The organism is Herbiconiux flava, from assembly GCF_013409865.1.
Taxonomy (GTDB): Bacteria; Actinomycetota; Actinomycetes; order Actinomycetales; family Microbacteriaceae; genus Herbiconiux; species Herbiconiux flava.
The window spans coordinates 2,582,486-2,693,248 of the sequence record NZ_JACCBM010000001.1; the positions used below are offsets into that span (position 1 = coordinate 2,582,486).

Below are 110,763 nucleotides of genomic sequence, written 5' to 3' on the forward strand. Positions count from 1 at the left end.
GGGCGGCGCTTCAGCACCACCGAGACCGCGTCGCTGAACGTCATCAAGCGCTCCGGCGTGGTCGAGCCGTTCAGCCGCGAGAAGATCGTCAGCGGTGTGCGCAAGGCCTGCCAGGGCCGCCCGGTCACCGACAGCGACCTCGCGGTGCTCGCGCAGCGCGTCGAGGAGACGGTTCGCCTGAGCGGAGCGGCGCAGATCGAGGCGAACGACATCGGCCTCGCCATCCTGCAGCCCCTCCGCGAGCTCGACGAGGTGGCCTACCTCCGCTTCGCCAGCGTCTACCAGGGCTTCGACTCGCTCGACGACTTCGAGGCGGCCATCACGCTGCTCCGCGTCGAGCACGAGCAGGCCGCCGCGACCGGAGGCGACACCGCTCGCACGGCCGAGTGAGCGCCTACGGCCTGCTCTTCCGGCACGTGCTGTCGAAGATGGATCCGGAGGCGGCGCACCACCTCGCCTTCTCGGTCATCGAGGGCATCCCTCGGGTCGGCCTCGAGAAGCTGGTCGCCCGCTTCACCCGGCCCACCTCCGACATCTCGGTCACGGCCCTCGGCCTCCGCTTCCCCACCCCCTTCGGCCTCGCGGCCGGGTTCGACAAGGACGCGAAGGGCATCCGGGGCTTCGGCGCCCTCGGCTTCGGCCACGTCGAGGTCGGCACCATCACCTCTCGGGCGCAGCCCGGCAACCCGAAGCCGAGGCTGTTCCGGCTGATCGCCGACCGTGCCGTGGTGAACCGCATGGGCTTCAACAACCACGGGGCGGCCTCCGCGGCGCTGCGGCTGGCGCGGGTGCGCTCGGCCGAGCATCCGCGACCCGTCATCGGGGTGAACATCGGCAAGAGCCGGGTCGTCGACGTCGACGACGCGGTCGACGACTACCTCGAGAGCACCCGGGCGCTGGCGCCGATGGCCGACTACCTCGTGGTGAACGTCAGCTCGCCCAACACGCCCGGTCTGCGCGGCCTGCAGGAGCTCGACCGGCTGCGGCCGCTGCTCTCGGCGGTCAAGGGCGAGGCGGGCCCGACGCCGCTCCTCGTCAAGATCGCCCCCGACCTGACCGACGACGAGGTGGCGAAGATCGCCACGCTCGCGGTCGAGCTCGGGCTCGACGGCATCATCGCGACCAACACGACCATCTCCCGCGAGGGGCTCCGCACGCCGGCATCGGTCGTCGAGGCCGCCGGGGCGGGCGGGCTGTCAGGGGCGCCGTTGGCGTCGCGGTCGCTCGAGGTGCTGCGGAGCATCCGCTCGGTCGTGCCCCCGACGATGTGCGTCATCTCGGTCGGGGGAGTGGAGACCGCGGCCGACGTGCGCGCGCGGCTCGACGCCGGTGCGACGCTCGTGCAGGGGTACACGGCGTTCCTCTACCGCGGGCCGCTCTGGGTGCGCGAGATCAACCGCGGTCTCTCGCGGGCCTGACCCTCACGCCCGGCCGCGGTCGCGCCTCGGGGGTCGCCTGCCGCGGGTTCGCCTGCCGCGGGTTCTCCTGGCGGGGACTGCCAGGCGGGGTTTGCCGGTGGGGGTTCGCCTACTTGGGGAACTCGCCGCGCTTCACCTGCGGCTTCGGCAGGCGCAGGCGGCGGAACTGCAGGGCGCGCATCGTCGCGTACCAGCGCAGCCCTCGCTCGACGTTGTCGGCGCCGAACTTCACTCGGAGCTTCTTCATCAGGCGGAAGTTCACGAACACGCAGTCGGCGATCACGATCAGCACGAAGGCGTAGAGGCCGAGCATGACGCCGGCCTGCAGCTCGGGCGCGGGCACGAGCGTGAGCAGGATCACGACGAACATCGCCGGGATGATGAACTCGCCGAGGTTCAAGCGGGCGTCGATGTAGTCGCGCACGTAGCGGCGCTGCGGGCCCTTGTCACGCAGCGGCAGGTACTTCTCGTCGCCGTTCGCCATGCCGACGCGGGCGCGCTCGCGCAGCTCCTGCTGGCGGCGGCGGGCGTCTTTCGTCGCCTCTTTGCGGTCGTTGGGAACCAGGGGGCGCTTGTTGGCTGCTTCGCGCTCCTTGCGGGTCGGCGTAGCGTGCCCCTTGCCCGTTCCGGTCTGCTCCTCCACAGGAGCCTCGATCACGGGTTCTGCTGCACTGCTTTTTCTGGCCACGGTGTCCTCGTTCGTCGGTCTCTTAAGATTACCTTCATGACAGACGCTCCAGACTCCTCGTTGCCTCCGAATGCTCCTCCTGGTCTCACCGACCGTGAGGCCGCCCTCGTCGAGGCCGTGCAGCTCGCGCTCCCGGCGAGCATCGCCGAACTGAGTGCGCTGGTGCGCATCCCCTCGGTGTCGTGGTCGGCGTTCGACCCGGCCCACGTGGCGGCCAGCGCCGAGGCCGTCGCGGGCCATGCTCGCGACCTCGGTGTCTTCGAGTCGGTCGAGATCCTCCGCGCACCGATGGCCGGTGCCGACGGGCAGCCGGGGGAGCTCGGCCAGCCCGCCGTGCTCGCCACCCGTGCCGCGCGCAACGGTCGGCCGACCGTGCTGCTCTACGCGCACCACGACGTTCAGCCCCCTGGGCGCGACGAGGAGTGGGAGTCACCGCCGTTCGAGCCGACCGTCCGCGGCGACCGGCTCTACGGCCGGGGCGCCGCCGACGACAAGGCGGGCGTCGAGTCGCACCTGTCCGCCATCCGCGCGCTCACCGAGGTCGCCGGGCCCGACTTCGACCTGGGGCTGGTGCTCTTCATCGAGGGGGAGGAGGAGTTCGGCTCCCGCTCCTTCGCGAACTTCCTCGAGGCGCACCGCGAGAAGCTCGCCGCCGACGTCATCGTGGTCGCCGACTCCGACAACTGGGATACACAGACCCCCTCCCTCACCGTCAGCCTCCGTGGCAACGTCACCTTCCGCCTCACCGTGTCGACGCTCGCGCACGCCTCGCACTCGGGCATGTTCGGGGGAGCGGCGCCCGATGCGATGGTGGCCGCCGTGCGCCTGCTCGCGTCCTTCCACGACGACTCGGGCGCGGTCGCGGTCGCGGGGCTCGAGGGCCGCGAGATCGACGCACCGCCCTACGGCGAAGACTCCCTGCGCGACGACGTCGGCCTGCTCGACGGCGTCACGCCACTCGGCACCGGCTCGGTGCTCTCCCGCATGTGGGCGAAGCCGACCGTCACGGTCACGGGCATCGACGCGCCCTCGGTGGCCAACGCCTCGAACACCCTCATCCCGAGTGTCTCGGTGCGCATCAGCGCCCGCATCGCGCCCGGCCAGCCCGCCCAGAAGGCCTTCGAGGCCATCGAGCGACACGTCCGCGATCACGTCCCGTTCGGGGCGCACGTCGCCATCGACGACGTCGACACCGGAGACCCCTTCCTCGTCGACACCTCGGGCTGGGCCGTCACCGCGGCGAAAGACGCGATGCGCGACGCCTGGGGCGCCGAGCCCGTCGAGGCGGGCATCGGCGGGTCCATCCCGTTCATCTCCGACCTGTCGCGGGTCTTCCCCGAGGCGCAGATCCTGGTGACCGGGGTCGAAGACCCGAACACCCGGGCGCACAGCCCGAACGAGTCGCTCCACCTGGGGGTCTTCAAGCGGGCCATCCAGACCGAGGCGCTGCTGCTGCTGAGACTCGACGGGCGCGGCGGGAATTCCTGAGCAGGGTCCCGGGTTTCCGGAGTTAGACTTCCTCCATACTTCCGATCGACAAGGAGTGCACATGAGCGACACGATCCTGACGGCTGCCGTCGAGGCGCCGGCTCACAAGGTGGGTCTCACCGACACCGCCGCCACCAAGGTCAAGAACCTGCTCGAGCAGGAGGGCCGTGACGACCTTCGTCTGCGCGTCGCCGTCCAGCCCGGTGGCTGCTCGGGCCTGATCTACCAGCTGTACTTCGACGAGCGCATGCTCGACGGCGACGCGGCGGTCGACTTCGACGGCGTCGAGGTCATCGTCGACAAGATGAGCGTCCCCTACCTCGAGGGCGCCACCATCGACTTCGAAGACACCATCCAGAAGCAGGGCTTCACGATCGACAACCCGAACGCTTCGGGCAGCTGCGCGTGCGGAGACTCGTTCCACTAGTCGCCACGCCGTCAGCGCAGCTCCACGCGCATCCGAGAAGGGGCCGTTCCACACCGGGACGGCCCCTTTTTTCGTGCGCTACCACCCTCGGATGCGGGGTGGCTGTGGCTCCGACCGGTAAATCGACACAGTAGGCTAGGAGAAGGTCAAATACACTGATGGTGTAGCTTCCCGAAAGGTCTCTGGTGCGCTCTAACCGACGTCTCCGATGGGCCGCGATCCCTATCGCGGCGCTCATGTCCGTTGTCCTCGCCGGCTGCACGCAGGACCAGCTCCAAGGCTGGCTTCCCACCGAGCCCGGCACCACGAACAACGTCGACCGCGTCATCGGCCTCTGGGTCACGTCGTGGATCGTGCTGCTCATCGTGGGTGTGCTCACGTGGGGTCTCACCATCTGGGCGATCGTGGTCTACCGCCGCCGCAAGGGCCAGACCGGCCTGCCGGCGCAGCTGCGCTACAACATGCCGATCGAGATCTTCTACACGGTCGTGCCGCTCATCCTCGTGCTCGGCTTCTTCGCCTTCACGGCCCGCGACCAGAGCGCGATCGAGCAGGCCTACGAGAAGCCCGACTACACCATCCAGGTGTTCGGCAAGCAGTGGGCGTGGGACTTCAACTACACCAACGACGACGTCTACTACGCCGGCGTGCAGGGTCAGGACGACCCCGACGACGACAACGGCAACCTCGTCGAGTCCGAGATCCCGACCCTGTACCTGCCTGTGGGCAAGCAGATCGAGATCCAGCTCGAGTCGCGCGACGTCATCCACTCCTTCTGGGTCATCGACTTCCTCTACAAGAAGGACATGCTGCCCGGCAAGACGAACTACATGTACGTCACTCCCGAGAAGGAGGGCACGTACACCGGCAAGTGCGCCGAGCTGTGCGGCGAGTACCACTCGATGATGCTCTTCAACGTCAAGGTCGTCTCGCAGCAGGAGTACGACAGCTACATCGAGACCCTCCGTGCCGCCGGCAACGAGGGCCAGCTCGGTCACGAGTACGACCGCAACCAGAACCTCCCGGGCATCGGCGAGCCCGCGCACGAAGAAGAGTAGGAACGCGACATGACTGCAACCGTCGACGTTGCGCCCGCGAGCGGCGCAGCTCTCCCGGCGCCCACTCCGACCCCCTCCAAGTCGGTCGGACGCAAGGGCAACATCCTGGTCAAGTGGATCACCTCCACCGACCACAAGACCATCGGGTACATGTACCTGATCGCGTCGTTCCTGTTCTTCTGCCTGGGCGGAGTGATGGCCCTGGTCATCCGCGCCCAGCTGTTCGAGCCAGGTCTCGAGCTGTTGCAGACGAAGGACCAGTACAACCAGCTGTTCACCATGCACGGCACGATCATGCTGCTCATGTTCGCGACGCCGCTGTTCGCGGGCTTCGCCAACGTGATCATGCCGCTGCAGATCGGTGCGCCCGACGTGGCGTTCCCGCGACTGAACGCCTTCGCCTTCTGGCTGTTCCTGTTCGGCTCGCTGATCGCGGTCTCCGGATTCCTCACCCCGCAGGGCGCCGCCTCGTTCGGGTGGTTCGCCTACGCACCGCTGTCGTCGACGACGTTCACACCCGGTGACGGTGGAAACCTCTGGGTCTTCGGCCTCGGCCTCTCGGGCTTCGGCACCATCCTCGGTGGCGTGAACTTCATCACCACGATCATCACGATGCGCGCCCCCGGCATGACCATGTTCCGGATGCCCATCTTCACCTGGAACATCCTGGTGACGTCGATCCTCGTGCTGATGGCCTTCCCGGTGCTCGCCGCCGCGCTCTTCGCCCTCGGCGCCGACCGCGTGTTCGGAGCCCACATCTACGACGCGGCCAACGGCGGCGTGCTGCTCTGGCAGCACCTGTTCTGGTTCTTCGGCCACCCCGAGGTGTACATCATCGCGCTGCCGTTCTTCGGCATCGTCTCCGAGGTGTTCCCGGTCTTCAGCCGCAAGCCGATCTTCGGCTACAAGACCCTGATCTACGCGACGATCTCGATCGCCGCCCTCTCGGTCACGGTCTGGGCGCACCACATGTACGTCACCGGCTCGGTGCTGCTGCCCTTCTTCGCCCTGATGACCATGCTCATCGCGGTGCCGACGGGTGTGAAGATCTTCAACTGGGTCGGCACGATGTGGCGCGGCTCGGTGACCTTCGAGACCCCGATGGTCTGGGCGATCGGCTTCCTGATCACCTTCACCTTCGGTGGTCTGACCGGCGTCATACTGGCGTCGCCGCCGCTCGACTTCCACGTCTCCGACACGTACTTCGTGGTGGCGCACTTCCACTACGTGGTGTTCGGCACCGTGGTGTTCGCGATGTTCTCGGGCTTCTACTTCTGGTGGCCCAAGTGGACCGGCAAGATGCTCAACGAGCGTCTCGGCCACTGGCACTTCTGGCTGCTGTTCATCGGCTTCCACACGACGTTCCTCATCCAGCACTGGCTGGGCGTCATGGGCATGCCGCGACGGTACGCGACCTACCAGCCCGAAGACGGCTTCGCCTGGATGAACCAGCTCTCCACCATCGGATCGTTCATCCTCGCGGCCTCGATGATCCCGTTCTTCCTGAACGTGTACATCACGGCCCGAAAGGCGCCGAAGGTCACGGTGAATGACCCGTGGGGCTACGGCCGCTCGCTCGAGTGGGCGACCTCGTGCCCGCCGCCGCGGCACAACTTCACCTCGATCCCGCGCATCCGTTCGGAGTCGCCGGCGTTCGACCTCAACCACCCCGAGGCCGGCATCCCGGTCGGCGTGGGCCCGGCGAAGGACGCCCCCGATGCCCCCACGTACGACATCGTGAACGACAAGGTGAAGTAGCGCCATGAGAGCCAATACCAACCTCTTCTGGATCCTGACCGTCTTCATGGTTCTGGCCGCCGTGGCCTACACCGTGTGGTCGCTGATCTGGTACGACGGCCAGCTCGAGTGGGTCGGAACTGTCGGCATCGGCCTCGCGGCGGTGCTGTCGGCGTTCCTCGCCTTCTACCTGAGCCGGGTGCACAAGGCGCAGGGTGCGGAGCTCCCGGAAGACCGCCTTGACGCCAACATCGACGACGGCGACCCCGAAATCGGCTTCTACAGCCCCTGGAGCTGGTGGCCCATCATCCTCGCAGGTGGCGGCGCCCTCCTCATGCTCGGCCTCGCGGTCGGCTTCTGGATCTGCTTCCTCGCCGGCGCGCTCGTGCTGGTCGCCGTGGTCGGCTGGACCTACGAGTACTACCGCGGCTACTTCGCCCGCTGACTCTGCCGTACCACCCCGCACGTCCCGAAGGCCCGCTCCCACCCGGAGCGGGCCTTCGGCGTTGTCCGGGCCGAGCGAAGAGGCCCACCCGTCCGACGTGGACGAGCGGGCCCCTGTTCACCGTTCAGCCGACCGGCCGACCAGGATCAGCTGCAGATCGGCAGGTTCTCCAGCGCCGCGTCGAGCACACAAGGAGGACGGGCGACTTCGTGATGCCCGCCAGAACACCGCCGGCGAGGGCGTCGGGGTAGTTCTCACCCGTCGCGAAGTAGACGGTGTCGACGGGAGCGGTCCAGTTCGCGGCGGTGACGTTCGCCGAGACGATGAACCGATCGTCGCCGTCGATGCGGGTCAGAGCCGTGGTCACCGACTTGATATCGGCCGCCAGGGGAGCGGAGACGGTGTCCTCGCCACCGAACACGGTGGCGCTGGTCACCCCGCGGGCGGTCAGGAGCGCCTTCTCGTCGACGCTCAGCGCGGTGGCGTCGCCCTTGACGAGCAGCACAGGTGCCGTGTTCTTCGCGGCCGCCGGACTCGCGCTCAGTGCGTCCGGGAACTTAAGCCCGGTCGCGGCATCGACAGGACGAGCGAGCGTTGTGCTGAGCGGCGATCGCCGTGGCGCTGAGAGCATCCGGGTAGTTCTCGCCGCTCGCGACGTACACGAGCGGGGTCTCGGCGGGCGCGATCTCCCAGGCGACGACCGCCGCGGTCTCGTACCGGTCGTCGCCGTGGATGCGCTCGGCGATCGAGGCCGTCGGCACGATGTCCATCACGCAGCTCTTCTCGCCCACGGCCGACGTTGTTCTCGAAGTGCATCGTGAAGCGAAAGCCTGTCGCGACCTGGCGCCTCCTCGCCGCCTTGCGGCTCGGGGATGTTGGACCCCCGCAGCTGCTGGCGCTCAGCGTCGATATCGTCCAAAACCGCTGAGGAGAGAGATCTCCCAGGTCGCCCGACCGACCTGCACGGTCACGTAGCAGCAGATGGACCTTCCCAGAGTCCGATCGAGAGAACCCATGGCGTTATGAGCACTTCCTACTCACGCAGCGCGAAGCGCCCGCCCCGTAAGGGGGCGGGCGCTGGGCGGAGCGGCGGCGGGCGGGAGCCCGCGCGCGGTCAGTGGTGCGTGTTGCCGCCGGTCGGGTCTTCGAGCTCACCGCGGGCGGGGGAGCCGGTGCCCACAGCGGGGGCGTGGCCGTGGCCGTGGGCCGCGTCGAGCTCGGCGCGGGACGCCGGGGCGATGCGGTCCTCGAAGAACCAGTTCGACATGGCCGAGCGAAGGCGCATCACCGGGGTGATCTTGCCGTTGGCGTTCGGGCGCAGCATGATCGGCTCGAAGGACTCGTAGTCGACCAGCTTCCAGCGCTCGTAGTCGTCGAGCTGCTCGTGCACCTCGATGTACTCGCCGCCCGGGAGGCGGACGATGCGGCCCGACTCGTAGCCGTGCAGCACGATCTCACGGTCCTTCTTCATCAGGCCGATGCAGACGCGCTTCGTGATGAAGTACGCCACGAACGGGCCGAGCACCGCCCACGCCTGGACGACGTGGATGACGCCCTCGATGGAGAGCTGGAAGTGCGTGGCCATGAGGTCGGACGAGGCCGCCGCCCAGAGCGCCGCGTAGAACGTGACGCCGGCCGCGCCGATGGCGGTGCGGGTCGGGGCGTTCCGCGGGCGGTCGAGGATGTGGTGCTCGCGCTTGTCGCCCGTGACCCAGCTCTCGACGAAGGGGTAAATGGCGACGAACAGGAGCAGCAGCACCAGCGCGACGACCGGCACCAGGATGTTGATCGACCAGGTGTGGTTCAGCCAGACGAACTCCCAGCCCGGCGGGATGAGTCGCAGGGCGCCGTCGGCGAAGCCGATGTACCAGTCGGGCTGGGTTCCGGCCGAGACGGGGGAGGGGTCGTAGGGGCCGTAGTTCCAGATCGGGTTGATCGTGAAGAACGACGCCATCAGGGCGATGACACCGAACACCAGGAAGAAGAAGCCGCCGGCCTTCGCCGCGTACACGGGGAGGATCGGGTAGCCGATCACGTTCTTCTCGGTGCGGCCGGGGCCGGCGAACTGGGTGTGCTTGTGCACGACCACGAACACCAGGTGCAGGGCCAGGAAGGCGACCAGGATGGCCGGCAGCAGCAGGATGTGCAGCGTGTAGAGGCGCCCCACGATGGCGGTGCCCGGGAACTCGCCGCCGAACAGCAGGAACGAGGTCCAGGTGCCGATGAACGGGATGCCCTTGATCAGGCCGTCGATGATGCGGAGGCCGTTGCCCGAGAGCAGGTCGTCGGGGAGCGAGTAGCCGGTGAAGCCCTCGGCCATCGCGAGGACGAACAGCACGAAGCCGATCATCCAGTTCAGCTCACGCGGCTTGCGGAACGCACCCGTGAAGAACACGCGCAGCATGTGCAGGCCGATGGAGGCGATGAACAGCAGCGCCGCCCAGTGGTGGATCTGACGCACCAGGAGACCGCCGCGCACGTCGAACGAGATGTGCAGCGCCGAGTCCATGGCGGCCGACATCTCGACGCCCTTGAGCGGCACGAAAGCACCGTCGTAGTGCGTCTCGACCATCGAGGCCTGGAAGAAGAACGTCAGGAACGTCCCCGACAGGATGATGACGACGAAGCTGTAGAGCGCCACCTCGCCGAGCATGAACGACCAGTGGTCGGGGAAGATCTTGCGGCCGAACTCCTTGACGACCGCCGAGATGCTCGTGCGCTCGTCGAGATAGTTCGCGGCGGCGCCGGTGATGCCGCCGCCCTTCTTCGGAGTCGCCGGAGCCTCAGCGGCTTCGGTCCTCTCGATCGTGCTGGTCATGAACGCTCCCAGAAGCTAGGTCCGACGGGCTCGTGGAAGTCGCTCTGTGCCACGAGGTAGCCCTCCGAGTCGACCTCGATGGGCAGCTGGGGCAGCGGCCGCTTGGCCGGCCCGAAGATCACCTTGGCCTCGTTCACCACGTCGAAGGTCGACTGGTGGCAGGGGCAGAGGAGGTGATGGGTCTGCTGCTCGTAGAGTGCCACCGGGCATCCGACGTGCGTGCAGATCTTGGAGTACGCGACGATGCCGTCGTACGACCAGCCCTCGCGCTCCGGGCTGATGTTCAGGTCGGCCGGGTCGAGGCGCATGAGCAGCACCGCGGCCTTGGCCTTCTGCTCGAGCAGGTCTTCGCGCTCGTTCAGGCCCTCGGGGATGATGTGGAACACCGATCCGATGGTGATGTCGGACGCCTTGACGGGGATGCCGCTCGGGTCGAGCGTCAGACGCGCGCCCTTCTTCCACATGGTGTGGCTGAGCAGCTCCACCGGGTCCTGATCCTGCGGGCCGAGGCCGCGGAAGAGCACGAGACCCGGCAGCGGGAAGGCGATGATGGCGCCGATCAGGCTGTTCCGGATGAGGGTGCGTCGTCCGAAGCCCGACTCCTTGTCGGCCTGGTCGAAGATCTCGACGGCCCTGGCACGCGTCTCGTCGGTGCCGCGCACCGGGTGACGGACGTCGATGCCCTCCTTGTCGACCATCAGCGCCTTGCCCCAGTGCACGGCCGCGAGGCCGATGCCGAAGAGGGCGAGAGCCGAGCCGAGGCCGATGAAGAGGGTGTTCAGACGGAGGGCGACGGGGTCGCCGTCTTCGATCGGGAAGGCCATGTAGGCCGCGAGGGCGAAGATGCTGCCCGCGATCGAGAGGTAGAACAGGGTGTAGACCGTGCGGTCGGCGTGCTTCGCCTTCGCCGGGTCGAGATCGGTGACGCGCGCGCGGTGCGGCGGCTCTCCCGGGTTCTCCACGTCGGAGCCAATGACCGCTGTACCCGCCGAAGTGCGATGACTCGTCTCGACGGCCGACGAATCGGAGGCGGCTGAGTCGATGCCGCTCACCTCGTCATGTGCCATTGTGTATCCCTTTCGAGCTGCTGCTGGTGATTGCTGTGGTCACGCGGATCAGTTGGACTTGGCGGTCAGCCAGACCATCAGTCCGATGATCGCGCCGAGGCCGAAGATCCAGGCGAAGAGGCCCTCGGCGACCGGGCCGAGGTTGCCGAGCTCGAAGCCACCGGGCGACGGGTTGTTCTCGACGTACTTGAGATAGGTGATGATGTCGCGCTTGTCTTCGGGCGTGAGGTTGTCGTCGTTGAAGACGGGCATGTTCTGCGGGCCGGTGAGCATGGCCTCGTAGATGTGCGTGGCCAGCACGCCGGTGAGCTCGGGGGCGTACTTGCCCTCGGTGAGCGCACCGCCGGCGCCGGCGACGTTGTGGCACATGGCGCAGTTGATGCGGAACAGCTCGCCGCCGTTCGCGGCGTCGCCGTCGGCCTGCAGGAGGCTGGCGTCGGGGATGGCCGGGCCGGGGGAGATGGACGCGACGTAGGCGGCCATCGCGGCCGTCTGCTCGTCGGTGAACTGCACGGGCTTCTGCATGGCCTGGGGGCCCTGCATCGCGAGCGGCATGCGGCCGGTGCCGACCTGGAAGTTGACCGAGGCCGCGCCGACGCCGATCAGGCTGGGGCCGTCGTCGGTGCCCTGCAGGCTCATGCCGTGGCAGGTGGCGCAGTTCGAGGCGAAGAGCTTCTCGCCCTCGTCGATGACCTGCTGGCTCGACATGTCCGTCTCGGCGGTCGCAGCGGTGGTGCTGCTGAACGCGGCGTAGCCGCCGCCCGTGACGACGAGGCCGATAGCGATCAGCAGCACAGTCGCCAGGGGGTGGCGTCTGTTTGCTTTCCTGCTCCTGCGGGCCATTCTCTCAACTCTCTTTCGGTACTGCGGGTGCTGCGTCGGGTTGATCGGGGTGGAGCGCTACTTCAGCACGTAGATGACGAAGAAGAGGCCGATCCAGACCACGTCGACGAAGTGCCAGTAGTACGAGACGACGATGATCGACGTCGCCTCCTTGTGACCGAAGTTCTTGACCGCGAAGACGCGGCCGAGCATGAGCAGCATCGCGATGAGGCCGCCGGTGACGTGCAGGGCGTGGAAGCCGGTGGTGAGGTAGAACGCCGAGCCGTAGGCGTTGCCGTCGATGGTGATGCCCTCGGAGACGAGGGTCGCGTACTCGAGCACCTGGCCGCTGACGAAGACGGCGCCGAAGGCGTAGGTGAGGAAGAGCCACTCGGTGAGGCCCCAGTCCTTCGGGGCCCAGCTGGTGCGCTTGACCTGGCCGCGCTCGGCGGCCCAGACGGCGAACTGGCACCAGAACGACGAGATGACCAGGATGATCGTGTTCACGGCCGCGAAGGGCACGTTCAGCACGCCGGCCTGCTCGGCCCAGGCGCCCGGGTTCGTGGAGCGCAGCGTGAAGTAGATGGCGAAGAGGCCCGCGAAGAACATGACCTCGCTGCCGAGCCACACGATGGTGCCCACCGCCACGGTGTTGGGGCGCTGGACCACAGGGGCACTCTGAGAATGGGTCAATGAGCTGCTCGTCACTGTTCCATTATGTCCGATATCGGGGCGTGGTTTTGCATTCGGCGCACCATTGGGGCCCACCACCGGCGTGTCCCGTTCGGAGCGGCCCGTAGGATCGCTCCCATGGCTGAAACGCTCACCTGGCCCTCGATGATCGCGCGACTCCTGACCGGGCGGGATCTGTCGATCTCGCAGGCCACCTGGTCGATGGACAGGATCATGCTGGGTGAGGTGACCGAGGCGCAGCTGGCCGGTTTCCTGGTGGCGCTCCGGGCCAAGGGCGAGACGGTCGACGAGATCGTCGGCTTCCGCGACGCGATCCTCGACCACGCCCTCCCGCTGGAGGTCGATCCCTTCGCGCTCGACATCGTCGGCACCGGCGGCGACAGCTACGGAACCGTCAACGTGTCGACCATGGCGTCCATCGTGGCGGCGGCGAGCGGCGTCCCCGTGATCAAGCACGGCAACAAGGCGGCGAGTTCGCTCTCCGGCTCCTCCGACGTGCTGCGCGCGCTCGGCATCGACCTCGAGCTCGAGCCCGAGCGGGTGGCCGCCGTGCTGCTGGAGACCGGCATCTCCTTCGCCTATGCGGCGAAGTTCCACCCCGGCTTCAAGAACGCCGGGGCCGTCCGGGCCGAGCTCGGCGTGCCCACGGTGTTCAACTTCCTCGGCCCGCTCTGCAACCCCGCCCGCGCCGAGGCCTCCGCCGTCGGCGTCGCCCACCTCGACCGGGTGCCGCTGATCACCGGCGTGTTCCAGACCCGCGGCGCGACGGCGCTGGTCTTCCGCGGCGACGACGGGCTCGACGAGCTGACCACCACGGGCCACAGCCACATCTGGGAGGTCTCACGCGGGTCGGTGAAGGAGCACGACCTCAACCCGCGCGACCTCGGCATCCGCACCTCGACCATCGACGAGCTGCGGGGCGGCGACGCCGAGCACAACGCCGAGATCGTGCGCCGCACCCTCGCCGGCGACTCCGGTCCGGTGCGCGACATGGTGCTGCTGAACGCGGCGGCCGGGCTCGTGGCGTTCGAGCTGGCGTCCGACCCGGCGGAGGTCGACCGGGCGATGGTGGAGCGCCTCGAGGAGAAGATGGCCATCGCCGCCACCGCCATCGACACAGGGGCCGCGACCCAGAAGCTCGACGACTGGATCGCGGCCACCCGCGCGTAGCTGACCGAGGAGGGCTACTGCACGTCCTCGTCGACCCAGTCCATCGTCTTCGTGACGGCCTTCTTCCAGTTGCGGTACAGCCGGTCGCGCTCGGCCGAGTCGAGGTCGGGCGTCCAGCGCGAGTCCTCCTGCCAGTTCGCGCGCAGCTCGTCGAGGTCGGCCCAGTAGCCCACGGCGAGGCCGGCCGCGTAGGCCGCTCCGAGCGCGGTGGTCTCGGCGACGACGGGTCGCACGACGGGCACGTCCAGGATGTCCGCCTGGAACTGCATCAGCAGGTTGTTGGCGATCATGCCGCCGTCGACCTTCAGCTCGGTCAGCGGCACCCCGGAGTCGGCGTTGACCGCGTCCAGCACCTCCTTGGTCTGGAAGGCGGTGGCCTCGAGTGCCGCGCGGGCGATGTGGCCCTTGTTGACGTAGCGGGTCAGACCCACGAGGGCGCCCCGCGCATCCGATCGCCAGTAGGGCGCGAACAGGCCCGAGAACGCCGGCACGAAGTAGGCCCCGCCGTTGTCCTCGACCGTGGCGGCGAGCTCCTCGATCTCGGGGGCCGACTTGATCAGGCCGAGGTTGTCGCGCAGCCACTGCACGAGCGAGCCGGTGACCGCGATCGAGCCCTCGAGCGCGTAGTGCGGTTCGGCGTCGCCGAGCTTGTAGCCGAGGGTCGTCAGCAGTCCGTTCTTGGACTTCACGATCTCGGTGCCCGTGTTGAAGATCAGGAAGTTGCCGGTGCCGTAGGTGTTCTTGGCCTCGCCGGCGTCGAACGCCGCCTGGCCGAAAGTGGCAGCCTGCTGGTCTCCCAGGATGCCCGCGACGGGCACTTCGCGCAGGAGCGACGAGGTGTGCACCGTGCCGTAGATCTCCGAGGAGCTCTTGATGGCCGGCAGCATCGACTTGGGCACGCCGAACACCTCGAGGATGTCGTCGCGCCACTCGAGCGTCTCGAGGTCCATGAAGAGGGTGCGCGAGGCGTTCGTGACGTCGGTCGCGTGCACGCCGCCGTCGACGCCGCCCGTCAGGTTCCACAGCACCCAGGTGTCGGTGGTGCCGAAGAGCAGGTCGCCCGCCTCGGCGCGCTCACGGGCGCCCTCGACGTTCTCGAGGATCCAGACGATCTTGGTACCGGCGAAGTAGGTCGACAGGGGCAGGCCGACGGTGTCCTTGAAGCGCTCGGCGCCGCCGTCCTCCGACAGGCGGTCGACGATGGCCTGGGTGCGGGTGTCCTGCCAGACGATGGCGTTGTAGACGGGCTCGCCGGTGTTCTTGTCCCAGACGACCGCGGTCTCGCGCTGGTTCGTGATGCCGACGGCCTTCACGTTGTGCCGGGTGATGTTGGCCTTGGAGAGGGCCTGCCCGATCACCTCGCGGGTGTTGTCCCAGATCTGCTTGGGGTCGTGCTCGACCCAGCCCGCCTTCGGGAAGATCTGGTCGTGCTCCAGCTGGCCGGTGGAGACGATGGAGCCCGAGTGGTCGAAGACGATCGCCCTCGTGCTCGTCGTGCCCTGGTCGATCGCGATGATGTAGTCCGTCATGACAACTCCTTTGTGTGAGACGACTGCTGACGCCCTCCGCCGGATCGGCGGGGATGGTGCCGGGAAGAGAGAGCGGGCCGGTCCACGTCATCGTGGCCCGGCCCGCTGGGTGCTAGGTGAGGATCGGCAGGAGGGGGATGGCCAGAAGGCCCGCGAGCACACCGCCGATGATCGGTCCGACGACCGGCACCCACGCGTACGACCAGTCGCTCGTGCCCTTGCCCTTGATGGGCAGCAGGGCGTGCGCGATGCGCGGCCCGAGGTCACGGGCCGGGTTGATGGCGTAGCCGGTCGGGCCACCGAGGGAGGCGCCGATGCCGATCACGAGCAGGGCCACGGGCAGGGCGCCGAGGGCTGCGAGGCCGCCGTCTCCCTGTCGTCCGCCGCCGAAGCCGATCACGACGAACACCAGCACGAAGGTGCCGATGATCTCGGTGACCAGGTTCCAGCCGTAGGAGCGGATGGCCGGACCGGTGGAGAACACGCCCAGCTTGTTGGCCGCGTCGGGCTCCTCGTCGAAGTGCTGCTTGTACGCCAGCCAGACGAACACCGCGCCGATGATCGCACCGATCAGCTGCGCGCCGATGTACGCGATGACCGACAGGAAGTTCACGTCGACCGCGGTGGCCTCCGAACCGAACGAGGTCGCGCCGTTGGCCAGCAGGCCGAGCGTCACGGCGGGGTTGAGGTGGGCGCCTGAGGCGTACGAGACGATCACACCGGCGAAGACCGCGAGGCCCCAGCCGATGTTCACCATCAGGAATCCGCCGTTGAAGCCCTTGGTGCGCACCAGGGCGACGTTCGCGACGACGCCGCAGCCGAGGAGCACGAGCATCGCCGTGCCCACCAGCTCCGACAAGAAATCGATACCGAGATTGTCCACGATGACCTTCCTTCGCACTGAGCGGCCGCCGACTGCGGCCTCCGGGGTGAACGGATTGAGCCAACAGTATCCCCAGGAAGTTGTCAGGTACATGGCGGATCGCGCCGTGTCGCCGCCGACGGCCGACCGCTCTGCACCTACCGGTGCCCGAGGCCGACGGCGTAGATTCGTCTCGGACGGCCAGGCGCTGGCTCCCGTCGCACCGACGAACGGTGACCGGAGGGAATTTCAATGAAGAAGCTCATCAACGATCCGAAGAACGTCGTCGACGAGGCGGTCGTCGGCTTCGAGGCCGCGCACGGCGACCTCGTCACCGTCTCGCACGACCCCATCTACATCGCGCGCAAAGACGCTCCGGTCGCCGGCAAGGTCGGCCTGGTCTCGGGCGGCGGCAGCGGGCACGAGCCCCTGCACGGCGGCTTCGTGGGCTTCGGGATGCTCGATGCCGCCGTTCCCGGACCGGTCTTCACCTCCCCGACCCCCGATCCGATCCTGGCGGCGACGAAGGCCGTCGACGCGGGCAAGGGCGTGCTGCACATCGTGAAGAACTACACCGGGGACGTGCTGAACTTCGAGACCGCCGCCGACCTGGCGTCCGCCGAGGACATCGAGGTGCGCACCGTGATCGTCGACGACGACGTCGCCGTGAAGGACTCGCTCTACACGGCCGGCCGTCGCGGTGTCGCAGGCACGGTGCTGGTCGAGAAGATCGCCGGGGCCGCCGCCGAGCGCGGCGACGACCTCGACGCGGTCGCCGCCGTCGCCACGAAGGTCAACGCCCAGGTGCGCACCATGGGCGTCGCGCTGACGCCCTGCGTGGTGCCGCACGCGGGCGAGCCGAGCTTCGTGCTCGCCGACGACGAGATCGAGATCGGCATCGGCATCCACGGCGAGCCGGGCCGGGAGCGGATCAAGCTGGAGCCGGCCGACGCGATCGTCGACCGCCTGCTCGGGCCCATCCTGGAGGATCTGCCGTTCGGCTCGGGCGACGAGGTGCTGCTGCTCGTCAACGGCATGGGCGGCACGCCGCAGGTCGAGCTCTACATCGTGTTCAAGCACGCCGCGGAGGTGTTGGCTGAGAAGGGCATCACGGTGACCCGCTCGCTGGTGGGGAACTTCGTGACGTCGCTCGAGATGCAGGGCGTGTCGATCAGCGTGCTGAAGCTCGACGAGGAACTGACCGGACTGTGGGACGCACCGGTGCAGACGGCTGCGCTGCGCTGGGGAAGGTAGAGGGCATGGCTGACGCTCTGGGCATCGACTGGACGACGGACTGGATCCGGCGCACGGCGCAGGTGATCCACGACCACCGGGTGGAGCTCGTGACCCTCGACCGCGAGATCGGCGACGGCGACCACGGCGAGAACCTCGACCGCGGCTTCACCGCCGTGATCGCGAAGCTCGACACGCTGGCCGACGACGCGGCTCCGGGCGACGCCCTGAGGCTCGTGGCCACCACCCTGATCTCGACGGTCGGCGGGGCCTCGGGGCCGCTTCTCGGCACCGCGTACCTCAAGGGTGCGGCCGCCGTGGGCAAGGACGAGCAGCTCGACGGTGCGGCCGTGGTGGCCTTCCTCACCGCGGCCCGCGACGGCGTCGTGCTGCGCGGCAAGGCCGAGAGCGGCGACAAGACGATGATCGACGCCTGGACCCCGGCGGTCGACGCGGCCGCCGCCGCCGAGGCCGAGGGGCGGTCGCCGGCCGAGATCCTCGCCGCCGCCGCCGATGCCGCCGAGAAGGGCGCCGAGGCGACCGAGCCGCTGGTGGCTCGGAAGGGCCGCGCGAGCTACCTCGGCGAGCGGGCGATCGGGCACCGCGACCCGGGCGCGCAGTCGTCGTCGCTGATCCTCCGCGCCGCGGCCGACGCTGCGGCGGGCAGCGCCGGGGGAGCTGCGTGATGGCGGGCACTCCCGGCAAGGTCGGCGTGGTCTTCGTCTCGCACAGCGCGAAGATCGCCGAAGGGCTCGTCGAGCTCGCCGGCCAGATGGCGGCCTCGACCACCCTGGTGGCCGCGGGCGGCACCGACGACGGGGGCATCGGCACCAGCTTCGACAGGGTCAGCGCCGCCGTCACCGAGGCCGACTCCGGTCACGGGGTCGCGGTTCTCTGCGACCTCGGCTCCGCGATCCTCACGGCCGAGACCGCGCTCGACTTCCTCGACGAGGAGGTCCAGGCGCGGGTGCGCATCGTCGACGCCCCGCTCGTGGAGGGCGGAGTCGCTGCGGCGGTCGCCGCCGAGTCGGGGGCGACGCTCGACGAGGTCGTGGCGGCCGCGCGGTCGGCGGCGGGGCCCATCGGCGAAGCCGAGCGCGAGACAGATGCGGGGGCCGGGGCGAACGCGGCGGTGCCGGTCGTCGAGGAGCCGGCCACCGCATCCGGGACCCCGTCGCGCACGGTGACCATCGTCAACCGCGACGGGCTGCATGCGCGGCCGGCCGCGGAGTTCGTGAAGCTCGCCAGCACCTTCGGGCAGAGGGTGACGGTGAACGGCAAGGACGCGAAGAGCCTACTCGGCATCATGTCGATGGGCCTCGTGAAGGGCGCCAGCGTCGAGATCGCGAGCGCCGACCCCGAGGGGGCCGAGGCCGTGAACGCGCTGGCCGACCTGGTCGAGTCGGGGTTCGGCGAGGAGTAGCCGCCGCAGGTGCCGTGCAGCCGCCCGCGGGCGAACTCGCCTAGTCCTCGTCCATCCGGCTGAGCACGAACAGCGGGATCTCGCGGTCGGTCTTCGTCTGGTAGTCGGCGTAGTCGGGGTAGGCCTCGACGGCGCGCTGCCACCACACGGCCTTCTCCTCGCCCGAGACCTCGCGGGCGAGGTAGTCGTGCTTCTCGGTACGGTCCTGCAGCTCGACGTGCGGCTCCTTGACGATGTTGAAGTACCAGACCGGATGCTTCGGTGCCCCGCCGAGGGAGGCGACGACGGCGTACTCCCCGTCGTGCTCGACCCGCATCAGCGGCGTCTTGCGGAGCTTCCCCGACTTCGCGCCGACGGTGGTGAGGATGATGACGGGCATGCCGCGGAGGGTCGTGCCCTTAGTGCCTCCCGAGCCCTCGTAGGTCTCGAGCTGCTGACGCGCCCAGTCGCTGGTTCCCGGTTCGTATTCTCCGATGAGAGGCATGTCACGATCGTACGTCGGTCGACCCCGTCCAGGGCCTCGGGGGTGAGGATGGGCGCGTTCCGTGCGACCATAGAGGACGGGGACAACGGGGGAACGATGAACGTTCGAGAGGATCTGATCAACTGATGGCAAGCGGTGCGACAGCGAAATGCCCGGTCTGCGGTAAGTCTGTGGCGGTGGGCTTCGTGTCGCAGACCCTCATCCAGCACGAGAACAAGCTGAACGAGCGATGCCGTGGCACGGGCGTCACCCCGACCACTCCGGTACGGGGCGGCTCGTCCACCGGATCGAGCACCCGGCCGGCGTCCAAGACGGCGAAGACCAGCCCGGCGTCCAAGGGCGGCGTCACCGTGCGCAAGCTCGACGTCGACCCCGAGGTGCTGAAGGAGCGTCGCGAGCGCTCCGAGCGTCTGCGCGAGGAGCGGGCCGAGGCGGCCCGCGAGCGCAACGCCATCGGCTTCTCCTACTTCGACGAGCCGCGCCGCTGAGTCGTCGGCCTCCGGCGCCGTTCCTCGAGAGCGCTTCGACGCGCCGCCTGGCCGGCTTCGCGCTGGAGGCCGTGCCCGAGGTGCTCGACGGCTACGCCGAGCCCTTCCTCGACGGCGGGGCGACCGCGATCGCGGTGCTGACCGCGCGTCCGGAGGTCGTGGCGACGCTCTTCGGCCAGAACCCGGCCGTGGTCGAGGTCTGGCAGGTGGTGCGCGACGACGTCGACGCACTCATCCGAACGCTGCGATGGCTGGAGGACCGGCACTCGCCCGCCTTCTTCGCGGGGGTGCGTGAGCGCGATCTCGACCCCGCCTCGGCCTCCTCGCTTTCTCCTGCCGAGCGCGCGGCGCGCTACGTCTACCTGCGGGGCACGGCGAGACCGGATGCCCGGGGCGACCAGCCCCGGGTCGTGACGCGCGTCGCCGCCGATCCCGGCGCGGCCCCCGTCGAGTACGGTCGTGACGCGGTCCCGATCGACGAGACAGGGCTCCGGATGCTCGCCCGGCTGCTCGGCGACCGCGACGTCACGCTGGCGGCGCGGCCCCCGTTCGAGCTGCTCGGCGAGCTCCGCGAGGACGAGCTGCTCTGGCTCGATCCCACCGACGCCGCGGGAGACGTCTCGCCCCGCGAGCTGCGGAGCCTCGTCGGCTCGGCCGTGGCGAGGGGGGCCGCGGTGCTGGCACCCGGGCATCCGCTTCTCGACGGCGCGCGCGAGCTGGCCGTCCTCGCCCGCCCGGCCGACGACGTGACGCTGCTCGGCAGCGCCGCCCTGCGCCGCGCTCTCCGCCCCTGACCCGGGTGCGGTAGCTTAGGGTCACCTAAGTCGAAGGGGAGGCCCGTGAGCAACATCGCCATCACGCACGCCGAGTCGGGGCTCGTCCGCACCGCGGTCGTGCGATCGGAGCGGGTGACGCCGCACATGCAGCGGGTCACCTTCGGCGGGGGAGACCTCGACCGGTTCCGCTTCCGCGGCTTCGACCAGTGGTTCCGGCTGGCGGTGCCGGTCGACGACCGGACGCGATTCGAGCGGCTGCCCGACACCTTCGGGATGGGCGGCTACCTGAAGTACCTCGCTCTGCCCAAGGGCACGCGGCCGGTCATCCGCAACTACACGGTGCGGGCGTACCGCTCCGAGCCGGCCGAGTTCGACGTCGACTTCGTGGTGCACGGCGACGCCGGCGTCGCAGGCCCCTGGGCGAGTGCCGTCGAGCCCGGGTCTCCGCTGGCCGAGGTCGCCTTCATCGACCAGGGCTGCGGCTGGTCGCCCGCGCCGCACGACAGCGTGCTGCTCGTCGGCGACGAGAGCGGGCTGCCGGCGGTGGCGGGCATCCTGCGCGACCTGCCGCGGGACGCGACCGGTCACGCCGTGATCGAGCTGTTCGACGAGCGCGACCGGCAGCCGCTGGAGGCGCCGGAGGGTGTGCGGGTGCAGTGGGTGACCAGGTCGGCCGAGGCCGCTCCGGGTTCGGCGGCGCTGCCGGCCGTGCGGGACCTGCCCGCGCTCGAGGGGCGGGTGGCGGCGTTCGCTGTGGGGGAGTCCGCCGTGGCGACCGGGGTGCGCCGGCACCTGGTCGCGGAGCGGGGGCTGCCCAAGGCGGCCGTGACGTTCTGCGGGTACTGGAAGCGGGGCGGGAGGTGAGCGGCGCGAGCATCCGCTGATCTTTCTTCGGGGGAGATGTCGATATCGCACGGCGCCGTTCGACGCGATAGTAGGAGGTGCACCGAAGCGCCTCTCGACGACACCCACGAAGGAGAACACCATGAAGTACATGCTCATCATGCGCACCACCGCCGAGGCCCTCGAGGCGTCGAAGGACCTCGACTTCGAGGCGATCATCAACGCGATGGGCGCCTACAACGAGTCGATGGTCACCGCCGGCGTGCTGATCGGCGGCGACGGGCTGTCGGACGCGAAGGAGGGTTTCGTCGTCGACTTCTCGGGCGAGACGCCGACCGTGACCGACGGGCCCTACGGCGAGGTGCACGAGCTGTTCAACGGCTTCTGGATCGTGCAGGTCGCCTCGAAGGAGGAGGCGCTGGAGTGGGCCAAGCGGGCGCCGCTCGGGGCCGGGTCGAAGCTCGAGGTGCGGCGGATCACCGACGAGAGCGACTTCGCCGACTTCGCGGACAACGAGTTCATCCAGAAGGAGAAGGAGTGGCGTGGCTGATCCGGCCGGGGCGTCGGCTGTCGGTGCCGGTGCCGGTGCCGCTGCCGTTGTCGGTGTCGCTGATGCCGAGGCGGCTGCTCGCCGGACGGTCGAAGCCGTGTGGCGTATCGAGGGGGCGCGCATCACCGCCGGGCTGGCCCGGGCGTACGGCGACTTCGGGCTGGCCGAGGACGCCGCGCAGGAGGCACTCGCCCAGGCGCTCGTGCAGTGGCCGGTCGACGGCGAGCCCCGGAACCCCGCCGCCTGGCTGACCGCCGTCGCCAAGCGGCGGGCGGTCGACACGCTGCGGCGGGGGAGCGGCCTCGACGAGCGGTACGCGTCGCTGGCCGGCGGGCTCACTTCCTTGCACGACGACGGGGCGGATGCTCGTGCCCACGACCTCGTCGGCGACGACGTGCTCCGGCTGGTGTTCATCGCCTGCCACCCGGTGCTCGGGCGTGAGGCGCAGGTGGCCCTCACCCTGCGGGTCGTGGGCGGGCTGACGAGCGAGGAGATCGCCCGGCTGTTCCTCCTGCCGGTCGCGACCGTGCAGCAGCGGATCGTGCGGGCGAAGAAGACCCTCGCCGCCGCGCGGGTGCCGTTCGAGAGCCCCGAGCCTGCCGAGTGGCCCGCCCGGCTCGGAGCGGTGCTCGCGGTGCTCTACCTCGTCTTCACCGAGGGGTACTCGGCGACCTCGGGCGAGCGGTGGATGCGGCCCGAGCTCGCGAACGAGGCCCTGCGACTCGGCCGGGTGCTCGCCGGTCTCGTGCCGCGGGAGCCCGAGGTGCACGCGCTGGTCGCGCTGATGGAACTGCAGGCGGCGCGGTTCCCGGCGCGCTCGGCCGCCGACGGGAGCCCGGTGCTGCTCGCCGATCAGGACCGGCGGCGCTGGGACCGGGCGCAACTCGGTCGCGGCCGGGCGTCGCTCGCCCGCGCCGACGAGACCGCCCGGCGGCGGGGGCGGGGACGCGGGCCGTACGCGCTGCAGGCGGCGATCGCGGAGTGCCACGCGGTGGCGGCCGACGTGGCGGACACCGACTGGGAGCGGATCGTGCTCCTCTACGAGGCCCTCGGCGCGGTGGCGCCGAGCCCCGTCGTGGAGCTCAACAAGGCGGTGGCCGTGTCGATGGCGGTGGGTCCGGCCTCGGCCCTGAGGCTTGTCGACGAGCTGGCCGCGACGGGGGCGCTGGCCGGTTCGTACCTCGTACCGAGCGTGCGCGGGGAGCTGCTCGCGCAGCTCGGGCGGGCGGAGGAGGCGCGGTCGGAGCTCGTGACGGCGGCGGGGCTCGTGGGCAACGAGCGGGCGCGGTCGGTGCTGCTCGGGAAGGCCGCGGCGCTGCCGAGCGCGTGACAGGCCGCGGTCGGTGCGGGAGGATCGGAGGGTGACCGCATCCGCTCGTCCCTCCACCGCCCCCGGCTCCCACGACGAGCTCGAGGCGCTGCTCGGTTCGCCGCTGCCCCGCACCCGTGACAAGGCGCGGCCGGTGCTGCACGACGTCGACCGCGCCTGGCTCGCGGCGTCGCCGTTCTGCCTCGTCGCGACCTCCGACGCCGAGGGCCGCTGCGACGTGTCGCCGAAGGGCGACCCGCCCGGCTTCGCCCTCGTGCTCGACGAGCGCACCGTCGCGCTGCCGGAGCGCCCCGGCAACCGCCGCGCCGACAGCCTCCACAACGTGCTCGACAACCCGCACGCCGGCCTGATCTTCCTCGTGCCCGGTCGCGGCGACACCCTCCGGGTGAACGGTCGGGCGCGCCTGTCGACGGATGCGGCCCTGCTCGACGAGATGGCCGTGAAGGGCCACCGGCCCCTGGTCGCCCTCGTGGTCGACATCGAGGAGGTGTTCTTCCACTGCGCGAAGGCCTTCCTGCGCTCCGAGCTCTGGGACCCGTCGACCTGGCAGCCGACGGGAGTGCCCTCGCGGCCCGAGATCGCGAAGGCGGTGGAGCGTCCTGACGAGCCGATCGAGGAGCTCACCCGGTACTACGGACCGTCGTACGCCGACGGGCTCTACCGGGGCTGACGGAGCCGACGGAGCCGAGGATGACGATCGAGGTGCGCCCGGCCACCGCGTTCGAGGACGTCGCGACGCTGGTGGGGCCGAAGCGTCCCGACGCGACGGTGTGCTGGTGCCTGAGCTACCGCATCCCGTCCGCCCAGAACACCGCGCTGCGCGGGGAGGCGCGGGGTGAGCTCGTGCGCGAGCTGGTGACGGAGGACGTGCCGCCCGGGGTGCTCGCCTACGACGACGGCGAGCCCGTGGGCTGGGCGGCCGTGCATCCGCGGGCCGACACGGGCTTCGCGCGCAACCGCCGCATCCCCCGGCTCGACGATCTGCCGGTGTGGTCGCTGTGGTGCGTGCGGGTGCGGCCGGGCCACCGAGGACGGGGGCTCGCGCACCACCTCGTGGCCGGGGCCGTCGAGTTCGCGCGGGAGCGGGGTGCACCCGCCGTCGAGGCCTACCCGGTCGACAACCGGGGTGCGAAGGTCGACCTGACGATGGCGTACGTGGGCACCCGGGCGCTGTTCGAGCGGGCCGGCTTCACGAAGGCGGCGGACACGACGTCGGTGGTGAACGGGTTTCCGCGGGTGCTGATGCGGCTCGACCTGCGCTCCTGAGGGGCGGGTCTCGACCCGCGCTCCCGATGGGCCGACGCTAGTGCTCGTCGAGCAGCTCGGCGGGGGCCGAGACCCTGGCCAGCACCGTGAGGACGGCGCCGAGGGCGGCGAAGGCGAAGGCGAGGAGGGCGAGCCAGTCGATGGGGAGCATCGCGGGAGAGTCGTCGGGCAGTTCGAACACGAGCTGCACCGCACCGGCGTTCTCGCTCACCGTCGTGACGGCGGCGGCGAATGCCAGCACGACCGCGAGCACGAAGCAGCCGAGGCTGGCCGCGTAGGCCACGCGGAGGGCGATCACGAGCGAGCGGATGCGGCGGGTCACGACACGATGCTACGGCCTGCGCACACGGTCGCCTACCCTGGTCGCCTACCCTGGGCGCATGGGCTTCGAGGGTGCGGTGAGACGGGCCGGTGTCGACGACGCGGCCACCGTGGCGCGGCTGCTGCACGACTTCAACACCGAGTTCGACACGCCGAGTCCAGGGCCGGACGTTCTGGCGGAGCGGCTCCGGCGGCTGCTCGGTCCCACGGCGGCGACCTCAGGCGGGGGCACGACGGCCCACCTCGCCGAGGACGCGGGCGGTGCACCGCTCGGGCTGGCGCTCGTGACCTGGCACCCGAACGTCTGGTACGACGGGCCGGTGGCGCTCCTCGACGAGCTCTACGTGGTGCCGACCCGCCGCGGCGGGGGTGTCGGTGCGGCGCTGCTGGCCGCCGTCGTCGACGAGGCAGGGCGCGTCGGCGCGGGGGCGATCGAGCTCGGCGCGGACGAGCCCGACGTCGACGCCCTCCGGTTCTATGGCCGCCACGGCTTCGTCGGCGGCTTCGAGCCGGGTGAGCGCAGCTTCTTCCTGCAGCGGGAGCTCTGAGCCGAGCCGGAGCGGGAGGGGGCGTGGGCTCTCAGCCGAGCCGGCCTCGCGGATCCGGGAGTTCCCGCGTGATCCACGAGGGCGATTCGACCACGGGGAGGCGAGTGCAGGAGAATGGTGCCGATGATCCGTCGACGACTGGGGCTGCTCGCCCGTTCGGTGCTGCTGGGCCTCGGTGCCCGGGGGCTCGTGCCGGCGCGCCGGGCGGTCGGGTCGCCGGCGGCCGGTGCGATACCGGTCGTGATGTGCCTGTGGAACCGCCCCGACCGACTCGAGCGGGCGCTCGACGGGATCGCCGCCCAGCAGGGCGACCGGCCGGTGCGGCTGATGCTCTGGAACAATCAGCGGCGCGACCGCGCCCGCTACGCCGAGATCCTGCGGCGCCGCCGTCCTGACCGCGCGCTCGCGAGCGTGGAGATCGTCGACAGCCCGCTGAACATCGGCGGCCTCGCCCGCTTCTTCCTGCTCGCGCGACTGCGGCGCACGGGATTCGCGGGCCCGGTCATCCTGCTCGACGACGACCAGGAGATCTCGCCCACCTTCATCAGCGATCTCCTCGCCGCCTCGACGCCCACCAGCGTGCGCGGGGTCTGGGCCTGGACCACCGGCAGCGGCGGCTACTGGGACCGCACCCCGGCCATCGGCGAGGACGCCGGCTACGTCGGCACCGGCGGATGCGTGCTCGACGCCTCGATCGTCGACGACCGGCGCTTCTTCACGGCACTGCCCCTGAGATACCTCTACCTCGAGGACATCTGGATGAACTCCGTCGCCCACCGCCTCGGCTGGACCCTCGCGCACGTCGACGCCGGCTACTCCTTCGTCGACGAGGAGGTCGGGCAGCACCACGCCCTGGCCGACGCCAAGGCGGAGTTCTTCGACTACCTCCGCTCCCCGGCCGCCGACCGCGCCTGGGCGTCGGCGCGCCGCTGACCGACGCGGACCGTCATTCGTCGAAACGCACCCAGAAGTACTGGCGCTGGGTGAACAGCTCAGCCTCCCCGTCGCGGGCGACGGGATAGTAGCCGGGCCACAGCCAGCCGTAGTTCTTCACGTGCGCACCGAGGCGCTCGCCCCGTTCCCCGATACGGAAGGCCGCGTCTACCGCGGTGTCGCTGACCGTGGCGGTGATCGAGCGACGGGGGTCGTCAGCGCAGGTGGCTGCCGCCTGCAAACCGGCATGGAAGTCGACGTCCCACATTGCCCGGTGCAGCGCGAGGTGATCCGGATGGTCGTACGGGAAGCATCTGGTGTCCGGCCCTCCGCCTTCGTCCTCGGCATAGGCACCGAGTACCGCGGTGACGGGCAGGGTCGTGTCCAGGCCGAGTACGGCCCGCTGGTCGAGGGCGGTGCGGATGCCCCAGACCGACTCGTCCTCGGTGAGGTCCCCGTCGCCCAGGTCGAAGAAGACGACCGCACCGCGATCCCGGCGGTCGATCCAGACCTCCGCCGTCGAGTCCGCCGAGGTGCAGTCGTCCGCCCGGTCGGCGCGGCAGACGGCCCCAGCGGTCAGCGGGAGCGGCGCGGTGCGTACCGGCGGGGCGAAGTCGCCCGGGATGCGCGCATCGCTCGCCGACATGTCGCCGAGGTAGCGCAGGAGCGAGTTCTGCCGCGCCTCGCTGCACTCGGGTGACCACCGGCCCGCCGGGAGCGGCTCGGCGGGCCGTTCGAGGTCGGGCTGCGCCGACGTCTCGTACTTGGACGGCTCGCAGTACTCGGTCTGCTCGCCGTGCGTGAGCACCACGAACACGGTGTACTGCTCGATCAGCGACCACACCTGGAACTCGTCGTCGGGATGCGGCACGACGACGAAGACCGCCCCGCTCGCGGGGCCGGTCGGGCTGGGCGCCAGCGCGAGTCCGCTCACCACGGCGGCGGCCATCGCGGCGCTCGCGCCCAGCCAGCCCAGCACCCGACCGAGGCGGGGACGGGCCGGTGGGGACATGATCGACCGGGTCACGGCCGCAGGTACAGCCGGTGACGGTGCAGGAGGCTGGTCAGCAGGATCCAGAACAGGAGGAGGAGACCGGTCCAGGTGGCCTGGACGTGCCCCGCCACCGCCACCGTCGTCGCGATGGTCTCGGCGGGGATGCTGCCGTCGGGCAGCGGGCGGGTGAGCAGGCCCATGAGCACGTGCGAACCGAAGTAGACCAGGAGGCTGTTGCGGCCGAGCGCCAGGATCGGGTAGCTGAGACCGCGGATGACGCGCCCGGTGCCGGCGCGGTCGACGAGCAGGTGCCCGAGCAGCAGGGCGATCGTCGTGGCCGAGGCCAGCGCCAGGGCGAACGGCGGCGACCAGAGGCGCTTCATCATCGGCACCGGCTGCGCGCCCAGCAGGGTGGGCGCCCAGGTCAGCACGAACGCCGCAGCGAGGAAGGCCGCGGCCAGTGCCATGAGGGGAAGCGCCGCGGCGCCGACCCCGGCCGATCGGTGGAGCGACCGTCGGCGCACCGAGAGCAGCAGGTGGCCGACCGTCACCCCGGCCGACGCGCTCACGAGCGCGCCGAGCGATGCGACGAGTCCCTCGGGGTCGTGGCCAGCTCCACCGTGCTGGTAGATGTGGGCGGCCGAGAAGACGAGAACGTCGATCGCGCCCGAGGGGTTGCACTCGCGGGTGAGCACTCCGCCGACGCAGCGCTCCGCCCAGCCTGAGAGCAGCACGGAGTGGGCGACGGCGAACAGCGCCGTGACGACGGCCCAGCCCTGCCAGCTGCGGGTGACGAGGTGAAGCAGCCCGAGCGCCGCCACGACGACGGCGTAGATCTGCAGCACACCGGTCACCCGCCAGGTGTCGAGCGCCCACGAGCCCGACAGGATCGCGCTGTAGAGCAGCCCCGCCGCCAGCAGCACCAGCGTGCGACGGATCAGCACCCCGAACCTGACCCCGCGCCGGAGGGCGAAGGCCAGCCCGCACCCGCTGAGAGTCACGAAGACCGGGAACAGCGTGTCGGCCGGGTGCACGGACGCCCAGGTGGCGTGGTCGATCCACTCCGGAGTGGAGAGCAGGCTGCCGAGCACCACCGTCGCGACGAGCATCAGGCCGCGCACGAGGTCGAGGCTGGCGATCCGCGGACGGGGAGCGCGGCGGTCGCCGCCGGAGGTCGTGGATGACGCGCCCGGTGCCTCCCGCGCATCCTGGAGATCTCGCGCGCCCAGCCCCTGTTCGTCGGTCACCTTGGCAATCTAGCGGAGTTAATGAGGTTCTGTCGACTTCGGGGATCGGTCGGTTAGGATTGCCGGGTGAGTCGTGCCGCAGTGATCGAAGGCCGCGTTCGGGCACTTCGCTGGACGCGGATCGCGGCCGTGGTCGTCGTGTTCGGATGGGCGGTGTACCAGGCCTTCTGGAACCTGGGGGCCGCGAACTACAACTCCGACGAGCCGATCTACGTCGAGGCAGGCTGGGCCTACGTGCACGGCGACTTCTCGGCGAACCGCGAGCATCCGCCGACCGCGAAGCTGCTGATCGGGCTGGCCCAGCTCGTGCTGGGGGAGGGGGCGCCGGCCGGGCGCATCCTGGTCGCGGTCACCGTGCTCCTCGGCGGGCTGGTGCTGTACCTGTGGCTGAGACGGGAGATCGGCTGGGCCGGTGCGCTGTTCGCGTCCGGCGCGTGGATGCTGATGCCGCACGGGGTGACCAGCGGTCCTCGGCTCGACCGCTTCGCGGTGCTCGAGCCGTTCATGGTCTTCTTCGCGCTCTGCGCGTTCGCGGCGGCCTGGCAGTGGTTCCGGCTGCGGTCGAGGGCGGAGCGGACATCCGGAACCCGCCCCTGGCTGCCTTGGGTATGGCTCGTGGTCTCGGCGATCGCGATGGCGTTCTCGGTGACGTCGAAGGTGTCGACCGCGGTGATGATCCCCGCGATCCTGCTGCTGCCGCTCCTCGCGCGACGGGTGAGGGATGCGGTGATCGGCGCGGTCGTGTTCGTCGCGGTCTTCGGGGTGGTCGCCGTGGGGCTCTACCTCCCGATGGGCATCCGCTCGGCCGTGACGTACATGCTGCAGATGCAGTCGGAGCACAACGCGGCCGGTCACCTCGTGGTGGTCGCGGGGGTGGCGACGACCGACCCGCCGTGGTGGACGAACCTGCTGTATTCCGTCGAGGGCATGGGCATCGCCGCCAGCGCGGTGCTCGTCGTCGGCCTGATCGCGGCGTTCTGGCTGCGCCCGCCCGCGCTGACCCTGTACGTCTTCGGCGGGATGGCGCTGCTGCTGGTGTTCCACCTCTTCGTGTCGCGGGTGATGCTCTCGCACTACTACTACGTCTGGGTGTGGCCCGCGTGCGTGCTCGCGGGGATCGGGGTGGCGGTGCTGCTCGCATCGCGGGTGCGGCTGCTCCGGCTGCTGGCGGGGCTGCTCGTCGTGGTCGCCGTCGGGTCGTCGCTGTGGGTCTCGGCCGTGATCGCGAACGAGCGGGCGGTCGGCGTGGCGCTCGTGCTGCCTTCGCTCGAGGCCGAGGGCGTTCCCGACGGGGATGTCCTGGTCGGCGGGATGGCGCCGTGGGAGTACAGCACCTACCTCGAGGGGCACTGGACGACGGACCCGGCCGACCCCGACATCGTGGCGGTCGCGACCAAGGAGTCGCTGCGGTTCCCCGTCGATCCCGCGGTCGAGGCCGTCGTCGACGACGACGCGGCCGAGGAGCTCGTGCTGGACGACGTGACCCTGTACATCCTCGACGAGACGCCGGCGACCGCCCCCTGATCCGGCGACAGTCCCCTGATCCGGCGACCGCCCCTGATCCGCGGCGACCGCCCCGAGCCCGGCGCTCGAGGCTCAGCGCGGGGCGCGCCGGTCTGTGCACAAGACTTGTGCACAGATTCTCTGGACGGCAGACTGAGTACGTGAACGAAGCATCGGGGGACTACACCGGGATCAGGCTGGACGAGCGCGCGGTCCGGGTGCTCGCGCATCCGCTGCGCTCTCGCCTGCTCAGCCGACTGCGCACCGACGGGCCCGCCACCGCGACCGAGCTCGCCGCGCAACTGCAGACCAACACGGGCGCGACGAGCTACCACCTCCGCGCGCTCGAGTCCGTCGGCCTCGTCGCCGACACCGGGGAGGGAGCCGGCAAGCGGCGGCTCTGGCGGGCCGCCACCGACTTCCACTCCTGGACCGACTCCGACTTCGCCGGCGACCCCGACGCCCGCACCGCGCTCGACTGGCTGCAGCGCGACTACGTGCGGCAGTTCGCCGCCCGGGCCGAGCAGTGGCAGGACTCGGCGTCGGCGTGGCCGGCGGAGTGGGTCGACGTGCTCGGCCAGACCGACACCGTCGTGACCGTCACGCCCGAGCAGGCGGCGGGGTTGCGCGAGGAGCTCGCGGCTCTGTTCGACCGGTACCGGGTGCTCGGGTCGGATGATCCGCGGAGCCGCCGCATCCATCTGTACCTGCACGCCAGCCCCCTCGACCCGCGCCCGCCGCAGGACGCCGACGACGGTCCCACCGGAGGTGCCGTCGCGCCCTCGTCCGAGGGCGATCGATGAGCCGGCCGTGACCGCAGCACGCGCGCCGCTGACGCTCGCCGCCGCCGAACGCCGGCTCGTGCTGCTCACCGTCACGCGGTGGCTGCCGGTCGGCCTCGTCTTCGGCCTCACCGTGCTGCTGCCCCTCGAGCGCGGTCTCGGTCTGACCGAGGTCGGCACCCTGCTGGCCGTGCAGGGCTTCGTCGTGCTCGCGCTCGAACTGCCGACCGGCGGGCTCGCCGACTCGCTCGGCCGCCGACCTCTGCTCATCGCCGCCGGGGTGCTCGCGGTGCTGTCGTCGCTGCTGTTCGTCACCGCGTCGGGGTTCTGGATGTTCGCGGCCGCCCTCGTGCTGCAGGGCGTCTTCCGGGCACTCGACTCGGGCCCGCTCGAAGCCTGGTTCGTCGACACCGCCCACACGGCCGACCCGGCGGCACCGATCGAGCACGGACTGAGCCGGGCCGCCACCGCGCTCGGCGTCGCCATCGCCGGGGGAGCGCTGGCGGGCGGCGCCCTGATCGCCTGGCACCCCGTGCCCGGCTGGTCGGCGCTGGTGCTGCCGTTCGTGGTGGCCACCGCGCTGACCGCCGGGCACACCGTGCTGGTGGCGTTCCTCGTGCGCGAGCCGCCGCGTCCGCGCGACGTGTCCGCGGGCGGTCGGCGGGCTGCCGGCGCACACCGGGTGGTCCTCGACGGTCTCCGGATGCTCCGCACGGCACCCGTGCTCCGGTCGCTGGTGCTCGTCGAGGTGTTCTGGAGCGTCGCGATGATCGCCTTCGAGACGCTGACGCCGGTGCGGCTCGCCGCGCTCGTCGGAGGCGAGGACGAGGCCGGAGCGCTGTACGGGCCGTCGGCGGCGGCCGCCTGGGCGCTCTTCGCCGCGGGGTCGGCGGTCGCCGGGCTGGTGAGCCGACGAGCGGGGGTGTCGGCCACGGCGATCGGGGCGCGCATCCTGAACGGCCTGATGGTGGTGGCCATGGGGCTGGTTGCCGGGCCCGTCGGGCTGATCGCCGCGTTCTGGCTCGCCTACCTGACGCAGGGCGCGGCCGGGCCGATGCACGCGGCACTGCTGCACCGCCAGGCGACGGGCGCGAACCGTGCGGTCGTGCTGTCGATGAACTCCATGGTCGCGGGCGGCAGCTACAGCCTCGGGCTGCTGCTGCTCACCCCGCTGGCCGAGGCGTTCGGCACCGGGACCGCCTTCGTCGTCGCCGGATCGTTCAGCGTCGTCGGAGCCCTGCTCTACCTGCCCGCCCGGCGGCAGGAGCGCACGGCGGGCTGATGTGAACGCCGTCCACATGCTGCTACCGTGACGGTATGGCCAGGCTCAGGGTGCACAATCTCGCGGTGTCGATCGATGGTTTCGCGACCGGGGAGGGGCAGTCGTTCGAGGCGCCGTTCGGGCACGCCGGGCACCGGTTGATGCAGTGGTTCTTCCCGACCCGCGCGTTCGTCGCGATGTCGGGGCACGAGTCGGAGGCCGTGGGGGCGGGCACCCGGGGCGTCGACGACGCCTTCGCGGCCGCCACGACCGTGGGCATCGGTGCCGAGATCATGGGGCGGCGCAAGTTCGGCCCGCACGAGGGCCCGTGGGAGGACGAGTCGTGGCGCGGCTGGTGGGGCGAGGAGCCGCCGTTCCACTCGCCGGTCGTCGTGCTGACGCACCACGAGCGGCCCGATCTCGCGGTGGGCGAGACCACCTTCCACTTCCGTGAGCTGCCACCGGTGGAGGCGCTCGAACTGGCGGCGTCGCTCGCCGGCGGTCTCGACGTGCGCCTCGGCGGCGGGCCCACCGCCGTGCGCGACTTCCTCGCGGCCGACCTCGTCGACCACCTGCACATCGTGGTCGTGCCGATCGTGCTCGGCCGCGGGGTGCGGCTCTGGGACGGGCTGGAGGGGCTCGAGGAGCGGTTCTCGGTCGAGGTCACCCCGTCGCCGTCGGGAGTCGTGCACTACGTCTTCACGCGACTGTCCTGATCTGAGGGGGTGACCGCGGCGGGCTGAGGCTGCCCGGCATCGCACAATCGCGCCGGGCTGGCAAGGGGCTGGTCGAAGGTATTCACGGGTCCACGGTGGGAACAGGCGCACAGGGCGTGTGCCGCTCATCCGATGGAGGCCCTCCCGTGTATTTCCACGTTCAGGAATGGATCAACGACATCGCCGAGGACGAGCCGGATCCCGCTGCCGCCAACGCGCTGCAGGAGGGTCTCGGCGGCCAGTTCGGCGAGATGCGCACGATGATGCAGTACCTCTTCCAGGCCATGAACTTCCGCGGCCCCGACGCGAAGCCGTACCGCGACCTGATCCAGGGCGTCGGCACCGAGGAGATCAGCCACGTCGAGCTGATCGGCACCACGATCTCCCGTCTGCTGGACGGGTCGCCGAACTACACCGGCAAGAAGACCGACCCGCTCGACACCCCGGGCGCCGGGGGAGCGACGCCGCTGAACATCGCGCTCGACCACGGCAACATCCACCACTACCTCGTGGGTGCCCAGGGTGCGATGCCCGTCGACGCGGCGGGCAATCCGTGGCTCGGCAGCTACGTCTACAACTCGGGCAACCTCGTGCTCGACCTGCTCTACAACCTGATGCTCGAGTCGACCGGGCGCCTGCAGAAGTGCCGCATCTACGAGATGACGGCGAACAAGACGGCCCGCTCGACGATCGCCTACCTGATCGTGCGTGACCAGGCGCACGAGAACGCCTACGCGAAGGCGCTCGAGACCCTGGGCGTGGACTGGCGGAAGACGCTCCCCATCCCGAAGACGAACGCCGAGAAGTTCCCCGAGGTGAAGGAGCTCGTCGACCTGGGGCTGCAGAGCAAGCAGTTCTCGTTCGATCTCAAGGGCGAGTCCGAGGCCGGCCGCATCTTCCAGGGCGCCTCGCCCTCGAACGACGGCACCGACCTCGACGCGAGCGAGCAGGCTCCGATCGGCACGCCCTCGTTCATCGCACCCGAGCGGCTCGAGGAGTTCAGCCCGGGCCTCGACCCCGAGCTGCTGAAGCTCATCCAGGCCACGGCCGAGCAGGAGCTCGCCGAGGTGAACGCCTTCTACGGCCCGACGGCCTCGAAGTAGCGCTCCAGACTCATCCGCGGGCGGGGCAGCTGCTCCGCCCGCCCACCGAAGGAATCGCCCGGCCGCCCGGTCGGGCAGATGAAAGGGAAGACAATGTCGGAAAGCTATGTTCCCGTCCCGCCGAGCGGTTTCGAGCCGCCGGTGACCTCGCAGGGCGGTTTCGAGCCGCCGGTGACCTCGCAGGGCGGTTTCGAGCCGCCGGTGAACTCGCAGGGCGGCTCCCAGCCGCCGGTGACCTCGCAGGGCGGCTCCCAGCCGCCGGTGACCTCGCAGGGCGGCGAGGATCAGGGCAAGGTCGACGCGGCGAAGCAGGCCGCCGGCGACGTGAAGGAGACCGCGGCGGAGCAGGCCGGTCACGTGGCCGGCACGGCGAAGGACGAGGCGAAGAACGTCGCCCGGGAGGCGAAGTCGCAGGCGAGGGACCTCTACGCCCAGACCCAGTCGGAGTTGAAGGAGCAGGCCGGGGTGCAGCAGAAGCGTGTCGCGTCGGGGCTCCGCTCGATCGGTGACGAGCTCGGCAGCATGGCCGACGGGTCGGAGAACGCGGGGCTCGCCGGCGACCTCGTGCGCCAGGTGTCCGACCGGGCCGGCAGCGCGGCGTCCTGGCTCGACTCGCGGGACCCGGGTTCGCTGCTGGCCGAGGTGAAGTCGTACGCCCGCCGCAAGCCCGGCACGTTCATCGCGGTCGCCGCGATCGCCGGTGTCGTCGCGGGTCGCCTGACCCGGTCGCTCGCCCAGTCGGCCGCCGAGGAGAAGGAGGCCGATGCCACGGCACCCGCCTCGTCGACCTCCCCGGTCCCGCCCGCACCGTCCTCCGCGGCGCCGGTCGCTCCTGCCCCGGTCACCCCTGCCCCGGTCGTCGAGACCACGTCCGCTCCGAGCACCGGTGTCGTGGACGACACCCCGCTCTACACCGAGCGCGCCGGGTCGCTCGGTGACGGCTACGAGGCGCCGGGCGAGGAGTACCCGCGATGATCGACTCCACACCCTCCGAGGAGAAGGCCGCGACGACGTCGCTCGGCGATCTCCTCGGCGAGGTCACGAAGGACCTCTCCACGCTGATGCGCCAGGAGGTCGAACTCGCCAAGGCCGAACTGAAGCAGTCCGCCACCCGCGCCGGGAAGGGGGCGGGGATGCTCGGCGGTGCCGGCTACGCGGCGTCGATGACCATCCTGTTCCTCTCGATCGCGCTCTGGTGGGCGCTCGGCACCCTGGTCGGGGGCGGATGGTCGGGTGTGATCGTCGCCGTGATCTGGGCGATCGTCGCGCTGATCCTGTTCGTGGTCGGCCGGAAGCAGCTCAAAGAGGTCAACGGAGCCCCGAAGACCGTCGAATCCCTGAAGAAGATACCCGAGACGCTGAAAAGGAATGAGGAGAACCGATGACCGATTCACCGGAAGAGATCCGTGCCCGCATCGAGGCCACGCGCGCCGAGCTCGGCGGCGACGTCGACGCCCTGGCCGACAAGGTCACCCCGTCCAAGATCGTAGGCCGCCAGACCGACAAGGTGAAGGGCGCGGTCGGCTCGGTCAAGGACCGCGTGTTCGGCGCCGCCGACGACGCGACGTCGTCCCTGTCCGACGCCGGCTCCAGCGCGGTCGGCGCCGTCGCCGGCGCGAAGGACCGGGTCGCGGCCAAGGCGGAGGGCAACCCGCTCGCCGTTGGCCTGATCGCGTTCGGCGTCGGCCTGCTCGCCGCGTCCCTGATCCCGGCCACGGCGAAGGAGAAGGAGGTCGCCTCGAACCTCAAGGACCAGGCGCAGCCCCTCGTCGACCACGTCACGGACGCGGCCAAGGAGGTCGGCCAGAACCTGAAGGAACCGGCTCAGGATGCTGCCGCCGCCGTGAAGGACGCGGCCACCGGTGCCGCCGACACCGTCAAGTCGGAGGCGACCTCGGCCGCCGGCGAGGTCAAGGACCAGGCGCAGCAGTCGAAGGACACCGTCACCGGCAGCTGACGACGCCACCGGCCGGCGGCGGGACCCGTCCTGCCGCCGGCCGTTTCGCTGCCCTGCCCGCGAGGTGCCTGGCCGTGGCCGTTGTCGGGCCGGAGCGCCGCGATGGTCCTCCCGTGGTCGAATCGCTTCCGCGCCACGGGCCGATAGCGTGTCATCTGCACGAGTCGATCGACGGGGGATGCGCATGGCAGCGGTACGGCATGAGGTGGCGGATGCTCCGGGCTCGGGGTGGCGGCGGTTCTGGGATCGCGGTGACTGGTGGCGGGCCGTGCTGCTCGCGGCGGTCTACTACGGGGTGTACCAGGTGCTGTCGATCGCGGTGGGAGCGGTCTTCGGCGGGCGAGGCGGCATCCGCGGTGAGGCGGGCAGTGCGATGGACGTGTTCATCGGCACCGGGCTGCCGATCATCCTCGGAGCCGTCGTCTTGCTGGCGTTCGCGGCTTCGCTCGGTTGGCTCGGCGAGCTGTTCGGGCCGCAGCCCGTGCGAGGCCGACGGTGGATGTGGGTCGGCATCGCGGTCGTGCTCGTGATCAACGTGTCAGCGCTGGGCTCGGTCGACTTCGCGTCGGCGGGCGCCGCCCTCGTCGCCTCGTGGCTGCTGACCGGGCTGTTCGTCGGTCTCGCCGAGGAGCTGCTCACCCGTGGGTTCGTCGTGAACCTGATGCGCAAGGCGGGCCGAGGGGAGGTCGCGGTGGCCCTGGTCTCGGCAGGCGTGTTCGCCGCCCTGCATGCGGGGAACTTCTTCACCACCGATCAGGGGCTGGCGACCACGGCAACCCAGGTCGTCTACACGTTCTTCTTCGGCATCATCATGTACCTCGCGCTCCGACTGACCGGCCGGCTGATCTGGCCGATTCTGCTGCACGCCTCGACCGACCCGACCGTGTCGCTGTTCGCCGCGCATCCTGCAGCGGGTGATCCGCTCAGCATCGTCGCGTCGCTCAGCACCTACCTCGTGATCGTGACGGGGGCCGTGCTGCTCGTCGTCTTCCTCGTGAGCGAGCGCCGCCGGCGCCGGGCGGACGCCACGGCGCCGGCGAGCTGACCGGTCACGCGGCCGGGAGGGACGCGAAGGCGTTCTTGACGCCGTTGTACCAGTCCAGGGATTTTCTGGGGTGCAGCCATCGGCCCTTCATCGCGTCGCGGGCCTCCTGGTGCGTCGTGTCGCCGCTCTTGACCGCGTCGCGCAGGTGGCGGTCCTGCGCCTGGATGATCGCGTCGGCGCTGTCGGCGTGGTGCTCGAGGGTGCAGGGGCCACCGAGGTCGCGGCAGGTCATCGTCTTCATGGGTGTCTCTTCCTTCTCGCCGTCGCTCGGTGCGCCGGCCTCTACCCCAGTGACGAGCGGCGCGACGGTTATGTGACCGGGGTCGAGCGGCGGTGCACCCGGGCGAGCACCCCGGGGTCGGCGCGGAACGTCACCGACTGCACGGCGCCGTCGACGATCGTGAAGTCGAAGGCCACCATGGCCTGCCCGCGGCGGAACCACGCGGCCCCGGGGCGGCCGTCGATCTGCGTCGCGAGCGTCGCCTTCGCGCTGCCGTCGAAGAACCCGGCGACCGCCTCCCGGCCCTCGATCAGGCGGGGCGTGCCGATGGCGATCGCGGCCTCATCCGCCCGGATGATCGCATCGGGGGCGAGCAGCGCCAGAAGTCGGCCGAGGTCGCCGCCGCGCGCCGCGGTCATGAACGCGTCGACGATGTGCCGGTCGGACACGGGTCCGCCCTGCTCGGCCGTGGCCACCTTGCCCCGCGCGCGCGACGCCAACTTGCGTGCGGCGGCGGGGGAGCGGTCGAGGATCTCGCCGATCGTGTCGAAGTCGTAGCCGAACGACTCGTGCAGCACGAGTGCGACGCGTTCGTTCGGGCTCAGGCGCTCGACGACGACGTGCAGGGCCTGACCGACGGCCTCCGTGGTCTCGACTGACTCGAGCGGGTCGCTGGTCCGTGGCGCACCCCCCGCGATACCGCCCGCGTCGATGGCCGTGTCGTCGCCGACTTCGCGGGGGAGGGGCGTGAGCTCGCGCAGGCGGTCGATGCAGAGCCGCACGGTGACCGTCGTCAGCCAGGCCGGCGGGTTGTCGAGCTCGGTGGTGTTCGCCCGGAGCCGGAGCCAGGTCCGCTGCACGATGTCCTCGGCCTCGTGGCGATCGCCGAGCACGCGCGCGGCGACGCCGACGAGGCGGGGCCGCTCGCCCTCGAACATCGTGGTCTGGTCCATGGGCTCACTGTACGGGTGGTGGGGGTCAGTGGTCGTGCTCGTCGTCGTTCTCGAGGAGCATCCCGACCGAGGTGGCGCAGGCGTCCCCGCGCCACGCCTCGACGCCCTCCCGGATGGCGAAGGCCGCGATGACCAGCCCGGCCACCGCATCCGCCCACCACCAGCCGAACAGGCTGTTCGCCACCAGGCCGACGAGCACCGCGGCGGACAGGTAGGTGCAGATCAGGGTCTGCTTCGAGTCGGCGACCGCCGTCGCCGAGCCGAGCTCGCGGCCCGCGCGCCGTTCTGCCAGGGAGAGGACGGGCATGACCACCACGCTGAGCGCCGTGATCACGATCCCCAGCGTCGAGTGCTGCACCGGCTCCCGCCCGGCGAGTGCGGCGAGGGAGGAGACGGTGACGTAGGCCGCGAGCGCGAAGAACGCGACCGCGATCACCCGCAGCGTGCCCTTCTCCCAGCGTTCGGGCTCGCGCCGGGTGAACTGCCAGGCCACGGCGGCCGCCGACAGCACCTCGATCACCGAGTCGAGCCCGAAGCCGATCAGCGCCGCCGACGACGCGATCGACCCCGCGGTGATCGCCACGATCGCCTCGACGACGTTGTAGGCGATGGTGAAGCCGACGATCCAGCGGATGCGCCGCTGCAGTACCAGGCGACGCGAGTCGGCCGCGGGGTCGAGTGTCGTGGTCATGCGCACGTGCAGCCGTCACCGGCGCAGCAGTCGGGTTCCACGTGCAGCACCACGCGCAGCAGCTCGTCGAGCGCCGAGGTGAGATGCGCATCCGCGAGCCGGTACCGGGCCCGCCGGCCGTCGGGCGTGGACTCCACGAGGCCGCAGCCGCGCAGGCAGGCGAGCTGGTTCGACATCACCTGTCGCGATACTCCCAACGAATCGGCCAGATCGGAGGGATACGCGGGCGCCCGCCGCAGCGCGAGCAGGATGCCCGAGCGCGTCGGATCGGCCAGCGCATGCCCGAGCCGGGCGAGCGCCGCCGTGTGGGACAGTGTCGCGGTCGCAGTGCTCATGGCTCGACAGTACAGGGTTATCTGAACTATCGGCTCGGCGATCTGCCGGAGGGGGGCCGTCCGTCGGATCTGTCCGCACTGCGGCGTTCGATGAGGATGGTGTCTCGCCACTGGCCGGCCCAGGGGCCGTATGTCATCAGGGCGATGCGTTCACGGGTGCCGATGCGGCGGAAGCCGGCCTGGTCGTGGAGGGCGAGGCTCGCGGTGTTCTCGGGGTGATGCTCGATTGGATCGTCCAGATACCCGCGTCCTCAGCGGCGTCGATGAAGGCTCCGACGAGCTGCCGGCCGATCCCGTGCGCGATAGATCGCTTCGACGGCGGGCCAGTCCGTGCCGACCATCGGGCGGATGGTGACGGTGGCGGTCAGGAACGGAGGGCTTGGGCCGCCCGGTCGAGGGCGTCGCCGACGACGCGGTAGTAGGCCCAGCGGCCGCGCTGCTCGCGCACGGCGAGGCCGGCCTCCACGAGCTGCTTCATGTGGTGCGACACGGTCGGCTGCGACAGTCCGACGGGTTCGGTGAGGTCGCAGATGCACGCCTCTCCGCCCTCGCTCGCGGCGATCAGCGACAGCAGGCGCACCCGGGTCGGATCGCCGAGCGCTTTGAAGGTGTGAGCGATGCGCTCGGCGTCCTCGGCCGTGAGTTCTCCGCCGGTGACGGGGGTGCAGCAGGCGCCAGCATCCGAGGTGAGCAGGGGGAGTGCGATCGTCATGGTCCGATCCTCTCACGTCGTATTGACTTCTGTCGATGTATCGACCACTCTCGATGCATTGAGATGTGTCGATGTGTGAGGAGTGAAACGGTGGAGAACGAGCTACCCGTCGTCGTGATCGGTGCCGGCCCGCAGGGGCTGGCTGCAGCCGCGCACCTGGTCGAGCGCGAGCAGCCGGTGCTGGTGCTCGAGGCCGGCGAGAGCGCCGCGGCCGCGGTGGCCCAGTGGGGCCACGTGCGACTGTTCTCCGAATGGGGCGAACTGGTCGACCAGGCCGCCGCCCGGATGCTCGAGCCCACCGGCTGGGAAAGGCCCCCGACCGGCTACCCGACGGGTGCGCAGTGGATCAGCCGCTATCTCGCCCCGCTCGCCGCCGAGCTGGGTGACCGCATCCGCTACGGTTCGCGCGTCGTCGGTGTCTCTCGCCGTGGCCGCGACCGCCTTGTCGACGCGGGCCGCGCCGAGCAGCCCTTTACCGTCCACATCGACGCTGCGGATGGCGCCGAATACCGAGTGGATGCGCGCGCGGTGATCGACGCATCCGGCACCTGGTCGACGCCGAACCCCGCCGGCGCCGACGGTCTGCCCGCGCTCGGGGAGCGTGCGGCCGCGGAGCTGCTGGACTACCGCATCCCCGACTACCGAGCCCGAACGAAGTACGAGGGCAGACACAGTGTCGTCGTCGGCTCCGGGCACTCGGCCGTGACGGCCGTGATCGCGCTCGGCCGGATCGCGCGCCGTGACCCGGCGACGAAGGTCACCTGGGTACTGCGCCGCGGCACCGTCGGGAACACCTTCGGTGGGGGAGTGGCTGATGAGCTGCCCGCCCGCGGCCAGCTCGGCATCACCGCGAAAGAGTTCGTCGACACCGGCCTCATCGACATGGTGACCGGGTTCCGGGTCGAGAAGATCGCCCGTCACGGCGACCAGGTGCTTCTGACCGGCGAAGACGGCCGCACCCTCGCACCCGCCGATCACGTGGCGGTGCTGACCGGGTTCCGGCCCGATCTGTCGTTCCTGTCGGAGCTGCGACTGGAGTTGGACGCGACGTTGCAGGCGCCGGTGCGGATCGCGGCCGAGGTCGACCCCAACCTGCACTCCTGCGGATCCGTCGCCGCGACCGGAGCCCGCGACCTCGCCCAGCCCGAACCCGACTTCTACCTCGTCGGCGCCAAGTCGTACGGGCGCGCCCCGACGTTCCTCGCGATGACCGGCTACGAGCAGGTCCGCTCGGTGGTCGCGGAGCTGGCCGGCGACCACGAGGCTGCCGCGCGCGTGGAGCTGGTGCTGCCCGACACGGGCGTGTGCGGGGGAGCGGGCCTGTTCGACTCCACCGGGACCGCGATCGGCGGAAGCTGCTGCGCTCTGCCCGAGCGGCAGCTCGTCCAGATCGGCCGAGCGCCCGCATCCTTCTAGCGGCCAAGGGAGTCGCGAGCTCCGGCGGACACCCGCACGGGGGCTCGCGTCCGTCATCGTGCCGGTGGGACACTCGATCCGCACGACGCGCACCGCCCAGGCCCCGCTGCGTTCGGCCTGTCCGAATGCAAAAATGCCGGCCGAGCACTTAAGGATCGCCATGCCCATCACCCAGGGCCCCCGAATCGACCTCCGACATCTCCTCGCCATCGTCAGCGACGAGGAGCACGAGCAGCTCGTTCGTCTCGCCGCCCGAATCGGCGACGCCGAGCCGGGGACGGACGAGTACGCCGATTTCGTGGAGGCCTACAGGGACTATCGGCAGCTCGCCGTCGACCGTGCGGCATCGCGCACGTCGACGGCCGGCTAGGTTCCAGACGAATACGAGATCGGTGATCCATCAGAGCTTGACTTGACATAATGTGCATTATCAGCGCAACGTGAGTGGTCAGGTCGGGGTCGATCTGAGGGCGTCGGCGGGCTCGGTCCGCGCCGCGCGGTGCGACGGCACGAGACCCGCCAGCAGGCCGACGAGGCCGCCGGTCGCGACGGCGCCGAACGTCAGTGCGAGGTCGAGCACCGGCGTCCAGCCCTGAGCCAGCGAGACGCCGACGACCACGAAGACTCCGGCCGCCGATCCCATCAGTCCGCCCAGCAACCCGACGGTCGCCGACTCGGCGACGAACTGCGCCGCGATCTGCCCGCGGGTCGCTCCGAGGGCCCGCCGGAGGCCGATCTCGCCGATGCGCTCGGCCACGCCGCTGAGGGTCGTGCCGGCGATCCCCAGGGCGCCGGCGAGCAGCGTGATGAGCCCGATGGCCAGGAAGATCAGGTCGAGATCCCCCTGGAGCCCGGTCTGGAAGGTCGTCGGCTCCCCTGGCGCCGAAACCGAGAATTGCTCGGGCGACGACGGCGCCAGTGCGATCGGCACCTGACGCGCGACCAGCGACCCGGCACCCAGTTGGACGCCCAGGGCCAGCGTCGACGGCACGACGCCCGGGAACTCCGCCTGCGCGGTGCCGAGCGGCAGGATCACCGCCGCTTTCAGCGACCGACGGGTCTCGCTCGCCGCGAGGATGCCGATGACCGCGTACGCGTGTCCGCCGATGAACACGGTGGGCCGGGCGTCGATCGAGGTCACACCGAGCTGTTCGGCCGCCTCGGCGCCGAGCACCGCCACGCGGTCGTGGCGACGCTCATGGCCGCTGTCGAACATCCGTCCCCGCTGCAGCCGGCCGCCGACCGCCTCGAGCAGGTCACCGGATGCCGCCACCACCGCGGGCGGCGCCATGGGTGCGCGGGCCGGGTCGGTGACCGGCACCGTCGTGATCTCGCGGTCACCGATGTCGACCGGCGCGAGCAGGGCCCCGGCGGTGACGCCCGCCAGATCACGGATGCGCGACAGAGCGTCGGAGTGCAGGGTGGCGACCGGGCGCTCGGTGCCGTCGCTGCCGGGCGCAGTGGCGGGTTCGACCTCGGCGTGGGTGGCGGCGACGGCGTCGAAGCGGGCGGACAGCTGACCCGACGCGGTCTGCCCGAGACCCATCGTCGTGACGAGGGCGGCGATGCCGACGACCGTGCCGAGCACGCCGAGCAGCAGCCGGCCGGGGCGGGCGCCGACGCTCGCCAGCGCCTCTCCCCCGATGTCCCCGAACAGCCGCACCCGAGGCTGCACTCCCAGCCTCGGCCGCTCCCTCGGCAGCTCCCGAGGCAGCACCCCCGGCCGCACCCCCGGCCGCACCTTCACGACAGCCGCCCGCCCTCGAGCACCCGGTGCCGCCGCGCCCGCCGCGCCACCGCCTCGTCGTGCGTGATGACCACCACGGTCAGCCCGCCCGCGTTGAGCTCCTCGATCAGGTCGAGCACCGCATCCGAGTTGCGCCGGTCGAGGTTGCCCGTCGGCTCGTCGGCGAGCAGCAGCCGCGGACGGGTGCAGATGGCCCGCGCGATGGCGACGCGCTGCCGCTCGCCGCCCGACAGGGTTCCCGGATGCGCGTCCAGCCGTGACCCGAGACCCACCCGGTGCAGCGCTTCCTCAGCCGATGCCCGCCGCTCCCCGGTCGACGAAGGCCGCTCCCCCGTCTCGCCGTAGACGAACGCGAGCAGCACGTTCTCCCGCACCGTCCGCGCCGACAGCAGATGGAACGACTGGAAGACGAACCCCACGCCCGCCCCGCGCACCGCCGACCGCTCCCGATCGCCGAGACCGGCCGTCGCTCGTCCGTCGAAGAGGTACTCCCCCGACGTCGGCCGGTCGAGCAGCCCGAGGATGTTCAGCATCGTCGACTTCCCCGCCCCCGACGATCCGGTGATGGCGACGAAGTCGCCGTGCTCCACCTGCAGGTCGACCCCGCGCAGCACCTCCAGCGACCGCGCGCCGGCGTCGAAGCTTCGCGTCACTCCGCGCAGCTCGATCAGGTTCTTCGCGCCGCTCATCGCCCCACCACCACCTTCGCGCCGACCTTCAGTCGGGCGTCGTCGCTGCGAACCTCGGCGTAGCCACCGGCGGCGAGCCCGGTAGTGACGGTCACGAGCTCGGTCGTGGGTGGGGCATCCGGATGCTCGACCGCCAGCTCGACGCGGCTCTCCCCGCCCGGCCCGGCGCTCAGCGCGGCCACCGGGACCGCCAGCACGGCACCCGAGGTGGCCTCGACGGGGACGTCCACGCGCACGTTGCTCCCCCGCAGTCGCTCGGCGACGTCGGGATCCGGCGTGCCCGGATCGAGCCGCAGCTCGTACGACTTCGCCGCCTTCGACCCCTCGGCCGGCTTCTTCGACGTGATCGAGGTCACGGTGGCCGGGCGCTCGGTGCCGTCGGCCGCGGTGTAGCTGGCAGCCATCCCCGGCTTGACGAGCGCGGCGTCCTGCTCGGTCAGCGTGCCGACGAGGTCGAGGGCGGCTCCGGAGACGCTCATCGTCGAGCCCTTGACGATCTCGCCGCGGACGGCCTGCACGCTGTCCACGCGACGCGGAAGAGTGGGCAGGTAGACGATCTCGGCGGCCGGGAGTGCCGTCAGGGCATCCGTCTCGGCCTCGGCGCGATCCCGCTGGGCGTCGGCGAGCTGCTCGAGGGCGGAGTCGACCGCGGAGCTCTCGGCCCCCGTGTCGCCGGGAGTCGTCGCGGCGTCGCGCCGGGCCACGGCCAGCGCGAGCTCGTCGCGCAGGCGGTCGACGGCGATCTGTGGCTCTCCGGAGGCCGCTGCCGCGTCGAGCGAGCGCTGCGCCTCCCGCACGGCGTTCTCGGCCTCGAGCTGCTGGGCGGCCGGTGCCGGGGACGCGGCACGGGCCAGCGCGGCGCGCGCCTGGCCGACGGCCGCCTCGGCGGCGCGCTCTGCGGCCCGGGCCGAGCGGAGCGTCGCGTCGACCTCGGGCGACGGCGGTGGCGGGGCGTAGCCCGCCCGGCGGTACAGCTCGTCGACAGCGGCTGCCGTCGACGCGTCGTAGCCTGACGACGTCGTGTCTCCCGCGTCGATCCCGAGCCCGGCCAGCGCAGCCTTCAGCTGCAGTACGTCGGGCCCGGACAGGCCCGCTCGCAGGGTGCGGTACGCCGGCAGAGCCCCGGGGAGCGCGAGCACCGGCCGTCCGGCGACCTCGAGGGCGACTCCCCCGGCGGTGATCTCGGCGCCCGCCTCGGGAACGTGACCCGTCACGACCGCCGGACCGCTGAGGCCGGAGGTGTCGATGGTCACGTCGACGGCGTCGGCGAAGCCCACGTCGGCCCGGGCCGTGACCCGGTTCTCGATGACGCGCTCCTCGACCGGGGCGAGGATCGGCCCGGCCTCGGGTGCGGTCGCCCGGGCGGCGAGGTCGGCGGGAGACACGATCAACCGCGCCACGGCGACTCCGGCGACGAGGGAAAGCAGGGCCACGGCCGCCAGCATGAGCACCAGTCTCGGCCCGCGCAGGGCCCGGCGGGCTCGCCTCGGGCGCGCCGGAGCCGCCTCAGCGCTGGTCACGTGCCGCCACCAGGGCATCGAGCGCCGCCCGGTTCCGGTCGACGAACTCCTGGTCGAGGCGCTGCTGCTCCGCGGCGAGCAGGTCGTCGTAGGCGGTCGACGCCGCGCAGTCGAGGTCGGCGACCGCGACGGCGATCTCCTCCTCCTGCAGGGCGTCGAGTGCCGCCTGGTCGACATCCGCCCCGGCTGCGCCGTCGGCCGGCGGTTCGCCGGGCCGGGCGAGGGCGCCGTAGCGATCGGAGAAGTCGGTCATCGGGTCGGCCCTGTGCGCGTAGCCCGGGTGCCCGGCCGTGGCGAGGCAGTCGCTCCACCGCCTCTCTGCGGCGACCACCGCATCCGCCGACGCCGCCTTCTCGGGCAGGGAGTCCAGTTCGTCGATGAGGCCCTGGGCCTCGGGGTCGGCCGAGGCGGCCCCGGCGGCGAGATCGGCCTCGTGGGCGGCCGCACCCAGGCAGCCGGCCTTCGTCCAGTCCCACTCGGTCGGTGCCGTCGGCCCTTCCACCGGCGCGCCGTAGAGCGCCGCCTCCCAGGCGGCCCGCTCGCCGTCGCTCAACGTGGCGAGGTAGTCGGCGTTGGGATCGACGACCTCCGTGCCCTCGTCTCCGGCCGCCGGGGCGAACGGGTTGCTGACGACGCCGTAGCCGTACTGCTCGGCGAACGCGCGTGTGCCCCACTCGACGCCGCCTTCACCGTCGGCCTGCACGCTGATGCCGGAACCCGGGTCGGGCTGGTACGGGAAGCCCTGCTCCTTCATGCAGGCGGCGGCCGCGTTCTGCATGGTGTCGTTCCGGGCCGCCAGCTCCTCGTCGGAGCTGCCCCCGTAGAGGGCGTCGACGTACGGGGCGAGCGGCGAGTCGGGCGTCGGAGCCGCCGCCGGGGCCCCGCCGGAACAGGCCGCCAGTGCGAGTGCCGGCGCCAGTGCCATGACGGCGAACAGCGGCGCCGCGCCGAGAGTCCGGATCCGAATCGGGCTGATGTCCATGGTTCCTCCTAAGCTGATGAATGCTCAGGTCCACGGTAGACGAGCGGCGGGTCCCACGATGCGGCTCTCGGGGGACTCCCATCGCACGCCAAGGGTCCGCTAGATTTGCCGCAGGCGCGTCGGGAGTGCGCGCATCGACGAGGGGGATCATCATGACCGCACCGACCACCGCCGGCCCCACCGGCTTCCTGCTCTTCCCGGGCGACATCAGCGGCGGCGTCGCGAAATGGCTGAAGATCGGCCTGTGGGTGCGCGCCGTGCTCTCGGTCGTGCTCGGCATCGTCGTGCTGGTGCTGGCCTTCAACAACCCCGACGCCATCGTCTACACGATCGCGCTGCTGTTCGCGATCTACTTCTGGATCATCGGCCTCATGCGCATCGTGCAGGGCATCGTCAGCACGGGCATGACGGGCGGCATCCGGGCGCTCGGGATCATCCTCGGTGTGCTGCTGATCGTCGCCGGCGTCGTCGCCATCCGCAACCCGGTCGTCTCGCTGGTCGCGCTCGCCTTCGTGATCGGCTTCTCCTGGATCATCGAGGGCACCCTCGCCGTGATGGAGACCGCGAAGGACTCCTCGCAGTGGTTCGGCACGATCCTCGGCGTGATCTCGGTCGTCGCCGGCATCATCGTGATCTTCCTGCCGCTGGAGTCGATCGGCATCCTGGTGCTGTTCACGGGCATCAGCCTGATCATCACGGGCGTCTTCGCCGCCATCACGGCGATCACGCTCGGCAAGGCGCCGAAGGCCGTGCGCTAGCCACGCTGAAGACCGTTCGCAGAGCACCGAAGGCGCCGAGCAGAACCGCGTCCCGCCGGGCTACGCGAGCCGCGCCACCAGCGCCGCGAGCCCGGCGGGCTCCACCGCGTCCGTCGTCGCGGCCAGCTCCGACGGCGCGAACCACCGCCACTGCTCGACGTCGACGCGCTCGTCGTCGGTCCAGTTGGTGTCGACCGGCTCGAACCGCTCGGTGCGCAGCCGATACCACTCCTCGTGATACGAGCGGCGGATGCCCTCGGCCGGCTCCCCCACGAAGTCGTGCGCCCACACGGGGTCGCCCAGCTCCGCCTCGGAGACCACGAGTCCCGTCTCCTCGAACAGCTCGCGCACGGCCGCCTCGGCGTGGGTCTCCCCCGGTTCGAGATGGCCGCCCGGCGTCAGCCAGCGGGTGGGGTTCGCGGGAGCATCCGCCCTCGTGAAGAACAGCAGGGCCGCACCCTCGGCGTCGGTCACGAGCACCCGCGACTTCAGGATGACCGTGCCCGCCGGCACCGCCGCATCGGCTGCCCCGCCCACGCTCAGACCCCGTTCTGCTCGAAGTCGCTGACGTCGCCGACGAGGCGGGTGTGGTCGGCCGGGATCGGCTCGACGGCGGCCGCTGCCACCTCGGCGGCGAACTCGCTGACGTTGTAGAGGCGTCCGGCGGCCTCCTTGCGGGCGCCGATCGCGCCGGGGTTCATGCGCTCGAGCAGGGTGGCCGTGATGGTGCCCTCGATCATGTCGCCCGAGACGACGACGAACTCGACGCCCGCCTCGTCCAGGCGCGGGATGAGGTCGCGCAGCGCGTCCTCGCCGGCGCGCTTGGAGAGGGCGACCTGCTCGTACTCGGGCATGGTCGGCGTGGTGCGGATGAAGTGCGCCTGGTGGCTCGTGACGAACACGACGCGCGAGCCGGGGGCGAGCAGCGGCAGCGCCGAGGTCAGCACGCTGACCTGGGCGTCGCGGTTCAGGCTCATGGCGTAGTCCTCGGCCATGCCGCTCTCCATGCCGCCCGAGGCGTTCAGCACCAGGATGTCGAGCCCGCCGAGCTCGGCCTGCACCTGGTCGAACAGGCCGGCGACCGACTCGGGGTCGGTGAGGTCGGCCCCGGCGACGATCGCGGTGCCGCCGCTCTCGCGGATGGAGTTCGCGAGCTTCACCGCGCGCGCCTCCTTGTTGCGGTAGTTGATGACGACCGAGGCGCCCGCCTCGGCGAAGTAGCCGAGGGTGTCGGCGCCGATGCCGCGGGACGATCCGGTGACGAGAACGCGCTTGCCGTCGAGCGATCCGGGGGCGAGGGGGTTGGACACGGGGACTCCTTGGAACTCGGGGTGGCGAACCCGTCGAGACTACCAACTCGGCGTGCACCCGACCCGATGTCGGCGCCGCCTGATAGCGTCGGAGGTACCGATCGAGACCGCACAGGTCGCACACGGGAGGAGACCGCAGATGCTCGAATTCCTCGACAGCTATGCCTGGATCGTTTGGCTGGGCCTCATCCTGCTGTTCATCGTGATCGAGATGTTCACCCTCGAGTTCACCTTCCTGATGATCGCCATCGGCAGCCTGGGCGGCCTGATCGCCGGGGTGCTCGGCGCTCCGTGGTGGGCGCAGATCGTGGTCGCGGCGGCGGTCTCGCTGCTGCTCCTGCTGACACTCCGTCCCCCGCTGCTCAAGCGATTGAAGCGCGGCGGCGACCCGGCGAAGAGCAACGTCGACGCCCTGCTCGGCCTCGAGGGCTACGTGCTCGACCGTCTCACGCCGACCGCCGGCCACGTCAAGCTCTCCAACGGAGACACCTGGACCGCGAGGGTCTCCCCCCTCGTCGAGCAGCGCGAGCTCGAGCGGGGCGAGCGCGTGCTCGTCACCGCCATCGACGGGGCCACCGCCATGGTGGTGCCGGCCTCGCCCGCCGCTCCCCTCACTCCCCCCGACGGGCTCGCGCCCGGCAACCGGAAGGAACCGACACCGTGAACGACACCGTGGGTCAGATCGTGCTGTTCGTCGTCATCGCGATCGTCGTCGTCTTCGCCCTGGTGGTGCTGGCACGCTCCGTGCGCATCATCCCCCAGGCGCGGGCCGGCGTGGTCGAGCGGCTGGGGCGTTACCACAAGACCCTCTTGCCCGGCCTGAACATCCTGGTGCCCTTCATCGACCGGCTGCGGCCGCTGATCGACCTGCGCGAGCAGGTCGTCTCCTTCCCGCCCCAGCCGGTGATCACCGAAGACAACCTCGTGGTCTCGATCGACACGGTCGTCTTCTTCCAGGTGACGGATGCGCGGGCGGCGACCTATGAGATCGCGAACTACCTCGGCGCCGTCGAGCAGCTCGCCACCACCACCCTCCGCAACGTCGTGGGTGGCCTGAACCTCGAGGAGGCGCTCACCAGCCGCGACGAGATCAACGGCCAGCTGCGCATCGTGCTCGACGAGGCGACCGGCAAGTGGGGCATCCGGGTGTCGCGCGTGGAGCTCAAGGCGATCGACCCGCCGGCGTCGATCCAGGACTCGATGGAGAAGCAGATGCGCGCGGAGCGGGAGCGCCGCGCCGTCATCCTCACGGCCGAGGGAACGAAGCAGTCCGCCATCCTCGAGGCGGAGGGTTCGCGGCAGTCGCAGATCCTCCGGGCCGAGGGTGACGCCAAGGCGCAGGTGCTGCGGGCGCAGGGTGAGGCCGAGGCCATCACCACCGTGTTCGGCGCCATCCACCGCGGCGAGCCCGACAACATGCTGCTCGCCTACCAGTACCTGCAGACCCTGCCGAAGCTCGCCGAGGGCAGCGCGAACAAGCTCTGGGTCATCCCGAGCGAGCTGACCGAGGCGCTGAAGGGCATCGGTCAGGCGTTCGGCGACAAGGGCGCATCCGTCGCGGCCGGTGTCGGCGGCGGTCAGCGCTCAGGCCCGAGCGAGGCGGCGAAGAACGGCGGGCTGACGGATGGCGGCACCGTGTCCTCGGCGCTGCTGGATGCCCAGGCCGCCGTGCGCGACGCCACCGCGGCCGCGCGGAGCGCCGCCGACGCGACCGCGGCCGGTCGCCCCGCCGGTGCAGGCATCGGCGACGGCAGCGGCACGGGCGACAGCGCTCCGGGTGGTGGCACTCCGGATGGCGGCGCACCGAGCGGCGGCACTCTCGGCGGTGCCGACTCGGGCGGCATAGGCACGGGCGGAATCGGCTCCGGCGACAGCAGCGGCGCAGGCGCGCACGCCGCAGGGGAGTCGGGCGACGCCGGTACCGGTACGGGCGGCGAAGCCGGGGATGCCGGCACGGCCGGGCGCTAGCCGGGCGGAGCGGCGCGCGGCGGCCCGGAGCGGCTACTTCGCGGGGCCGCTCCCCCGGGTGCTCGCTCACCGCGGGCTCGCCGTGGATGCGCCCGAGAACACACTGGCCGCCTTCGAGGCGGCCGTCGCCGCCGGGGCGGAGTACCTCGAGACCGACGTGCACGCCACGGCCGACGGCATCGCGGTGGCCGCGCACGACCCCACCCTCGACCGCATAGCGGGGCGCGACGAGGACATCGCCGCCCTGACCCTCGAGCAGCTCGGCACCATCGACCTCGGCGGCGAGCAGCGCTTCTCCAGCCTCGCCGAGCTGCTGGTGGCGCTGCCGGCGAGCCGCTTCAACATCGACGTCAAGGCCGAAGCGGCGGCGGCACCGGCCGCGGCGGCGATCGAGGCCGCCGGCGCACACGACCGGGTGCTGCTGACCTCGTTCTCGGCGAAGCGGCGCCGCTCGGCGAGCGTGCTGCTGCCGAGGGTCGCGACCTCGGCGTCGGCGCAGGAGTTCGTCCCCGCGCTGGTGGCCGCGAAACTCGGCCTCACTCCGCTGGCGCGGCTGTTCCTGCGGCGGGTCGACGCGGTGCAGATCCCCCGCCGCATCGGGCGGATCGAGACGGTCACCGCGCGGACGGTGCGGCGACTGCAGGCCGCAGGCGTCGAGGTGCACGTCTGGACGATCAACGACGTCGACGAGGCCCGACTGCTGCTCGGGCGCGGCGTCGACGGCATCGTCACCGACCGGGTCGACCTGATGCTGCCGCTGGCAGCCGAGTTCCGCCGCCGGGCGGCGGGCTGAGAGCGACGGCGGTCGTGCATCCGCTCGCCCGACACGCCCGAGCTGCACTGGCCCCCGAAAGGGGAATGGCGCTCTTGACTGGGAGACGTCTGGCAATACCCGGCTCCGGAAAGGATTCCGCCTCGCACGCCGTTATAACGAATAAGCAACGCGAGAGGAGACCACACAATGGCAGATCGCAGTTTGCGCGGAATGCGTCTGGGCGCACAAAGCCTGCAGAGCGAAGAGGGCGTCGTATTCTCGCCCCGATCGACGTACACGTACCGCTGCGCGACATGTGGCCGTGACACCGACATGGTGTTCTCGGCCGAGGCGGAGGCCCCCGAGAGCTGGGAATGCAAGTTCTGCAGCCACGAGGCCACGCTGATGGTGGGTTCGGAACCCGTCGTCATCGACCACAGCGACGCGAAGATCCCGCGCTCTCACTGGGACATGCTGCTCGAACGGCGCACGCGCGCCGAGCTCGAGGAGCTGCTCGAGGAGCGCCTGCAGTACCTGCGCGCCCGCCGCGGCACGCAGAAGATCGGCGCCTAGCCCCGCGACCCCGCGGGCACCTCGCCCGCACGCACGAACGCCGCTCGGCAGAAGCCCGGGCGGCGTTTCTGTGCCCGGGAACCCGCCCGCCGGTGGGAGCGCTCAGGCGCGGCGGCGGCCCGCCCACAGCGCCACGACGAGGCCCGCCAGGCCGAGGCCGCCCACCAGCCACTCGAGCTGGAAGCCGAGCACCGCGGCCGGCGTCGCCACGGTGGCCAGCGGCACGTCCGCGATCATCGCCCCCGCCTCGTAGGCCGGGATCGTGGTGATGTTCTGCCCGTCGGGCCCGATGATCGCCGAAGTGCCGACGGTCGAGATGTTCACGACGCTCCGGCCGAACTCCACGGCCCGCAGCCGCGCGATGGCGAGCTGCTGCAGGTTCTCGTCGGTCTGCCCGAAGTCGGCGTTGTTCGTCTGCGCCAGCACGACCTGGGCGCCCTCGTCCGACATGGCGCGCATCACGGCGTCGTCGGTGATGTCGAAGCAGATCGAGATGCCGGCGCGGAGGCCCTCGATGTCGAAGGTGAGGTCGGTCGTGCCGAACTCGTAGTCGCGGGTGACCAGGTCGACGAGCTCGGGGGCGAGGCTGCGGAAGAAGGCGCGGTTGGGCATCCACTCGGCGAACGGCACCGGGTGCCGCTTGTCGTAGTGGTCGGTGGCCTGTCCGTCCTGCCAGAGCAGCGAGGTGTTGTAGACCTTGTCGCCGCGCACCTGGATGGTGCCCACCACGAGCGGCACGTCGCCGAGCTCGCGGCTCACCGCGTCGAGCGTGCCGGCCGCGAGGGAGTTCGTGGTCGGGTCGATGTCGGAGCCGTTCTCCGGCCAGACCACGAGGTCGGGGTTCTGCCCCTCGAGGAAGCGCGACGCCGAGACATGGTCATTCAGGATGTCGCCGCGCTCGTGCACGGCGAACAGTCCGGCGTCGGAGTCGCCCTGCACACCCCCGATGCGCGAGGTGCCGGAGGTGGGCGCCGACCAGGCCGGCACCGCGAGGAGGGCGACCGCGGCCGTCACGGCGGCGAGCACGCGCGCGGGGCGGCTCAGGGCATCCGTCGCCCAGCGCCCCTCACGGCAGAGCTGCACGGTGAACGCGACCAGCCAGACCAGCAGGAAGCTCAGGCCGGCCATGCCGACCCAGGCGATCAGCGAGGTGAACGGGCTGTCGGACTGCGACATCGCGACCCGCGCCCAGGAGAAGCCGCCGTAGGGGAAGATCGCATTGATGCCCTCGCGCAGGGTCCAGAGCCCGGCGATGACGATCGGCACCAGCCCGAGGCGGCCCCAGCGGCCGGGCCAGACCCGGTCGGCCCGACGATAGACGAGGGCGATCAGGATGGCGCCGAGCGCGAAGTAGACCGCCTCGAACAGCGTCAATCCGAGCCAGGGCACCAGGCCGAGATAGAGCGTCAGCCAGATGATGTGGACGCCCCAGAAGGTGGCGCCGCCCACGAGGCCGACGAGCAGCGCCCCGCCCCAGCTGCGGCCCACGAGCGCGACGAGCACGATTCCCACGCCGAGGAGCGTCAGCGGCCAGAGGTTCTTGTCGGGGAACCCCGCGTCGAGCGTGATGCCGGCGCCGACTGCCGCGAGCACGGCGAGCCAGAGCGGCAGGATGGGCGCGGCGGGCGGAACGGGCACGGCACCGAGGCCGGCCGGGCGGCGACGCAGCAGCCGAGACCGCTTGTCACCGGGGCGAGCGGCCGAGCCGGACGGCGGCCGGGGCGCTCCGGCGGGCGGAGTGGGGTCGAGAACGCGGGTCACGACAGCCTCACGCGACCGAGGAGTACGCGACGATGCCGCGGCGCACCGCGTCGATGGCCGAGCGGGCGAGGGTGGCGAGCCGCGCATCCGCGGTGCCCTGCAGCTGGTCGAGCAGGTCGATCGTCTGCTTCGACCAGCGCACGAAGTCGCCGGCGGCCAGGTCGGCCTCGAAGAGCACGTCGTCGAGGGAGGCGCCGCGGGCCCAGCGGTGCATGGCTGCCGCGAGCCCCGTCGAGACGGGCTTGCTGCCCGGCAGGCGATGCTCGCGCTCGACGTCGTCGATCTCGGCCCACAGGGTCTGGGTGCGGTCGAGCGCTTCGCGGAACGCACCGCGCGGCAGGTTGCGGTCGTTGCCCTCCGCCTCCTCCCGGCGCGGCTCGAACACCAGCGCGCAGGCCATCGCGGCGAGCGACGCGGGGTCGAGGTCGTGCCAGACCTTCTGCCGGATGCACTCGGCCACCAGCAGGTCGCGCTCCCCGTAGATGCGTTTCAGCGTCTTGCCGTGCTCGGTCAGCTCGGTCGCGCCGTGCTCGTCGCGGCGCAGGTAGCCCATGCCGAGCAGCACGTCGGTGACGCGGTCGAACACCTTCGCGATCACGTTGGTGCGGGTCTGGATCTGCTGCGTCAGCTTGTCGGTGTCGCGCTTCAGCGTGAACCACCGCTCGGCCCAGCGGGCGTGCGACTCCCGGTCTTTGCAGCCGTGCACCGGATGCGCGCGCAGCTGCCGCCGCAGCGAGGCGATGTGGCGCTGCCGCTTCTCCCGGTCGCCGCGGGAGAGCGTGTCGGCCTTCCCCGCCCCGGATCGCTCGAGGTCGGTCAGCTCGCGGCGGATCTTCGCGTACTCGCGGAAGTCGCCGAGGTGGCACGTCATGGCCTCCTCGTAGCCCTTCAGCGACTCCTCCTGCTGACGCACCTTGCGGGCGAGGTCGACGACGGCGCGGTCGGCCTGGAACTGCGCGAACGACGACTCGAGGATCTCGCGGGTGCGTGGACGCCCGAACTGGTCGATCAGGTTGACGGCCATGTTGTAGGTGGGCCGGAAGCTGGAGTTCAGCGGATAGGTGCGCCGCGACGCGAGCGAGGCGACCTCCTGAGGGTCGAGCCCGTCGCGCCACTGGATCACCGAATGACCCTCGACGTCGATGCCGCGGCGGCCGGCGCGCCCGGTGAGCTGGGTGTACTCCCCCGCCGTGATCGGCACGCGCGCCTCGCCGTTGAACTTCTCGAGCTTCTCGAGCACGACGGTGCGGGCGGGCATGTTGATGCCGAGCGCGAGCGTCTCGGTGGCGAAGACCACCTTGACCAGCTTGCGCTGGTAGAGCTCCTCGACGACCTCCTTGAAGGCGGGCAGCATGCCGGCGTGGTGGGCGGCGACCCCGCGCTGGAGGCCCTCCGTCCACTCCCAGTAGCCGAGCACCGCGAGGTCCTCGTCGAGCAGGGTGCGGCAGCGCTCGTCGACGATCTGCCGGATCTCCTCGCGCTCGTCGGTGGTCGTCAGCCGCACGCCGGCACGGAGCACCTGTTTGACGGCCTGGTCGCAGCCGAGTCGGCTGAACACGAAGAAGATCGCGGGCAGCAGCCGGTGCTCCTCGAGCAGGGCGATCACCTCGGGCCGGTCCATCCGCTCGAGGCCGTGCGACGGGCCGTTGAACCGTCCGCCGCGGCCCCCACGGCCGCGGCCGCCGCCCCCGCCCCCGCCACCGCGGTAGGCGCCGGGACCGCTCCGCCGGTCGTTGCCGTACGAGGCACCGCCCCGCACGAGCTGCGCCAGCTCCGGGTTCACCCGGTTCGTCGCGGCGCGCCCGCTCGAGTCGAACAGGTCGATCAGCTTCGTCTTCACCAGTGCATGCTGGTCCAGCGGCACGGGCCGCTCCTCGGACACGATCACCTCGGTGTCTCCGCGCACCGCCTGCAGCCAGTCGCCGAACTCCTCGGCGTTCGACACGGTCGCCGAGAGCGAGACGAGCTTGACGCTCTGCGGCAGGTGGATGATGACCTCCTCCCACACCGCTCCGCGGAACCGGTCGGCGAGGTAGTGCACCTCGTCCATCACGACGAAGCGCAAGTTCGTCAGGAGCGCCGAGTCGGCGTAGAGCATGTTGCGCAGCACCTCGGTCGTCATGACGACGATCCGGGCATCGGCGTTGATGTTGGTGTCGCCGGTCAGCAGGCCCACCTCGTCGGGGCCGTAATCGGCGACGAACTCGTTGAACTTCTGGTTCGAGAGCGCCTTCATCGGCGCCGTGTAGAAGATCTTGTCGCGCACCGACTGCATCGCCACGTAGGCGGCGAACTCGGCGACGACGGTCTTGCCGGCACCGGTCGGGGCCGCGACGAGCACGCTCCGCCCGTCTTCGAGCGCCCCGGCCGCCTCGATCTGGAACGGGTCGAGGTCGAAGCCGAGCCCCGCCCGGAACTGGTCGACGAGCGGATGCCCGGCCCGCTTGCGGCTCGCGGCGAAGCGCTCCGCCGGGCTCAGGCCCTCGTCGTCGGCCGTCGCCGTGACCCGGGTGTTCTGCTTGCCTGCCATCAGACCGCCAATTCCACGTCGTAGCTCTGCTGCGTCCGGCGCACGCGCCGGTCGTGCAACCAGGCTATGCCCGCCGCGGCGAAGTAGAGCAGCACCATGGGAACCGCCAGCAGGAACATCGACATCACGTCGGCCGCCGGCGTCGCGATGGCGGTGAAGACCGTGATCGCGAGGATCGCGATGCGCCACGACTTCAGGATGGCCACCGCCGAGAGCACCCCGGCGAAGTTCAGCAGCACGAGGAACACGGGCAGCACGAAGGCGACGCCGATCACGAGCACCAGTTTCAGCACGAAGTCGAAGTACGACCGTGCGGTGAGCAGGGCGGTCGTGCCCTCGGGCGCGAAGCCGGTGAGCAGCACCACCATGTGCGGCAGCACGTACCACCCGGCCGCGCAGCCGCCGAGGAAGAGCGGCACGGCCGAGGCGAGGAAGCCGACGGCGTAGCGCTTCTCGCTCTTCTTCAGCCCCGGCATCACGAACGCCCAGATCTGGTACAGCCAGACCGGTGAGGAGAGCACGACGCCGACGGTGAAGGCGATCTGGATGCGCAGGTCGAACGCCGAGGAGATGTCGGTGAAGTTCAGCGAGGCGGCCCGCCCCTGCTCGGCGGAGATCTCGGTGATCGGCCGGATCAGCGCGCTCAGCACGAAATCCGACACGATCCAGCCGACGACCATGCCGACGACGAGCCCGAGGGCGGCGAGGAACAGCCGCTTGCGCAGCTCGATCAGGTGGGCGCCGAGAGACATCCGCCCGTCACGGGAGCGCTTCGGCCGCGTGGATGCTGCGGCCACGGCCCTTACGGCTTCGGAGGTTCGGTGGTGCCCGTTCCGGTAGTGCGGCCGGCGTCGGCCGTTCCCGTCGCGTCGGCTTTGTCGGCCGCGTTCTCCTCTTTCATCGCCCGGGTCTCGTTCTTGAAGATGCGCATCGACTGACCGAGGCTCTTGGAGAGAGCGGGGAGGCGGGTCGCACCGAACAGCAGCAGGATGACGACCAGGATGGCGATCAGGTGCCATCCGGTGAATGCGTTTCCGAGCATCGGTCTTACTTCCTTAGGGTCGGTACTGTGTCGGGCCTGATGAGGAGTTTACCTCGGGCCAGTCGGGCCGCTCTGCGGTCCTCACGGTATTCGGAGCGGCGGTCCCGTCGGATGTCGTGGCGCGTCGCGATCTCGGCGTACCCGGTCAGGATGGCGCGCTCGGTGGGCTCCTCCGGCTGCAGCTGCTCGACGTTCTCGGCCAGCCGGGCCACCTTCTCGGTCAGCTCCTCGAGGGCCGCCAGCGCGCCACGGAACTTGCGCCAGAGCCGCAGCCCGACGAGCGCGAGCATGCCGAGCAGACCGAGCACGAGCACGGTCCAGATGATCAGCCACGCCCACCACGCCATGCCGTAAGCCTAGGCCGTCCGGTAGCGGTCGAGGGCGGCGCGAGCCCAGTCGACGACGGCGGCCGCGGCCTCCGGCGGGTCGACGATCGCCACGGCCGAGGGCATCGCGGTGACGAGACGCTTCAGGCTGTGCATGTGGGCGACGCGGATGCGCGTGCGCACCCGTCCCGACGCGGTCTGCTGCGCATCCGCCCCCTCGCCACCCGCCGGCGCCGTCTCGTCGACGCTCGACACGAACTCCCCGAGCAGCGCCAGGGCCGAGGGATCCAGCTCGATCGTCACCGTCAGGTCGTCGTCGCCGCCGACGAACAGGCGGTCGCCGAGCGGCACGTCGTCGTGGCTGCCCGTGACGGGGGTGCTCGTGACCGTGATGCCGGTCATCCGGTCGAGGCGGAAGGTGCGCACGGCGCTGCGGGCGTGGTCCCAGGCGCGGAGGTACCAGTTCTCGTCGTCGGAGTCGATGCGGAGCGGATCGACCGTTCGCCGCTCGCGCGAGCCGCGGGCCGAGAGGTAGTCGAACTCGATCTGCACCCGGCGGCCGACCGCGTCGCGCACCTCGGCCAGGGAGGCGGTGGTGTCGGAGCCCGCGATCGCGACCTGGCTCGGCCGCTCGGAGGCGCCGCGGGCCAGCTTGTCCATCAGCGAGGAGTAGACACCGCTGTCGACGTTCTCGGGAAGCGACTGGAGGTACTGCAGCCCGGCGATCAGCGCGGCGGCCTCGCGGGACGAGAAGCGGGGCGAGTCGTCGAGCGCGACCATGTGGGTGATCACGATCTCGTCGCGCTCGTCGAAGTCGTCCCAGGAGATGTCGAAGAGGTCGCCGTGCTGGTACTGCGTGGTCTCGCCGGGCACGCCCGAGACCGCGATCAGCTTGACGGCGTCGCGGATCTGCTTCTCGGTGACCTGGAAGTGGGCGGCCGCCTCGGCGACGGAGACCCGGCCGAGGTCGATCAGGTAGGGCACCAGGGCGAGCAGGAAGGTGAGCTTGTCCTGGGCGAAGGCGAAGGGCTGGGCGTCGCGGGCCATCAGCGGGTCTCCTCGGCGTCAGTGGCGGCGGCGGTGGTGTCGCCGGCGGCGGTGGCGGCCGGGGGCACGGCGTCGGCGTCGGCGGTGTGGGCGCGCACCGCGGTCTCGAGCCGCTCGATCACGGCGTGGCGCAGGTGCCCTGGGCCGATCACCAGCACCTCGGGGCCGAAGCCCGCGAGCTCGTCGGCGAGCAGGTTGAGGTCGGTGAAGTGCAGCAGCAGGCGGCCCTCCCCCGGGCTCGTCGCGCCGCGGCGGCGACCGAGCCGCACCTCGGCGTCGCTGCCCGCGGCGACCTCGAGCTCGGCGACGTTGGCCTCCCAGATGGCGTCGAGCTCGGCGAGGGCGATCGCGGCGTAGTCCCCGGGCGGCATGTCGACGGGCGTGCGGCCGAGCTTCACGGGCCCCGTGATGCGCGAGAGCAGGAAGGTGCGCGACTCGCCGACGCCCTGGTCGATCGCCTTGAGGTGCCAGCGCCCCTGGTGCTGGACGAGCGCCAGCGGGGTCACGGTGCGCAGGCGCGCGGCGGCGTCCCCCGGTTTGAGGTAGGCGAACGAGGCACCGACCCCACGCGACAGGGCGTCGTTCAGGGGGTCGAAGGCGGCGTCGCGGGTGCGGATGCGGGGGGCGTAGCCGAGCACGGGATCGCTCGTCTCGACCCCGATCGAGCGCAGCTTGAGCAGCGCCCGGCGTGACTCGCGCGAGAGCGAACCCTCGCGCCAGGCCATCGCCGCCAGGTTCAGCAGCGTGGTTTCGGCGTCGGAGAAGCTGATGTCGGCCGGCAGCTCGTAGGCGGTGCGCGGGATGCGGTAGCGCAGCGACTGGTTGTTGCCCGGCTCCCCGGGGGTGTCGATCGCCTCGAGCGGCACGCCGAGCTCGCGGATGTCGTCCTTGTCCCGCTCGAACTGGCGCTCGAGGCTCGCGTTGTCGCCGCCCGCCGAGTAGCGCTGGCGGTAGCCCTGCACCGTGGAGAGGATCTCGCTCTTGGTCAGCCCGGACTCGGTCGCGAGCAGCGCGAGCACGAGGCTGAACAGACGCTCCTCGACCGGCACCGGAGGCGAGGTCTTGCTACGCGAGGGCACCCGTCCATTCTAGGCCGTGCGGGCGAGCCGGCCCGCGGCCCGCCGACCGCGAGGAGCGGCCGGTGCGGGCAGGACGGGAGCGATCAGCCCGCGGCGGGCGGGACGACGCCGAGGATGTCGACGACCCAGGCCGTGGCCGAGGTGCCGTCGTCGGTCGGCAGCACGACGAGCACCTGCGAGCCGACCGGCTGGCCGATCAGGAACTGCGCGATGCCGGCCGGCTGGGCCGAGCCGCTGGTCTGGGCGGTGTCGTCGGAGGCGAGCCAGAGCTGGGGCGAGCCGTCCTCCCAGGTGTTGACCGAGGTGCTGCGCGGCTCGGCGTAGCTCACCGAGGTCGCCTGCACCAGCAGCGCGTCACCGTCGGCCACGGTGTCGCCGTCGCCCTCGATGAGAAGCGCCGACTCGGCGGCATCCGGAGCCTCGGTCGAGGTGACCGTGATGCCGGGGCGGCCGGTCTCGTCGCGAACGACGCTGGGGAAGCCGGACTGGGCGGGCTGCGGGGTGCCGCTCGCGTGGTTCGGGTAGGTGCGGTCGACGTCGAAGACCATGACGATCGAGCCGGGGGCTCCGCTGACGATCTTCGCGGCGTCCTCGTTCGGCAGCACGAGCGCGACGCGCTCACCCGCCGCGGAGCAGGCAAGGGCGTCCTGCAGGCCCTGGGGCAGGGTGTCGGAGACGGCGATCAGGCCGGTCGAGGGCGAGCCGACGGCGGCGCCGGTCTGGCCGTCGTAGACGGAGTAGCTCACGTTGACGATGCCGCCGAAGCCGGCGACGGGCGCCTCGTCGTCGTCGTTCGCCACGACGGTCGACAGCTCGGCCGAGTCGGCGACGAGGGGTGAGGGGAAGGAGACGGTCTGGGCGCCGCCGACGTCGCCGGTCACCTCGACGGACTCGCTGGCCTTGCCGGGCGCGGTGATGTCGGAGCAGCCGTCGGCGGCGTTCGCGCCGGTCGAGCACGCCGCGAGCGAGAGCAGCAGACCTGCCGACAGAATGAGCGCGGGGAACTTGCGCACGGATCCTCTTTCCTGCGTTCGACGAGCCGACGGCCCGGTGAGCGAGATCATCCTATTTCATCCCGCGGAGCGCTCTCGGACGTCTCGGATGCCCCGGTCTCCTCCGGGGCGTCGCCGGCATCGCCGCCCTCCCGGGCCTCGCGGGCGAGGGCCGCGTTCGCCGTGGCGGTGGCCGCGCGCACGCGCTTCCGGAGGCTCTTCGGGCTGATGCCCCGCTCGCCGAGGGCGCCCGGGGTCCAGGCCTCCATGTCCTCGTCGGAGAAGTCGCTCTTGGACGCGCGGCGCTTCAGCTCGGGCAGCACGGCGCCCGGGGCGAGCCGTCGAGCGCTGACCAGGAAGCCGGTGTGGCCGATCATCCGGTGGTCGGGGCGAACGGCCAGGCCCTCGACGTGCCAGCCGCGGATCATCGTCTCGTTCGGCACCGGGTTCGTGAAGAGGCCGGTGTCGCGGAGGGCCTCGACCGTGCGCGACAGCTGGGTAACGGTGGCGACGTAGCAGAGCACGACCCCGCCGGGCTTCAGCGCATCGGCGACGACGTCGACGCACTCCCAGGGGGCGAGCATGTCGAGCACGACCCGGTCGACGGTGTGCTCCGGATGCACGGCCGGCAGCGCCTCGACGAGGTCGCCGACCGTCACCGTCCACTCCTCGGGCTCGCGGCCGAAGTACGCGGCGACGTTGCCCCGCGCGACGTCGGCGAACTCCTCGCGCCGCTCGAAGCTCGACAGCCGGCCGCCCGGGCCGATGGCGCGCAGCAGCCAGAGCGACAGGGCTCCGGATCCGACGCCCGCCTCGACCACGGTCGCGCCGGGGAAGACGTCGGCCTGGCCGAGGATCTGCGCCGCGTCCTTCGGGTAGATGATGGCGGCGCCGCGCGGCATCGACATGACGAAGTCGGTCAGCAGCGGGCGGAGCGCCAGGTGCTCGACCCCCACGGAGTTCTCGACGACCGAGCCGTCGGGCAGGCCGATCAGCGCGTCGTGGTCGATGTACCCGCGGTGGGAGTGGAACACCTTGCCCGACTCGAGCGTGATGGAGTTCAGCTTGTTCTTGGGGCCGGTCAGCTGCACGCGGTCGCCCTCGCGGAACGGCCCGCTGTACTGGGCGGTCACGCGTGCACGCCCTCGAGCACGGCGGAGACCTCGGCGAGGCCCCGGCCGGCGAGCGTCGGCCAGACGACGTGGGCGTCGGTGCCGGCGAGGGTGAGCAGGTGCTCGACCCCGACGACCGTGGCGCCCGAGGCGACGGCGGAGGCCACGCCGGTGGGCGAATCCTCGATCGCGACAGCGCGGGCGATGTCGATTCCGAGGCGCTCGGCGGCGGTGAGGTAGGCCTCGGGGTGCGGCTTCGACATCGTGACGACGTCGGCCGAGACGACGGTGGAGAAGGCGGGGAACGGGATGTGGTCGGCGACGTGCTGCGCCATCCGCCCGATCGACATGGTGACGAGGGCCATCGGGATGCCGGCGTCGTGCGCCTCGGTGAGGAGTTCCAGGGCACCGGGTCGCCAGGGCATCCGCTCGCTGATCTGCTCCATCACGCGGGTGGAGAGCAGCTCGATGATCGGCTGCGACTCCATCTCGACGCCGTGCTCCTGCAGGATGCGGGCCGTGCGGTCGAGGCCCGAGCCCACCAGGGTCATCGCGGCCTCGTGGCTCCAGGTGCCGCCGAACGAGGAGACGAGCTCCTCCTGGGCGCGCATCCAGTACGGCTCGGTGTCGACGATCGTGCCGTCCATGTCCCAGAGGAGGGCCGTGGGAACCGGCCGTGCGGCGGAGGAGGATTCAGTCACGGGCGAACAGTCTACGGGCCCCGCCTCGGGAATCCCGGCGAACGCCTATCCTTGATGCACGGCACCCGCACCGTGCGGAGGTCCGGAAGGCAGTGAGGTACCCATCACGGTGACAGACAACGGATTCCAGCGTGGACGGCTTCTCCTGGTCGCGTTCGAGGGATGGAACGACGCCGGCGAGGCCGCTACCGGAGCCCTGAAGGTGCTGAAGGAGCAGCTCGACGTCGTGGAGATCGCCGAGGTCGACGCCGAGGAGTACTTCGACTTCCAGTTCAACCGGCCGACCGTCACGGTCGACGACGACGGCAAGCGCGTGCTCATCTGGCCCGGTGCCCAGATCTTCGGCCCGGGCGACGCGACGGCCCCGTCCGAGGGGCCGCAGGTCTACCTGCTGCTCGGCACGGAACCCTCGCGCAACTGGCGGCGCTTCGTCGCCGAGGTGATGTCGACGGCGATCGCGGAGGACGTCACCGGGGTGATCCTGCTCGGCGCGATGCTCGCCGACGTGCCGCACACGCGGCCCATCTCGGTCTTCGCCACGAGCGAGAACCCGGTCGTCCGCAGTGAGCTCGACATCGAGCGGTCGAGCTACGAGGGGCCGGTCGGCATCCTCAGCGCCATCGCCGAGGCCACCGAGAACGCGGGCATCCCCACCGTCTCGGTCTGGGCGTCGGTGCCGCACTACATGCACAACGCGCCCTCCCCCAAGGCGACGCTCGCGCTGATCGACAAGGTCGAGGAGCTGATCGGCGTCTCGGTCGAGCGCGGGGAGCTCGCCGACGAGTCGAGCGCCTGGGAGACGGGCATCGACGCGCTCGCGGGCGAGGACGAGGACATGGCGGCCTACATCCAGCAGCTGGAGCAGGCGCGCGACACGGTCGACTCGCCCGAGGCGAGCGGCGAGGCCATCGCGCAGGAGTTCGAGCGCTACCTCCGCAAGCGCGGCGACGGCCGCGCCGGCGGCGACTCTCGCCCCGACGAGCCCTGGCGCCGCGACTAGAGGCGGATGCCGAGCAGGGCGTCGAGGGCGTCGGCCGCGAGGGCGGTGGCCGCCTCGGGGTGCGGTTCGTCGAACCAGGCGTCGAACGCCTCGAGCGCGCCCGGGGTGTCGAGGTCGTCGTGCAGCCGCGACCGCACGCGATCGAGCAGCGCCAGCGCCTCGTCGGCGTCGCCGCCCGGCGCCTCCTCCGCGTCGCGGGCGGCGGCCGCCCGCCAGCCTGCCAGGCGCTCGGCGGCGAGCAGCTCGTCGCCCCGGTGCCACTCCCAGTCGTCGCGGTACGGATGCGCGAGCACCGCCAGCCGCACCGCGGCCGGCTCCACTCCCGCGGCCCGCAGCTGCGACACCAGCACCAGGTTGCCGAGCGACTTCGACATCTTCTCGCCGTCGAACGCCACCAGCCCGCCGTGCGCGTTCACCCGCGCGAAGCGCTCGTCGGTGAGCGCCGTGGCGTGCGCGGCGCTGAACTCGTGGTGCGGGAAGACGAGGTCGCCGCCGCCGCCCTGCACGCAGATCGTGTCGCCGAGGGTCTCGCGGGCGATCACCGAGCATTCGATGTGCCAGCCGGGCCGGCCGCGGCCGATCTCCTCGAACGAGGTGTCCCACGCGGGCTCGCCCGCGCGCTCGACGCGCCAGAGCAGCGGATCGAGTGGGTCGCGCTTGCCGGCACGGGCGGGGTCTCCGCCGCGCTCGGCGAACAGCCGGCTCATGGTCGCGCGGTCGAGGCCGCTCTCGGAACCGAGCACCCAGGGCGTGGCGCGCTCGGCCGCGGCGATGTCGAAGTACCAGTCCGTCGCATCCGGGGTCAGCGCGTCGGGAGTGGGCACCTCGTAGGCGATGCCGCGGGCCCTCAGCTCGTCGACGGCCTGCGCGATGCTGCCGATGGTCTCCGTGACGCCGACGTAGGCGTCGGGCGGCACGACGCCGAGCGCGGCCATGTCGGTGCGGAAGAGCTCGATCTGGCTGGTCGCCAGCTCCTGCCAGTCGACGCCGGTCGCGGCCGCCCGCTCGAGCAGCGGGTCGTCGACGTCGGTGATGTTCTGGGTGTAGGCGACCTCGAGGCCGGCGTCGAGCCAGCTGCGCAGCAGCGTGTCGAAGGCGAGGTAGGTGGCGGCGTGGCCGATGTGCGTGGCGTCGTAGGGCGTGATGCCGCAGACGTAGAGCGTCGCGCGGGCCGCGGGGTCGGCGCTGTCGAGGAACCGTCCGCTCGCGTCATCGTGCAGCCGGGGCGGCGTGCCGCGGCCGGGGAGGGAGGGGATGACGGGTCGGGTCCAGGAACGCACCGATCCAGCCTAGGTGCTCCGGGACGGGCATCCGTCGCCCCCAGAAGCGCGACCCGGCGGCCGGCCCTCGGCGGTCAGGCCGCGATGAGACCCGTCGACAGCAGCACGATCAGGACGGCGCCGAGTGCGATGCGGTAGATCACGAACGGCAGGAAGCTGCGCTTGGAGATGTAGCTCATGAAGAACGCGATCACCACGAGGCCGACGACGAACGCGATCACGGTCGCCACCAGCGTCTCGACCGGGCCGTAGACGCTCGGCTCGCCGATCGACTTGTAGACCTGGTACAGCCCGCTGCCGAACACGGCCGGGATGGCGAGCAGGAACGAGTAGCGCGCGGCCGCCCGGCGCTCGTAGCCCATGAAGAGCCCGGCGGTGATGGTGCCGCCCGAGCGCGAGACGCCCGGGATCAGCGCCAGCGCCTGCGCGAAGCCGAAGATCACCCCGTGCGGCACGGTGAGGTCTTTCAGGCGGCGGCGCTTGGCGCCCACGTAGTCGGCGATGCCGAGCAGCACGCCGAAGACGATCAGCATCACGGCGACGATCCAGAGCGAGCGGAGCGTGGTCTCGATCGCGTCCTGGAAGAGCAAGCCGAGCACGATGATCGGCAGCGAGCCGATGATGATCAGCCAGCCCATCCGCGCGTCGGGATCGTTGCGGGGCACGCGGCCCGCGAGCGACTTGGCCCAGCGCGAGACGATGCGCGTGATGTCGCGCCAGAAGAACACCAGCACCGCGGTCTCGGTGCCGAGCTGCGTGATGGCGGTGAACGCCGCCCCAGGGTCTTTCGCCCCCGGCAGGAACTCCCCCAGGATGCGCAGGTGGGCGCTCGAGGAGATGGGGAGGAATTCGGTCAGGCCCTGCACGAAGCCGAGGATGACGGCGTTGAGAAAGTCCATGTCTTCCTTTGGGATGGTGTGGTCGTTGAGGTGGTGTGGTCTCGCGGATCAGTACCGCAGCAAGAGATCGGTCAGAACGTCTGCGCCAAACCCTAGCGCGTCGAGCGGCACCCGCTCGTCCACCCCGTGGAACATGGCCGGGAAGTCGAGCGTGGGCGGCAGCTGCAGCGGCGCGAACCCGAATCCGCGGATGCCGAGCAGGCTCAGCGCCTTGTTGTCGGTGCCTCCCGAGAGCAGGTACGGCAGCACCTCGGCACCCGGGTCGTGGCGCTGCAGCGAGCCGATCATGGCGTCGACGAGCTCGCCGTCGAAGCTCGTCTCGAGCCCGATGTCGCGGTGTGCGATGAGGATCTCGATGTCGTCGCCGACGAGCTCCTGGATCTCGGCGAGCACCGCGTCTTCCTCTCCCGGCAGCACGCGCACGTCGATCATCGCCTCGGCCCGGTCGGGGATGACGTTGTGCTTGTACCCCGCGGTCAGGCCGGTCGGGTTGGCGGTGGTGCGCAGGGTCGCCGAGATGAAGCGCGAGGCGGTGCCGGTGGCGATGGCGATCTCGTCGGGGCTGAGGTTCTGCGCCCGGCTGCCGAGCAGCTCGGCGACGCGGTCGAGCAGCTGCCGGGTGGTCGCGGTGAGGTGCAGCGGCCACTCCCGGCCCCCGATCGCGGCGACCGCGCGGGCCAGGCGGGTGACCGCGTTCTCGGCGTTGACCTGGGAGCCGTGGCCGGCGGTGCCGCGCGCGACGAGCGTCATCCAGATCAGCGCCTTCTCGCCCGTCTGCACGAGGTAGGCGCGCTTGCCGTCGAGGTCGATCGAGTAGCCGCCGACCTCGCTGATCGCTTCGCTCGCGCCCTCGAAGAGCTCCGGATGCTCGCGCACGAGGTACCCCGAACCGAGCACTCCCCCGGCCTCCTCGTCGGCGAAGAACGCCACCACGAGGTCGCGCTCCGGCTGTCGCCCCGAACCCAGGATGCGATCCAGCGCCGTCACGATCATGGCGTCCATGTTCTTCATGTCGACGGCGCCGCGGCCCCAGAGCATGCCGTCCTTCACGACCCCGCCGAAGGGGTCGACCGACCAGTCGGCGGCGATGGCCGGAACGACGTCGGTGTGGCCGTGCACCACGAGTGCCGGCTTCGAGCGGTCGCGGCCCTCGACCCGGGTGACGATGCTGGTGCGCCGGGGCGCGGCGTCGAAGGACTGCACCGTGAGACCGAGCCGCTCGAGGTGGGCCGCGAGGTACTCCGCGGCCTCCGTCTCGCCGTTCGACCGGCCCTCGCCGTAGTTCGAGGTGTCGAACCGGATCAGGTCGCGGGCGATGGTCGTGGTGAGGTCGAGCGGGTCGTTCCCAGGCGTTGACGTCATGCGAACACGCTACCGGGCGCCCACGACAGCGAGTGGATTTGCACGCTCCGCATCCGTGCTAATGTCTTCTCTTGGCCGGTAGCGCAGAGCTCCGGTCGACATCTGGTCCGGGTGGCGGAAATGGCAGACGCGCTAGCTTGAGGTGCTAGTGCCCGTATAGGGCGTGGGGGTTCAAGTCCCCCCTCGGACACACTGGTTGAGACAGTGACGAAGGCCCGGTCGAGAGACCGGGCCTTCTTTCTCTTAACTCGAGCCCCGCGCGGGCGTACCCTGTCCCCATGTCGGCCGACGGTGACGACTACAGCGAGGCGCTGCAGAGGGCGCGGGAGCACACGGAGACGTGGCTCGCGTCGATCCCGACGCGGCCGGTCGGGCCCCGTGTCACCGCCGATGAGCTGCAGTCCTCGATCGCGATGGCGCTGCCCGAGCATCCGCTCGCCGCTGCCGACGTGGTCGACGAGCTGGCCCGGATCGCCGAGCCGGGCCTCATGGCGATCCCCTCGGGCCGCTTCTTCGGCTGGGTGATGGGCGGCACGCTGCCGGCGGCGCTGGCCGCCGAGTGGCTCGTCTCGGCCTGGGACCAGAACGCCGCGATGCGCGTCGCCACCCCGGCCACCGCGGCCCTCGAGGAGCAGGCCGGTGACTGGCTGCTCGAACTGCTCGGGCTCCCCCGCGACTCGGCGGTCGGCTTCCCCACCGGCGCCACGACGGGCAACCTCGTCGGCCTCGCCGCCGCCCGCAGCGCGGTGCTGCAGCAGGCCGGCTGGGACGTCGACGCCGACGGCCTGACCGCCGGCCCCCGCGTCACGGTGCTCGCGGGCGCGTCGCACCACGCCTCCGTCGATCTGGCGCTGCGCTGCCTCGGTCTCGGCATGCCGCTCACGGTCGACGCCGACGATCAGGGGCGCATCCGTCCCGATGCACTGAGCCGGGCCCTCGAGACGGTCGACGGACCCTGCATCGTCGTGCTGCAGGCCGGCGACCTGCACTCGGGCGACTTCGACCCGATGCGCGAGGCGATCGGGCTCGCCCACGGTCGCGGCGCCTGGGCGCACGTCGACGGCGCCTTCGGCTTGTGGGCGGCGGCCAGCCCGACGCTCCGGCCCCGGCTCGACGGCGTCGAGCTCGCCGACAGCTGGGCGACGGATGCGCACAAGACCCTCAACGTGCCCTACGACTGCGGCGTCGTGATCGTGCGCCGGCGAGAGCCGATGCTCGCCGCATTCTCGGCCCACACCGCCTATCTGCTGCGCGACGGCACCGCGACCGACCCCTTCGAGCGCGTGCCTGAGATGTCCCGCCGGGCTCGCGGCGTGCCGGTGTGGGCGGCCCTGAGGTCGCTCGGCCGCTCGGGCGTCGTCGAGCTCGTCGACCGGCTCGCGGCGACCGCGGCCGAACTCGCCGACCGCCTGGGCCGGCTGCCCGGCGTCGAGGTGCTGAACGAGGTCGCCTTCACCCAGGTCTGCCTCTCGTTCGGCAGCGACGAGCGCACCCGGGAGGTGACCCGCCGGGTGATCGCCGACGGCGCCGTGTGGATGTCGGGCTCCCGCTGGGCCGGCCGCGACGTCCTGCGCCTCTCCGTCAGCAACTGGTCGACGGATGCGCGCGACATCGACACTGCCGTCGAGGCGGTCTCGCGCGCTACGCTCGGTGCCGAGAGCTGAATCCGCTCCACCCATCCACCGAGGGAGCCGGCACATGGCCGATCTGATCGTGATCGCATTCGACACCGAGACCGACGCCGAGGGCGCCTACGAGAAGATCCAGGAGCTGCAGGGCGACCTGATCGTGCAGCTCGCCGGCCTCGCCGTCGTGAAGGTCGACGAGGACGGCAAGAGCCACGTCGACTACCCCGGCGGAGTCGGCAACATCGGGGTCGGGGCCGCCGGCGGAGCCCTCTTCGGCACGCTGATCGGCATCCTGTTCTTCGTGCCCTTCGTCGGCCTCGTCTTCGGCGGTCTGATGGGCGCACTGTTCGCCGGCATCGACCGCACGGGCCTGAACGCCGAGTTCCGCGGCCAGGTGAAGGATGCGGTGAGCCAGGGAAAATCGGCCGTCGTGCTCTACGCCACCAAGATCACCGAGGACAAGTTCGCCGCGGCCCTCGCGCCCTACAACGGCACGGTCATCAAGACGTCGCTGAGCGCGGAGGACGAGCGCGAGCTCATTCACGATATGTCGGAGTCGCGCGAGTCCTGAGCGCCCTAGGCTTTCAGTCAGCACGCTCGATCAGCAACGGGAGGAGCATCATGGGGATCATCACGCCGGGGTTCTTCGGCAAGAAGCGGGAGGAAGACCCCAAGCTGCCTCCCGGGCAGTACGAGACGAAGGACTTCCCCGTGCTCTCGGCCGGTCCGACGCCGAACATCCACCAGGGCGAATGGTCGTTCACGATCACGAACGAATCGGGCGAGAAGACCAGCTGGACCTGGGACGAGTTCATGAAGCTCCCCGTCGAGACGGTCGACACCGACATCCACTGCGTCACCCGCTGGTCGAAGTTCGACACCACCTGGCGCGGCGTCTCCCTCGACACGCTGTTCGAGAACGTCGAGACGAGCGCCGGCTACACCATGGCGCACTCCTTCGGCGGCTACACGACCAACGTGCCGCTCGAAGACCTGCTCGACGGCAAGGCCTGGGTCGCGTTCGAGTTCGGCGGCGAGCCGCTCGACCCCGAGCACGGCGGCCCCGCCCGCCTGCTGGTGCCGCACCTCTACTTCTGGAAGAGCGCGAAGTGGGTCAACGGCATCACCCTGCACGACACCGAAGAGCTCGGCTTCTGGGAGGTCAACGGCTACCACGCCTACGGCGACCCCTGGAAGGAAGAGCGCTACTACTACGATTCCTAGGGTGAACTGGGCCGTAGCCGACGTCGTCGGAATCCGAGAAGAGACTCCCACCGCCCGCACGCTCATGCTGCGCGTGCCCGACTGGAAGGGCGCCCTGGCGGGTCAGCACATCGACATCCGCCTCACCGCGCCCGACGGCTATCAGGCGGCTCGCTCGTACTCGCTGTCCTCGGCCGCGGGCGACCCCGTCGTGGCGGTCAGCGTCGAGCTGATGCCCGACGGTGAGGTCTCCCCCTACCTCGTGCGCGGGGTGTCCGTCGGCGACCAGCTCGAGGTGATCGGCCCGCTCGGCGGCTGGTTCGTCTGGCGCCCCGAGCAGACCGAGCCGATCCGGATGATCGGCGGCGGATCGGGCGTCGCCCCCCTGGTCTCGATCCTGCGCACCCACATCGCCTCGGGCAACACGGCGTCCGTGAAGCTGCTCTACTCGGTGCGCTCCCCCGAGTTCGTCTACTTCCGCGACGAGCTCGCCGAGCTGACGGATGCGGCCAGGGCCGAGGTCACCCTGCAGTACACCCGGCACGCCCCCCAGGGCTGGACGGGCGCCCTCGGCCGCATCGACGCCGCCCGCATCACGGCCTGGGCGGCCGACGACGCGTCCGACACCTCCACCTACATCTGCGGCCCCACCCGCTTCGTCGAACTCGCCTCCGACGCCCTCGTGGCCACGGGCGTCGACCCCATGACGATCCGCACCGAGCGCTTCGGCGGCGCCTGACCCCCCAGCCCGCCTGGGTCCTAGCCCGTCCGGGTTCTCGCCCGTCCGGGTTCTCGCCCGGCCGGGCCTCACGCGCTCAGCGCACGCCGACCATGAGCTTGCGCACCCACGGCGTCGCGACGACGAGCAGCACACCGACGACGATCGCGACGAGGCCCGAGATGCCGAAGTAGGGCACCTCGTCGTTCTCGTCGTACAGCTTCGCGAGGATGCCCGACAGCGCCGTGCCGAGGGCGATCGACAGGAAGAACAGCGCCACCATCTGGGTGCGGAAGACCTTCGGTGCGAGACGGGTCGACAGCGCCAGCCCGACCGGCGACAGCAGCAGCTCGGCGATCGTGAAGACGAACAGGATGCCGACGAGGGCGATCAGCGGCGTGCCGTGCGCTCCGGTGCCCGAGAACGGGATGAACAGCAGGAACGCGATGCCCATCACGATCGCCGCCGCGGCGAACTTGAACGGCGTCGGAGGCTGCCGCGAGCCGAGCTTCGACCAGATCGCGGCGAACACGCCCGACAGGATGATGATGAAGATCGGGTTGATCGACTGCACCCAGGCCACGGGCATCGACCCGCCGAAGAGGTTCAGGTCTAGCCGGTCGTTCGCGTAGATCGTGACGACGGTGAACTGCTGCTGGTAGAGCGCCCAGAACGCGACGCTCGTGATGAACATCGGGATGAACGAGAACACCCGCTTGCGCTCCGTGGCGGTGATGCGCGAGCTCGAGAGGATGACGACGAAGTAGGCGATCGAGGCGGCCAGGGTGACGAGCGCCACGGCGTCGGCGAGGTTGTCGGCGGTGAGCACCCCGACGACCACGAGCACGACGATCAGCACGATCGCGGCGACGCCGATCAGCCCCATCCGCACCCGGTGCGAGGTGGGCAGGGGGTTCGGCACCTCCTTGGACTCGGCGGGCAGCGAGCGGCGGCCGAAGGCGTACTGGGTGAGCCCGATCGCCATCCCGACAGCGGCGAGCCCGAAGCCCCAGTGGAAGCCGGCGGTGGTCTGCAGCAGGCCGGTCAGCAGCGGCCCGAAGAAGGCGCCGAGGTTGATGCCGAGGTAGAAGATCGAGAAACCGGCGTCGCGCCGCGGGTCCTTCTCCGTGTAGAGCGTGCCGACCACCGAGGTGGCATTCGCCTTCACGCCGCCCGAGCCGAGTGCGATCAGGATGAGTCCCGCGCCGAGCCCCACGAGTCCCGGCAGCAGCGACAGGGCGATGTGCCCGGCCATCACGACGATGGCACTGAAGAACAGCGTGCGCTCCGAGCCGAGCAGCCGGTCGGCCACCCAGGCTCCGAGAATCGTGGCGAGGTAGACCGAGCCGCCGTAGGCGCCGATGATGCCGACGGCGACGGGCTTCGGGATGTCGAGGCCGCCTTCGGCGACCGAGTAGAACATGTAGAGCAGCAGGATGCCCTGCATGCCGTAGAACGAGAACCGCTCCCACATCTCCACGCCGAAGACGTGCACGAGCGAGAAGGGCTGGCCGAAGAAGGTTCGTTCCTTCGCGGCGACGGTCTCTGTCATCCCGCCATAGTGGCATGGGAGAGGCGCGGGGAGTTGGATTTCGTCTCCGCAGCCTTTGAGCTTCGCTCAACCCTTAGGCGGAGACGGAATTCACCTCCCCGCGCCGCGGTTCAGTGCCCGGAGGCGCCCATCCATTTGCGGACGGTGACGATGCGGGACTGCAGCTGCGTCACGCTGGCTTGCGCGACGGCCGGGCCGCCGCAGATGCGGCGGAGTTCCGCGTGGATCATGCCGTGCGGCTCGTTCGACTGCTTCGCCCAGATGCCGACGAGGGAGTTCAACAGGCTCCGCTGCTCCTTGAGCGTGCGGTAGAGCGGTGCGGGCACTCCACCCTGGTCGGGCGTGTCGGTCTTCGGCATCCCCGTCTTCGCGTGCTTCTGCTGGCGCGCCTGACGGTGCTGCAGCAGGTCGCGCACCTGATCGGGCTCCAGCAGTCCAGGGAGGCCGAGGAAGTCGAGCTCCTCCTCGCTGCCGACGACGGCCTCGAAGCCGAACTCACCGCCGTCGTAGACCACCCGGTCGAAGGTGGCGCCCGAGCTGATGGCCTGGAAGCTGTACTCCTCGAGCAGTCCCTCCGACGCCTTCTCGCTGCGGTTGGCCTCGGCCACCATCGCGTCTTCGGGGTTGTAGAAGTCGCCCTCGGGGTTCTCACCGTCGTCGCGCTTGTCGAGCGCGTGGTCGCGCTCGAGCTCGAGCTTCTCGGCCAGCGCCATCAGCGACGGCACGTTCGGCAGGAAGATCGACGCCGTCTCGCCGCGCCGGCGGGCGCGCACGAAGCGGCCGACGGCCTGGGCGAAGAACAGCGGGGTCGAGGCGCTGGTGGCGTAGACGCCGACCGCGAGCCGCGGCACGTCGACGCCCTCCGACACCATGCGCACGGCCACCATCCACCGCCGGTCGCTCTTCGAGAACTGCTCGATGCGGTCGGAGGCCTCCTTCTCGTCCGAGAGCACCACGGTGACCGGCTGCCCGGAGATCTGCTCGAGGATCGCCGCGTAGGCGCGCGCCACGGTCTGGTCGGTCGCGATCACGAGGCCGCCCGCATCCGGGATCGCCTGACGCACCTCGGTGAGGCGCTTGTCGGCGGCGCCGAGCACCTGCGGGATCCACTCGCCGTTCGGGTCGAGCGCGGTGCGCCAGGCCTGCGAGGTGATGTCCTTCGTGTTGCCCTCGCCGAGCCGGGCCTCCATCTCGTCGCCGGCCTTGGTGCGCCAGCGCATGTGGCCCGCGTAGACCATGAAGAGCACGGGGCGCACGACCCCGTCTTTCAGGGCGCGGCCGTAGCCGTAGTTGTAGTCGCTGCGCGAGAGACGGATGCCGTGCTCGTCGGGCAGGTACTCCACGAACGGGATGGGGGCGGTGTCGGAGCGGAAGGGCGTTCCCGTGAGGGCGAGGCGGCGGGTGGCCGGTGCGAAGGCCTCGCGCACCGCGTCGCCCCAGCTCAGGGCGTCGCCGCCGTGGTGCACCTCGTCGAGGATGACCAGGGTGTTCGCGCCCTCGGTGAGCTCGCGGTGCAGCGACGGGCGGGCGGCCACCTGGGCGTAGGTGAGGGCGACGCCGTGGAAGTGCCGGCCGAAGCGCGACTCGCTGTTGCGGAAGCCGGGGTTCAGCCGCACGCCGGCCCGGTCGGCCGCATCGGCCCACTGGCGCTTGAGGTGCTCGGTGGGCGCGACCACGATCACGCGGTCGACGGTGCGCCGGTGCAGCAGCTCGGAGGCGAGGCGGAGCGCGAAGGTCGTCTTGCCGGCGCCGGGGGTCGCGGCGGCGAGGAAGTCGCGCGGCTCCTTCTCGAAGTAGAGGGTCAGCGCCTCCTCCTGCCAGGCGCGCAGGCGGCCGGCGGTGCCCCACGGCGCGCGGGCCGGGAACGACGGGGAGAGGTGACCGGCCGCGCTCGTCCCGGGGGCGGGTTCGAAGAGGGGCAGATTGGTCACGATGTTCGAGGATACTCTGCGCATCCGACAGCCGAGCCGCCGTTGAGGTCGCCCGGGCGCGTCGGCGCGGCGACAGGTCTAGAGTGTTCACGTCGTCACGGCGACACCTGTTGTGAGGAGGTCCATCCGATGCCTGAGACGCACCCCTGGCGGCGCTACGTCGCCCTCGGCGACTCCTTCACGGAGGGCATCGGCGACCCCGAGCCGAGCAGCCCGGGCGGCTTCCGCGGCTGGGCCGACCGCGTGGCCGAGAACCTGGCCGAGACGACGGAGGAGGACTTCTCCTACGCCAATCTCGCCATCCGCGGCCGCCTGCTGGACAGGATCCTCGCCGAGCAGGTCGAGCCGGCGCTCGAGCTGAAGCCCGACCTCATCACCATCTCGGCGGGCGGCAACGACATCCTGCGCCCGCGCACCGACCCCGACGACATCGCCGCGCGCTTCGAGGCGGGCATCCGGCGCCTCCGCGAGAGCGACGCCACCGTGGTCATCGTCACCGGCGTCGACACGCGCTTCTCCCCCGTGCTCCGCGGCATCCGCGGCAAGGTCGCGATCTACAACGAGAACCTGCGCGTGATCGCCGAGCGCTACGACTGCCTCGTCGCCGACCAGTGGGGCCTGAAGGAGATCCAGGACACCCGGCTCTGGTCGACCGACCGCCTGCACCTGAACGCCCTCGGGCACCACGAGGTGGCCCGGATGGTGCTGCGCACCCTCAACGTCGAGAACGGCCTGCAGGCCGGCAACCCGGAGCCGCTGCCCGGCCGCACCTGGCGGGCGGCCCGCAGCGAAGACCTGGTCTGGGCGCGCGTGCACTTCGTGCCCTGGGTCATCCGCCGCATCACGCACCGCTCGAGCGGCGACAACGTCACGGCGAAGCGGCCCATCCCCTCGCCGGTCTACGCGGAGCCGGCCGAGGCCAATGCCGAGCCCAAGGCGTGACGGCCCGCCGACGCTAGCGGAACGGGTTGGCGAGCTTCCAGCCCGCGTCGGGCCCGTCGAGATCGCTCGCGAGCTCGAGCGGCACGGTGTACTCCCCGCTGCCGAGCGTGATGCCGTCGACGGCGTAGCGCGCCGTGCCCACCTCGGTTCCGGATGCGCCGGAGCCGATCTCCCCCGCCTCCGCGCTGCGGGTCACGGTCGCCGACGACCACACGGTCGCCTCCACCGACTCCTCCGCCACGATGTCGGCGCTCGCCCCCCACGGCGTCGTGTAGGAGCCGATCACGTCGCCGGCGGTGACGAGCGGAACGGTCTGGAAGCCGGCCTCGGCGCTCTGCAGCAGCGCCAGCACCGAGGCGTGCAGCGTGTCCTCCTCGGGGGCGCCCAGCACGACGCCGACGAGCTGCAGGGTCTCGCCCGCGACCGTGTAGTCGGCCGAGAAGAGCAGACAGAACCCGGCCTCGTCGGTGGTGCCGGTCTTCACGCCGTCGATGCCGTTCATCCCCAGCAGGTCGTTGGTGTTCTCGACGGTGCCGAGCTGAGGCAGCTCGAGCGAGGCGGTGCCGACGATGCCCGAGAGCACCGGGTCGGCCAGCACCAGCCGGGCGAGGCTCAGCAGATCGGCCGTGGTGCTGCGCGAGCCCGGGTTCAGCCCCGAGGTGTCGACGACGGAGGTGCCGCCGAGCCCCTCTTCCGCGAGCCACGCGGTGGCGGCGGCGAGGTAGGAGGCCGTGTCGCCGAAGGCCCAGTTCGTGAGCGTCACGCTGTAGTTGTTGGCCGACTCGAGCAGCATGATCTCGATCACCTCCCGCTCGCTCAGCACCTGACCCGGGAACACCGAGGCCCACGAGCCGTTCTCGGCCTGGGTGGCCTGCAGGATGGTCAGGTCGGCGTCGGTCATCGTGATCGACGGGCCGTCGCTCCCCTCGTCGATCGGCTTCGCGTCGAGCACGACGAGGGCCGTGATCGTCTTGGTGATGCTGGCGATGGGGAGGGGATCGGTGGATCCGCTGCCGCCGAGCGTCTGCGCCGAGCCGTCGGTGACGAGCCCGATGGCGCTGGTGCCCGCGCCGGGCGTCGTGAGGGCGGTGGCCGGGGTCACGGTGGGTGGAGCATCCGTCACCGAGGCCGAGGCCTGCGGCACGGGGCCGAGCAGCGCGACCGGGACGTAGGTGGCGACGAGGGCGATCAGCACGAGCGCCGCACCCACCACGATGCGTCGGCGCCGGTAGACGGCGGGGCTGGCGGGACTCACCCGGTCATCCTAGCCAGGCGGCCGATGCGGGCAGCTCAGCCAGGCGGCCGAGTGCGCCCGACCGGCGGCCGAGTGCGCCGGCCGGGCGAGCGGCTCGCTACATCAGCCCGCCGTCGACCGACCGCGGCACGAGCTGGTCGCTGTCGGGCACGAGCACCTCGGTCTCGCGGTTGAGGCTCCGGCCGCCGAAGAAGTCCTTCGAGCGCGGGAAGAAGGCCCAGACGACCATCAGCACCACGCCGAGTGCGAGCGAGCCGACGCCCACCACGAAGACGCCGCCGATGCCGAAGATGACCGTGTAGCCGTACTCGGGGTCGTACATGTCGATGGCCGACTGGATGAACGCGGCCGTCAGCATCAGCCCGCCGAGGAGGGGGAACAGGCCCTTGAAGAGGAAGTTGCGCGGCGTGGTGAAGATCTCCTTGCGGAAGTACCAGATGCACGCGTAGCTCGTCAGCGCGTAGTAGAACGCGATCGCGAGCCCGATCGAGAGGATCGTGTCGGCGAGGATGTTCTCGCTCACGAGCGTCATGCCCACGTAGAAGGTGACGGCGACGACGCTCATGAAGATCGTGGCGAAGCGCGGGGTCTGGAACTTCGGGGAGATGCGGCCGAAGGCGGCGGGCAGGGCCTTGTAGGTGGCCATCGCGAGGGTGCCGCGCGCGGTCGGCAGGATGGTCGTCTGGGTGGACGAGATCGCCGAGACGCAGACCGCGATCACGAGCAGCCAGGCCCAGGGGCCGAAGACAGCGTCCTTCAGGGCGAGGAAGACGTCCTCGGAGTTGCCCTCGTTGCCGAGTCCGATGCCCGCGGTGCCGAGGCCGGCGAAGGCCATGGCCGCGACGGTGACCGAGACGTAGGTGACCAGCAGGATGACCGTCGAGAGCACGGCGGCGCGACCCGGGATGCGCTCCGGGTCCTTCGTCTCCTCGTTCAGCGCGAGGCAGGTGTCCCAGCCCCAGTAGATGAAGAGGCAGAGCAGGATCGCCTCGGTGAAGCCCGAGAGCGAGGTGAAGGCGAAGGGGTTGAACCAGTCGAGCTGCGGCGTGGTCGAGCCCTCCGGGGCGGTGCCGGTGAACACGGCCCAGAGCGCGAGCACCACGAACAGCGCCAGGGCGACGTACTGCACGGCGAGCAGGATGTTCTGCAGCCGCTCCCCGATCTCGAGCCCGCGCACGCTGACGAACGTCATCAGGCCGATGAACACGACGCCGGTGGCGGTGACGAGCGGGACGTTCTCGTACAAGTCGGGGTTGTTCGTGAGGAGCCAGAGGTACTTGCTGCCGATCTGGGCGAGGTTCGCGAGCACGATGATGCCCGCGACCGCGACGCCCCAGCCGGCGAGCCAGCCCGTCCACGGCCCGAAGGCCTTCGTCACCCAGGTGAACGCGGTGCCGCAGTCGGGCACGGCCCGGTTGAGCTCGCGGTAGGCGTAGGCGGTGAGGAACATCGGGATGAACGCGAGGATCATCGCGATCGGCGCCTGGGCGCCGACGGCGAGCACGACGAAGCCGACGGTCGCGGCGAGCGAGTAGACCGGCGCCGTCGAGGCGAGCCCGATCACCGTGGAGCCGACGAGTCCGAGCTTGCCGGCGGCGAGGCCCTTGCCGGCGGGCGGCCGCGGGGCCTCGGTCGAAACGGCGCTGCTGTCTGCCACGACGGGCCTCCTTCGGAACGGTGTGCCGAAAGACTAGTGCTTCGCGGCGGCCACCGCGTACAGGGCCACCGCGCTCGCGGCGGCGACGTTCAGCGAGTCGACGCCGTGCAGCATCGGGATCTCGACCCGCACGTCGGCCGCAGCCAGCGCCCGACGGCTCAGACCGTCCCCCTCGGTGCCGAGCACGATCGCGACCCGCTCGGGCAGGGCGCGGGTGAACTCGGGCAGCGGGATCGAGTCGTCCCCGAGCGCGAGGGCGGCGATCGTGAAGCCGGCGTCGTGCAGCAGCGGGGCGGCCTCGCTCCACTCCCCGATCCGCGTCCACGGCACCTGCAGCACGGTGCCCATGCTGACGCGCACGCTCCGGCGATAGAGCGGGTCGGCGCAGCGCGGGGTGATCAGCACGGCGTCCGCGCCGAGCCCGGCGGCCGAGCGGAAGGCGGCGCCGACGTTGGTGTGGTCGACGATGTCCTCGAGCACGACGACGGTGCGGGCATCCTGGAGCAGGGCACGCGGGTCGGGCAGCAGGGGGCGGTGCATGGCCGCGAGGGCGCCGCGATGCATGGCGAAGCCGGTCAGCTGCTCGAGCAGCGCGTCGTCGGCCACGAACACGGGCACCTCGGGGAAGCGCTCGACGAGCCACTCGAGGTCGGCCAGCCACTTCTGCTGCAGCAGCACCGAGCGGGGCCGGTGCCCGGCGGCCACGGCCCGCTCGATCACCTTGCCCGACTCGGCGAGGTAGAGGCCGCCGGCGGGCTCGAGCAGCCGGCGCATCGCGACGTCGGTCAGCCCGCGGTAGTCGGCGAGCTCGGGGCGGTCGAGCGAGTCGATCGGGATGACGGGCAAGGGAGTCTTCTCTGTAGAGGAACGGACCGTCGGCGGAACGGATTCCCACCCACTCTGCCAGTCGCGGAAACATTCTCGAAAACTCCACTGTTTAGACTGCAGAGGCCGGTGTCCGTCGCCGGCGTGGAGGTTCCATGGTTCCGCTGGTGTCGTCGCTGCCGGGTCGTCCGACCCCGGAGGCCGTCGAGGCTGCTGTCGCCGAAGCCGCCGAGGTGCTGCGCGGCCGCCGCTTCGCCGTGCTCACGGGCGCCGGGGTGAGCACCGACTCGGGCATCCCCGACTACCGCGGCGAGGGTGCGCCGCAGCGGAACCCCATGACCTTCGACCAGTTCCTCGGCAGCCCCTCGTTCCGCAAGCGCTACTGGGCGGGCAGCCACCTGGGCTGGCGCATGTTCGACGCCGCACGCCCGAACGAGGGCCATCGCGCCCTCGCCCGGCTCGAGGAGGCGGGCTTCGCCACCGGCGTCGTCACGCAGAACGTCGACGGTCTGCACGCCCGCGCCGGCACCCAGCGGCTGGTCGACCTGCACGGCTCGATGGACCGGGTGAACTGCCTGCGCTGCGGCCAGACCTTCGCCCGCGCGAGCGTCTCCGAGCGCATCACGGCGGCCAACCCGCAGCTGTCCGAACCCGAGCTAATCCGCATCGCGCCCGACGGCGACGCCGACGTTGCCGAGTACGAGGCCTTCGTGGTGCCCTCCTGCACCGTCTGCGGCGGCGTGCTGAAGCCCGACGTGGTGTTCTTCGGCGAGTTCGTGCCGACCGAGAAGTTCGCCGAGGCGAGCGCGATCGTCGCCGCCTCCGACGCCCTCGTGATCGCGGGCTCCTCGCTCGTCGTGAACTCGGGCATCCGGCTGCTCGAGCAGGCCCGCCGGCGCCGGCTGCCGATCGTCATCGTCAACCGCGGCGTGACCAAGGGCGACAACCGCGCGACCGTCAAGGTCGACGCGGGCGCCTCCGAGACCCTGGTCGCGCTCGAGGGTCTGCTGGCCTGAGCTGTCTCGGCTGCGCCGGAGGGCGCGGTGCAGAGATGACAGACTGGATCCGATGACTACCTTCACCTTCGTGCGCCACGGCCAGACCGACTGGAACCTCGAGCGCCGCATCCAGGGCGCCACCGACGTCCCCCTCAACGAGACCGGGCGGGAGCAGGCGCGGGAGACCGGTCGGGTGCTCGCCGAGCGGCAGTGGGACGGCATCGTCGCGAGTCCGCTCAGCCGTGCCCGGGAGACCGCGGAGATCATCGGCTCGTTCGTCGGCATCCCCGAGGTCGAGCTCGTCGACGCGCTCGTCGAACGCCGCTACGGCGAGGTCGAGGGCCTGAACGGCGAGGAGATCGCCGCCCGCTTCCCCGACCCCACCGCGCCGGTGCCCGGGCGGGAGAAGCGCTCGGCCGTCGTCGCCCGCGTGCTGCCGGCGCTCCAGGCGCTGGCCGACGAGCATCCGGACGCCGCCCTGATCGTCGTCTCGCACGGCGGCGTCATCGGCTCGCTGGTTCGCTACATCACCGAGAAGCAGCTGCCCGGCAAGGGCGAGCTGATCGCGAACGGCTCGGCGCACGACTTCCTCATCGAGAACGGCGAGGTGTCGATGGCGAGCTTCAACGGCGTCGAGCTCGACCGCTCCATCCGCTCACGAGCTCCGCTATCGCTCGAGCTGACGCTTCCCAGCTGAACGTCTCGGCCTGGGCGCGCGACGCGATCGAGCGCTCGCGCCAGAGCTCCGCGTCTTCGAGGGCGGTGACCGCGTCGGCGAAGGCCCGCGCATCCTGAGCCGGGGCGAACAGCGCGGCCTCTCCCCCGATCTCGCGGAAGACCGGGATGTCGCTGACGACGACCGGTGTGCCGTGGCCCATCGACTCCACGAGCGGGATGCCGAAGCCCTCGTCGAGCGAGGCGGTCACCAGCGCGGTCGAGCGCTGGAGCAGCGCGTGGTACTCCTCGTCGGTGACGCCGCCGTGGAACTCGAGCCGCGCTGCCGGCGCGATGGCCCGCAGGCGCTCCTCGTCGGCGGGCGTCGAGCGGCTGAGCAGGTGCAGCGTGTATCCGGGCAGCAGCGAGGCCGCGCGCACGAGCGTCTCGACGTTCTTGTAGGGCATGAACGAGCCCATGTAGACGAGGGTCTTCGCGGCGGCGCGCGATTCGGCCTGGTCGGCGGCCAGGGCGGCGACGGATGCGGTGGGCAGCTCGGCCGCGTTCCTCGCCACCACGACGGGCTTGGTCGTGAGCTCGTGCTGGGCGATCAGGGATCGGGTGGTCTCGCTCACGGTGACCACCGCATCCGCCCGGTTCAGCAGCAGCCGCTGCGGCCACCAGGCCTTGTGGTAGAGCCGCCAGAGCACCCGCACGAAGCCGGGCAGGTCGTGGGGCGGCTCGGGGTTGGAGTAGTAGATGAGGTCGTGCACGGTGAGCGCCAGGCGATAGCGGCGGCCGAGCGTGCCCATGGTCTGCATGGGGCTGATCACGGCGTCGGGGCGCAGCCGGTTCACCTGCAGGGCGACGAGCGGCTCGAGCACGCTGGTCGGGCCGGAGACCTTCGCCCAGGGCAGCTCGGGCAGCATCTCGAGCTGGCGCTCGTCGCTCACGATCATCGCGAGCTGCACGCCGTCGAGGGCGGGGTCGTCCGCGTCCTTCAGGGCCTTCAGCGCGGTGACGACGCCGGCGGTGTAGCGGCTGATGCCGTCGTGCCGGCCGATCCGGGTGTAGCGGCAGTCGATCGCGAGTCTCATGCGGTGCGCCCGGCCTGCCCGCTGTGTCCGTCCCCGGGACGGTCGAGGAACGCCGTGATTGCCTCGCCGGCCTCGACCGGGCGCTCGTAGTGGATGAGGTGACCCACCCCCTCGAGCACGACCAGCCGTGCATCCGGCAGCAGCTCGGCGAGGCGGTGCTGCGCGGCGAGCGGGGTGATGTCGTCCTGATCGGCGGCGATCAGCAGGGTCGGGGCCTGGATGCGGGCGGCGAACTCGCTGATGTCGTGGCCGACCGAGGCCCGGAAGGCGTCGAGGACCACCGTGCGGTTCGCGAAGGCGCTGAAGTAGCGGTCGTGCTGGTCGTGGATCCAGCGGCGACGTGCCCGGTCTTTCGTCTTGGCCATGGTGACGCTGATCACGCGCACCATCACGGGGCTCGACAGGATGACGTGGCCGAGCCGCTCGGGAACCGCGGCGCCCAGCCGGTAGTAGCCGATGGCCACCCGGGTCATCACGCCGCGGGGGCCCTTCAGCGCCGGAGCGGCGATCGGGTTGATCAGGATCGCGTCGTCGACCTCGAGGCCGCCGGCCAGCGCCGCGGAGACGAGGATCGAGCCGAAGGAGTGACCGATGATGACGACACGGGCCGCGGGCGACTCGGCGCGCACGGCGGCGGCGAACTCCTGCAGCCACGCCTCGTAGCCGGCGAGGTCGTGGGTGGCCGCCATCGGGGTCGAGATGCCGAAGCCAGGAAGGTCGGGCGCGACGATGCGGTAGCCGGGACGGTCGAGCTGGGCGATCACGGGCTCGAGGCCGTGATGATCGCCCCGATAGCCGTGCACCACGATGACGAGCGTCGGCGCGTCGTGCCGCTCCTCGGCACCGTCGGCGCCTGCGCCGTACTCCCAGAATCGCGTCTCGCCGCCCGCGAGCGGGAGACTGCGCTCGATCGTCGGGAGGCGGGCGAGCTGTTCGGCGAAGGGCGAGGCGACGGTCATCCGGACCAGCATAGACGCGGCTGCCGGCCCGGCCCTGGCACCTCGCCCTTTCGCGCCCGGAGCTTTGGACTAACGTCGGTACGGAGCACTCCCGGCAGCGCCGGCCACCCCCTCCGAAAGGACGCCCGTGAGCTTCACCGCACCGATCCAGATGCCCGGCCTCGCCCTCGACCCCGAGTGGTACAAGCGATCGGTCTTCTACGAGGTGATGATCCGCTCGTTCGTCGACTCCAACGGCGACGGCTTCGGCGACATCGCCGGACTGATCTCCAAGCTCGACTACCTGCAGTGGCTCGGCATCGACGCGCTCTGGCTGCCGCCGTTCTACCAGTCGCCGATGCGCGACGGCGGCTACGACGTCTCCGACTTCAAGGCGGTGCTGCCCGACTACGGCACGGTCGAGGAGTTCCGCGACCTCGTCACGAAGGCGCACGAGCGCAACATGCGCATCGTGATCGACTTCCCGCTGAACCACACCAGCGACCAGCACGACTGGTTCCAGCAGTCGCGGGAGGACCCCGACGGCCCGTTCGGCGACTTCTACGTCTGGAGCGACACCGACGAGAAGTACGAGAACATCCGCATCATCTTCGTCGACACCGAGGAGTCGAACTGGACGTTCGACCCGGTGCGCCGGCAGTTCTTCTGGCACCGCTTCTTCTCGCACCAGCCCGACCTCAACTTCGAGAACCCGGCCGTGCACGAAGCCATCTTCGACACCGTGCGGTTCTGGTTCGACATGGGCGTCGACGGCATCCGCCTCGACGCCATCCCCTACCTCTACGAGAGCGACGAGGGCAACGGCGAGGGCGAGCCGAAGACCCACGAGTTCATCGTGAAGCTGCGCGAGATGATCGACCAGGAGTACCCCGGCCGCCTGCTCGTCGCCGAGGCGAACCAGTGGCCGCGCGAGGTCGCCGCGTTCTTCGGCAGCGACGAGGAGCCCGAGTGCCACATGGCGTTCGACTTCCCGGTGATGCCCCGCATCTACTACTCACTGCGGTCGCAGAAGGCCGACGAGCTGATCCGGGTGCTCAGCGAGACGACCGACATCCCGAAGTCGGCGGCGTGGGGCGTGTTCCTCCGCAACCACGACGAGCTGACCCTCGAGATGGTGTCCGAGGAGTACCGGCAGGCCATGTACGGCTGGTACGCCTACGACCCGCGCATGCGCTCGAACATCGGCATCCGCCGCCGGCTCGCTCCCCTGCTCGACAACTCGCGGGCCGAGCTCGAGTTGGCGCACGCGCTGCTGTTCGCGCTGCCGGGATCGCCGTTCCTCTACTACGGCGACGAGATCGGCATGGGCGACAACATCTGGCTCCCCGACCGAGACTCCTCGCGCACGCCCATGCAGTGGACGCCCGACCGCAACGCGGGCTTCTCCACCGCCGACCCCGGCAAGCTGTTCCTCCCGGTCGTGCAGTCGCTGGTCTACAACTACACGCTCGTGAACGTGGAGTCGCAGCTGGCGCAGTCGCGCTCGCTCGTGCACTGGGTGCGGAACGTCATCCACGTGCGGAAGGCCCACCCCACGTTCGGGCTCGGCACGATGGAGGTGCTCGAGAGCGACCACGAGTCGGTGCTCGCGTTCGTGCGCTCCTATTCGGGCACGAACGACTACTTCGGCGACGGCCCGGAGGACGTGCTCTGCGTCTTCAGCTTCTCGCACAACCCGGTCTCGGCGACGATCACGGCCCCGCAGTTCGCGGGCCGGCGGCTGTTCGACCTGTTCGGGCGGGCCGAGTTCCCGGCCTTCGACGAGAACGGCACGGTGACGCTGACCTTCGGCACCCAGGCGTTCTACTGGCTGCACGTGCGCCAGACGCCCGAGCAGCAGGAGCTGCGCTAGCGACTCGGCTAATGCGGGTCGCGCCGTGCGGGGCGCGGCCCGGGGTGTCGGTCCCCGGCGGTGTCGGTGGTGGCGGGCAGACTGAGGGCATGACGATCGTCGAGGTGCCCCTGTTCGAGTTCGACACCCTGGTCGATCCTGCCGTCGACGAGGTTCCGGATGCACGGCTCACCGCTCCTCTACCCGCCTGGGCCGCGCGGCTCGCCGTCTTCGACCTCGAGACCACCGGCATCGACGTCGACACGAGTCGCGTCGTCACCGCGAACGTCACCCTGCTCGACGATGCCGGAGCGCCCGCCCGCCGCCACGACTGGCTGGCCGACCCCGGGGTCGAGATCCCCGAGCAGGCCACGGCCGTGCACGGCGTCACCACCGAGCGCGCCCGGGCCGAGGGCCGCCCGGCCGCCGAGGTCGTCGGCGAGATCGTGGCCGCCCTCCGCGCCGCCTTCGACGACGGCTACTCGCTCGTCGTCTACAACGCCCCCTACGACCTGACCCTGCTGCACCGCGAGGCCCTCCGCCACGGCGTCGCCCCGCTCGAGGGCCCCCTGCCCGTGGTCGACCCGCTGGTCATCGACAAGCAGATCGACCGCTACCGCAAGGGCAAGCGCACGCTCACGGCCTCCGCCGAGCACTACGGCGTCTCGCTCACCGACGCGCACGACGCGGGTGCCGACGCCATCGCGGCCGGTCTCGTCGCCCGTGCGATCGCGGTGCAGTACTCGGCCGAGCTCGACCTGTCCCCCACTGAGCTGCACGAGCAGCAAATCGCCTGGCACGACGCCCAGTGCGACTCCTTCGAGGACTACATGCGGCGCGTGCGCGACCCCTCCTTCACCGCGCGGCGCGGCTGGCCCGAGGTGCCGCTCCGGGCCTGAGGCCGCCGCCGGGCATCCGTCGCCCGCCGGGCCAGCCGCCCCGAACACGAAGAACCCCCGCCGACCGGAGTCGACGGGGGTTCTGACGTTCTGGAGGCTGCAGCCTACTTGCTGCCGCCGCCGAAGCCCTTGTAGCGGTTGTTGAACTTCTCGACGCGGCCGGCCGAGTCCATGATGCGCTGCTTGCCCGTGTAGAACGGGTGCGACTCCGACGAGATCTCGACGTCGATGACGGGGTAGGTGTTGCCATCCTCCCACTCGATCGTCTTCGACGACGACACGGTCGAGCGGGTGAGGAAGGTCGCACCGGAGGCGAGGTCGCGGAAGACCACTGCTTCGTACGTGGGGTGGGTGTCAGTCTTCATTGTTGTGTCCTTGGTTCACGGCGGTGGTTGAGAGTGAAGTCAGAGGCCCGCGGTTGCAGACAGCACCTGGGCCAGCTAGACAGTTTAGCAGACTGCGCGGTCGGGATCGATCAGGCCGCGCGAGCGCTGTAGCGCCCGTCGGCCTCGGTGAGCTCGATCGGCAGGCCGAAGGCGGTCTCGAGGTTCTGGGCGTTCAGCACCTCGCCGAGCGGCCCCGTCGCGACGATGCCGTCGCGGCCGAGAAGCAGGGCGTGGGTGAAGCCGCGCGGGATCTCTTCGACGTGGTGGGTGACCATCACGATCGCGGGCGCCTCAGGAGCGGAGGCGTAGCCGCCGAGCAGCTGCAGCAGCTCCTCGCGGGCGCCGAGGTCGAGGCTCGCGGCCGGCTCGTCGAGCAGCAGCAGCTCGGGGTCGGTCATCACCGAGCGGGCGATCTGCACGCGCTTCTGCTCGCCGTCGCTGAGCGAGCCGAACAGGCGCTCGGCGAGGTGGTCGAGCTTCCACTCGTTCAGCACGCGCTGGGCGCGGCGGAGGTCGATGTCCTCATAGGACTCGTTCCAGCGTCCCGTGACCGAGTAGGCCGCGGTGAGCACGACGTTCAGCACGGTCTCGTTGGCCGGGAAACGACGCGCCATCGCGCTCGAGGCGAAACCCACCCGGGGACGGAGCTCGAACAGGTCGACCTCGCCGAGCGTGCCCTCGAGCACCTGCACGGTGCCCTCGGAGGGGTGGTTCATCGCCGCGGCGATCTGCAGCAGCGTGGTCTTGCCGGCGCCGTTCGGCCCGAGCACCACCCAGCGCTGATCGCCGTCGACTTTCCAGTTCACGCCGCTGAGGATCTGATTCCCATCGCGGACAACCGAAACGTCTTCGAAATCGAGCACTGTGGGCATGCTCCAAGCCTACCCAGCGACAGCCGTCTAATTGACCAATGAGCGATAGATGTCGGCGGTCTGGGAGGCGATCGCGCCCCAGCTGAACTCGGCCTCGGCGCGAGCCCGGCCGGCCTCCCCCATCGCCTTCGCCCGCGCCGGGTCGGAGACGACCTCGGTCAGGGCGCGCGCCAGGTCGGCGACGAAGCGGTCGGGGTCGGTGGGGGTGCCGGTGCCGTCCTGCAGCTGGTCGATCGGCACCAGCAGCCCGGTGACGCCGTCGTCGACGACCTCGGGGATGCCGCCGGTGGCCGTGCCCACCACGGGCAGGCCGCAGGCCATCGCCTCGAGGTTCACGATGCCGAGCGGCTCGTAGACGCTCGGGCAGACGAACACGGTCGCGGCAGTGAGGATCGCGGTCAGTGCGGGCTGGGGCAGGATCTCGTCGATCCAGACGATGCCCGAGCGTGTCTCCTGCAGTGCGCGCACGGCACTCGACACCTCCTCGAGGATGGCCGGGGTGTCAGGCGCGCCGGCGCAGAGCACCACCTGCACCTCGGCCGGCAGCAGTGCGAGCGCGCGCAGCAGGTACGGCAGGCCCTTCTGCCGCGTGATCCGGCCGACGAAGACCACCGTGGGGCGGTCGGGGTCGATGCCGTGCTCGGCGAGCACCTCGGTGTCGTGGTTCGGCTTCCAGCGCTCGAGGTCGATGCCGTTGTAGACCGTCACGACGCGGGACTCGTCGATCGCGGGGTACGAGCGCAGGATGTCGCGGCGCATGCCGTTCGAGACGGCGATCACCGCATCCGCCGACTCGAACGCCGTCTTCTCGATCAGGGAGGAGATGCGGTAGCCGCCGCCGAGCTGCTCGGCCTTCCAGGGGCGCAGCGGCTCGAGCGAGTGGGCGGTGACGACGTGCGGCACGTCGTGCAGCAGGGCCGCGAGGCGGCCGGCCGCGTGGGCGTACCAGGTGTGCGAGTGCACGAGGCTCGTGCCCGCGACCGCGTCGGCGATCTGCAGGTCGACGCCCAGGGTCGAGAGCGATCCGTTGGCGTTCGCGAGCTCGGCGGGAACCCGGTAGGCGTAGACCTCGGGCTCGTCGCGCGGCGCCCCGAAGCAGCGCACGGCCACGTCGAGGTGGGCGCGCAGACCCTTGACGAGCTCGGCGACATGGACGCCGGCCCCTCCGTAGATCTCGGGCGGATACTCCTTGGTGATCACATCGACTCGCATAGTCGAACCGTAGTACGCCTGCGACGAAACCTCAGTAGGGTTTGTCCCATGGCACCATCAAAGAAGATCTTCGGCATCGTCCTCGCCGGTGGCGAGGGCAAGCGTCTCATGCCCCTCACCGCCGACCGGGCCAAGCCCGGCGTGCCCTTCGGCGGCGGCTACCGGCTGATCGACTTCGCCCTGTCGAACCTCGTGAACTCAGGCCTGCGTCAGATCGTCGTGCTGACGCAGTACAAATCGCACTCGCTCGACCGTCATGTGTCGCAGACCTGGCATCTCGACGGCCTGCTGAACTCCTACATCGCGTCGGTGCCGGCGCAGCAGCGGCTCGGCAAGCGCTGGTTCAGCGGCTCGGCCGACGCCATCCTGCAGTCGCTCAACCTGATCCGCGACGAGAACCCCGACATCGTCGTCGTGGTCGGCGCCGACCACGTCTACCGCATGGACTTCGGGCAGATGATCCAGGCGCACATCGACTCGGGCGCGGGCGCCACGGTGGCCGCCATCCGTCAGCCGATCGAGCTGGCCGACCAGTTCGGCGTCATCCAGACCGACCCCGCGAACCCCATGCGCATCGGCGAGTTCCTCGAGAAGCCGAAGAACCCGGTAGGGCTCGACGACGCCCCGCACGAGGTGCTCGCCTCGATGGGCAACTACGTCTTCGACGCCGACCAGCTGATCGACGCCGTCATCCGCGACGGCGAGCGGCCCGAGTCGAGCCACGACATGGGCGGCGACATCATCCCCGACTTCGTGGCACGCGGCAACGCGGCGGTCTACGACCTCAACCGCAACGAGGTGCCCGGCTCCACCGACCGCGACCGCTACTACTGGCGCGACGTCGGAACGATCGAGTCGTTCTACGACGCCCACCAGGACCTCATCTCGGCCCTACCGGTGTTCAACCTCTACAACGAGCGCTGGCCGATCTTCACCCAGCAGCTCAACTCGCCGCCGGCGAAGTTCGTGCGCGACTCCAAGGGCAACCCGGGCGTCACCGTCGAGTCGATCGTCTCGCTCGGCTGCCTCATCTCGGGCGCCCGCGTCGAGGGCAGCGTCGTCGGGCCGTGGACCACGGTCGACTCCGGCGCCCTCGTGCAGCAGTCCGTGCTCTTCGACCGCGTGCACGTCGAGCCGGATGCGGTGGTGCGGCGGGCGATCCTCGACAAGAACGTCGTCGTCACGGCCGGGGCCCAGATCGGCGTCGACCCCGAGCGCGACCGCGAGCGGGGCTTCACGGTCACCGACTCGGGCATCACCGTGGTGGGCAAGGGCGAGCGGGTGCTGCCCTAGCAGGTCTCCGGATGCGCGGCTGAGCGGCCGCGCATCCGCCTGTCAGCTGCGGAGACCCACCAACGGCAGGAGCTGCGAGAGGTCGCGCCGGTCCATGATGACGTCGGCCTGCGCCCGAACGACGGGCTTGGCGTCGAACGCCACCGACAGGCCGGCGATCTCCATCATGCGGAGGTCGTTCGCGCCGTCTCCCACCGCGACCGTGCGGGAGAGCGGGATCACGCGGGCCTCGGCCCACTCGATCAGGGCGTCCGCCTTGCTCTGCGGGTCGACGATGGGGCCGCTCACCGCGCCCGTCAGCCGGCCGTCGGCCGAGTGCAGGCGGTTCGCCCGCCAGTGATCGAGGCCGAGGCGCTCGGCCAGCGGGTCGAGCAGCTCGTGGAAACCGCCCGAGACCACTCCCACCAGGCTGCCCTGCTCGTGCAGTCCGGCGATCATCGCCGGCACACCGTCGGTCACGACGATCTGCTCCCCGATCTCGCGGTAGCAGTCGGTGCTGAGGCCCTCGAGCAGCGCCACCCGGGCGCGGAGGCTCTCGGCGAAGTCGAGTTCGCCGTGCATGGCCCGCTCGGTGATCGCCGCCACCTCGGTGTGCCGCCCCGCGCAGTCGGCGAGCATCTCGATCACCTCGTTCTCGATCAGGGTCGAGTCGACGTCGAGCACCACGAGGTGCGGTGTCACGCTCAGTGCCCCATGCCGAGACCGCCATCGACCGGCACGACGGCGCCGGTGATGTAGGCGGCGTCGTCGGAGGAGATCCAGGCGACGACCTTCGCGACCTCCGAGGCGGAGCCGTAGCGGCCGGCGGGGATCGACTTCTTGTACTCTGCCTGCTGGGCCTCGGGCAGCTCGGCGGTCATGTCGGTCTCGATGAAGCCGGGGGCGACGACGTTCGCGGTGATGCCGCGGGCGCCGAGCTCGCGCGAGATCGAGCGGGCGAAGCCCACGAGCGCGGCCTTCGAGGCGCTGTAGTTCGCCTGGCCGGGGCCGCCGTAGAGGCCGACGACGCTCGAGATCAGCACGATGCGGCCGAAACGGGCCTTCAGCATGCCCTTCGAGGCGCGCTTGACGACGCGGAAGGCACCCGTGAGGTTCGTGTCGACGACGCTGGTGAAGTCGTCCTCGCCCATCCGCATGAGCAGCATGTCCCGGGTGATGCCGGCGTTCGCCACGACGACCTCGACCGGGCCGAACTCGCTCTCGACCTCGCTGAACGCGGCGTCGATCGAGGCGGTGTCGGTGACGTCGCCCTTGACCGTGAGCGCTCCGGCCGGGCCGCCCTCCCCCGTGCGCGAGGTCACGGCGACGCGGTGGCCCTGGGCCACGAACTCCTCGGCGATGGCATAGCCGATGCCGCGGTTTCCGCCGGTGATGAGGACGGTTCGGGGGGTGGTGGCGGAAGTCACGGAGAGCTGGTCCTCACGGGATGGGGCGGGGCAGGAGACGGCCGGCGAACCCGACGGGGCAATCGGCCGGATACCAGCTTAGAAGCAGTTGGGGAAGCGTAGGCTGAGGTGACCATGAAGAGCAGCCAGCAGTCCCTCACGAGCCTGCCGCCGTCACCCGATGCCGAGCGGCACGCCCGCATGGTCAAATACCTGATCACCATGTCGATCCGTGTGCTCTGCCTCGTGCTGATGCTGTTCGTGCACGGCTGGTGGCTGGCGGTCTGCGCCGCGGGGGCCATCCTGCTCCCCTACTTCGCGGTCGTGCTCGGCAACGTCGGCACCTCCAACATCCAGCGCCACGAGCAGCCAACGGCGATCGAGGTGTACCGCCCGGTTCCCGGAGACGGGCCCCGGTCGTGATCTCGCTCGGCCTCGAGCCCTCCCCCGAGGAGTGCTCGCGGGCGGGCTGCCGCGCTCGCGCCTCGCACCGGATCGAATGGCGCAACCCGCGCATCCATTCGGAAGACCGGCGCAAGGTGTGGCTCGCCTGCGACGAGCACGAGGAGTTCCTGCGGGAGTTCCTCGCGGCGCGGGACTTCCCGCTCGAGGTGGTGCCGGTATGACCGGCTGGCACTTCCTGCTCTCGCGGCGCTGGGCCGGCTACCTCGCCCTCACCGTCGTGTTCGCGCTCGTCTGCGTGATGCTCGCGATGTGGCAGCTGGCGCGCCGCGACGAGGCGGTGGCCGAGATCAACCGGGTCGAGACGAACTTCGACGCCTCCCCCACGCCGCTGACGTCGGTGCTTCCTGAGCTCGACTCCTACGACGCGTCAGAGGAGTGGCTGACCGTGTCGATGACGGGCGAGTACCTCGTCGACGACCAGCTGCTGGTGCGCAACCGGCCGCTGGGAGGCGACGTCGGCTTCGACGTGCTGGTGCCGTTGCGGCTGGCGAACGGCGACGTGTTCGTCGTCGACCGGGGCTGGGTGCCGACCGGGCAGACGCAGGACGTGCCCGACGTGGTGCCGGCGGCGCCCACGGGCACCGTCACGGTCGTCGCGCGGCTCAAGGCCGGGGAGCCCGAGCTCGCGGGCCGCGGGGCCGTGCCCGGCCAGATCGCGACGATCGAGCTGCCGCGCATCGCCGACGAGGTCGGTCTGCCGACCTACACGGGCGCGTACGGGCTGATGGCGTCGGAGGACCCGGCGCCCGCCTCGCGCCCGATGGCCATGCCGAAGCCGACGCCCGACGAGGGCGCCCACCTGTCATACACGTTCCAGTGGTTCTGCTTCGGGCTGCTCGGCTTCGTGGGCCTCGGTTACATCGTGCGGCAGGAGTTCCGGCGGCTGAACGAGGACGACCCCGAGGAGCAGGAGCGGGCCGCCGAGCGCGAGCGCCGGCGGGCCGCGAAGCGCAGCGACGCCGACGTCGAGGACGAGATCCTCGATTCGCGCGCTGGAGCTGAAAGTGACGATCCAGTGGATCGTCACCGCGACGCCAGCGCCGACGAAGCTGCGCTTCGTCGGTCGAACAACTAGGCCAGCGAGATCAGGTCGGCGTAGTCCTTGTTCCAGTGGTCTTCCACGCCGTCGGGCAGGATGAGCACGCGCTCGGGGTTCAGCGCCTCGACGGCGCCCTCGTCGTGGCTGACCAGCACGACCGCTCCCTCGTAGTGCGCGAGAGCATCCAGGATCTCCTCGCGGCTCGCCGGGTCGAGGTTGTTCGTGGGCTCGTCGAGCAGCAGCACGTTGGCGCCGCTGACCACGATCATCGCCAGCGCGAGCCGGGTCTTCTCGCCGCCCGAGAGCACGCCCGCGGGCTTGTGGCCGTCGTCACCGGTGAACAGGAACGAACCGAGCACGCGCCGCGCCTCGGTCTCGGTGAGGTTCGGTGAGGCGGAGACCATGTTCTCCAGCACCGAGCGCTTCACGTCGATGGTCTCGTGCTCCTGGGCGTAGTACCCGATGCGCAGACCGTGGCCGGGCTCGAGCTGCCCCGTGTCGGGCTTGTCGACCCCGCCCAGGATGCGCAGCAGCGTCGTCTTGCCCGCACCGTTCAGCCCCAGGATGACCACTTTCGAGCCGCGGTCGATGGCGAGGTCGACGGCGGTGAAGATCTCGAGCGAGCCGTAGCTCTTCGAGAGGTTCGACGCCATCAGCGGGGTGCGACCGCAGGCCGCCGGGGTCGGGAAGCGCAGCTTCGCCACGCGGTCGACCTCACGCACCTCCTCGAGCCCGGAGAGCATCTTCTCGGCGCGCGCCACCATCTGGTGCGCGGCGGCCGCCTTGGAGGCCTTCGCACCGAAGCGGGCGGCCTGCATCTGCAGCTGACCGGCCTTCTTCTCGACGTTGACGCGCTCCTTCTTGCGGCGCTCCTCGTCGGCGGCGCGCTGACGCAGGTAGTTGCGCCAGTTCATGTTGTAGATGTCGATGACCTGGCGGTTGGCGTCGAGGTAGAAGACGCGGTTCACGGTCTCGCCGACCAGCTCGATGTCGTGGCTGATCACGATGAAGCCGCCGTTGTAGCTCTTCAGGAACTCGCGCAACCACACGACGCTGTCGGCGTCGAGGTGGTTCGTCGGCTCGTCGAGGATGAGCGTCTCGGCATCGGAGAAGAGGATGCGCGCGAGCTCGATGCGGCGCCGCTGGCCGCCCGAGAGCGTCTTCAGCTGCTGGTCGAGGATGCGGTCGGGCAGGCTCAGGTTGCTCGCGATCGACGCCGCCTCGGCCTCGGCCGCGTACCCGCCGAGCGCGTCGAAGCGCTCGGTCAGGTTGCCGTACTTCTTCATGGCGGCGGCGCTGACCTTCGGGTCGTCGCTCGCCATCGCGATGGAGGACTCCTGCATGCCCTCGAGCAGCGAGCCGAGACCGCGGGCGTTCAGGATGCGCGTGCGCGCCAGCTCCTCGGGGTCGCCCGAGCGCGGGTCCTGAGGCAGATAGCCGAGCTCGCCGGAGCGCTGCACGGCGCCCTCGGCGGGCTGGAGGTCGCCGGCGAGGACTTTGGTCAGAGTGGTCTTGCCCGCTCCGTTGCGGCCCACCAGCCCGACCTTGTCGCCGGAACCGACTCGGAACGACACGTCCTCCATGAGGGTTCGTGCGCCGACCCGGATCGCGAGGTCAGTAACGCTGAGCACAGAGATATCCAATTCTTTCGTTGCGTCGCCACAACGCGGGGGGAGGGGGAATCTCTCTAGTATATTTCCATGTCCTCCCTCACTGCGGCCCTGGGCCGTTCTGCTCTCGGCCGCCCCACGCTCGCCGACCGCCTCGTCAGCCGCAGCATCCTGACCGACGTCATGCTCGTCGCGGGCGGTGCGGCCTTCACCGGTCTGCTCGCCCAGATCGCCGTACCGCTCTGGCCCGTCCCCATCACGGGCCAGACCCTCGCCGTGCTGCTCGTCGGCTCGACGCTCGGCGCCCTCCGCGGCATGGTCTCGCTCGCCGTGTACGCCGTGCTCGGCATCGCGGGTGTGCCGTGGTTCAGCGAGGCCACCGCCGGCTGGCACGTCGTCGCGGGCCCCACGGGCGGCTACATCATCGGCTTCGTCATCGCCGCCGGTCTCACCGGCTGGCTCGCTCAGCGCAGCTTCGACCGCAAGGTGCTCGGAGCCGTCGCCTCGTTCGCCGCGGGCACGCTCGTCACCTTCGCGATCGGCCTGCCCTGGCTCGCCGCCTCGCTCGGCCTCACGCTCTCGCAGACCCTCGAGGCGGGCCTCTACCCCTTCATCGTCGGCGGCATCGTCAAGACGCTCATCGCCGCGGGCATCATCCCCCTGGCCTGGAAGCTCACCTCCCGCCGCAAGTAGCCCCGCGCAGACGCACCCACAGCGGCCGCCGACCTCCTCACGGGGTCGGCGGCCGCTCTGCGTGCGCGAGGCCCCGACCGTGCCGAGCCGCCCACCGGTGCTCGCCCCGAGCGACGATCCCCCGCAGCACCTCGAGCGTCGCGGGCCACCCGTGCATCACCTGCGCGTAGCTCAGCCGCACCACGAGGTAGCCTCGGCGGGCAAGCGCCAGATCGCGGCGCCTATCGGCCACGAAGGCCTCGTGCCCCGAGTGCCAGGCGCTTCCGTCGACCTCGACGACCAGCCGCTCTCCGATCAGGATGTCCACCCGCCCGACGCCGTCGATCTCGACCTGCACGCGGTGGCCGATTCCCACGGCGCGCACACCGACCCGCACCCGCGACTCCAACCCCGACTCGGCCGCTCCGTCGACGAAGTCGAGGTGGGAGCGGTAGCAGAGGGGCAGCGGGGCCAGAAGCACGGCGAGGCGGGACTCAGTGACGAGCCGTCGGTTGAGGGCGGAGTCGAGGGCGCCGATCGCATCCAGGCGCGGAAGGCACCGCGTCGCGTGCACGAGTGCCGACTCGACCGAGTCGACGGCACCGCGCGGCGGCCGCACGCCCAGGCCGTGGTGCCGGTGCGTCACGACATCGGCGCCGTGATCGGGCACGTGGGAGTGCTGGCGCACCTGAAGGTGCATCCGAGCATCGTCGCCCGTCCACACACCAAGCGGTCGCAGCACCGAGACGCAGCTCAGCACTCCCCCGAGTCGGGCGGCACGCACGACGTCGCCGTGGGCGTCGGGCAGCGCCACCCATCCTCGCCGCAGCCGGACGAGCCCGCCCCGGGCGACGAGGCGGTCGATCGCCGCTACGGGGTGCCCGTTCGCAACGAGATCGGACACCCGCGCGACCCCGCGGTACCGGGGCAGGGTGTCGACGATGGTGCTCTTCATCGGGCCAGAGTTCCACGCCGCCCTGCGGGCCGGAGGCCGTCAGGTTGAGCTGTGCGCGGTCGAGCCGCGGAGGCCGGTCGTGGAGGAGCGGTTCGCGCACGCGACGCGGCCCCCGACTCCTTGAGGAGGTCGGGGGCCGCGAGACGTGCGCGAACCGCGGGGCGCTGGGGCTAGATCGAGAAGCCGAGGGCGCGCATCATGTCGCGGCCGTCGTCGGTGATCTTGTCGGGGCCCCACGGCGGCATCCACACCCAGTTGATGCGGAACTGCTCCACCACGCCGTCGAGCGCCTCGGCCGTCTGCTCCTCGAGCACGTCGGTCAGCGGGCAGCCGGCGCTCGTGAGCGTCATGGAGATGACGAGCGCGTTCTGCTCGTCGTCCCAGTTGAGGTCGTAGATGAGGCCGAGGTCGACGATGTTGACGCCGAGCTCAGGGTCCATCACGTCTTTGAGAGCCTCTTCGACCTGGTCGAAGAGCTTCGGTTCGAGTGTCGTGACCATACCGTTATCCTACGTTCGCGCCCTGGAGAAAGCGATCGTAGCCTTCGTTCTCGAGGCGCACGGCGAGCTCGGGGCCGCCCTGCTCCGCGACCTTGCCGGCGACGAACACGTGCACGAAGTCGGGCTTCACGTACCGCAGGATGCGGTTGTAGTGCGTGATGAGCAGGATGCCCAGGCCGGTGTTCTCCTTGGCCCGGTTCACGCCCTCCGACACGATCTTCAGCGCGTCGACGTCGAGACCGGAGTCGGTCTCGTCGAGCACCGCGAACTTGGGCTTGAGCAGCTCGAGCTGGAGGATCTCGTTGCGCTTCTTCTCGCCGCCCGAGAAGCCCTCGTTGACGTTGCGCTCACGGAACGACTTGTCCATCCGCAGCGCGGTCATGGACGAGTCGAGGTCCTTGATCCAGCCGCGGATCGCCGGCGCCTGGCCGTCGATCGCGGTCTTCGCGGTGCGCAGGAAGTTCGACACCGACACGCCCGGGATCTCGACCGGGTACTGCATCGCCAGGAACAGGCCGGCGCGGGCGCGCTCGTCGACCGACTTGTCGAGCATCTCGACGCCGTCGAGCGTGACCGAGCCACCCTCGACGTGGTACTTCGGATGCCCCGCGATCGCATAGGCGAGCGTCGACTTGCCCGACCCGTTCGGGCCCATGATGGCGTGGGTCTCGCCCTCGCCGACCGCGAGGTCGACGCCGCGGAGGATCTGCTTCGTCCCCTGCTCGGTCTCGACGCTCACGTGGAGGTCTTCGATCTTCAGAACCGACATGCTAATCAATCACTTTCGTCACGGTTGGGTCGATGTAGATGTCCCCGTCGACCACCTCGATCGAGAAGACGGGAACGGGCTCATAGGCGGGCAGCGTCAGCGGCTTGCCCGTCTCGAGCGAGAACTTGGAGCCGTGGGCCCAGCACTCGAGGGTGTCGTCTTCGACGAAGCCCTCGGCCAGCGAGATGTCGCCGTGGGTGCAGGTGTCGCCGATGGCGTGGCACTCCCCCGCCGAGTCCTTCACCAGGGCGATCGCGACGCCGCCGACCACGACGCGCAGCGCCTGGTTCACGGGGACCTCGTCGACAGCGCAGACCTTCTCGGCGCTCACGAGGCGCCACCCGCGGCATCGGCATCGGCGCCGGCGGCAGCAGCAGCAGCAGCAGCAGCAGCAGCATCGTGGGCGGCACCGGCCGCAGCCCGCTCGACCTCCGCTTCGACCAGCTCGGCCTCGACGGCGGCCGTCAGCCGCTCCTCGAGCGCCGGCGAGCCGATCTGCGTGATGATCTCGGCGAGGAACCCGCGCACGACGAGGCGGCGCGCCTCCTCCTCCGAGATGCCGCGCGACTGAAGGTAGAACAGCTGCTCGTCGTCGAAGCGCCCCGTCGAGGAGGCGTGGCCGGCCCCGACGATGTTGCCCGTCTCGATCTCGAGGTTCGGGATGCTGTCGGCACGGGTGCCGTCGCTCAGCACCAGGTTGCGGTTCTGCTCGTAGCTGTCGGTGCCGTCGGCATGTGGGCCGATCAGCACGTCGCCGACCCAGACCGTGTGCGCCTCGGCGCCCTGCAGCGCACCCTTGTAGTTGACCCGGCTGCGCGTGTTGGCGGCCTGGTGGTCGATGTACGGGCGCTGCTCGAGGTACTGCCCGGCGTCGGCGAAGTAGAGCCCGAAGGCGTCGGTCGACGAGCCCTGGCCCGCGAGGTGGATCGACGGGTTGACCCGCACGACGCCACCGCCGAGCGACACGATCACGTGCCGCAGGTTCGCGTCGCGCCCGACCGTGGCGAAGTGGCTCGACACGTGCACGGCCGAGTCGTTCCACTCCTGCACCGTCACGACGGTGAGCTGGGCGCCCTCCCCCACGACGATCTCCACGTTCTCGCTGAGATCGGCGTCACCGCGATGCTCCAGGATGACCGTTCCACTGCTGTTCGGCAGCGCCTCGATCACGATGTGCGCCGCTCGCGGGTTCTGGTCGAAGTGCTCGCGGCGCACCAGCAGCTCCTCGGCCTCCTCGGAGGTCACCCGGATCTGCAGCACCTTCTCCACGGCACCCCAGGCGTTGGCGGACGCGCGGTCTTCGGGGATGCCGGCCACGCCGACCACGGCCGTCGCCCGATCGACCCACTCGACGGTGGTGCCCGCCGACTCGGAGTACTGGAAGGCGACGGGGCTGCCGTCGAGCACACCCTCGATGAGAGGGCGGATGCGGTCGAGGGGTGCGAACTTCCACTCGAACTCCCGGCCGGTGACGGCGGGGAAGTCGGTCACGTCGGTCGACGAAGGCCGCTCCGATCGCGTCTGGACGGGAACGAGGGACGGTGAAGCGAGGGCCATCTAGCCTGCGTTTCCTTTCGGCGGGGTCGACCCGGTGGTCGGCTGGGCGAGGGTGCCCGGGTGCGTGCGGGGCGGGACGGTCATCCGACGGAGCCTTCCATGCCCATCTCGATCAGCTTGTTGAGCTCGAGGGCGTACTCCATGGGCAGCTCGCGGGCGATCGGCTCGATGAAGCCGCGCACGATCATGGCCATGGCCTCGTCTTCGGGCAGACCCCGCGACATGAGGTAGAACAGCTGCTCCTCGGAGACCTTCGAGACGGTGGCCTCGTGCCCGAGTTGCACGTCGTCGACACGGATGTCGATGGCGGGGTAGGTGTCCGAGCGCGAGATCGTGTCGACCAGCAGCGCGTCGCAGCGCACGGTGTTGGCCGAGTGGTGCGCGTTGGCGTCGACCCGCACCTCACCGCGGTAGCCGGCTCGGCCACCGCCCCGGGCGATCGACTTCGAGACGATCGACGACTGGGTGTACGGCGCCATGTGGATCATCTTCGCGCCGGCGTCCTGGTGCTGGCCGGGGCCCGCGAAGGCCACCGAGAGCGTCTCGCCCTTGGCGCGCTCGCCCGCGAGGTAGATGGACGGGTACTTCATCGTCACCTTGGAGCCGATGTTGCCGTCGATCCACTCCATCGTCGCGCCCTCGTGGGCGATGGCCCGCTTGGTGACGAGGTTGTAGACGTTGTTCGACCAGTTCTGGATGGTCGTGTAGCGCACGCGGGCGTTCTTCTTGACGATGATCTCGACGACCGCGGAGTGCAGCGAGTCGCTCTTGTAGATCGGGGCCGTGCAGCCCTCGATGTAGTGCACGTACGAGCCCTCGTCGGCGATGATCAGCGTGCGCTCGAACTGGCCCATGTTCTCGGTGTTGATGCGGAAGTAGGCCTGCAGCGGGATCTCGACGTGCACGCCCTTCGGCACGTAGACGAACGAGCCGCCCGACCAGACGGCCGTGTTCAGCGCGGCGAACTTGTTGTCGCCCGAGGGGATGACCGAGCCGAAGTACTCGTCGAAGAACTCGGGGTGCTCACGCAGCGCGGTGTCGGTGTCCATGAAGATGACGCCCTGGGCCTCGAGGTCTTCGCGGATCTGGTGGTAGACCACCTCGGACTCGTACTGCGCGGCCACGCCGGAGACGAGGCGCTGACGCTCCGCCTCGGGGATGCCGAGCTTCTCGTAGGTGTTCTTGATGTCGTCGGGCAGGTCGTCCCACGTGGTGGCCTGCTTCTCCGTGGAGCGCACGAAGTACTTGATGTTGTCGAAGTCGATGCCGGACAGGTCGGCTCCCCAGGTGGGCATCGGCTTGCGCCCGAAGATCTGGAGCGCCTTGAGGCGCGTCTTGAGCATCCATTCGGGTTCGTTCTTCAGCGCCGAGATGTTCTCGACGACGGCCTCGTTGATGCCGCGCTTCGCGCTCGCACCTGCCGTGTCGGAGTCCGACCAGCCGAATTCGTACACGCCGAGGTTCTCGAGTTCTGGCCGGTCGATCAATACGTCTGACATGGCTGACTCCATTCCTTGCAGCTGGCGACCTGCTCCTGCCCAGAGTTCAACCGGGCAGAGGTCTTCGACATTCCATCGTCACACCGAAATGCCCGTCGATTCGCGGACTCGGAGCAGATTGTGTGTCGGGATCAGAACTCAGGCCTTGAGGGCCGGTTCCTGATCTTTCATTGTATACGTGCTGGGTGCAGGCGGGGCCCAGAGCTGCGGATGCACGTCCAGCAGCACGCGCAGGGCACCGACCCAGACCAGGGCCGAGCCGAGCAGGTGCAGCACGACCATCCACTCGGGCAGGCCGAGCAGTGCCTGGGCGACGCCGAGCACCGCCTGCAGCAGCACGACGGCGACGAAGGTGGCGGCGCGGCGGCGGGCCAGCGTGGCCCCCGGAACCCGGGAGACCAGCACCAGCAGCGCGACGCCGAGCACCAGGGACGAGGTGCCGAGGATGCCGTGAGCGATGGTCACGTGCTCCCAGACGAAGGGCATGCGCGGCACGTCGGCCGAGTCGCCGGCGTGCGGGCCGGTGCCGGTGACGAGGGTGCCGACGATGATCAGCACGGCCGTGACGGCCACGAGCACCCAGGCCAGCAGGCCGACGCCCCGGGGGAAGTGCACGGCCGCGGACTGGCCGCGATGCGCACGGTGCCAGGTGAGCGTCGTCGTGGTGAGCAGCGCCATGGCCATCACGAAGTGCATGGCGACCACCCAGGGGTTCAGGTCGGTGCGCACCGTCACTCCCCCGGCGATCGCGTTGGCGACGACCAGCCAGAACTGCGACCAGGCCAGGCGGGTCATGCTGCGCACGCGCGGCTTCTGCAGCCGGGCGGCCACGATCGCCCAGCCGACGGCCACGATCAGCACACCGGTCAGGGCGCGGTTGGCGAACTCGATGAAGCCGTGGATGCCCAGCTCGGGGGTGGTGGCGATCGAGGAGCCGTCGCAGGTGGGCCAGGTCGGGCATCCGAGCCCCGAACCGGTGACGCGCACGACGCCGCCGGTGACGATGATGAGGATGCTCACGACGAGCGCCGCGGTCGTGCCCCAGCGCAGGGCGCGTGGGGTGAGCGTCACGCGGGCGGCGAGCCAGCTGAACGGCGTGGGCATCAGAACGGCAGCAGCGGGTCGATCGCGACGGCGAGGAAGACCAGCGTGAGGTAGGTGATCGAGCCGTGGAACACGCGCATCGGCTTGATGCTGAGGTCGCGGATCGAGCGGCTGTACAGGCGGTGCGACTCGTAGAGGAACCAGGCGCCGGCGATGATCGCGGTGGCGGTGTAGACGAGGCCCATGTGGCCGACCGGGATGAGCAGCAGCGAGCACGCCACCATCGCCCAGGCGTAGAGCACGATCTGCAGGCCCACGACCACGCGGCCGCGGACGACGGCGAGCATGGGCACGCCGGCCGTCTTGTAGTCGGCGCGGTACTTCATCGACAGCGGCCAGTAGTGCGGCGGTGTCCAGAGGAAGATGATGCCGAACAGGATGAGCGCCTCCCAGGACAGGGAGTTCGTGACGGCCGCCCAGCCGATCAGCACGGGCATGCAGCCGGCGGTGCCGCCCCAGACGATGTTCTGCGGGGTGCGGCGCTTCAGCACGAGCGTGTAGAGCAGCACGTAGATGAGGATCGCGACCAGCGCGAGGCCGGCGGCGAGAAGATTCGTGGTGAACGCGAGCCAGACGATCGACACGACGCCGGTGGCCCAGGCGAACACGAGCGCCTCGCGGTCGGAGAGCACGCCGGTGACCAGCGGCCGCTGCGAGGTGCGATCCATCAGCCGGTCGATGTCGCGGTCGATGTAGCAGTTGAACGCCGAGGCGCTGCCCGCCGAGAGGGCGCCGCCGACGAGCGTGGCGAGCACCAGCCAGAGGTTCGGGATGCCCCCCTGCGCCAGGATCATCACGGGGAAGGTCGTGACGAGGAGCAGCTCCATCACCCGCGGCTTGGTGAGGGAGATGTAGCCCCGCACCTTGTCCATCGGGCTGATCTGCCGCTCGGCCACCCGGCCGTCTACCGCTACGTCCATTACTCCTCGTTACGTGACCGTCGCTATCCCCGGGCCCAAGTCTATTGGATCGAACGGCTGCGCCCGTCCGCCTCGATATGATTGGAGAACCCGGGCCGGGAACTGGCTCGCACACTCGAGAAGGGGTCGATTTTCCTCGTGGCTACACTCCAATGGGAACCCATTGACGACAAAGCAGTTACCACCGCCAAGATCCTCGCGGCCGACGCCGTGGAGAAGGTCGGCAACGGGCACCCCGGCACGGCGATCAGCCTCGCCCCGGCCGCATACCTCCTGTTCCAGAAGGTCATGCGCAAAGACCCCGCCGATCAGGACTGGCTCGGTCGTGACCGTTTTATCCTCTCCGTGGGCCACTCGTCGCTGACCCAGTACATCCAGCTCTACCTGGGCGGCTACGGTCTCGAGCTCGACGACCTCAAGGCGCTCCGCACCTGGGGCTCGCTCACCCCCGGCCACCCGGAGTACGGGCACACGAAGGGCGTCGAGATCACCACCGGCCCCCTCGGCCAGGGCCTCGCCTCCTCGGTCGGCTTCGCCTACGCCCAGCGCTTCGAGCGCGGTCTGTTCGATCCGGATGCCCAGCCCGGCACCAGCCCGTTCGACCACTTCACCTACGTGATCGCCGGCGACGGCGACATGGAGGAGGGCGTCACCAGCGAGGCCTCCTCACTCGCCGGCCACCAGCAGCTCGGCAACCTGATCGCGATCTACGACTCGAACCAGATCTCGATCGAGGACGACACGAACATCGCCTTCACCGAGGACGTCAAGGCCCGCTACGAGGCCTACCACTGGCACGTGCAGGTCGTCGACTGGAAGAAGACGGGCGAGTACGTCGAAGACGTGCAGGCCCTCTTCGACGCCATCGAGGAGGCCAAGGCCGAGACCTCGAAGCCCTCGCTGATCATCCTCAAGACGATCATCGGCTGGCCGTCGCCGAAGAAGCAGAACACCGGCAAGATCCACGGCTCGGCGCTCGGCGCCGACGAGCTGAAGGGCCTCAAGGAGGTCGTCGGCTTCGACCCGGAGCAGCACTTCCAGGTCGACGACGACGTGATCGAGCACACCCGCAAGGCGCTGCAGCGCGGCTCCGAGGAGCGCGCCGAGTGGCAGAAGGGCTTCGACGCCTGGGCCGCCGCCAACCCCGAGAAGAAGCAGCTGCTCGACCGCCTCGAGGCCGGCGAGCTGCCCGAGGGCCTCGAAGACGCCCTGCCCGTGTTCGAGGCCGGCAAAGAGGTCTCGACCCGCGCCGCCTCCGGCAAGGTCATCAACGCCCTCGCCCCGGTGCTGCCGGAGTTCTGGGGCGGCTCGGCCGACCTCGCCGAGTCGAACAACACGACCATCGAGTCGGGCGCGTCCTTCGTGCCCTCCGAGCACTCGACCCACGAGTGGACGGGCAACAAGTACGGCCGCGTGCTGCACTTCGGCATCCGCGAGCACGCGATGGGCTCGATCCTGAACGGCATCGTGCTGCACGGCAAGACCCGCCCGTTCGGCGGCACCTTCCTCATCTTCAGCGACTACATGCGCCCCGCGGTGCGTCTGGCCGCCCTGATGAAGGTGCCGTCGATCTTCGTCTGGACCCACGACTCCGTGGCCCTGGGTGAAGACGGCCCGACTCACCAGCCGGTCGAGCAGCTCACCGTGCTGCGCGCCATCCCCGGGCTCGACGTCGTGCGTCCCGCCGACGCCAACGAGGTCGGCCACGCCTGGCTGACCATCCTCGGCCGCAAGCACAACCCGGCCGGCATCGCGCTGACCCGCCAGAACATCCCGGTGTTCGAGCGCGGCGACGGCGACGCCTCCGGCGAGGTCTTCGCCTCGGCCAAGAACGTCTCGAAGGGCGCCTACGTGCTCGCCGAGGCTCCGAACGGAACCCCCGACGTGATCTTCATCGCCACGGGCTCCGAGGTGCAGCTGGCCGTGAACGCCCGCGAGATCCTGGCCGGCGAGGGCATCAACGCCCGCGTCGTCTCGGCTCCGTCGCTGGAGTGGTTCGAGGAGCAGAGCGAGGAGTACAAGGAATCCGTGCTCCCCGCCGCCGTCAAGGCCCGCGTCTCCATCGAGGCCGGCATCGACATGGGCTGGCGCAAGTACATCGGCGACGCCGGCCGCAGCGTCTCGATCGAGCACTTCGGTGCCTCGGCCGACTACAAGACGCTGTTCCGCGAGTTCGGCATCACCACCGAGGCCGCGGTCGAAGCCGCCAAGACGTCGCTCGCCGCGCTCTGAGCGCGCGAGCATCAGCGCGCGAAGCAATCAAGAGAGAAGAAGAGAATGACTGAGAACACTCAGAAGCTGTCCGACGTCGGCGTGTCGATCTGGCTCGACGACCTGTCGCGCGAGCGCATCTCCTCCGGTGGGCTGCAGAAGCTCATCGACGAGAAGAACGTGGTGGGCGTCACCACCAACCCGACCATCTTCGCCGCCGCGCTCGCCAACGGCGAGAGCTACAGCGAGCAGGTCGCGGCCCTGGCTGCGAAGAACACCGACGTCACCGACGCCGTGTTCGAGATCACGACCGACGACGTCGCCGCCGCGAGCGACATCTTCAAGCCGATCTACGACGCCTCCAAGGGCTTCGACGGCCGCGTCTCGATCGAGGTCGAGCCGGGTCTCGCCCACGACGCCCAGGGCACCATCGCCCAGGCGAAGGCGCTGTCGGCCAAGGTCGACCGCGAGAACGTGCTGATCAAGATCCCCGCGACCGTCGAGGGCCTCGAGGCGATCACCGAGACCATCGCCGCCGGCATCTCGGTGAACGTCACGCTGATCTTCTCGCTCGAGCGCTACCGCGACGTCATCAACGCCTACCTCACCGGCCTCGAGAAGGCCAAGGAGGCGGGCCACGACCTGTCGAAGATCCACTCCGTCGCCTCGTTCTTCGTGTCGCGTGTCGACACCGAGATCGACAAGCGCCTGACCGCGATCGGCACCGACGAGGCCCTGGCCCTGAAGAGCAAGGCCGGCATCGCCAACGCGCAGCTCGCCTACGAGGTCTGGACCCAGGCGTTCGCCACCGAGCGCGCACTGCTGCTGCTCGAGGGCGGCGCCAACACCCAGCGTCCGCTCTGGGCGTCGACCGGTGTGAAGGACCCGAGCGTCCCCGACACGGCCTACGTCGTCGAGCTGGCCGCCCCCTCGGTGGTCAACACCATGCCCGAGAAGACCCTCGAGGCCCTCTCCGACCACGGCGAGGTGCGCGGTGACACCATCGCGCACTCCTACGAGGGCGCGAACAAGGTGCTCGACGCCATCGGCGCCCTGGGCATCTCGTACGCCGAGGTCACCGAGCTGCTCGAGAAGGAGGGCGTCGAGAAGTTCATCGTGTCCTGGAACGAGCTGCTCGACACCGTCACGGCTGCCCTGAAGGCTGCTGAATGACGATCGCCATCCATGTGTCGGGCGACGCCAAGGCGGCCGTCCAGGCACAGGTCCCGGTGCTGGTGGGCGACCTGGTCGCCTCCGGCATCACCGCGCTGAACCCCACGCTGTGGGGTTCAGCCGCGGAGGCGGAGGCCTCGAAGCGGCTGGGCTGGGTCGAGGCGGTCTCCGTCTCGCGCCCGCTGGTCGCCGAGGTCGAGGCGCTGCGCGCCCAGTTCCTCTCCGCCGGGATCGATCACTTCGTGCTCGCGGGCATGGGCGGGTCCTCGCTCGCTCCCGAGGTCATCACGAAGACCCTGGGCGTCGAGCTGACCATCCTCGACTCGACCGCCCCGGAGCAGATCCGTGCGGCTCTCGACGACCGCCTGGCCTCGACGGTGCTGATCGCCTCGTCGAAGTCGGGCGGCACGCTCGAGACCGACAGCCAGCGCCGGGCCTATGAGGCCGCGTTCCGCGCGGCGGGCATCGATCCGGCCACGCGCATCGTGATCGTCACCGATCCCGGTTCGCCGCTGGAGGCCGAGGCCCGCGAGGCCGGCTACCGCGTGTTCCTGGCCGACCCCGACGTCGGAGGGCGCTACTCGGCGCTGACCGCCTTCGGGCTCGTGCCTTCGGGGCTCGCGGGTGCGGCGATCGACGAGCTGCTCGACGAGGCGGAGGCGATCTCGCTGAACCTCGCGGAGGACGGCGACGAGAACTTCGGCCTCATCCTCGGGGCCGCGATCGCGGGCACCAGCCCGCTCCGCGACAAGACCGGCATCGTGTCCGACGGAACCCACATCGTGGGCTTCGCCGACTGGGCCGAGCAGCTGATCGCGGAGTCCACCGGCAAAGACGGCAAGGGACTCCTCCCCGTCGTGCTCGACGTCGACTCCCCCGAGCTCGCCGAGCGCCTGCCCGACGTGCAGATCGTGCGCCTGGTCGCCGACGCCCACGAGTTCCACCTGCGTGAGCGTCACCCGGGAGAGGTGCTGATCAGCGGCTCCCTCGGGGCCATGCTGCTCACCTGGGAGTACGCGGTCGCGGTCGCCGGGCGCCTGCTCGGCATCGACCCGTTCGACCAGCCCGACGTGGAGTCGGCGAAGCAGGCCGCCCGCGGCCTGCTCGACGCCCGGCCCGAGCCCGAGGCGCCCTCGTTCGTCGAGGGCGGCATCGAGGTGCGCGGCACCGCCGGCGTCGTGTCGGCCGAGGCGTCGGTGCGTGCATCCGTCGACGCCCTGATCGCGGCTCTGCCCGCGGACGGCTACCTCGCGGTGATGGCCTACGTCGATCGCACGGCACTGCCGCAGCTCGCCGAGCTGCGCGATCTGCTCGCCGCCCGCTCGGGTCGCCCGGTCACCTTCGGCTGGGGCCCGCGGTTCCTGCACTCGACCGGTCAGTACCACAAGGGCGGCCCCGCCACCGGCGTGTTCCTGCAGATCACGGCCGACCCGGGCGCCGATCTCGCCATCCCCGGCCGCCCGTTCAGCTTCGGCCAGCTCATCCAGGCCCAGGCAGCGGGCGATGCCGCCGTCCTCGAGCAGCACGGCCGGCCCGTGCTGCGCCTCAACCTCACGAACGCGTCCCTCGACGCCGACACCCTCCTCAGCGCCCTGCGCTGACGAGGCCCGGCCCGAACCTAGGAGTTCAATGCCTCCCGTTGAGATCACCCCGGAGTACAACCCGCTCCGGCTTCCCACCGATCGCCGCCTGAACCGGATCGCGGGGCCCTCCGGCCTCGTCATCTTCGGTGTCACCGGCGATCTCTCGCGCAAGAAGCTGATGCCGGCGGTCTACGACCTCGCCAGCCGCGGCCTCTTGCCGCCCGGCTTCTCGCTCGTCGGCTTCGCCCGGCGCGACTGGGAGGACCAGGACTTCGAGCGCGTCGTGCACGACGCCGTGAAGGAGCACTCCCGCACCCCGTTCGACGAGGACGTGTGGCGCCAGCTCTCCGAGGGCATCCGCTTCGTCTCGGGCGAGTTCGACGACGACACGGCCTTCGAGCAGCTGAAGGAGACGATCGACGAGCTCGATCGCGACCGCGGCACCATGGGCAACTACGCCTTCTACCTGTCGATCCCGCCGAAGGCGTTCCCGCTCGTCACCGAGCAGCTGCGCCGCTCCGGCCTGGCCGACCAGCAGGAGGGTCAGTGGCGCCGCGTCGTCATCGAGAAGCCCTTCGGCAGCGACCTGAAGACGGCCCGGGAGCTGAACGACGTCGTCGAGTCGGTCTTCCCGCCCGACTCGGTGTTCCGCATCGACCACTACCTCGGCAAGGAGACCGTCCAGAACATCCTGGCGCTCCGGTTCGCGAACCAGCTCTACGAGCCCATCTGGAACGCGAACTACGTCGATCACGTGCAGATCACCATGGCCGAGGACATCGGGGTGGGAGGCCGCGCCGGCTACTACGACGGCATCGGGGCGGCGCGCGACGTCATCCAGAACCACCTGCTGCAGCTCCTGGCCCTCACGGCCATGGAGGAGCCCATCTCGTTCGACGCCGCCGACCTGCGCGCCGAGAAGGAAAAGGTGCTCGCCGCCGTCAAGCTCCCCGACGACCTCAGCACGGTCAGCGCGCGCGGTCAGTACGCGGGCGGCTGGCAGGGCGGGGAGAAGGTGCCCGGCTTCCTCGAAGAGGACGGGATGAACCCCGAGTCCACCACCGAGACCTACGCCGCGGTGAAGCTCGACATCGGCACCCGCCGGTGGGCCGGCGTGCCGTTCTACCTCCGTGCGGGCAAGCGCCTCGGCCGCCGCGTCACCGAGATCGCGGTCGTGTTCAAGCGCGCCCCGCAGTACCTCTTCGCCGAGAGCCAGACCTCGGAGCTCGGTCAGAACGCCCTGGTCATCCGGGTGCAGCCCGACGAGGGCGTGACCATCCGCTTCGGCTCGAAGGTGCCGGGTGCCGGCGTGCAGGTGCGCGACGTCACCATGGACTTCGGCTACGGCCACGCCTTCACCGAGGCGAGCCCCGAGGCCTACGAGCGGCTCATCCTCGACGTGCTGCTCGGCGACCCGCCCCTCTTCCCGCGTCAGCGGGAGGTGGAGCTGTCGTGGATGATCCTCGACCCGATCGAGGAGTACTGGAGCACCCAGGGCCAGCCCGAGCAGTACCGCCCCGGAACCTGGGGTCCGAGCTCCGCCGATGAACTGCTGGCCCGCGACGGAAGAACCTGGAGACGCCCGTGATCGTCGACCTGCCCGACACCACCACCAGCAAGATCTCGAAATCGCTGGTGAAGATCCGCGAGGAGGGCGGCGCCGTCGCCCTGGGCCGTGTGCTCACCCTTGTCATCGTGACCTCGCTCGGCGAGGAGGAGGACGCCATCGAGGCGGCCAACGACGCCTCCCGCGAGCACCCGATGCGCGTCATCGTGGTCTCGACCGACACCGCGAACGACGGCATGAACACCGGCCGGGGAGCGCGTCTCGATGCGCAGATCCGGGTCGGCGGCGACGCCGGAGCGAGTGAGGTCGTCGTGCTCCGTGCCTACGGCGCCGCGGCGAGCGACCAGGAGGGCCTGGTCACCGGCCTCCTGCTGTCCGACGCCCCGGTCGTCGTCTGGTGGCCGGGGGCGGCCCCCGACGACGTGTCGAAGAGCGACCTCGGCCGCATCGCGACCCGGCGCATCACCGACTCGTCGAACCAGCCGAACCCCTACGAGGCGCTGCTGCGCCGGGCCGAGAGCTACGCCCCGGGCGACACCGACTTCGCCTGGACGCGGCTCACCCTGTGGCGCGCCCAGCTCGCCGCGGTGCTCGACCAGCCGCCCTACGAGCCGGTCACGGCCATCGAGGTCTCCGGTGCATCCGACTCCCCGTCGACGCTGCTCCTGGCATCCTGGCTGCGGCACCAGCTGCAGGTGCCGGTGAAGTACGGACTGCTCTCGCGCTCCAACGGCTCGAGCGGCATCCACGGCGTGATCCTCACGCGGGAGAGCGGCGACATCGAGCTGGTGCGCGACGTCCCGAACGTGGCGCGTCTGAGCCAGCCGAACCAGCCCACCCACGACCTCTCGCTGCCGCGCCGCAACCTGCGCGATTGCCTGGCCGAGGAGCTGCGACGGCTCGATCCGGACGACCTGTATGGTGAAGTCATCTCCCAGGGGCTCTCCGAGCTGCTGGAGTCGAAAGACGCCGGCGTTCGCGACGCGGTCTGACAGGTAGGGACGATATTCGATGACCACTGACCGCCGAGTCCTCGTGCATCCCGACAAGGAGTCCCTCGCGGGCTCGGTCGCGGCACGGTTCATCACCAAGATGATCGACATCCTCGACGAGTTCGAGGAGGCGAACGTCGTGCTCACGGGAGGCACGATGGGCGAGAAGGTGCTGGAGGCCATCCGCACCTCCCCCGCCTCGCACACCATCGACTGGTCGCGCATCACCTTCTGGTGGGGCGACGAGCGCTTCGTGGCCCGTGACGACGCCGACCGCAACGAGCTCCAGGCGCGGCGGGCGCTGCTCGATCACGTCCCCGTCGACGAGTCGAAGGTGCACGCCTACCCGGCCGCGGGCGAGGGCGTCGACCTCGACGAGGCGGCGCGCATGTACGCCCGCGAGCTCGCCGAGGCCGCACCCGAGGGCAAGGAGTACCCGCGCTTCAACATCATGTTCCTCGGTGTCGGGCCCGACGGGCACATCGCCTCGCTGTTCCCCGGTCACGACGAGATCCGGATCACCGACACCTCCGTGGTGCCGGTGCGCAACTCGCCGAAGCCTCCGCCCGAGCGGCTCAGCCTCACCCTCCCGGTCATCCAGTCGGCCGACCGCATCTGGATGGTGCTGGCGGGCGCCGACAAGGCCTCCGCGATCGGGCTGGCTCTGGCCGGCGCGAGCGTCGACGAGGTTCCGGTCGCCGGCGCCCAGGGGCGCAAGCGCACGGTGTTCTTCGTCGACCAGGAGGCCGCCGCCGAGGTGCCCGCGGCGTTGATCGCCCCGTCGTACTGACGGCGGTGCGGTTCGCCGCGCATCCGGCCCCTGCCTGACGGCACGACTGCACGGAAAAGGGAGGCTCTCGATCGAGAGCCTCCCCTTTTGCGTTGCTACGCCGCGCTACTTGGCGACCGTGCCGCGACGCTCGCGCAGCTGCTGCAGGGCGTCTTCGAGCAGCTGCTCGGCCTCCTGCTCGGTGCGGCGCTCCTTCACATAGGCGAGGTGCGTCTTGTAGGGCTCGAGCTTCGCGACCGACGGCGGGTTGGCCTTGTCGCGACCGGCGGGCAGACCCGAGGTCGGGCAGTCGATGACCTCGGGGATCTCCTCGTCGGGCAGATTCGCCGCGAAGTAGCGGACCGTCTCGTTGCCGAGTGCATCCCAGTACGAGACCTGGATGCGCTCCGCGTGGAAACCGCGGTCCTGCTCCCCCATCGGACCGGCGCCGACGCGCGATCCGCGGATCGCACTTCCTCCTGATGCCATTCGATTTCCCCCTAGAGTCCCGTGTCGAACTTGGTGATCAGCCCGAGCACGATGATGCTGGCGACCCAGACGAGCCCCAGGATGACGGTGATGCGGTTCAGGTTGCGCTCGGCGACGCCGGACGCTCCCAGGTTGGACGTGACGCCGCCGCCGAACATGTCGGACAGACCGCCGCCGCGCCCCTTGTGGAGCAGGATCAGAAGGGTCAGAAGCAGGCTCGTGATGGCGAGAACCACCTGGAGGATGACCTGAAGGATTTGCACTGCTTGCCTTTCACATACGTCGGTAGCGGGGTCGCTTCCCCCGAAGACCAGAGGTCAGTCTACACTCCAACGTGCTTCTGGTAGCGGACGATGGCGGCGAACTCCGTCACGTCGAGGCTCGCCCCGCCGACGAGCGCGCCGTCGACGTTCGGCTCGCGCATGAAGCCGGCGATGTTGCCCGACTTCACCGATCCGCCGTAGAGGATGCGCGTGGCCGCAGCCGTGTCGGCCCCGAGCTTCTCGGCGAGCACGGCGCGGAGGGCAGCGCCGACGGTCTCGGCCTGCTCGGGCGTGGCGGCCTGACCCGAGCCGATGGCCCAGACCGGCTCGTAGGCGACGACGATGTCGACGCCCGCCTTCAGGCCTTCGATCGCTGCGGTGAGCTGCGCCACCGGGACAGCGCTCTGGCCGTGCTTCTCGAGGTCGTCGGCGGTCTCGCCGACGCAGATGATCGGCACGATGCCGTGCTTCACGGCCGCCTTGGTCTTCGCGGCGACGACCTCGTCGGTCTCGCCGTGCAGCGTGCGTCGCTCGGAGTGCCCGAT

Annotated in this window: 118 protein-coding genes, 1 tRNA gene and 1 pseudogene (2 of these 120 only partly in view); 58 read left to right on the forward strand and 62 right to left on the reverse strand. The window is 70.5% G+C overall.

Annotated features, from left to right (window positions below; all coding sequences use genetic code 11):
• Positions 1-390 carry the 3' portion of a transcriptional regulator NrdR gene (nrdR, locus tag BJ984_RS12395; protein WP_179548289.1) on the forward strand. It extends 102 nt beyond the left edge of the window, so the window shows 390 of its 492 coding nt (coding positions 103-492); its start codon lies beyond the left edge, outside the window; its stop codon occupies positions 388-390.
• Entirely contained in the window at positions 387-1,418 is a 1,032-nt protein-coding gene (locus BJ984_RS12400; RefSeq protein WP_179548290.1) for a quinone-dependent dihydroorotate dehydrogenase, read from the forward strand. Before nrdR ends, BJ984_RS12400 begins: the two co-directional genes overlap by 4 nt.
• A 109-nt stretch (positions 1,419-1,527) precedes the next feature.
• Here the strand turns inward: BJ984_RS12400 and BJ984_RS12405 are convergent, their stop codons facing one another.
• Entirely contained in the window at positions 1,528-2,076 is a 549-nt protein-coding gene (locus BJ984_RS12405) for a DUF3043 domain-containing protein (protein WP_338074433.1), read from the reverse strand.
• Positions 2,077-2,142: 66 nt separating this feature from the next.
• Between BJ984_RS12405 and BJ984_RS12410 the strand changes: the two genes are divergently transcribed.
• The 5 genes from BJ984_RS12410 (at position 2,143) to ctaF (ending at position 7,261) form a co-directional block, all read left to right on the forward strand.
• On the forward strand, positions 2,143-3,594 hold the full coding sequence (locus BJ984_RS12410; protein WP_179548292.1) for a dipeptidase: 1,452 nt from the start codon (positions 2,143-2,145) through the stop codon (positions 3,592-3,594).
• Between the two features lie 61 nt (positions 3,595-3,655).
• Positions 3,656-4,021 (forward strand): iron-sulfur cluster insertion protein ErpA, encoded by a 366-nt coding sequence (gene erpA, locus BJ984_RS12415; protein ID WP_173180876.1) that lies wholly within the window; start codon positions 3,656-3,658, stop codon positions 4,019-4,021.
• Positions 4,022-4,206: 185 nt separating this feature from the next.
• Positions 4,207-5,079: an aa3-type cytochrome oxidase subunit II gene (gene ctaC / locus BJ984_RS12420; RefSeq protein WP_271206570.1), complete on the forward strand. Its 873-nt coding sequence runs from the start codon at positions 4,207-4,209 to the stop codon at positions 5,077-5,079.
• Between the two features lie 9 nt (positions 5,080-5,088).
• Entirely contained in the window at positions 5,089-6,837 is a 1,749-nt protein-coding gene (gene ctaD, locus BJ984_RS12425) for an aa3-type cytochrome oxidase subunit I (protein ID WP_246306462.1), read from the forward strand.
• Positions 6,838-6,841: 4 nt separating this feature from the next.
• Positions 6,842-7,261 (forward strand): aa3-type cytochrome oxidase subunit IV, encoded by a 420-nt coding sequence (ctaF, locus tag BJ984_RS12430; RefSeq protein WP_173180878.1) that lies wholly within the window; start codon positions 6,842-6,844, stop codon positions 7,259-7,261.
• 124 nt (positions 7,262-7,385) lie between these two features.
• On the opposite strand, the gene BJ984_RS12435 is transcribed toward ctaF, so the two are convergent.
• The 6 genes from BJ984_RS12435 to ctaE form a co-directional block, all read right to left on the reverse strand.
• Positions 7,386-7,766, reverse strand: a complete 381-nt coding sequence (locus BJ984_RS12435) for a cell wall-binding repeat-containing protein (protein ID WP_420841069.1) — start codon at positions 7,764-7,766, stop codon at positions 7,386-7,388.
• A gap of 52 nt (positions 7,767-7,818) precedes the next feature.
• Positions 7,819-8,052, reverse strand: coding sequence for a cell wall-binding repeat-containing protein (locus BJ984_RS12440; protein ID WP_179548294.1), 234 nt, complete (start codon positions 8,050-8,052; stop codon positions 7,819-7,821).
• A gap of 323 nt (positions 8,053-8,375) precedes the next feature.
• Positions 8,376-10,079, reverse strand: a complete 1,704-nt coding sequence (qcrB, locus tag BJ984_RS12445) for a cytochrome bc1 complex cytochrome b subunit (protein WP_179548295.1) — start codon at positions 10,077-10,079, stop codon at positions 8,376-8,378.
• Complete coding sequence (gene qcrA, locus BJ984_RS12450) at positions 10,076-11,146, reverse strand: cytochrome bc1 complex Rieske iron-sulfur subunit (RefSeq protein WP_179548296.1); 1,071 nt, start codon at positions 11,144-11,146, stop codon at positions 10,076-10,078. The genes qcrB and qcrA overlap by 4 nt, the downstream gene beginning before the upstream one ends.
• 48 nt (positions 11,147-11,194) lie before the next feature.
• Positions 11,195-11,989 carry a cytochrome bc1 complex diheme cytochrome c subunit gene (gene qcrC / locus BJ984_RS12455; RefSeq protein ID WP_173180883.1) on the reverse strand — a complete coding sequence of 265 codons (795 nt, stop codon included), beginning with the start codon at positions 11,987-11,989 and terminating at the stop codon, positions 11,195-11,197.
• A 57-nt stretch (positions 11,990-12,046) separates the two neighbouring features.
• Entirely contained in the window at positions 12,047-12,676 is a 630-nt protein-coding gene (gene ctaE / locus BJ984_RS12460; RefSeq protein ID WP_173180884.1) for an aa3-type cytochrome oxidase subunit III, read from the reverse strand.
• A gap of 102 nt (positions 12,677-12,778) precedes the next feature.
• On the opposite strand from ctaE, the gene trpD reads away from it, so the two are divergent.
• Entirely contained in the window at positions 12,779-13,831 is a 1,053-nt protein-coding gene (trpD, locus tag BJ984_RS12465; RefSeq protein ID WP_179548297.1) for an anthranilate phosphoribosyltransferase, read from the forward strand.
• Positions 13,832-13,845: 14 nt separating this feature from the next.
• Here the strand turns inward: trpD and glpK are convergent, their stop codons facing one another.
• Positions 13,846-15,360, reverse strand: a complete 1,515-nt coding sequence (gene glpK / locus BJ984_RS12470) for a glycerol kinase GlpK (RefSeq protein WP_173180886.1) — start codon at positions 15,358-15,360, stop codon at positions 13,846-13,848.
• A gap of 112 nt (positions 15,361-15,472) precedes the next feature.
• A complete protein-coding gene (locus tag BJ984_RS12475; protein WP_373877444.1) occupies positions 15,473-16,243 on the reverse strand; it encodes an MIP/aquaporin family protein in 771 nt (256 codons plus the stop codon).
• A 231-nt stretch (positions 16,244-16,474) separates the two neighbouring features.
• Between BJ984_RS12475 and dhaK the strand changes: the two genes are divergently transcribed.
• Genes dhaK through dhaM form a run of 3 tightly spaced genes read left to right on the forward strand, consistent with a single transcriptional unit; the run spans position 16,475 to position 18,878 of the window.
• Positions 16,475-17,476 carry a dihydroxyacetone kinase subunit DhaK gene (gene dhaK, locus BJ984_RS12480; RefSeq protein ID WP_179548299.1) on the forward strand — a complete coding sequence of 334 codons (1,002 nt, stop codon included), beginning with the start codon at positions 16,475-16,477 and terminating at the stop codon, positions 17,474-17,476.
• 5 nt (positions 17,477-17,481) lie between these two features.
• Complete coding sequence (dhaL, locus tag BJ984_RS12485; protein WP_179548300.1) at positions 17,482-18,141, forward strand: dihydroxyacetone kinase subunit DhaL; 660 nt, start codon at positions 17,482-17,484, stop codon at positions 18,139-18,141.
• Positions 18,141-18,878 carry a dihydroxyacetone kinase phosphoryl donor subunit DhaM gene (gene dhaM, locus BJ984_RS12490; RefSeq protein ID WP_179548301.1) on the forward strand — a complete coding sequence of 246 codons (738 nt, stop codon included), beginning with the start codon at positions 18,141-18,143 and terminating at the stop codon, positions 18,876-18,878. Before dhaL ends, dhaM begins: the two co-directional genes overlap by 1 nt.
• Positions 18,879-18,918: 40 nt before the next feature.
• Here the strand turns inward: dhaM and BJ984_RS12495 are convergent, their stop codons facing one another.
• Complete coding sequence (locus BJ984_RS12495; protein ID WP_179548302.1) at positions 18,919-19,362, reverse strand: nitroreductase family deazaflavin-dependent oxidoreductase; 444 nt, start codon at positions 19,360-19,362, stop codon at positions 18,919-18,921.
• A 176-nt stretch (positions 19,363-19,538) separates the two neighbouring features.
• Between BJ984_RS12495 and BJ984_RS12500 the strand changes: the two genes are divergently transcribed.
• The 7 genes from BJ984_RS12500 to BJ984_RS12530 all read left to right on the forward strand — a co-directional run bounded on the left by BJ984_RS12500 (position 19,539) and on the right by BJ984_RS12530 (position 24,615).
• Positions 19,539-19,850: a hypothetical protein gene (locus tag BJ984_RS12500; protein WP_179548303.1), complete on the forward strand. Its 312-nt coding sequence runs from the start codon at positions 19,539-19,541 to the stop codon at positions 19,848-19,850.
• A gap of 71 nt (positions 19,851-19,921) precedes the next feature.
• Positions 19,922-20,644 (forward strand): DNA adenine methylase, encoded by a 723-nt coding sequence (locus BJ984_RS12505; RefSeq protein WP_179548304.1) that lies wholly within the window; start codon positions 19,922-19,924, stop codon positions 20,642-20,644.
• A gap of 45 nt (positions 20,645-20,689) precedes the next feature.
• Positions 20,690-21,490 (forward strand): siderophore-interacting protein, encoded by an 801-nt coding sequence (locus BJ984_RS12510; protein ID WP_179548305.1) that lies wholly within the window; start codon positions 20,690-20,692, stop codon positions 21,488-21,490.
• Between the two features lie 121 nt (positions 21,491-21,611).
• Positions 21,612-22,019 (forward strand): YciI family protein, encoded by a 408-nt coding sequence (locus BJ984_RS12515; RefSeq protein ID WP_179548306.1) that lies wholly within the window; start codon positions 21,612-21,614, stop codon positions 22,017-22,019.
• A gap of 97 nt (positions 22,020-22,116) precedes the next feature.
• Positions 22,117-23,349, forward strand: a complete 1,233-nt coding sequence (locus BJ984_RS12520) for an RNA polymerase sigma factor (protein ID WP_271206569.1) — start codon at positions 22,117-22,119, stop codon at positions 23,347-23,349.
• 31 nt (positions 23,350-23,380) lie between these two features.
• On the forward strand, positions 23,381-24,019 hold the full coding sequence (locus BJ984_RS12525) for a pyridoxamine 5'-phosphate oxidase family protein (RefSeq protein ID WP_179548308.1): 639 nt from the start codon (positions 23,381-23,383) through the stop codon (positions 24,017-24,019).
• A gap of 20 nt (positions 24,020-24,039) precedes the next feature.
• Complete coding sequence (locus BJ984_RS12530) at positions 24,040-24,615, forward strand: GNAT family N-acetyltransferase (protein WP_179548309.1); 576 nt, start codon at positions 24,040-24,042, stop codon at positions 24,613-24,615.
• A 37-nt stretch (positions 24,616-24,652) separates the two neighbouring features.
• On the opposite strand, the gene BJ984_RS12535 is transcribed toward BJ984_RS12530, so the two are convergent.
• Positions 24,653-24,937 (reverse strand): hypothetical protein, encoded by a 285-nt coding sequence (locus tag BJ984_RS12535; RefSeq protein WP_179548310.1) that lies wholly within the window; start codon positions 24,935-24,937, stop codon positions 24,653-24,655.
• Positions 24,938-24,995: 58 nt separating this feature from the next.
• On the opposite strand from BJ984_RS12535, the gene BJ984_RS12540 reads away from it, so the two are divergent.
• Both BJ984_RS12540 and BJ984_RS12545 read left to right on the forward strand, forming a co-directional pair.
• Complete coding sequence (locus BJ984_RS12540) at positions 24,996-25,484, forward strand: GNAT family N-acetyltransferase (protein WP_179548311.1); 489 nt, start codon at positions 24,996-24,998, stop codon at positions 25,482-25,484.
• Between the two features lie 123 nt (positions 25,485-25,607).
• Positions 25,608-26,417 carry a glycosyltransferase family 2 protein gene (locus BJ984_RS12545; RefSeq protein WP_179548312.1) on the forward strand — a complete coding sequence of 270 codons (810 nt, stop codon included), beginning with the start codon at positions 25,608-25,610 and terminating at the stop codon, positions 26,415-26,417.
• Positions 26,418-26,430: 13 nt separating this feature from the next.
• On the opposite strand, the gene BJ984_RS12550 is transcribed toward BJ984_RS12545, so the two are convergent.
• Positions 26,431-27,444 carry a hypothetical protein gene (locus tag BJ984_RS12550; RefSeq protein WP_179548313.1) on the reverse strand — a complete coding sequence of 338 codons (1,014 nt, stop codon included), beginning with the start codon at positions 27,442-27,444 and terminating at the stop codon, positions 26,431-26,433.
• On the reverse strand, positions 27,441-28,658 hold the full coding sequence (locus BJ984_RS12555; protein WP_179548314.1) for a heparan-alpha-glucosaminide N-acetyltransferase domain-containing protein: 1,218 nt from the start codon (positions 28,656-28,658) through the stop codon (positions 27,441-27,443). Before BJ984_RS12555 ends, BJ984_RS12550 begins: the two co-directional genes overlap by 4 nt.
• A 66-nt stretch (positions 28,659-28,724) precedes the next feature.
• Here BJ984_RS12555 and BJ984_RS18720 point away from each other — a divergent pair, with 66 nt between their 5' ends.
• From BJ984_RS18720 to BJ984_RS12595, 9 genes are all read left to right on the forward strand, one after another.
• Positions 28,725-30,182, forward strand: coding sequence for a hypothetical protein (locus tag BJ984_RS18720; protein WP_246306463.1), 1,458 nt, complete (start codon positions 28,725-28,727; stop codon positions 30,180-30,182).
• A gap of 140 nt (positions 30,183-30,322) precedes the next feature.
• Positions 30,323-30,964, forward strand: a complete 642-nt coding sequence (locus BJ984_RS18725) for a winged helix-turn-helix domain-containing protein (protein WP_271206568.1) — start codon at positions 30,323-30,325, stop codon at positions 30,962-30,964.
• Positions 30,965-30,971: 7 nt separating this feature from the next.
• Complete coding sequence (locus BJ984_RS12565) at positions 30,972-32,225, forward strand: MFS transporter (RefSeq protein ID WP_179546280.1); 1,254 nt, start codon at positions 30,972-30,974, stop codon at positions 32,223-32,225.
• A 35-nt stretch (positions 32,226-32,260) separates the two neighbouring features.
• Positions 32,261-32,920, forward strand: coding sequence for a dihydrofolate reductase family protein (locus BJ984_RS12570; protein WP_179548315.1), 660 nt, complete (start codon positions 32,261-32,263; stop codon positions 32,918-32,920).
• 146 nt (positions 32,921-33,066) lie between these two features.
• Positions 33,067-34,023 carry a manganese catalase family protein gene (locus BJ984_RS12575; protein WP_179548316.1) on the forward strand — a complete coding sequence of 319 codons (957 nt, stop codon included), beginning with the start codon at positions 33,067-33,069 and terminating at the stop codon, positions 34,021-34,023.
• A gap of 141 nt (positions 34,024-34,164) precedes the next feature.
• Positions 34,165-34,998: a hypothetical protein gene (locus BJ984_RS12580; RefSeq protein ID WP_179548317.1), complete on the forward strand. Its 834-nt coding sequence runs from the start codon at positions 34,165-34,167 to the stop codon at positions 34,996-34,998.
• The gene (locus BJ984_RS12585; RefSeq protein WP_179548318.1) at positions 34,995-35,408 is read left to right on the forward strand and encodes a phage holin family protein; all 414 of its coding nucleotides are present in this window, start codon (positions 34,995-34,997) and stop codon (positions 35,406-35,408) included. The genes BJ984_RS12580 and BJ984_RS12585 overlap by 4 nt, the downstream gene beginning before the upstream one ends.
• The gene (locus BJ984_RS12590; RefSeq protein ID WP_179548319.1) at positions 35,405-35,980 is read left to right on the forward strand and encodes a DUF3618 domain-containing protein; all 576 of its coding nucleotides are present in this window, start codon (positions 35,405-35,407) and stop codon (positions 35,978-35,980) included. The genes BJ984_RS12585 and BJ984_RS12590 overlap by 4 nt, the downstream gene beginning before the upstream one ends.
• A gap of 184 nt (positions 35,981-36,164) precedes the next feature.
• Positions 36,165-37,025, forward strand: coding sequence for a CPBP family intramembrane glutamic endopeptidase (locus BJ984_RS12595; RefSeq protein ID WP_179548320.1), 861 nt, complete (start codon positions 36,165-36,167; stop codon positions 37,023-37,025).
• A gap of 4 nt (positions 37,026-37,029) precedes the next feature.
• Here BJ984_RS12595 and BJ984_RS12600 read toward each other — a convergent pair whose 3' ends face one another.
• The 6 genes and pseudogenes from BJ984_RS12600 to BJ984_RS12620 all read right to left on the reverse strand — a co-directional run bounded on the left by BJ984_RS12600 (position 37,030) and on the right by BJ984_RS12620 (position 39,936).
• The gene (locus BJ984_RS12600) at positions 37,030-37,266 is read right to left on the reverse strand and encodes a DUF1059 domain-containing protein (RefSeq protein WP_179548321.1); all 237 of its coding nucleotides are present in this window, start codon (positions 37,264-37,266) and stop codon (positions 37,030-37,032) included.
• 68 nt (positions 37,267-37,334) lie between these two features.
• On the reverse strand, positions 37,335-38,198 hold the full coding sequence (locus BJ984_RS12605) for a sigma-70 family RNA polymerase sigma factor (protein ID WP_179548322.1): 864 nt from the start codon (positions 38,196-38,198) through the stop codon (positions 37,335-37,337).
• A 25-nt stretch (positions 38,199-38,223) separates the two neighbouring features.
• Positions 38,224-38,889 carry a cation diffusion facilitator family transporter gene (locus BJ984_RS12610; protein ID WP_179548323.1) on the reverse strand — a complete coding sequence of 222 codons (666 nt, stop codon included), beginning with the start codon at positions 38,887-38,889 and terminating at the stop codon, positions 38,224-38,226.
• Positions 38,886-39,224 (reverse strand): ArsR/SmtB family transcription factor, encoded by a 339-nt coding sequence (locus BJ984_RS12615; protein WP_179548324.1) that lies wholly within the window; start codon positions 39,222-39,224, stop codon positions 38,886-38,888. Before BJ984_RS12615 ends, BJ984_RS12610 begins: the two co-directional genes overlap by 4 nt.
• Positions 39,225-39,250: 26 nt before the next feature.
• Positions 39,251-39,519, reverse strand: a pseudogene (locus BJ984_RS18730) (N-acetyltransferase family protein); the annotation flags it as partial.
• Between the two features lie 69 nt (positions 39,520-39,588).
• A complete protein-coding gene (locus tag BJ984_RS12620; protein WP_179548325.1) occupies positions 39,589-39,936 on the reverse strand; it encodes an ArsR/SmtB family transcription factor in 348 nt (115 codons plus the stop codon).
• A gap of 90 nt (positions 39,937-40,026) precedes the next feature.
• Here BJ984_RS12620 and BJ984_RS12625 point away from each other — a divergent pair, with 90 nt between their 5' ends.
• Together BJ984_RS12625 and BJ984_RS12630 are read left to right on the forward strand one after the other, a co-directional pair.
• A complete protein-coding gene (locus BJ984_RS12625; RefSeq protein WP_179548326.1) occupies positions 40,027-41,352 on the forward strand; it encodes an NAD(P)-binding domain-containing protein in 1,326 nt (441 codons plus the stop codon).
• 160 nt (positions 41,353-41,512) lie between these two features.
• A complete protein-coding gene (locus tag BJ984_RS12630) occupies positions 41,513-41,722 on the forward strand; it encodes a hypothetical protein (RefSeq protein ID WP_179548327.1) in 210 nt (69 codons plus the stop codon).
• Positions 41,723-41,800: 78 nt separating this feature from the next.
• Here the strand turns inward: BJ984_RS12630 and BJ984_RS12635 are convergent, their stop codons facing one another.
• The 4 genes from BJ984_RS12635 to BJ984_RS12650 form a co-directional block, all read right to left on the reverse strand.
• Positions 41,801-43,027, reverse strand: a complete 1,227-nt coding sequence (locus tag BJ984_RS12635) for an ABC transporter permease (protein ID WP_271206567.1) — start codon at positions 43,025-43,027, stop codon at positions 41,801-41,803.
• 68 nt (positions 43,028-43,095) lie between these two features.
• The gene (locus tag BJ984_RS12640; RefSeq protein WP_179548328.1) at positions 43,096-43,788 is read right to left on the reverse strand and encodes an ABC transporter ATP-binding protein; all 693 of its coding nucleotides are present in this window, start codon (positions 43,786-43,788) and stop codon (positions 43,096-43,098) included.
• The gene (locus BJ984_RS12645; protein ID WP_179548329.1) at positions 43,785-45,233 is read right to left on the reverse strand and encodes an efflux RND transporter periplasmic adaptor subunit; all 1,449 of its coding nucleotides are present in this window, start codon (positions 45,231-45,233) and stop codon (positions 43,785-43,787) included. Before BJ984_RS12645 ends, BJ984_RS12640 begins: the two co-directional genes overlap by 4 nt.
• A 61-nt stretch (positions 45,234-45,294) precedes the next feature.
• A complete protein-coding gene (locus tag BJ984_RS12650) occupies positions 45,295-46,290 on the reverse strand; it encodes a hypothetical protein (protein WP_179548330.1) in 996 nt (331 codons plus the stop codon).
• 152 nt (positions 46,291-46,442) lie between these two features.
• Here BJ984_RS12650 and BJ984_RS12655 point away from each other — a divergent pair, with 152 nt between their 5' ends.
• Positions 46,443-47,048 carry an HdeD family acid-resistance protein gene (locus BJ984_RS12655; protein WP_179548331.1) on the forward strand — a complete coding sequence of 202 codons (606 nt, stop codon included), beginning with the start codon at positions 46,443-46,445 and terminating at the stop codon, positions 47,046-47,048.
• 60 nt (positions 47,049-47,108) lie between these two features.
• On the opposite strand, the gene BJ984_RS12660 is transcribed toward BJ984_RS12655, so the two are convergent.
• Together BJ984_RS12660 and BJ984_RS12665 are read right to left on the reverse strand one after the other, a co-directional pair.
• Positions 47,109-47,585, reverse strand: a complete 477-nt coding sequence (locus BJ984_RS12660) for an NUDIX hydrolase (protein ID WP_271206566.1) — start codon at positions 47,583-47,585, stop codon at positions 47,109-47,111.
• A 2-nt stretch (positions 47,586-47,587) separates the two neighbouring features.
• The gene (locus BJ984_RS12665) at positions 47,588-48,358 is read right to left on the reverse strand and encodes an SDR family oxidoreductase (RefSeq protein ID WP_179548332.1); all 771 of its coding nucleotides are present in this window, start codon (positions 48,356-48,358) and stop codon (positions 47,588-47,590) included.
• 139 nt (positions 48,359-48,497) lie between these two features.
• On the opposite strand from BJ984_RS12665, the gene BJ984_RS12670 reads away from it, so the two are divergent.
• The 4 genes from BJ984_RS12670 to BJ984_RS12685 all read left to right on the forward strand — a co-directional run bounded on the left by BJ984_RS12670 (position 48,498) and on the right by BJ984_RS12685 (position 51,653).
• The gene (locus tag BJ984_RS12670) at positions 48,498-49,022 is read left to right on the forward strand and encodes an NfeD family protein (RefSeq protein ID WP_179548333.1); all 525 of its coding nucleotides are present in this window, start codon (positions 48,498-48,500) and stop codon (positions 49,020-49,022) included.
• Complete coding sequence (locus tag BJ984_RS12675) at positions 49,019-50,326, forward strand: SPFH domain-containing protein (protein WP_271206565.1); 1,308 nt, start codon at positions 49,019-49,021, stop codon at positions 50,324-50,326. The genes BJ984_RS12670 and BJ984_RS12675 overlap by 4 nt, the downstream gene beginning before the upstream one ends.
• A 58-nt stretch (positions 50,327-50,384) precedes the next feature.
• Complete coding sequence (locus tag BJ984_RS12680) at positions 50,385-51,119, forward strand: glycerophosphodiester phosphodiesterase family protein (RefSeq protein ID WP_338074434.1); 735 nt, start codon at positions 50,385-50,387, stop codon at positions 51,117-51,119.
• A gap of 168 nt (positions 51,120-51,287) precedes the next feature.
• Positions 51,288-51,653 carry an RNA polymerase-binding protein RbpA gene (locus BJ984_RS12685; RefSeq protein WP_173180937.1) on the forward strand — a complete coding sequence of 122 codons (366 nt, stop codon included), beginning with the start codon at positions 51,288-51,290 and terminating at the stop codon, positions 51,651-51,653.
• A 102-nt stretch (positions 51,654-51,755) separates the two neighbouring features.
• Here the strand turns inward: BJ984_RS12685 and lnt are convergent, their stop codons facing one another.
• The 10 genes from lnt to BJ984_RS12735 all read right to left on the reverse strand — a co-directional run bounded on the left by lnt (position 51,756) and on the right by BJ984_RS12735 (position 62,243).
• On the reverse strand, positions 51,756-53,414 hold the full coding sequence (gene lnt, locus BJ984_RS12690) for an apolipoprotein N-acyltransferase (protein WP_271206564.1): 1,659 nt from the start codon (positions 53,412-53,414) through the stop codon (positions 51,756-51,758).
• A gap of 7 nt (positions 53,415-53,421) precedes the next feature.
• Positions 53,422-55,944, reverse strand: coding sequence for a DEAD/DEAH box helicase (locus BJ984_RS12695; RefSeq protein WP_179548335.1), 2,523 nt, complete (start codon positions 55,942-55,944; stop codon positions 53,422-53,424).
• The gene (tatC, locus tag BJ984_RS12700; RefSeq protein ID WP_179549456.1) at positions 55,944-56,696 is read right to left on the reverse strand and encodes a twin-arginine translocase subunit TatC; all 753 of its coding nucleotides are present in this window, start codon (positions 56,694-56,696) and stop codon (positions 55,944-55,946) included. Before tatC ends, BJ984_RS12695 begins: the two co-directional genes overlap by 1 nt.
• A 50-nt stretch (positions 56,697-56,746) precedes the next feature.
• On the reverse strand, positions 56,747-56,986 hold the full coding sequence (gene tatA / locus BJ984_RS12705) for a Sec-independent protein translocase subunit TatA (RefSeq protein ID WP_179548336.1): 240 nt from the start codon (positions 56,984-56,986) through the stop codon (positions 56,747-56,749).
• A 5-nt stretch (positions 56,987-56,991) separates the two neighbouring features.
• A complete protein-coding gene (locus tag BJ984_RS12710) occupies positions 56,992-57,333 on the reverse strand; it encodes a hypothetical protein (RefSeq protein ID WP_179548337.1) in 342 nt (113 codons plus the stop codon).
• 9 nt (positions 57,334-57,342) lie between these two features.
• On the reverse strand, positions 57,343-58,359 hold the full coding sequence (locus BJ984_RS12715; RefSeq protein ID WP_179548338.1) for a helix-turn-helix transcriptional regulator: 1,017 nt from the start codon (positions 58,357-58,359) through the stop codon (positions 57,343-57,345).
• Complete coding sequence (locus tag BJ984_RS12720) at positions 58,359-59,438, reverse strand: helix-turn-helix transcriptional regulator (protein WP_179548339.1); 1,080 nt, start codon at positions 59,436-59,438, stop codon at positions 58,359-58,361. The genes BJ984_RS12715 and BJ984_RS12720 overlap by 1 nt, the downstream gene beginning before the upstream one ends.
• Before the next feature lie 83 nt (positions 59,439-59,521).
• Positions 59,522-60,451 (reverse strand): hypothetical protein, encoded by a 930-nt coding sequence (locus BJ984_RS12725; protein WP_179548340.1) that lies wholly within the window; start codon positions 60,449-60,451, stop codon positions 59,522-59,524.
• A gap of 47 nt (positions 60,452-60,498) precedes the next feature.
• Entirely contained in the window at positions 60,499-61,563 is a 1,065-nt protein-coding gene (locus BJ984_RS12730) for a tRNA (adenine-N1)-methyltransferase (protein WP_179548341.1), read from the reverse strand.
• On the reverse strand, positions 61,560-62,243 hold the full coding sequence (locus BJ984_RS12735) for an HAD family hydrolase (protein WP_179548342.1): 684 nt from the start codon (positions 62,241-62,243) through the stop codon (positions 61,560-61,562). The genes BJ984_RS12730 and BJ984_RS12735 overlap by 4 nt, the downstream gene beginning before the upstream one ends.
• Positions 62,244-62,352: 109 nt before the next feature.
• Here BJ984_RS12735 and BJ984_RS12740 point away from each other — a divergent pair, with 109 nt between their 5' ends.
• Positions 62,353-63,243, forward strand: coding sequence for a PAC2 family protein (locus BJ984_RS12740; RefSeq protein ID WP_179548343.1), 891 nt, complete (start codon positions 62,353-62,355; stop codon positions 63,241-63,243).
• Here the strand turns inward: BJ984_RS12740 and mshC are convergent.
• The 3 genes from mshC to BJ984_RS12755 form a co-directional block, all read right to left on the reverse strand.
• A complete protein-coding gene (gene mshC / locus BJ984_RS12745) occupies positions 63,240-64,523 on the reverse strand; it encodes a cysteine--1-D-myo-inosityl 2-amino-2-deoxy-alpha-D-glucopyranoside ligase (RefSeq protein WP_179548344.1) in 1,284 nt (427 codons plus the stop codon). The genes BJ984_RS12740 and mshC overlap by 4 nt on opposite strands.
• 74 nt (positions 64,524-64,597) lie before the next feature.
• Positions 64,598-65,422, reverse strand: a complete 825-nt coding sequence (locus BJ984_RS12750; RefSeq protein ID WP_179548345.1) for an undecaprenyl-diphosphate phosphatase — start codon at positions 65,420-65,422, stop codon at positions 64,598-64,600.
• A 48-nt stretch (positions 65,423-65,470) separates the two neighbouring features.
• Positions 65,471-66,784, reverse strand: coding sequence for a M20/M25/M40 family metallo-hydrolase (locus BJ984_RS12755; protein ID WP_179548346.1), 1,314 nt, complete (start codon positions 66,782-66,784; stop codon positions 65,471-65,473).
• A gap of 105 nt (positions 66,785-66,889) precedes the next feature.
• On the opposite strand from BJ984_RS12755, the gene BJ984_RS12760 reads away from it, so the two are divergent.
• The 5 genes from BJ984_RS12760 to BJ984_RS12780 all read left to right on the forward strand — a co-directional run bounded on the left by BJ984_RS12760 (position 66,890) and on the right by BJ984_RS12780 (position 70,354).
• Positions 66,890-66,974: transfer RNA gene (locus tag BJ984_RS12760), tRNA-Leu, on the forward strand.
• 88 nt (positions 66,975-67,062) lie between these two features.
• Positions 67,063-68,448 (forward strand): pyridoxal phosphate-dependent decarboxylase family protein, encoded by a 1,386-nt coding sequence (locus BJ984_RS12765; protein ID WP_179548347.1) that lies wholly within the window; start codon positions 67,063-67,065, stop codon positions 68,446-68,448.
• Between the two features lie 34 nt (positions 68,449-68,482).
• Positions 68,483-68,983: a DUF1269 domain-containing protein gene (locus tag BJ984_RS12770; protein ID WP_173180951.1), complete on the forward strand. Its 501-nt coding sequence runs from the start codon at positions 68,483-68,485 to the stop codon at positions 68,981-68,983.
• A gap of 50 nt (positions 68,984-69,033) precedes the next feature.
• The gene (locus BJ984_RS12775; protein WP_179548348.1) at positions 69,034-69,636 is read left to right on the forward strand and encodes a sulfite oxidase-like oxidoreductase; all 603 of its coding nucleotides are present in this window, start codon (positions 69,034-69,036) and stop codon (positions 69,634-69,636) included.
• A 1-nt stretch (position 69,637) separates the two neighbouring features.
• Complete coding sequence (locus BJ984_RS12780; protein ID WP_179548349.1) at positions 69,638-70,354, forward strand: ferredoxin reductase; 717 nt, start codon at positions 69,638-69,640, stop codon at positions 70,352-70,354.
• A 76-nt stretch (positions 70,355-70,430) separates the two neighbouring features.
• Here BJ984_RS12780 and BJ984_RS12785 read toward each other — a convergent pair whose 3' ends face one another.
• Positions 70,431-71,885: a peptide MFS transporter gene (locus tag BJ984_RS12785; protein ID WP_179548350.1), complete on the reverse strand. Its 1,455-nt coding sequence runs from the start codon at positions 71,883-71,885 to the stop codon at positions 70,431-70,433.
• Positions 71,886-71,995: 110 nt separating this feature from the next.
• Positions 71,996-73,816 (reverse strand): DEAD/DEAH box helicase, encoded by a 1,821-nt coding sequence (locus BJ984_RS12790; RefSeq protein ID WP_271206563.1) that lies wholly within the window; start codon positions 73,814-73,816, stop codon positions 71,996-71,998.
• Positions 73,817-73,945: 129 nt separating this feature from the next.
• On the opposite strand from BJ984_RS12790, the gene BJ984_RS12795 reads away from it, so the two are divergent.
• Positions 73,946-74,758, forward strand: coding sequence for an SGNH/GDSL hydrolase family protein (locus BJ984_RS12795; RefSeq protein ID WP_179548352.1), 813 nt, complete (start codon positions 73,946-73,948; stop codon positions 74,756-74,758).
• Between the two features lie 13 nt (positions 74,759-74,771).
• Here BJ984_RS12795 and BJ984_RS12800 read toward each other — a convergent pair whose 3' ends face one another.
• The 3 genes from BJ984_RS12800 to BJ984_RS12810 all read right to left on the reverse strand — a co-directional run bounded on the left by BJ984_RS12800 (position 74,772) and on the right by BJ984_RS12810 (position 78,516).
• Positions 74,772-76,013, reverse strand: coding sequence for a D-alanyl-D-alanine carboxypeptidase family protein (locus BJ984_RS12800; protein WP_179548353.1), 1,242 nt, complete (start codon positions 76,011-76,013; stop codon positions 74,772-74,774).
• Positions 76,014-76,110: 97 nt separating this feature from the next.
• On the reverse strand, positions 76,111-77,670 hold the full coding sequence (locus tag BJ984_RS12805) for an APC family permease (protein WP_179548354.1): 1,560 nt from the start codon (positions 77,668-77,670) through the stop codon (positions 76,111-76,113).
• 33 nt (positions 77,671-77,703) lie between these two features.
• Positions 77,704-78,516 (reverse strand): TrmH family RNA methyltransferase, encoded by an 813-nt coding sequence (locus BJ984_RS12810; RefSeq protein ID WP_246306464.1) that lies wholly within the window; start codon positions 78,514-78,516, stop codon positions 77,704-77,706.
• A gap of 134 nt (positions 78,517-78,650) precedes the next feature.
• Here BJ984_RS12810 and BJ984_RS12815 point away from each other — a divergent pair, with 134 nt between their 5' ends.
• Both BJ984_RS12815 and BJ984_RS12820 read left to right on the forward strand, forming a co-directional pair.
• Complete coding sequence (locus BJ984_RS12815) at positions 78,651-79,511, forward strand: NAD-dependent protein deacetylase (protein WP_179548355.1); 861 nt, start codon at positions 78,651-78,653, stop codon at positions 79,509-79,511.
• Between the two features lie 52 nt (positions 79,512-79,563).
• Positions 79,564-80,190: a histidine phosphatase family protein gene (locus BJ984_RS12820; RefSeq protein WP_179548356.1), complete on the forward strand. Its 627-nt coding sequence runs from the start codon at positions 79,564-79,566 to the stop codon at positions 80,188-80,190.
• Here the strand turns inward: BJ984_RS12820 and BJ984_RS12825 are convergent.
• Both BJ984_RS12825 and BJ984_RS12830 read right to left on the reverse strand, forming a co-directional pair.
• Positions 80,117-81,244: a glycosyltransferase family 4 protein gene (locus BJ984_RS12825; protein ID WP_179548357.1), complete on the reverse strand. Its 1,128-nt coding sequence runs from the start codon at positions 81,242-81,244 to the stop codon at positions 80,117-80,119. The two genes, BJ984_RS12820 and BJ984_RS12825, sit on opposite strands and share 74 nt — an antisense overlap.
• A complete protein-coding gene (locus BJ984_RS12830; protein WP_179548358.1) occupies positions 81,241-82,203 on the reverse strand; it encodes an alpha/beta fold hydrolase in 963 nt (320 codons plus the stop codon). The genes BJ984_RS12825 and BJ984_RS12830 overlap by 4 nt, the downstream gene beginning before the upstream one ends.
• 127 nt (positions 82,204-82,330) lie before the next feature.
• On the opposite strand from BJ984_RS12830, the gene treS reads away from it, so the two are divergent.
• Together treS and BJ984_RS12840 are read left to right on the forward strand one after the other, a co-directional pair.
• Positions 82,331-84,055, forward strand: a complete 1,725-nt coding sequence (gene treS / locus BJ984_RS12835; RefSeq protein ID WP_271206562.1) for a maltose alpha-D-glucosyltransferase — start codon at positions 82,331-82,333, stop codon at positions 84,053-84,055.
• A gap of 89 nt (positions 84,056-84,144) precedes the next feature.
• Complete coding sequence (locus tag BJ984_RS12840; protein ID WP_179548359.1) at positions 84,145-84,933, forward strand: exonuclease domain-containing protein; 789 nt, start codon at positions 84,145-84,147, stop codon at positions 84,931-84,933.
• 104 nt (positions 84,934-85,037) lie between these two features.
• On the opposite strand, the gene BJ984_RS12845 is transcribed toward BJ984_RS12840, so the two are convergent.
• From BJ984_RS12845 to glgA, 3 genes are all read right to left on the reverse strand, one after another.
• Positions 85,038-85,298, reverse strand: coding sequence for a type B 50S ribosomal protein L31 (locus BJ984_RS12845; RefSeq protein WP_173180965.1), 261 nt, complete (start codon positions 85,296-85,298; stop codon positions 85,038-85,040).
• A 110-nt stretch (positions 85,299-85,408) separates the two neighbouring features.
• Positions 85,409-86,191 carry an ABC transporter ATP-binding protein gene (locus tag BJ984_RS12850; RefSeq protein WP_179548360.1) on the reverse strand — a complete coding sequence of 261 codons (783 nt, stop codon included), beginning with the start codon at positions 86,189-86,191 and terminating at the stop codon, positions 85,409-85,411.
• Positions 86,192-86,218: 27 nt separating this feature from the next.
• On the reverse strand, positions 86,219-87,403 hold the full coding sequence (gene glgA, locus BJ984_RS12855) for a glycogen synthase (RefSeq protein ID WP_179548361.1): 1,185 nt from the start codon (positions 87,401-87,403) through the stop codon (positions 86,219-86,221).
• Positions 87,404-87,451: 48 nt separating this feature from the next.
• Between glgA and glgC the strand changes: the two genes are divergently transcribed.
• Positions 87,452-88,696 (forward strand): glucose-1-phosphate adenylyltransferase, encoded by a 1,245-nt coding sequence (gene glgC / locus BJ984_RS12860; protein ID WP_173180968.1) that lies wholly within the window; start codon positions 87,452-87,454, stop codon positions 88,694-88,696.
• A gap of 42 nt (positions 88,697-88,738) precedes the next feature.
• On the opposite strand, the gene serB is transcribed toward glgC, so the two are convergent.
• Both serB and fabG read right to left on the reverse strand, forming a co-directional pair.
• Entirely contained in the window at positions 88,739-89,377 is a 639-nt protein-coding gene (serB, locus tag BJ984_RS12865) for a phosphoserine phosphatase SerB (protein WP_179548362.1), read from the reverse strand.
• Between the two features lie 2 nt (positions 89,378-89,379).
• The gene (fabG, locus tag BJ984_RS12870; RefSeq protein ID WP_179548363.1) at positions 89,380-90,102 is read right to left on the reverse strand and encodes a 3-oxoacyl-ACP reductase FabG; all 723 of its coding nucleotides are present in this window, start codon (positions 90,100-90,102) and stop codon (positions 89,380-89,382) included.
• Between the two features lie 114 nt (positions 90,103-90,216).
• On the opposite strand from fabG, the gene BJ984_RS12875 reads away from it, so the two are divergent.
• From BJ984_RS12875 to BJ984_RS12885, 3 genes are read left to right on the forward strand one after another with little or no spacing between them, the layout of a single operon-like run.
• Positions 90,217-90,504 (forward strand): DUF3099 domain-containing protein, encoded by a 288-nt coding sequence (locus tag BJ984_RS12875; protein ID WP_173180971.1) that lies wholly within the window; start codon positions 90,217-90,219, stop codon positions 90,502-90,504.
• A complete protein-coding gene (locus tag BJ984_RS12880; protein WP_173180972.1) occupies positions 90,501-90,707 on the forward strand; it encodes a hypothetical protein in 207 nt (68 codons plus the stop codon). Before BJ984_RS12875 ends, BJ984_RS12880 begins: the two co-directional genes overlap by 4 nt.
• Entirely contained in the window at positions 90,704-91,621 is a 918-nt protein-coding gene (locus tag BJ984_RS12885) for an SURF1 family cytochrome oxidase biogenesis protein (RefSeq protein WP_179548364.1), read from the forward strand. Before BJ984_RS12880 ends, BJ984_RS12885 begins: the two co-directional genes overlap by 4 nt.
• On the opposite strand, the gene abc-f is transcribed toward BJ984_RS12885, so the two are convergent.
• Entirely contained in the window at positions 91,618-93,216 is a 1,599-nt protein-coding gene (abc-f, locus tag BJ984_RS12890) for a ribosomal protection-like ABC-F family protein (RefSeq protein ID WP_179548365.1), read from the reverse strand. The genes BJ984_RS12885 and abc-f overlap by 4 nt on opposite strands.
• A gap of 69 nt (positions 93,217-93,285) precedes the next feature.
• Between abc-f and BJ984_RS12895 the strand changes: the two genes are divergently transcribed.
• Positions 93,286-93,888 carry a biotin transporter BioY gene (locus tag BJ984_RS12895; RefSeq protein ID WP_179548366.1) on the forward strand — a complete coding sequence of 201 codons (603 nt, stop codon included), beginning with the start codon at positions 93,286-93,288 and terminating at the stop codon, positions 93,886-93,888.
• Between the two features lie 37 nt (positions 93,889-93,925).
• Here BJ984_RS12895 and BJ984_RS12900 read toward each other — a convergent pair whose 3' ends face one another.
• From BJ984_RS12900 to BJ984_RS12935, 8 genes are all read right to left on the reverse strand, one after another.
• Positions 93,926-94,822, reverse strand: a complete 897-nt coding sequence (locus BJ984_RS12900; protein ID WP_179548367.1) for a type IV toxin-antitoxin system AbiEi family antitoxin domain-containing protein — start codon at positions 94,820-94,822, stop codon at positions 93,926-93,928.
• 170 nt (positions 94,823-94,992) lie between these two features.
• Positions 94,993-95,322 (reverse strand): metal-sulfur cluster assembly factor, encoded by a 330-nt coding sequence (locus BJ984_RS12905; RefSeq protein WP_173180978.1) that lies wholly within the window; start codon positions 95,320-95,322, stop codon positions 94,993-94,995.
• 4 nt (positions 95,323-95,326) lie between these two features.
• Complete coding sequence (gene sufC / locus BJ984_RS12910; protein ID WP_173180979.1) at positions 95,327-96,091, reverse strand: Fe-S cluster assembly ATPase SufC; 765 nt, start codon at positions 96,089-96,091, stop codon at positions 95,327-95,329.
• A gap of 1 nt (position 96,092) precedes the next feature.
• Positions 96,093-96,422 carry a non-heme iron oxygenase ferredoxin subunit gene (locus BJ984_RS12915; RefSeq protein ID WP_179548368.1) on the reverse strand — a complete coding sequence of 110 codons (330 nt, stop codon included), beginning with the start codon at positions 96,420-96,422 and terminating at the stop codon, positions 96,093-96,095.
• The gene (gene sufD / locus BJ984_RS12920; RefSeq protein ID WP_309298950.1) at positions 96,419-97,582 is read right to left on the reverse strand and encodes a Fe-S cluster assembly protein SufD; all 1,164 of its coding nucleotides are present in this window, start codon (positions 97,580-97,582) and stop codon (positions 96,419-96,421) included. Before sufD ends, BJ984_RS12915 begins: the two co-directional genes overlap by 4 nt.
• A 146-nt stretch (positions 97,583-97,728) precedes the next feature.
• Positions 97,729-99,147, reverse strand: coding sequence for a Fe-S cluster assembly protein SufB (gene sufB / locus BJ984_RS12925; protein WP_179548370.1), 1,419 nt, complete (start codon positions 99,145-99,147; stop codon positions 97,729-97,731).
• Positions 99,148-99,285: 138 nt separating this feature from the next.
• On the reverse strand, positions 99,286-100,251 hold the full coding sequence (locus tag BJ984_RS12930) for a COX15/CtaA family protein (protein WP_179548371.1): 966 nt from the start codon (positions 100,249-100,251) through the stop codon (positions 99,286-99,288).
• A complete protein-coding gene (locus tag BJ984_RS12935; protein WP_179548372.1) occupies positions 100,251-101,171 on the reverse strand; it encodes a heme o synthase in 921 nt (306 codons plus the stop codon). The genes BJ984_RS12930 and BJ984_RS12935 overlap by 1 nt, the downstream gene beginning before the upstream one ends.
• A gap of 138 nt (positions 101,172-101,309) precedes the next feature.
• On the opposite strand from BJ984_RS12935, the gene tkt reads away from it, so the two are divergent.
• From tkt to pgl, 6 genes are read left to right on the forward strand one after another with little or no spacing between them, the layout of a single operon-like run.
• Positions 101,310-103,403 (forward strand): transketolase, encoded by a 2,094-nt coding sequence (gene tkt, locus BJ984_RS12940; RefSeq protein WP_179548373.1) that lies wholly within the window; start codon positions 101,310-101,312, stop codon positions 103,401-103,403.
• 45 nt (positions 103,404-103,448) lie between these two features.
• The gene (gene tal / locus BJ984_RS12945) at positions 103,449-104,555 is read left to right on the forward strand and encodes a transaldolase (RefSeq protein ID WP_173180986.1); all 1,107 of its coding nucleotides are present in this window, start codon (positions 103,449-103,451) and stop codon (positions 104,553-104,555) included.
• On the forward strand, positions 104,552-106,156 hold the full coding sequence (locus BJ984_RS12950) for a glucose-6-phosphate isomerase (protein WP_179548374.1): 1,605 nt from the start codon (positions 104,552-104,554) through the stop codon (positions 106,154-106,156). The genes tal and BJ984_RS12950 overlap by 4 nt, the downstream gene beginning before the upstream one ends.
• A 28-nt stretch (positions 106,157-106,184) precedes the next feature.
• Positions 106,185-107,726 carry a glucose-6-phosphate dehydrogenase gene (gene zwf / locus BJ984_RS12955; protein WP_173180988.1) on the forward strand — a complete coding sequence of 514 codons (1,542 nt, stop codon included), beginning with the start codon at positions 106,185-106,187 and terminating at the stop codon, positions 107,724-107,726.
• Positions 107,723-108,697 (forward strand): glucose-6-phosphate dehydrogenase assembly protein OpcA, encoded by a 975-nt coding sequence (locus BJ984_RS12960; RefSeq protein ID WP_173180989.1) that lies wholly within the window; start codon positions 107,723-107,725, stop codon positions 108,695-108,697. Before zwf ends, BJ984_RS12960 begins: the two co-directional genes overlap by 4 nt.
• Positions 108,698-108,716: 19 nt before the next feature.
• On the forward strand, positions 108,717-109,487 hold the full coding sequence (gene pgl / locus BJ984_RS12965; protein ID WP_179548375.1) for a 6-phosphogluconolactonase: 771 nt from the start codon (positions 108,717-108,719) through the stop codon (positions 109,485-109,487).
• Positions 109,488-109,592: 105 nt separating this feature from the next.
• On the opposite strand, the gene BJ984_RS12970 is transcribed toward pgl, so the two are convergent.
• The 3 genes in view from BJ984_RS12970 to tpiA are tightly spaced (at most 59 nt apart) and all read right to left on the reverse strand, a layout consistent with a single transcriptional unit that may run on beyond the window.
• A complete protein-coding gene (locus BJ984_RS12970; protein WP_179548376.1) occupies positions 109,593-109,955 on the reverse strand; it encodes an RNA polymerase-binding protein RbpA in 363 nt (120 codons plus the stop codon).
• Between the two features lie 11 nt (positions 109,956-109,966).
• Positions 109,967-110,218 (reverse strand): preprotein translocase subunit SecG, encoded by a 252-nt coding sequence (secG, locus tag BJ984_RS12975; RefSeq protein WP_173180992.1) that lies wholly within the window; start codon positions 110,216-110,218, stop codon positions 109,967-109,969.
• Between the two features lie 59 nt (positions 110,219-110,277).
• On the reverse strand, positions 110,278-110,763 hold the 3' portion of the coding sequence (tpiA, locus tag BJ984_RS12980) for a triose-phosphate isomerase (RefSeq protein ID WP_179548377.1). It continues 303 nt past the right edge of the window; the window shows 486 of its 789 coding nt (coding positions 304-789); its start codon lies beyond the right edge, outside the window; the stop codon is at positions 110,278-110,280.

Excerpts from the sequence above, each read along its gene's own strand:
- BJ984_RS12935 (WP_179548372.1), bottom strand. The coding sequence starts at position 101,171 with ATGGACGTAGCGGTAGACGGCCGGGTGGCCGAGCGGCAGATCAGCCCG.
- BJ984_RS12410 (WP_179548292.1), top strand. The coding sequence starts at position 2,143 with ATGACAGACGCTCCAGACTCCTCGTTGCCTCCGAATGCTCCTCCTGGT.
- sufB (WP_179548370.1), bottom strand. The coding sequence starts at position 99,147 with ATGTCAGACGTATTGATCGACCGGCCAGAACTCGAGAACCTCGGCGTG.
- zwf (WP_173180988.1), top strand. The coding sequence starts at position 106,185 with ATGCCTCCCGTTGAGATCACCCCGGAGTACAACCCGCTCCGGCTTCCC.
- BJ984_RS12645 (WP_179548329.1), bottom strand. The coding sequence starts at position 45,233 with ATGCTGGCGGCCGTGGCCCTGCTTTCCCTCGTCGCCGGAGTCGCCGTG.
- BJ984_RS12840 (WP_179548359.1), top strand. The coding sequence starts at position 84,145 with ATGACGATCGTCGAGGTGCCCCTGTTCGAGTTCGACACCCTGGTCGAT.
- qcrA (WP_179548296.1), bottom strand. The coding sequence starts at position 11,146 with ATGGCACATGACGAGGTGAGCGGCATCGACTCAGCCGCCTCCGATTCG.
- BJ984_RS12620 (WP_179548325.1), bottom strand. The coding sequence starts at position 39,936 with ATGACGATCGCACTCCCCCTGCTCACCTCGGATGCTGGCGCCTGCTGC.
- BJ984_RS12530 (WP_179548309.1), top strand. The coding sequence starts at position 24,040 with ATGACGATCGAGGTGCGCCCGGCCACCGCGTTCGAGGACGTCGCGACG.
- BJ984_RS12765 (WP_179548347.1), top strand. The coding sequence starts at position 67,063 with ATGTCGGCCGACGGTGACGACTACAGCGAGGCGCTGCAGAGGGCGCGG.
- erpA (WP_173180876.1), top strand. The coding sequence starts at position 3,656 with ATGAGCGACACGATCCTGACGGCTGCCGTCGAGGCGCCGGCTCACAAG.
- BJ984_RS12770 (WP_173180951.1), top strand. The coding sequence starts at position 68,483 with ATGGCCGATCTGATCGTGATCGCATTCGACACCGAGACCGACGCCGAG.
- BJ984_RS12640 (WP_179548328.1), bottom strand. The coding sequence starts at position 43,788 with ATGAGCGGCGCGAAGAACCTGATCGAGCTGCGCGGAGTGACGCGAAGC.
- BJ984_RS12655 (WP_179548331.1), top strand. The coding sequence starts at position 46,443 with ATGACCGCACCGACCACCGCCGGCCCCACCGGCTTCCTGCTCTTCCCG.
- BJ984_RS12515 (WP_179548306.1), top strand. The coding sequence starts at position 21,612 with ATGAAGTACATGCTCATCATGCGCACCACCGCCGAGGCCCTCGAGGCG.
- BJ984_RS12585 (WP_179548318.1), top strand. The coding sequence starts at position 34,995 with ATGATCGACTCCACACCCTCCGAGGAGAAGGCCGCGACGACGTCGCTC.
- BJ984_RS12795 (WP_179548352.1), top strand. The coding sequence starts at position 73,946 with ATGCCTGAGACGCACCCCTGGCGGCGCTACGTCGCCCTCGGCGACTCC.
- BJ984_RS12900 (WP_179548367.1), bottom strand. The coding sequence starts at position 94,822 with ATGAAGAGCACCATCGTCGACACCCTGCCCCGGTACCGCGGGGTCGCG.
- glpK (WP_173180886.1), bottom strand. The coding sequence starts at position 15,360 with ATGACGGACTACATCATCGCGATCGACCAGGGCACGACGAGCACGAGG.
- BJ984_RS12600 (WP_179548321.1), bottom strand. The coding sequence starts at position 37,266 with ATGAAGACGATGACCTGCCGCGACCTCGGTGGCCCCTGCACCCTCGAG.
- BJ984_RS12605 (WP_179548322.1), bottom strand. The coding sequence starts at position 38,198 with ATGGACCAGACCACGATGTTCGAGGGCGAGCGGCCCCGCCTCGTCGGC.
- BJ984_RS12785 (WP_179548350.1), bottom strand. The coding sequence starts at position 71,885 with ATGACAGAGACCGTCGCCGCGAAGGAACGAACCTTCTTCGGCCAGCCC.
- ctaD (WP_246306462.1), top strand. The coding sequence starts at position 5,089 with ATGACTGCAACCGTCGACGTTGCGCCCGCGAGCGGCGCAGCTCTCCCG.
- qcrC (WP_173180883.1), bottom strand. The coding sequence starts at position 11,989 with ATGGCCCGCAGGAGCAGGAAAGCAAACAGACGCCACCCCCTGGCGACT.
- glgC (WP_173180968.1), top strand. The coding sequence starts at position 87,452 with ATGGCACCATCAAAGAAGATCTTCGGCATCGTCCTCGCCGGTGGCGAG.
- ctaF (WP_173180878.1), top strand. The coding sequence starts at position 6,842 with ATGAGAGCCAATACCAACCTCTTCTGGATCCTGACCGTCTTCATGGTT.
- tatC (WP_179549456.1), bottom strand. The coding sequence starts at position 56,696 with ATGTCTCTCGGCGCCCACCTGATCGAGCTGCGCAAGCGGCTGTTCCTC.
- BJ984_RS12850 (WP_179548360.1), bottom strand. The coding sequence starts at position 86,191 with ATGCCCACAGTGCTCGATTTCGAAGACGTTTCGGTTGTCCGCGATGGG.
- qcrB (WP_179548295.1), bottom strand. The coding sequence starts at position 10,079 with ATGACCAGCACGATCGAGAGGACCGAAGCCGCTGAGGCTCCGGCGACT.
- tal (WP_173180986.1), top strand. The coding sequence starts at position 103,449 with ATGACTGAGAACACTCAGAAGCTGTCCGACGTCGGCGTGTCGATCTGG.
- BJ984_RS12630 (WP_179548327.1), top strand. The coding sequence starts at position 41,513 with ATGCCCATCACCCAGGGCCCCCGAATCGACCTCCGACATCTCCTCGCC.
- BJ984_RS12885 (WP_179548364.1), top strand. The coding sequence starts at position 90,704 with ATGACCGGCTGGCACTTCCTGCTCTCGCGGCGCTGGGCCGGCTACCTC.
- glgA (WP_179548361.1), bottom strand. The coding sequence starts at position 87,403 with ATGCGAGTCGATGTGATCACCAAGGAGTATCCGCCCGAGATCTACGGA.
- BJ984_RS12970 (WP_179548376.1), bottom strand. The coding sequence starts at position 109,955 with ATGGCATCAGGAGGAAGTGCGATCCGCGGATCGCGCGTCGGCGCCGGT.
- BJ984_RS12540 (WP_179548311.1), top strand. The coding sequence starts at position 24,996 with ATGGGCTTCGAGGGTGCGGTGAGACGGGCCGGTGTCGACGACGCGGCC.
- BJ984_RS12905 (WP_173180978.1), bottom strand. The coding sequence starts at position 95,322 with ATGGTCACGACACTCGAACCGAAGCTCTTCGACCAGGTCGAAGAGGCT.
- BJ984_RS12825 (WP_179548357.1), bottom strand. The coding sequence starts at position 81,244 with ATGAGACTCGCGATCGACTGCCGCTACACCCGGATCGGCCGGCACGAC.
- BJ984_RS12545 (WP_179548312.1), top strand. The coding sequence starts at position 25,608 with ATGATCCGTCGACGACTGGGGCTGCTCGCCCGTTCGGTGCTGCTGGGC.
- BJ984_RS12815 (WP_179548355.1), top strand. The coding sequence starts at position 78,651 with ATGGTTCCGCTGGTGTCGTCGCTGCCGGGTCGTCCGACCCCGGAGGCC.
- BJ984_RS12950 (WP_179548374.1), top strand. The coding sequence starts at position 104,552 with ATGACGATCGCCATCCATGTGTCGGGCGACGCCAAGGCGGCCGTCCAG.
- BJ984_RS12750 (WP_179548345.1), bottom strand. The coding sequence starts at position 65,422 with ATGGACTTTCTCAACGCCGTCATCCTCGGCTTCGTGCAGGGCCTGACC.
- sufC (WP_173180979.1), bottom strand. The coding sequence starts at position 96,091 with ATGTCGGTTCTGAAGATCGAAGACCTCCACGTGAGCGTCGAGACCGAG.
- BJ984_RS12755 (WP_179548346.1), bottom strand. The coding sequence starts at position 66,784 with ATGACGTCAACGCCTGGGAACGACCCGCTCGACCTCACCACGACCATC.
- pgl (WP_179548375.1), top strand. The coding sequence starts at position 108,717 with ATGACCACTGACCGCCGAGTCCTCGTGCATCCCGACAAGGAGTCCCTC.
- BJ984_RS12670 (WP_179548333.1), top strand. The coding sequence starts at position 48,498 with ATGCTCGAATTCCTCGACAGCTATGCCTGGATCGTTTGGCTGGGCCTC.
- dhaM (WP_179548301.1), top strand. The coding sequence starts at position 18,141 with ATGGCGGGCACTCCCGGCAAGGTCGGCGTGGTCTTCGTCTCGCACAGC.
- BJ984_RS12895 (WP_179548366.1), top strand. The coding sequence starts at position 93,286 with ATGTCCTCCCTCACTGCGGCCCTGGGCCGTTCTGCTCTCGGCCGCCCC.
- BJ984_RS12570 (WP_179548315.1), top strand. The coding sequence starts at position 32,261 with ATGGCCAGGCTCAGGGTGCACAATCTCGCGGTGTCGATCGATGGTTTC.
- BJ984_RS12930 (WP_179548371.1), bottom strand. The coding sequence starts at position 100,251 with ATGCCCACGCCGTTCAGCTGGCTCGCCGCCCGCGTGACGCTCACCCCA.
- tatA (WP_179548336.1), bottom strand. The coding sequence starts at position 56,986 with ATGCTCGGAAACGCATTCACCGGATGGCACCTGATCGCCATCCTGGTC.
- BJ984_RS12590 (WP_179548319.1), top strand. The coding sequence starts at position 35,405 with ATGACCGATTCACCGGAAGAGATCCGTGCCCGCATCGAGGCCACGCGC.
- dhaK (WP_179548299.1), top strand. The coding sequence starts at position 16,475 with ATGAAGAAGCTCATCAACGATCCGAAGAACGTCGTCGACGAGGCGGTC.
- BJ984_RS12610 (WP_179548323.1), bottom strand. The coding sequence starts at position 38,889 with ATGACCACGACACTCGACCCCGCGGCCGACTCGCGTCGCCTGGTACTG.
- BJ984_RS12820 (WP_179548356.1), top strand. The coding sequence starts at position 79,564 with ATGACTACCTTCACCTTCGTGCGCCACGGCCAGACCGACTGGAACCTC.
- BJ984_RS12650 (WP_179548330.1), bottom strand. The coding sequence starts at position 46,290 with ATGGACATCAGCCCGATTCGGATCCGGACTCTCGGCGCGGCGCCGCTG.
- BJ984_RS12710 (WP_179548337.1), bottom strand. The coding sequence starts at position 57,333 with ATGGCGTGGTGGGCGTGGCTGATCATCTGGACCGTGCTCGTGCTCGGT.
- BJ984_RS12845 (WP_173180965.1), bottom strand. The coding sequence starts at position 85,298 with ATGAAGACTGACACCCACCCCACGTACGAAGCAGTGGTCTTCCGCGAC.
- trpD (WP_179548297.1), top strand. The coding sequence starts at position 12,779 with ATGGCTGAAACGCTCACCTGGCCCTCGATGATCGCGCGACTCCTGACC.
- BJ984_RS12715 (WP_179548338.1), bottom strand. The coding sequence starts at position 58,359 with ATGGCCCGCGACGCCCAGCCCTTCGCCTTCGCCCAGGACAAGCTCACC.
- dhaL (WP_179548300.1), top strand. The coding sequence starts at position 17,482 with ATGGCTGACGCTCTGGGCATCGACTGGACGACGGACTGGATCCGGCGC.
- BJ984_RS12695 (WP_179548335.1), bottom strand. The coding sequence starts at position 55,944 with ATGGCAGGCAAGCAGAACACCCGGGTCACGGCGACGGCCGACGACGAG.
- BJ984_RS12615 (WP_179548324.1), bottom strand. The coding sequence starts at position 39,224 with ATGAGCACTGCGACCGCGACACTGTCCCACACGGCGGCGCTCGCCCGG.
- BJ984_RS12775 (WP_179548348.1), top strand. The coding sequence starts at position 69,034 with ATGGGGATCATCACGCCGGGGTTCTTCGGCAAGAAGCGGGAGGAAGAC.
- BJ984_RS12685 (WP_173180937.1), top strand. The coding sequence starts at position 51,288 with ATGGCAGATCGCAGTTTGCGCGGAATGCGTCTGGGCGCACAAAGCCTG.
- BJ984_RS12875 (WP_173180971.1), top strand. The coding sequence starts at position 90,217 with ATGAAGAGCAGCCAGCAGTCCCTCACGAGCCTGCCGCCGTCACCCGAT.
- BJ984_RS12495 (WP_179548302.1), bottom strand. The coding sequence starts at position 19,362 with ATGCCTCTCATCGGAGAATACGAACCGGGAACCAGCGACTGGGCGCGT.
- BJ984_RS12830 (WP_179548358.1), bottom strand. The coding sequence starts at position 82,203 with ATGACCGTCGCCTCGCCCTTCGCCGAACAGCTCGCCCGCCTCCCGACG.
- BJ984_RS12595 (WP_179548320.1), top strand. The coding sequence starts at position 36,165 with ATGGCAGCGGTACGGCATGAGGTGGCGGATGCTCCGGGCTCGGGGTGG.